100 protein-coding genes, 3 tRNA genes and 1 riboswitch (2 of these 104 cut by a window edge) are annotated in these 115343 nt (G+C 42.4%); of the genes, 55 read left to right on the forward strand and 48 right to left on the reverse strand.

The window, feature by feature from the left end; genetic code table 11:
- A protein-coding gene (locus KIH41_RS03815) for a M20 family metallo-hydrolase (protein WP_214161564.1) crosses the window boundary here: on the forward strand, positions 1 to 979 show its 3' portion. 107 nt of this gene lie to the left of the window's left edge; the window shows 979 of its 1086 coding nt (coding positions 108-1086); its start codon lies beyond the left edge, outside the window; its stop codon occupies positions 977 to 979.
- A gap of 8 nt (positions 980 to 987) precedes the next feature.
- On the forward strand, positions 988 to 2322 hold the full coding sequence (argH, locus tag KIH41_RS03820; RefSeq protein ID WP_213945309.1) for an argininosuccinate lyase: 1335 nt from the start codon (positions 988 to 990) through the stop codon (positions 2320 to 2322).
- A 101-nt stretch (positions 2323 to 2423) separates the two neighbouring features.
- Here argH and KIH41_RS03825 read toward each other — a convergent pair whose 3' ends face one another.
- A complete protein-coding gene (locus tag KIH41_RS03825; protein ID WP_214161565.1) occupies positions 2424 to 3671 on the reverse strand; it encodes a porin in 1248 nt (415 codons plus the stop codon).
- 100 nt (positions 3672 to 3771) lie between these two features.
- Here KIH41_RS03825 and KIH41_RS03830 point away from each other — a divergent pair, with 100 nt between their 5' ends.
- From KIH41_RS03830 to KIH41_RS03845, 4 genes are all read left to right on the forward strand, one after another.
- The gene (locus KIH41_RS03830; protein WP_213945307.1) at positions 3772 to 4890 is read left to right on the forward strand and encodes an AI-2E family transporter; all 1119 of its coding nucleotides are present in this window, start codon (positions 3772 to 3774) and stop codon (positions 4888 to 4890) included.
- 60 nt (positions 4891 to 4950) lie between these two features.
- Entirely contained in the window at positions 4951 to 5382 is a 432-nt protein-coding gene (locus tag KIH41_RS03835) for a hypothetical protein (protein ID WP_214161566.1), read from the forward strand.
- Positions 5383 to 5902: 520 nt separating this feature from the next.
- A complete protein-coding gene (locus KIH41_RS03840; RefSeq protein WP_214161567.1) occupies positions 5903 to 7321 on the forward strand; it encodes a Glu/Leu/Phe/Val family dehydrogenase in 1419 nt (472 codons plus the stop codon).
- 338 nt (positions 7322 to 7659) lie between these two features.
- Positions 7660 to 7887, forward strand: coding sequence for a DUF3820 family protein (locus KIH41_RS03845; protein ID WP_214161568.1), 228 nt, complete (start codon positions 7660 to 7662; stop codon positions 7885 to 7887).
- A 241-nt stretch (positions 7888 to 8128) separates the two neighbouring features.
- Here the strand turns inward: KIH41_RS03845 and KIH41_RS03850 are convergent, their stop codons facing one another.
- The 3 genes from KIH41_RS03850 to KIH41_RS03860 form a co-directional block, all read right to left on the reverse strand.
- Positions 8129 to 9355, reverse strand: a complete 1227-nt coding sequence (locus KIH41_RS03850) for a S8 family peptidase (RefSeq protein WP_214161569.1) — start codon at positions 9353 to 9355, stop codon at positions 8129 to 8131.
- A gap of 431 nt (positions 9356 to 9786) precedes the next feature.
- Positions 9787 to 11037, reverse strand: coding sequence for a S8 family serine peptidase (locus KIH41_RS03855; RefSeq protein ID WP_246538944.1), 1251 nt, complete (start codon positions 11035 to 11037; stop codon positions 9787 to 9789).
- 256 nt (positions 11038 to 11293) lie between these two features.
- Positions 11294 to 11755: a hypothetical protein gene (locus tag KIH41_RS03860; protein ID WP_214161570.1), complete on the reverse strand. Its 462-nt coding sequence runs from the start codon at positions 11753 to 11755 to the stop codon at positions 11294 to 11296.
- 181 nt (positions 11756 to 11936) lie between these two features.
- Between KIH41_RS03860 and KIH41_RS03865 the strand changes: the two genes are divergently transcribed.
- The 4 genes from KIH41_RS03865 to KIH41_RS03880 all read left to right on the forward strand — a co-directional run bounded on the left by KIH41_RS03865 (position 11937) and on the right by KIH41_RS03880 (position 18237).
- Positions 11937 to 12191: a DUF7218 family protein gene (locus KIH41_RS03865; RefSeq protein ID WP_213945301.1), complete on the forward strand. Its 255-nt coding sequence runs from the start codon at positions 11937 to 11939 to the stop codon at positions 12189 to 12191.
- Between the two features lies 1 nt (position 12192).
- Positions 12193 to 13794 (forward strand): ATP-dependent DNA ligase, encoded by a 1602-nt coding sequence (locus KIH41_RS03870; protein WP_214161571.1) that lies wholly within the window; start codon positions 12193 to 12195, stop codon positions 13792 to 13794.
- Positions 13775 to 16228 (forward strand): ligase-associated DNA damage response DEXH box helicase, encoded by a 2454-nt coding sequence (locus KIH41_RS03875; protein WP_214161572.1) that lies wholly within the window; start codon positions 13775 to 13777, stop codon positions 16226 to 16228. Before KIH41_RS03870 ends, KIH41_RS03875 begins: the two co-directional genes overlap by 20 nt.
- Before the next feature lie 134 nt (positions 16229 to 16362).
- Positions 16363 to 18237: a tetratricopeptide repeat-containing sensor histidine kinase gene (locus tag KIH41_RS03880; RefSeq protein WP_214161573.1), complete on the forward strand. Its 1875-nt coding sequence runs from the start codon at positions 16363 to 16365 to the stop codon at positions 18235 to 18237.
- On the opposite strand, the gene KIH41_RS03885 is transcribed toward KIH41_RS03880, so the two are convergent.
- The 4 genes from KIH41_RS03885 to KIH41_RS03900 all read right to left on the reverse strand — a co-directional run bounded on the left by KIH41_RS03885 (position 18234) and on the right by KIH41_RS03900 (position 22650).
- A complete protein-coding gene (locus KIH41_RS03885; RefSeq protein ID WP_213945297.1) occupies positions 18234 to 19037 on the reverse strand; it encodes a PhzF family phenazine biosynthesis protein in 804 nt (267 codons plus the stop codon). The two genes, KIH41_RS03880 and KIH41_RS03885, sit on opposite strands and share 4 nt — an antisense overlap.
- A gap of 74 nt (positions 19038 to 19111) precedes the next feature.
- A complete protein-coding gene (locus tag KIH41_RS03890) occupies positions 19112 to 20563 on the reverse strand; it encodes a TrkH family potassium uptake protein (protein ID WP_213945296.1) in 1452 nt (483 codons plus the stop codon).
- Positions 20564 to 20566: 3 nt separating this feature from the next.
- Positions 20567 to 21907, reverse strand: coding sequence for a Trk system potassium transporter TrkA (trkA, locus tag KIH41_RS03895; protein ID WP_213945295.1), 1341 nt, complete (start codon positions 21905 to 21907; stop codon positions 20567 to 20569).
- Between the two features lie 98 nt (positions 21908 to 22005).
- Positions 22006 to 22650, reverse strand: a complete 645-nt coding sequence (locus KIH41_RS03900) for a tetratricopeptide repeat protein (RefSeq protein WP_214161574.1) — start codon at positions 22648 to 22650, stop codon at positions 22006 to 22008.
- A gap of 210 nt (positions 22651 to 22860) precedes the next feature.
- Here KIH41_RS03900 and KIH41_RS03905 point away from each other — a divergent pair, with 210 nt between their 5' ends.
- The 7 genes from KIH41_RS03905 to KIH41_RS03935 all read left to right on the forward strand — a co-directional run bounded on the left by KIH41_RS03905 (position 22861) and on the right by KIH41_RS03935 (position 28382).
- On the forward strand, positions 22861 to 23538 hold the full coding sequence (locus KIH41_RS03905; RefSeq protein ID WP_213945293.1) for a DUF2490 domain-containing protein: 678 nt from the start codon (positions 22861 to 22863) through the stop codon (positions 23536 to 23538).
- Between the two features lie 31 nt (positions 23539 to 23569).
- Positions 23570 to 24793: an Nramp family divalent metal transporter gene (locus tag KIH41_RS03910; protein WP_214161575.1), complete on the forward strand. Its 1224-nt coding sequence runs from the start codon at positions 23570 to 23572 to the stop codon at positions 24791 to 24793.
- Positions 24787 to 25503: a 5-oxoprolinase subunit PxpA gene (gene pxpA / locus KIH41_RS03915; RefSeq protein ID WP_214161576.1), complete on the forward strand. Its 717-nt coding sequence runs from the start codon at positions 24787 to 24789 to the stop codon at positions 25501 to 25503. Before KIH41_RS03910 ends, pxpA begins: the two co-directional genes overlap by 7 nt.
- On the forward strand, positions 25500 to 26189 hold the full coding sequence (locus KIH41_RS03920; protein ID WP_214161577.1) for a 5-oxoprolinase subunit B family protein: 690 nt from the start codon (positions 25500 to 25502) through the stop codon (positions 26187 to 26189). Before pxpA ends, KIH41_RS03920 begins: the two co-directional genes overlap by 4 nt.
- Positions 26182 to 27033, forward strand: a complete 852-nt coding sequence (locus KIH41_RS03925; protein WP_214161578.1) for a 5-oxoprolinase subunit C family protein — start codon at positions 26182 to 26184, stop codon at positions 27031 to 27033. The genes KIH41_RS03920 and KIH41_RS03925 overlap by 8 nt, the downstream gene beginning before the upstream one ends.
- Positions 27034 to 27421: 388 nt before the next feature.
- Positions 27422 to 27871, forward strand: a complete 450-nt coding sequence (gene tnpA, locus KIH41_RS03930; RefSeq protein WP_214161579.1) for an IS200/IS605 family transposase — start codon at positions 27422 to 27424, stop codon at positions 27869 to 27871.
- A gap of 319 nt (positions 27872 to 28190) precedes the next feature.
- Complete coding sequence (locus KIH41_RS03935) at positions 28191 to 28382, forward strand: hypothetical protein (RefSeq protein WP_214161580.1); 192 nt, start codon at positions 28191 to 28193, stop codon at positions 28380 to 28382.
- 102 nt (positions 28383 to 28484) lie between these two features.
- On the opposite strand, the gene KIH41_RS03940 is transcribed toward KIH41_RS03935, so the two are convergent.
- Complete coding sequence (locus KIH41_RS03940; protein WP_214161581.1) at positions 28485 to 29387, reverse strand: helix-turn-helix transcriptional regulator; 903 nt, start codon at positions 29385 to 29387, stop codon at positions 28485 to 28487.
- Between the two features lie 174 nt (positions 29388 to 29561).
- On the opposite strand from KIH41_RS03940, the gene KIH41_RS03945 reads away from it, so the two are divergent.
- Positions 29562 to 31121 (forward strand): hypothetical protein, encoded by a 1560-nt coding sequence (locus tag KIH41_RS03945; protein WP_214161582.1) that lies wholly within the window; start codon positions 29562 to 29564, stop codon positions 31119 to 31121.
- A gap of 33 nt (positions 31122 to 31154) precedes the next feature.
- Here KIH41_RS03945 and KIH41_RS03950 read toward each other — a convergent pair whose 3' ends face one another.
- The gene (locus tag KIH41_RS03950; RefSeq protein ID WP_214161583.1) at positions 31155 to 32318 is read right to left on the reverse strand and encodes a hypothetical protein; all 1164 of its coding nucleotides are present in this window, start codon (positions 32316 to 32318) and stop codon (positions 31155 to 31157) included.
- 255 nt (positions 32319 to 32573) lie between these two features.
- On the opposite strand from KIH41_RS03950, the gene KIH41_RS03955 reads away from it, so the two are divergent.
- The 4 genes from KIH41_RS03955 (at position 32574) to KIH41_RS03970 (ending at position 37303) form a co-directional block, all read left to right on the forward strand.
- Positions 32574 to 34970 carry an ABC transporter permease gene (locus KIH41_RS03955; RefSeq protein WP_214161584.1) on the forward strand — a complete coding sequence of 799 codons (2397 nt, stop codon included), beginning with the start codon at positions 32574 to 32576 and terminating at the stop codon, positions 34968 to 34970.
- A gap of 71 nt (positions 34971 to 35041) precedes the next feature.
- Positions 35042 to 35665, forward strand: a complete 624-nt coding sequence (locus KIH41_RS03960) for a hypothetical protein (RefSeq protein ID WP_214161585.1) — start codon at positions 35042 to 35044, stop codon at positions 35663 to 35665.
- Positions 35662 to 35961, forward strand: a complete 300-nt coding sequence (locus KIH41_RS03965) for a winged helix-turn-helix domain-containing protein (protein ID WP_213946610.1) — start codon at positions 35662 to 35664, stop codon at positions 35959 to 35961. The genes KIH41_RS03960 and KIH41_RS03965 overlap by 4 nt, the downstream gene beginning before the upstream one ends.
- Before the next feature lie 97 nt (positions 35962 to 36058).
- Complete coding sequence (locus tag KIH41_RS03970; protein ID WP_214161586.1) at positions 36059 to 37303, forward strand: hypothetical protein; 1245 nt, start codon at positions 36059 to 36061, stop codon at positions 37301 to 37303.
- A gap of 746 nt (positions 37304 to 38049) precedes the next feature.
- On the opposite strand, the gene KIH41_RS03975 is transcribed toward KIH41_RS03970, so the two are convergent.
- The 4 genes from KIH41_RS03975 to KIH41_RS18260 all read right to left on the reverse strand — a co-directional run bounded on the left by KIH41_RS03975 (position 38050) and on the right by KIH41_RS18260 (position 41563).
- The gene (locus tag KIH41_RS03975; RefSeq protein ID WP_214161587.1) at positions 38050 to 40494 is read right to left on the reverse strand and encodes an ABC transporter permease; all 2445 of its coding nucleotides are present in this window, start codon (positions 40492 to 40494) and stop codon (positions 38050 to 38052) included.
- A 167-nt stretch (positions 40495 to 40661) separates the two neighbouring features.
- Positions 40662 to 40922 (reverse strand): hypothetical protein, encoded by a 261-nt coding sequence (locus KIH41_RS03980; RefSeq protein ID WP_214161588.1) that lies wholly within the window; start codon positions 40920 to 40922, stop codon positions 40662 to 40664.
- A 177-nt stretch (positions 40923 to 41099) separates the two neighbouring features.
- On the reverse strand, positions 41100 to 41297 hold the full coding sequence (locus tag KIH41_RS18255; RefSeq protein WP_317194919.1) for a VOC family protein: 198 nt from the start codon (positions 41295 to 41297) through the stop codon (positions 41100 to 41102).
- A complete protein-coding gene (locus tag KIH41_RS18260) occupies positions 41294 to 41563 on the reverse strand; it encodes a hypothetical protein (protein ID WP_317194920.1) in 270 nt (89 codons plus the stop codon). Before KIH41_RS18260 ends, KIH41_RS18255 begins: the two co-directional genes overlap by 4 nt.
- A gap of 589 nt (positions 41564 to 42152) precedes the next feature.
- Here KIH41_RS18260 and KIH41_RS03990 point away from each other — a divergent pair.
- A complete protein-coding gene (locus KIH41_RS03990) occupies positions 42153 to 42980 on the forward strand; it encodes a DUF5694 domain-containing protein (protein WP_214161589.1) in 828 nt (275 codons plus the stop codon).
- Between the two features lie 29 nt (positions 42981 to 43009).
- Positions 43010 to 44272, forward strand: a complete 1263-nt coding sequence (locus KIH41_RS03995; protein ID WP_214161590.1) for an amidohydrolase family protein — start codon at positions 43010 to 43012, stop codon at positions 44270 to 44272.
- A gap of 433 nt (positions 44273 to 44705) precedes the next feature.
- Here the strand turns inward: KIH41_RS03995 and KIH41_RS04000 are convergent, their stop codons facing one another.
- The 3 genes from KIH41_RS04000 to KIH41_RS04010 form a co-directional block, all read right to left on the reverse strand.
- Positions 44706 to 45962, reverse strand: a complete 1257-nt coding sequence (locus KIH41_RS04000) for a M1 family aminopeptidase (RefSeq protein WP_214161591.1) — start codon at positions 45960 to 45962, stop codon at positions 44706 to 44708.
- A 174-nt stretch (positions 45963 to 46136) separates the two neighbouring features.
- Positions 46137 to 47636 carry a S41 family peptidase gene (locus tag KIH41_RS04005; RefSeq protein WP_214161592.1) on the reverse strand — a complete coding sequence of 500 codons (1500 nt, stop codon included), beginning with the start codon at positions 47634 to 47636 and terminating at the stop codon, positions 46137 to 46139.
- 99 nt (positions 47637 to 47735) lie between these two features.
- Entirely contained in the window at positions 47736 to 49124 is a 1389-nt protein-coding gene (locus tag KIH41_RS04010) for a serine hydrolase (protein ID WP_214161593.1), read from the reverse strand.
- Between the two features lie 625 nt (positions 49125 to 49749).
- Between KIH41_RS04010 and KIH41_RS04015 the strand changes: the two genes are divergently transcribed.
- The 3 genes from KIH41_RS04015 to KIH41_RS04025 all read left to right on the forward strand — a co-directional run bounded on the left by KIH41_RS04015 (position 49750) and on the right by KIH41_RS04025 (position 51713).
- Positions 49750 to 50145: a hypothetical protein gene (locus KIH41_RS04015; protein ID WP_214161594.1), complete on the forward strand. Its 396-nt coding sequence runs from the start codon at positions 49750 to 49752 to the stop codon at positions 50143 to 50145.
- An 875-nt stretch (positions 50146 to 51020) separates the two neighbouring features.
- Positions 51021 to 51284, forward strand: a complete 264-nt coding sequence (locus KIH41_RS04020) for a C10 family peptidase (protein WP_214161595.1) — start codon at positions 51021 to 51023, stop codon at positions 51282 to 51284.
- Positions 51285 to 51287: 3 nt separating this feature from the next.
- Positions 51288 to 51713, forward strand: a complete 426-nt coding sequence (locus KIH41_RS04025; protein WP_214161596.1) for a hypothetical protein — start codon at positions 51288 to 51290, stop codon at positions 51711 to 51713.
- A gap of 1940 nt (positions 51714 to 53653) precedes the next feature.
- On the opposite strand, the gene KIH41_RS04030 is transcribed toward KIH41_RS04025, so the two are convergent.
- On the reverse strand, positions 53654 to 54706 hold the full coding sequence (locus tag KIH41_RS04030; protein WP_214161597.1) for a sugar phosphate isomerase/epimerase family protein: 1053 nt from the start codon (positions 54704 to 54706) through the stop codon (positions 53654 to 53656).
- A 434-nt stretch (positions 54707 to 55140) separates the two neighbouring features.
- Here KIH41_RS04030 and KIH41_RS04035 point away from each other — a divergent pair, with 434 nt between their 5' ends.
- Positions 55141 to 55311, forward strand: coding sequence for a hypothetical protein (locus KIH41_RS04035; protein WP_213946693.1), 171 nt, complete (start codon positions 55141 to 55143; stop codon positions 55309 to 55311).
- Positions 55312 to 55416: 105 nt separating this feature from the next.
- Here the strand turns inward: KIH41_RS04035 and KIH41_RS04040 are convergent, their stop codons facing one another.
- From KIH41_RS04040 to KIH41_RS04080, 9 genes are all read right to left on the reverse strand, one after another.
- Complete coding sequence (locus KIH41_RS04040; RefSeq protein WP_214161598.1) at positions 55417 to 57330, reverse strand: tetratricopeptide repeat-containing sensor histidine kinase; 1914 nt, start codon at positions 57328 to 57330, stop codon at positions 55417 to 55419.
- Between the two features lie 288 nt (positions 57331 to 57618).
- The gene (locus KIH41_RS04045) at positions 57619 to 58212 is read right to left on the reverse strand and encodes an HD domain-containing protein (RefSeq protein ID WP_214161599.1); all 594 of its coding nucleotides are present in this window, start codon (positions 58210 to 58212) and stop codon (positions 57619 to 57621) included.
- A 2-nt stretch (positions 58213 to 58214) separates the two neighbouring features.
- Complete coding sequence (locus KIH41_RS04050; RefSeq protein ID WP_213946690.1) at positions 58215 to 59102, reverse strand: YitT family protein; 888 nt, start codon at positions 59100 to 59102, stop codon at positions 58215 to 58217.
- A gap of 93 nt (positions 59103 to 59195) precedes the next feature.
- Positions 59196 to 60236, reverse strand: a complete 1041-nt coding sequence (locus KIH41_RS04055) for an adenylate/guanylate cyclase domain-containing response regulator (RefSeq protein ID WP_213946689.1) — start codon at positions 60234 to 60236, stop codon at positions 59196 to 59198.
- Positions 60237 to 60251: 15 nt separating this feature from the next.
- Positions 60252 to 60626: a response regulator gene (locus KIH41_RS04060; RefSeq protein WP_213946688.1), complete on the reverse strand. Its 375-nt coding sequence runs from the start codon at positions 60624 to 60626 to the stop codon at positions 60252 to 60254.
- A gap of 6 nt (positions 60627 to 60632) precedes the next feature.
- Positions 60633 to 62051, reverse strand: coding sequence for a sensor histidine kinase (locus KIH41_RS04065; protein WP_213946687.1), 1419 nt, complete (start codon positions 62049 to 62051; stop codon positions 60633 to 60635).
- A gap of 207 nt (positions 62052 to 62258) precedes the next feature.
- Positions 62259 to 63023, reverse strand: coding sequence for a TerC family protein (locus KIH41_RS04070; protein WP_214161600.1), 765 nt, complete (start codon positions 63021 to 63023; stop codon positions 62259 to 62261).
- Positions 63024 to 63066: 43 nt separating this feature from the next.
- Entirely contained in the window at positions 63067 to 63642 is a 576-nt protein-coding gene (locus KIH41_RS04075) for a sugar O-acetyltransferase (RefSeq protein WP_214161601.1), read from the reverse strand.
- Between the two features lie 99 nt (positions 63643 to 63741).
- Positions 63742 to 64842 (reverse strand): AI-2E family transporter, encoded by a 1101-nt coding sequence (locus KIH41_RS04080; RefSeq protein ID WP_214161602.1) that lies wholly within the window; start codon positions 64840 to 64842, stop codon positions 63742 to 63744.
- Between the two features lie 130 nt (positions 64843 to 64972).
- Between KIH41_RS04080 and KIH41_RS04085 the strand changes: the two genes are divergently transcribed.
- Positions 64973 to 65305: a hypothetical protein gene (locus KIH41_RS04085; RefSeq protein WP_214161603.1), complete on the forward strand. Its 333-nt coding sequence runs from the start codon at positions 64973 to 64975 to the stop codon at positions 65303 to 65305.
- Positions 65306 to 65318: 13 nt separating this feature from the next.
- Here KIH41_RS04085 and KIH41_RS04090 read toward each other — a convergent pair whose 3' ends face one another.
- The 10 genes from KIH41_RS04090 to KIH41_RS04135 form a co-directional block, all read right to left on the reverse strand.
- Positions 65319 to 66380, reverse strand: coding sequence for a CNNM domain-containing protein (locus KIH41_RS04090; RefSeq protein ID WP_214161604.1), 1062 nt, complete (start codon positions 66378 to 66380; stop codon positions 65319 to 65321).
- Positions 66381 to 66688: 308 nt separating this feature from the next.
- Positions 66689 to 67072: an acyl-CoA thioesterase gene (locus KIH41_RS04095; protein ID WP_213946681.1), complete on the reverse strand. Its 384-nt coding sequence runs from the start codon at positions 67070 to 67072 to the stop codon at positions 66689 to 66691.
- Positions 67072 to 67695: a PAS domain-containing protein gene (locus tag KIH41_RS04100; RefSeq protein ID WP_214161605.1), complete on the reverse strand. Its 624-nt coding sequence runs from the start codon at positions 67693 to 67695 to the stop codon at positions 67072 to 67074. Before KIH41_RS04100 ends, KIH41_RS04095 begins: the two co-directional genes overlap by 1 nt.
- Positions 67696 to 67813: 118 nt before the next feature.
- Positions 67814 to 68003: riboswitch (cobalamin riboswitch) on the reverse strand.
- Between the two features lie 251 nt (positions 68004 to 68254).
- Positions 68255 to 68554: an RNA polymerase alpha subunit C-terminal domain-containing protein gene (locus tag KIH41_RS04105; RefSeq protein ID WP_213946679.1), complete on the reverse strand. Its 300-nt coding sequence runs from the start codon at positions 68552 to 68554 to the stop codon at positions 68255 to 68257.
- On the reverse strand, positions 68523 to 68966 hold the full coding sequence (locus KIH41_RS04110) for a DUF1428 domain-containing protein (protein ID WP_214161606.1): 444 nt from the start codon (positions 68964 to 68966) through the stop codon (positions 68523 to 68525). The genes KIH41_RS04105 and KIH41_RS04110 overlap by 32 nt, the downstream gene beginning before the upstream one ends.
- 445 nt (positions 68967 to 69411) lie before the next feature.
- Positions 69412 to 69846 (reverse strand): VOC family protein, encoded by a 435-nt coding sequence (locus tag KIH41_RS04115; RefSeq protein ID WP_214161607.1) that lies wholly within the window; start codon positions 69844 to 69846, stop codon positions 69412 to 69414.
- A gap of 6 nt (positions 69847 to 69852) precedes the next feature.
- Positions 69853 to 70731 carry an SRPBCC domain-containing protein gene (locus tag KIH41_RS04120; protein WP_214161608.1) on the reverse strand — a complete coding sequence of 293 codons (879 nt, stop codon included), beginning with the start codon at positions 70729 to 70731 and terminating at the stop codon, positions 69853 to 69855.
- Between the two features lie 17 nt (positions 70732 to 70748).
- A complete protein-coding gene (locus KIH41_RS04125) occupies positions 70749 to 71138 on the reverse strand; it encodes a DUF1801 domain-containing protein (RefSeq protein ID WP_214161609.1) in 390 nt (129 codons plus the stop codon).
- Positions 71139 to 71237: 99 nt separating this feature from the next.
- Positions 71238 to 72227, reverse strand: a complete 990-nt coding sequence (locus KIH41_RS04130; protein WP_214161610.1) for a GlxA family transcriptional regulator — start codon at positions 72225 to 72227, stop codon at positions 71238 to 71240.
- Between the two features lie 439 nt (positions 72228 to 72666).
- Positions 72667 to 73188 carry a DUF3291 domain-containing protein gene (locus KIH41_RS04135; RefSeq protein ID WP_214161611.1) on the reverse strand — a complete coding sequence of 174 codons (522 nt, stop codon included), beginning with the start codon at positions 73186 to 73188 and terminating at the stop codon, positions 72667 to 72669.
- 528 nt (positions 73189 to 73716) lie between these two features.
- Between KIH41_RS04135 and KIH41_RS04140 the strand changes: the two genes are divergently transcribed.
- Positions 73717 to 74808, forward strand: coding sequence for an alkaline phosphatase (locus KIH41_RS04140; protein ID WP_214161612.1), 1092 nt, complete (start codon positions 73717 to 73719; stop codon positions 74806 to 74808).
- A 68-nt stretch (positions 74809 to 74876) separates the two neighbouring features.
- Here the strand turns inward: KIH41_RS04140 and KIH41_RS04145 are convergent, their stop codons facing one another.
- On the reverse strand, positions 74877 to 75263 hold the full coding sequence (locus KIH41_RS04145) for a hypothetical protein (protein WP_246538946.1): 387 nt from the start codon (positions 75261 to 75263) through the stop codon (positions 74877 to 74879).
- A gap of 28 nt (positions 75264 to 75291) precedes the next feature.
- Positions 75292 to 75669 carry a nuclear transport factor 2-like protein gene (locus tag KIH41_RS04150; RefSeq protein WP_213946671.1) on the reverse strand — a complete coding sequence of 126 codons (378 nt, stop codon included), beginning with the start codon at positions 75667 to 75669 and terminating at the stop codon, positions 75292 to 75294.
- 100 nt (positions 75670 to 75769) lie between these two features.
- On the opposite strand from KIH41_RS04150, the gene KIH41_RS04155 reads away from it, so the two are divergent.
- Complete coding sequence (locus KIH41_RS04155; protein ID WP_214161613.1) at positions 75770 to 76264, forward strand: CHRD domain-containing protein; 495 nt, start codon at positions 75770 to 75772, stop codon at positions 76262 to 76264.
- Positions 76265 to 76596: 332 nt separating this feature from the next.
- Here the strand turns inward: KIH41_RS04155 and KIH41_RS04160 are convergent, their stop codons facing one another.
- Positions 76597 to 78258 (reverse strand): S41 family peptidase, encoded by a 1662-nt coding sequence (locus KIH41_RS04160; protein ID WP_214161614.1) that lies wholly within the window; start codon positions 78256 to 78258, stop codon positions 76597 to 76599.
- Positions 78259 to 78482: 224 nt separating this feature from the next.
- Between KIH41_RS04160 and KIH41_RS04165 the strand changes: the two genes are divergently transcribed.
- The 6 genes from KIH41_RS04165 (at position 78483) to KIH41_RS04190 (ending at position 83628) form a co-directional block, all read left to right on the forward strand.
- Entirely contained in the window at positions 78483 to 79136 is a 654-nt protein-coding gene (locus KIH41_RS04165) for a PAS domain-containing protein (RefSeq protein WP_214161615.1), read from the forward strand.
- A 125-nt stretch (positions 79137 to 79261) separates the two neighbouring features.
- The gene (locus KIH41_RS04170; RefSeq protein WP_214161616.1) at positions 79262 to 79645 is read left to right on the forward strand and encodes a hypothetical protein; all 384 of its coding nucleotides are present in this window, start codon (positions 79262 to 79264) and stop codon (positions 79643 to 79645) included.
- A gap of 79 nt (positions 79646 to 79724) precedes the next feature.
- Positions 79725 to 80918, forward strand: a complete 1194-nt coding sequence (locus KIH41_RS04175; protein ID WP_213946664.1) for a threonine synthase — start codon at positions 79725 to 79727, stop codon at positions 80916 to 80918.
- 117 nt (positions 80919 to 81035) lie between these two features.
- Positions 81036 to 81701, forward strand: a complete 666-nt coding sequence (locus tag KIH41_RS04180; protein ID WP_214161617.1) for a peptidase associated/transthyretin-like domain-containing protein — start codon at positions 81036 to 81038, stop codon at positions 81699 to 81701.
- 245 nt (positions 81702 to 81946) lie between these two features.
- Complete coding sequence (locus KIH41_RS04185; RefSeq protein WP_214161618.1) at positions 81947 to 82828, forward strand: macrolide 2'-phosphotransferase; 882 nt, start codon at positions 81947 to 81949, stop codon at positions 82826 to 82828.
- Between the two features lie 164 nt (positions 82829 to 82992).
- Positions 82993 to 83628: a peroxiredoxin gene (locus KIH41_RS04190; protein WP_214161619.1), complete on the forward strand. Its 636-nt coding sequence runs from the start codon at positions 82993 to 82995 to the stop codon at positions 83626 to 83628.
- Between the two features lie 206 nt (positions 83629 to 83834).
- Here KIH41_RS04190 and KIH41_RS04195 read toward each other — a convergent pair whose 3' ends face one another.
- Complete coding sequence (locus tag KIH41_RS04195) at positions 83835 to 84386, reverse strand: hypothetical protein (protein ID WP_214161620.1); 552 nt, start codon at positions 84384 to 84386, stop codon at positions 83835 to 83837.
- A gap of 263 nt (positions 84387 to 84649) precedes the next feature.
- On the opposite strand from KIH41_RS04195, the gene smc reads away from it, so the two are divergent.
- From smc to KIH41_RS04210, 3 genes are all read left to right on the forward strand, one after another.
- Positions 84650 to 88189, forward strand: coding sequence for a chromosome segregation protein SMC (gene smc, locus KIH41_RS04200; RefSeq protein ID WP_214161621.1), 3540 nt, complete (start codon positions 84650 to 84652; stop codon positions 88187 to 88189).
- Positions 88190 to 89074: 885 nt separating this feature from the next.
- On the forward strand, positions 89075 to 90628 hold the full coding sequence (locus KIH41_RS04205) for a GH3 family domain-containing protein (RefSeq protein WP_213946257.1): 1554 nt from the start codon (positions 89075 to 89077) through the stop codon (positions 90626 to 90628).
- A 36-nt stretch (positions 90629 to 90664) separates the two neighbouring features.
- Complete coding sequence (locus KIH41_RS04210; protein ID WP_214161622.1) at positions 90665 to 91273, forward strand: hypothetical protein; 609 nt, start codon at positions 90665 to 90667, stop codon at positions 91271 to 91273.
- Between the two features lie 53 nt (positions 91274 to 91326).
- On the opposite strand, the gene KIH41_RS04215 is transcribed toward KIH41_RS04210, so the two are convergent.
- The 3 genes from KIH41_RS04215 to gndA form a co-directional block, all read right to left on the reverse strand.
- Positions 91327 to 91764, reverse strand: a complete 438-nt coding sequence (locus KIH41_RS04215) for a DUF2147 domain-containing protein (protein ID WP_213946259.1) — start codon at positions 91762 to 91764, stop codon at positions 91327 to 91329.
- Positions 91765 to 91837: 73 nt separating this feature from the next.
- Positions 91838 to 93184, reverse strand: a complete 1347-nt coding sequence (locus KIH41_RS04220; protein WP_214161623.1) for a GntP family permease — start codon at positions 93182 to 93184, stop codon at positions 91838 to 91840.
- A complete protein-coding gene (gene gndA, locus KIH41_RS04225; RefSeq protein WP_214161624.1) occupies positions 93177 to 95069 on the reverse strand; it encodes an NADP-dependent phosphogluconate dehydrogenase in 1893 nt (630 codons plus the stop codon). The genes KIH41_RS04220 and gndA overlap by 8 nt, the downstream gene beginning before the upstream one ends.
- Before the next feature lie 279 nt (positions 95070 to 95348).
- Between gndA and KIH41_RS04230 the strand changes: the two genes are divergently transcribed.
- Positions 95349 to 95422, forward strand: a tRNA-Arg gene (locus KIH41_RS04230).
- Between the two features lie 245 nt (positions 95423 to 95667).
- On the opposite strand, the gene KIH41_RS04235 is transcribed toward KIH41_RS04230, so the two are convergent.
- A complete protein-coding gene (locus tag KIH41_RS04235; protein ID WP_213946262.1) occupies positions 95668 to 96402 on the reverse strand; it encodes a porin family protein in 735 nt (244 codons plus the stop codon).
- A 269-nt stretch (positions 96403 to 96671) separates the two neighbouring features.
- On the opposite strand from KIH41_RS04235, the gene KIH41_RS04240 reads away from it, so the two are divergent.
- From KIH41_RS04240 to KIH41_RS04265, 6 genes are all read left to right on the forward strand, one after another.
- Positions 96672 to 96763, forward strand: a tRNA-Ser gene (locus tag KIH41_RS04240).
- Between the two features lie 7 nt (positions 96764 to 96770).
- Positions 96771 to 96845: transfer RNA gene (locus KIH41_RS04245), tRNA-Pro, on the forward strand.
- 1123 nt (positions 96846 to 97968) lie between these two features.
- Complete coding sequence (locus tag KIH41_RS04250; RefSeq protein WP_214161625.1) at positions 97969 to 98379, forward strand: hypothetical protein; 411 nt, start codon at positions 97969 to 97971, stop codon at positions 98377 to 98379.
- Positions 98380 to 98446: 67 nt separating this feature from the next.
- Complete coding sequence (locus KIH41_RS04255; protein ID WP_214161626.1) at positions 98447 to 98857, forward strand: hypothetical protein; 411 nt, start codon at positions 98447 to 98449, stop codon at positions 98855 to 98857.
- Positions 98858 to 99011: 154 nt separating this feature from the next.
- Positions 99012 to 99875, forward strand: coding sequence for a hypothetical protein (locus KIH41_RS04260; RefSeq protein WP_214161627.1), 864 nt, complete (start codon positions 99012 to 99014; stop codon positions 99873 to 99875).
- An 851-nt stretch (positions 99876 to 100726) separates the two neighbouring features.
- On the forward strand, positions 100727 to 102076 hold the full coding sequence (locus KIH41_RS04265) for a hypothetical protein (RefSeq protein WP_214161628.1): 1350 nt from the start codon (positions 100727 to 100729) through the stop codon (positions 102074 to 102076).
- Positions 102077 to 102079: 3 nt separating this feature from the next.
- On the opposite strand, the gene KIH41_RS04270 is transcribed toward KIH41_RS04265, so the two are convergent.
- Positions 102080 to 103717: a hypothetical protein gene (locus KIH41_RS04270; RefSeq protein WP_214161629.1), complete on the reverse strand. Its 1638-nt coding sequence runs from the start codon at positions 103715 to 103717 to the stop codon at positions 102080 to 102082.
- A 59-nt stretch (positions 103718 to 103776) separates the two neighbouring features.
- On the opposite strand from KIH41_RS04270, the gene KIH41_RS04275 reads away from it, so the two are divergent.
- From KIH41_RS04275 to KIH41_RS04285, 3 genes are all read left to right on the forward strand, one after another.
- Positions 103777 to 104271: a phage terminase small subunit P27 family gene (locus tag KIH41_RS04275; RefSeq protein ID WP_214161630.1), complete on the forward strand. Its 495-nt coding sequence runs from the start codon at positions 103777 to 103779 to the stop codon at positions 104269 to 104271.
- A 600-nt stretch (positions 104272 to 104871) separates the two neighbouring features.
- Positions 104872 to 105861, forward strand: a complete 990-nt coding sequence (locus KIH41_RS04280) for a 2-hydroxyacid dehydrogenase (RefSeq protein WP_214161631.1) — start codon at positions 104872 to 104874, stop codon at positions 105859 to 105861.
- A gap of 14 nt (positions 105862 to 105875) precedes the next feature.
- Entirely contained in the window at positions 105876 to 107324 is a 1449-nt protein-coding gene (locus KIH41_RS04285; RefSeq protein WP_214161632.1) for an L-lactate permease, read from the forward strand.
- A gap of 958 nt (positions 107325 to 108282) precedes the next feature.
- On the opposite strand, the gene KIH41_RS04290 is transcribed toward KIH41_RS04285, so the two are convergent.
- Together KIH41_RS04290 and KIH41_RS04295 are read right to left on the reverse strand one after the other, a co-directional pair.
- The gene (locus KIH41_RS04290; protein ID WP_214161633.1) at positions 108283 to 108876 is read right to left on the reverse strand and encodes a hypothetical protein; all 594 of its coding nucleotides are present in this window, start codon (positions 108874 to 108876) and stop codon (positions 108283 to 108285) included.
- 59 nt (positions 108877 to 108935) lie between these two features.
- A complete protein-coding gene (locus KIH41_RS04295) occupies positions 108936 to 109448 on the reverse strand; it encodes a hypothetical protein (protein WP_214161634.1) in 513 nt (170 codons plus the stop codon).
- A gap of 213 nt (positions 109449 to 109661) precedes the next feature.
- Here KIH41_RS04295 and KIH41_RS04300 point away from each other — a divergent pair, with 213 nt between their 5' ends.
- The 5 genes from KIH41_RS04300 to KIH41_RS04320 all read left to right on the forward strand — a co-directional run.
- Positions 109662 to 111674, forward strand: coding sequence for a tetratricopeptide repeat-containing sensor histidine kinase (locus KIH41_RS04300; RefSeq protein WP_214161635.1), 2013 nt, complete (start codon positions 109662 to 109664; stop codon positions 111672 to 111674).
- Positions 111652 to 112413: a LytR/AlgR family response regulator transcription factor gene (locus KIH41_RS04305; RefSeq protein WP_214161636.1), complete on the forward strand. Its 762-nt coding sequence runs from the start codon at positions 111652 to 111654 to the stop codon at positions 112411 to 112413. Before KIH41_RS04300 ends, KIH41_RS04305 begins: the two co-directional genes overlap by 23 nt.
- 296 nt (positions 112414 to 112709) lie before the next feature.
- A complete protein-coding gene (gene aceK, locus KIH41_RS04310; RefSeq protein ID WP_214161637.1) occupies positions 112710 to 114434 on the forward strand; it encodes a bifunctional isocitrate dehydrogenase kinase/phosphatase in 1725 nt (574 codons plus the stop codon).
- A gap of 98 nt (positions 114435 to 114532) precedes the next feature.
- On the forward strand, positions 114533 to 115123 hold the full coding sequence (locus KIH41_RS04315; RefSeq protein ID WP_213946271.1) for a peptidoglycan recognition protein family protein: 591 nt from the start codon (positions 114533 to 114535) through the stop codon (positions 115121 to 115123).
- Positions 115069 to 115343 carry the beginning of a phosphodiester glycosidase family protein gene (locus tag KIH41_RS04320; RefSeq protein WP_214161638.1) on the forward strand. 3529 nt of this gene lie beyond the right edge of the window, so 275 of the gene's 3804 nt are visible here — the first part of the coding sequence; the start codon lies at positions 115069 to 115071; its stop codon lies beyond the right edge, outside the window. Before KIH41_RS04315 ends, KIH41_RS04320 begins: the two co-directional genes overlap by 55 nt.

Here is a 115343-nt window from a genome sequence, read left to right on the forward strand (position 1 = left end):
GATAGCGGAGTTTTTTCAAAATAAGAACATCCCCTTTTTCCAAAAAGGAAATAATATCTGGGTGAAAAACAAAAAGTTTGATCCCAAGAAGCCCAATATCCTGCTCAATAGTCATCATGACACAGTGAAACCGAATGCCGGATACACTAAAGACCCTTTTTCCTGTATCCTTGAAGATGGTAAAATCTACGGTTTGGGTTCAAATGATGCGGGGGGATGTCTGGTTTCTCTGATTGCTGCCTATTATCATTTTTATGGCAGGGATTTACCCTTTAACCTGATTTTGGCTGCGACAGCAGAAGAGGAAATCAGCGGGAAAAATGGGATAGCGTATATACTGCCTGAGTTACCCGAAATCGAGCTGGCGATTGTAGGTGAACCTACCCTGCTTCAGATGGCAGTGGCTGAGAAGGGCTTAATGGTAATTGATGCCGAAGTGACCGGAAAAGCAGGTCATGCAGCCAGAAACGAAGGGGAAAATGCCATTTATAAGGCGTTGGAGGATCTCAATATCCTGAAAACTTTCCAGTTTGAAAAAGTTTCCAAGTTTCTCGGAGAAAGTAAAGCCACGGTCACCATTATCAATTCCGGCAGCCAACACAACGTAGTGCCTGACAAATGCACCTATTGCATCGATGTGAGAGTCACCGATGCCTATACTTTGGAAGAGGCATTGGCTGAACTTGAGTCCAAGCTACAGGCTAAACTGGTTCCTAGAAGCATGAGGTTAAACTCTTCAAGAATAGATGAAAACCATCCTATTTTGAAAGCTGCCGACGAGTTACAGCTGGAAAAATACGGCAGCCCTACCCTATCGGATCAAGCCTTGATACCCTTTCCTTCTGTAAAAATCGGGCCCGGGGACTCGGCAAGGTCCCATACTGCAGACGAATATATTTACGACAATGAAATCAAAGACGGGATTTCGCTCTATATCAAATTAATTGAAACCTACGCAGCGATGCGATCAACCAAATAAAATACGACATGAAGCTATGGCAAAAGGAAAAAAGTAACCTCAAGGAAGTTGAGGTTTTTACCATTGGAGATGATCCTCAATATGACATTTTATTGGCCCCCTTTGACGTTCTAGGCTCATTGGCGCATGCGGAAATGCTTGAAAGCATCGGTTTACTGACAGCCGAAGAGTTTAAAACCCTGCAACAAGGACTAAGAGAAATCTATCAGGAAATCCAAGATGGCACCTTTACCATTGATGAGGGAGTAGAAGATGTTCACAGTCAGGTAGAATTTATCTTGACCAAGCGATTTGGGGATGTGGGCAAAAAGTTGCACAGCGGAAGATCCCGAAACGACCAGGTTTTGGTGGATCTCAAACTTTACTACAGGGCGGAAATCAAATCTTTGATTGGTGAGGTAAAGTCACTATTTGACCTTTTGGTAAAATTGGCAGAAAAGCATAAAGCTGATTTGATGCCTGGCTACACTCATACCCAATTAGCCATGCCTTCCTCCTTCGGGTTGTGGTTTGGCGCCCTGGCCGAAAGCCTTTCCGAAGACATGGACCTCTTGCATGCGGCATATCAGTTGGTAAATAGGAACCCTCTTGGTTCTGCGGCTGGCTATGGCTCCTCCTTCCCGCTCAACCGATCGATGACTACGGAATTGTTGGGTTTCAAAGAAATGCATTTCAATGTAATCAATGCACAAAACAGCCGTGGGAAAACCGAGAAAACGCTAGCCTTTGCACTGGCAGGGATAGCTGGCACCTTGAACAGACTGGCCGCGGATTCCATCACCTTCATGAACCAACATTTTGGTTTCATCAAGTTCCCCGATGAACTCACAACAGGTTCGAGTATCATGCCCCATAAGAAAAATCCAGATGTTTTTGAACTGGTAAGGGCCAAAACCAACCAGATCCAGGCCAGCCCAAATACCTTGGCCATGCAATTGACCAATCTCACGACAGGGTATCATAGAGACCTCCAGGTGATGAAAGAAACTATATTCCCTGATCTTCAAAAACTAAAATCATGTATCAGCATTTCCAGGTTAATGCTTGAAAATATTGAGATTAAGCAAAATATTCTGAAGGATTCATTTTATCAGCATCTATTCAGCGTAGAAGAAGTCAATAGAATGGTGTTGGAAGGAAAGCCCTTCAGGGATGCCTACAAAGAAGTGGGTATGAGCATTGAAAACGGGACTTACAATCCGCCAAAGGATGTAAAACACACCCATGAGGGGTCAATCGGTAACCTTTGTCTACCTAATATCCAAAAGAAAATGGACCAGGCAATTTCCAAATTTGAATTTGAAAAAATGGAAAAACAATTGGAAAGTCTACTTACGAAATAAATACATAAAGCCCGCTCAAAAGAGTGGGCTTTTGGTTTATATAGATACTTAGTGCAAATTCTTTTAAAACTTCGTGCCCATTGTGACCATTTCTTTTATAATTAGATACCCAATTCAACCTGGAAGCGTAATTGCCAGTTATTGAAGTTATTGCTGGGGTTTACAAATTGCCGATCCTCATAAGTCAAGTCAGTTTGCACCTTGACCCGGTGTCCCTTAAGATATTTGGTGACCCCAACAGTGTAGTGTTGCACCAAAGGCTCCAGCTCATCAATCTGGGATCGTGGAGCCAACTGCGTGTATCTTCCGGCAACTTCTACATTATTGAAAAAAATATAACTGGCCTGATAATTCTGCCCAAGTCCGGTATAAACGTATCTCATATCCCCTTCAGGGTTAAAAGTTAAAGCATTGGGCGAGGTTCGATACAATAACTCACTGGCAAAGGCAAAACCTCTATATTTTAACAACCAATCGGTCATATAGGTATCCATATCCGTTCTTTCATATAAGAAGGTCCCAATCTGTCCACCTGTCCTTAACGTATTGCGATTTAAGCTGGAAGTTACTCCTATGGATAGTTTAGGTGTTTTTTCCCGAATTAGGTCTCCCTCAAAATAATCTCCAAACCGCTCAAACATCCCGAATGGAAGAATTTCAACCCTTCCCGTATAAGCCAATCCCCCGTCCGTGGCAAGAATATTCCTGCCCTCTCCAGTGCTGACAGCACCTCTTAGCACATAATGGAAATTATTGATCAAGCGGTCCGTATAGGCAGCCTGCAGGCCAAAATCACGATCGACATTTAGGGTAGCATTGACAATACTTCTGTCTACAAATTGCAAATCACCTGAACTGTTCACCCTTTGGCGGTTCCCAGGAAGTTTGGTCTGTCCAAAGCCCAAAACAAGCTTATTCGTCAACCTGTAAAAAATCATGGCGTCCCTGACTATATTGGGGAATTCGGTATTTTCCCAGTCCATGTCCCCCCGTGTAAAGGAAAGCTGCAGCACATAACTCAGCCTGGGATTATATACAAAGCCATCAAAGCGCAGTCTTAGTCTCCTGACACGCGCTTCAATCTGGGTGGCCTGGTCTTCCTCAAAAGTAAAACCTGCTCTATTCTGCATCCTAAAACGAATATTCATCGCAAATAAACTATCAGGAGCCATGATCCCAAGCCCCTGTCCATAGGTGAAATATGGGACCTCCGAAAAGGCCAAAGGTATGGATTCCATGATCCTTCCCGTGTCCAATTCGGTGGCACGCCCCGGCACTTGGGAGTATGCCGAACTGCTGATTCCAAAAAGTATTAAACAACCGAAAAGTTTTGCAAAGTATTTGTACATACTATTTTTTATTAAACTCAAAAATAACCCAAATCAAACAAATTCCATTTGACAATACTTATTTTCTATAGAAACATGTAGTGTCACTCATTTTTAATTTATGGAGAAAGGAAAAAAAGTACTTTTTTATTCAACATTATTCATTGTCGGCACCTATTTTTTATTCCAAGGAATTGCATATTCCAAGCCATTTTTGGCTCCTTTGGTTACTGCCATGATATTGGCCTTTCTAATGCTTCCCATTACCTATGCTTTTGAAAAGTGGGGGATGAAAAAAGTGTGGGCCACCATTAGCAGTACACTTGTTTTGGTCTTGGTAAGCGGTGGCATAGTTGCCTTGATTTTTCTTCAGATAAAAGACTTTGCAGAAGACTGGGAAGAAATGAAATCCACCATGTTCGAAAAAATGGAGGAATTCAGCACCTATCTAGCCGATAATACCATGCTTGAGGAAGAACAAATAGATGAGGTAACTCCAGAACCTGAGGATGAAAAAGATCAAGAAGAAGGTGAAGATGAATCTGATCCCAGCGAAGAGGAGGAAACAGCAGAGCAGGCCATGAGTGTGGTATCCACCATCATGACATCACTTACAAACGTGTTGCTGACCTTAGTCTATGTTTTTATGTTTATCCATTTTAGGGGACGATTTAAGGAATTTATTCTTCGCTTTATCCCTAGTGAAAAAAGATCAAAAGTTTCCAAAATCATTTCTAGAAGCTCCAAAGTGAGCAGGCATTATTTGGCCGGAAGGCTGCTTTTGATGGCCATACTGACGGGGATGTATTTCACAGGCTTGTTGATTTCAGGTTTGGAAAATGCCTTTGTTATCAGTTTGATTGCAGCTGTTCTTTCCATCATACCATTTATTGGAAACATGATCGGTTATGTGATAGCTTTGAGTTTGGGATTGCTGGCTGATGGAGGATCCGGCACGCTCATAGGAATTACGGTCACTTTCCTCATTGCCCAATTTGTGGACAGCTACATCCTGCAGCCCATAATATTGGGAGACAAGGTGGATGTCCATCCCTTTTTTATCATCCTGTCGGTGATTTTGGGTAATGAGCTTTGGGGGGTAATTGGCATGGTGCTGGCCATACCAGTTTTTGGAATGATCACGGTAATTTGCCGCCATGTGCCTGTATTAAACCCTTTTGGCTATCTGTTTAGCCAAACAGACATCGAAGAGCCGGAGGATAAAAACCGCCTTTTATAAAAGTGATTAAGGTATTTGGAAAAAATCACTTATTTTTATGCCTTAATCAACTTAATTAAGATGTATACTGGATTTTTGCACCTTCACTCCTACTTGGCTTACTTGGTCATCATTGGCATTACCATCAGTTTTCTATATGCGCTGTTTGGAGCTCTCTCAAACAGAGAATTTACAGCTAAAGACCAAAAATTCGGCTTGTTCGGCCTTATTCCTACGCACATTCAGCTTCTAGCTGGCTTGGTGTTGTATTTTGTCAGCCCACTGGGTGTTTCCAATTTCGGAAGCCACACCATGGGAGATGCTACTTCTAGACTTTACGCTTTAGAGCACCCACTGGTAGGGCTAATCGCAGTTATCCTGATCACGGTAGGTTATAGCAGGGCTAAAAAGATCTCTTTTGCCAGAAATAGGTACAGAAGCATCTATGTGTTCTACGGCATTGGCCTCCTACTGATTTTGTCCAGAATACCCTGGGCGGCATGGTTGAGTTAATTAAATAGCCAGAAGAACGAAGACGGGAGACGGAAAACGTCTTCCTAAAAAAAGGACACAGAGTTTTCTCGGATTTACACTAAGTTGGACTATCGGAAAAGACAGATTTGTACTTACCCAAACGTTATTCTAAATCCATCTGTGCATTGATATTATAAAATTGGAAATTTTAGGCCGGAATTTATATTCCGGCTTTTTTTGTGAATAGGGATGCCATTTTTCATTGTTGAGGTGCTGCCAGTGTTCACTTGGATATTGTCCCGAACAGAATTTCCTTCTAGGAGTTATCATAGAAATTATATTTAATCCACAACAGAACCTGTTAAAGCAATGAGGGGTGATTGCCAAAATGGCGCGCTACTTCGGTCCTGCCTCTGCCGAGTCAGGGTTACCTCCCGATAGGGACGGCAGGCTTCGGTCTTCTTTCCCGACAGTTAAAGAATAGAGAACTACTTGCCTTTTGCTGCAGGTTGCGGATATCTATAACAGAAAAAAAATTTCACATATAAACCCAATCTGTATGTCAGAAAACAATGATTACAGCCTATTTGATGAAGTAAATCATTTCGTAGATAAAGCCACCAAGCATCTTGACTTGGACAAGGCCCTGGTGCAACAAATCAAGGAATGTAACAGCATTTATGAATTCAACTTTCCATTAAGAAACGATGATGGCTCAAAAGAAGTCATAAAAGGTTTCAGAGTTCAGCATTCCCACCACAAAGTCCCGGTTAAGGGCGGTATCCGATATAGCGAGGAAGTGAATGTGGAAGAAATCAAAGGACTGGCAGCATTGATGACTTACAAATGTGCGCTAGTGGAAATACCCTATGGCGGAGGAAAAGGAGGCGTGAAGATCAACCCCAGAAACTATACAGAAACCCAACTGGAGAAAATCACCCGACGCTACACTTCAGAATTGATCAAAAAGAATTTTATTGGCCCAGCCATCGATGTTCCTGCCCCTGATTACGGAACAGGTGCCAGGGAAATGGGCTGGATTACCGATACCTATATGGCTTTCCACCCGGATTCCATTACTGCCAAGGGCTGTGTGACAGGCAAGCCGCTTTCCCTGCACGGCATTCCGGGAAGAACGGAGGCCACTGGCCGAGGGGTCTTTTTTGGCCTAAGAGAAGCTGTGAGTGTGGAAGAGGACATGGAAAAACTAGGGCTCAAGACGGGACTGAAAGACAAAAAGATCATTATACAAGGTATGGGTAATGTGGGTTACCACACCGCCATGTACTTGGAGCAAGCAGGAGCCAAGATTATCGGTATTGCTGAATACAATGGCGGATTGTACGATGAGGATGGAATTGATGTACAGGAAATCCATCGCTATAAAATTGAAAACGATGGCTTCAAAGGATACAAAAAAGGGAAGTTTATCGAAGAATCAACGGATCTATTGACTTATGAATGCGATATATTGGTGCCTGCTGCATTGGAAAATCAAATCACATCAGACAATGCAAAAGATGTTAAAGCCAAAATTATTGCAGAGGCAGCTAATGGCCCAGTCTCCTGGGAAGCTGAGGAAATTCTTACTGAAAACAACGTAATGGTCATTCCAGATCTTTACTTAAATGCCGGTGGGGTCACTGTATCTTATTTTGAATGGCTAAAAAACCTCTCTAGAGTTTCGTTTGGAAAGCTGCAAAAACGGTATGAAAAGCAGAAGTTTTCCGATCTGGTTGATATCATGGAAGAAAGCTCAGGATATAAATTTTCCGAAAAGCAAAGGGAGACGATCATCAAAGGTGCCAGCGAAAGAGACCTGGTTGATTCCGGACTGGAAGAAACGATGGTCAACGCCTATCACAACATGAACGAGTTAAGGAAAAAGAAAAATATAAAAAATCTCCGAATCGCAGGGTTTGTCCTTGCCCTTGAAAGAATCTCGATCAGTTACATGGATCTGGGCATATTTCCTTAAAAAGAAAAACCGCAAAATAGTTAGCCTATTTTGCGGTACCTTTTTCTTACTCTTTTAAATATCCTTAATAGCCCTACTTTACTCTTGGGCATTCTCTGGATGCTTTCTTTTCCGGATTTTTGCATGGTTCCACTGCAGAAGCATGACAGATAGGACATTCATTGATAGCTGACTCTTTTTTAATTGGTTTCATGGTTTCTCTGTTTTTGGTTATAACTTATTAACGACAGCTCTCAATCATTGTTCTTTTTATAGAAAATTTAGGATTAATCTAAATAAAGTCTGTTGATTCATAATCTGCTTGCTTCAAAATAAGCAAATAGAATTACCTTAGCCCAATGGAAAATGAAGTCTTAGTAGAAGTGGTCACCAAACGGATGCCCTTTGGGAAATATAAGGGATTTCTTATTTGTGATATACCCGAACATTATTTAGTATGGATGAAAAGGGAAGGTTTTCCCGATGGAAAGTTAGGCATGTGGCTTAGCACAATGTACGAAATCAAGCTGAATGGACTAGAGGATCTCTTACTTCCGCTCCAAAAAAAATATGCAAAAAAAATGTGAATGACCTCTGGGGCCATTCACGTTGCTAGTGACAAATGAAAAAGTTAATTTGCTTAGTGATATAAATGTAAATTAAAGAATTTTAACAAGCAAATTTATACCACATTTTTTTTAGCACATTTAGCGTTTTTTTGTATTTGAAACATAATATTTGGTTTGAATACAAATTTTATCTTGGACCAAACAAAAAAAGCTGTCCTCCCAATAAAGGAAAACAGCCTTTTAATATTGCCAAGCCAGATTACCTTACGGCAATCTTATCAGGAGTGCCATCAGGGTCATTCTGAACATTTCCGTCCTGCCTTACATTACCTAGCAATCTGATTCCTGCTACGTGAGGAGCGGCCATGGAAGTACCACTTATAGACCTATAGCTGTTGCTGATCCAAGTAGAATTGATCCCCACACCCGGTGCACACCAGTCTACAGGAGGGTTGCCCCAGTTGGAGAAGGAAGCAAATCTGTCGTTGGAGTCCATCGCAGATATAGTATAGATATAAGTGCCATTTACCCTAGCAGGGCTGGAAAGGTTGGCATCTCTGCTTTCGTTTCCAGCGGCAAGCACAAACCAGATTCCCTTGTTTGAAGCAGCCAAAACAGCGTCATCAAGGGCTTGGGAAACTGGACCGCCCAAGCTCATGTTGGCTACATCACCGGCTTTGCCATTGGCTCCTACAAAGTTTACCCCTGCAATCACACCAGAATAAGAACCAGAACCTCTGGAGTCAAGAACTTTAATCGGAACTACAGGCGCACCGGCGGCTACTCCTACTACACCGATGTTGTTGTCGATCGCTCCAATGGTACCGGCAACGTGAGTACCGTGACCATTGCCATCCGTTAAAGAATTACCATCTCTACCACTTGTGAAGGCGTTAAAACCTTTAGAAGCATCCACGTTAAGGTCTTCATGATCCAACTCGATACCGGTGTCCAACACATAGGCTACATTGTTACCCGTATAATTTGCATGTCCACCTACTCTAGTGATGCCGTAAGGTACAGTCTGGCCGGTGGCTCCCCCACCTCCTCCTGGACCTCTGCCCGGAGGAGGAGCCAAAGCCACGAACCTGTCTTGTTCTACATACTTCACATTAGGATCGGACTTTATCTGATCAAATTCCGCCTGAGTCAAAGTAGCAGCAAAACCATCAAGAGTTGACCCATACACTTCGCGTAAATTCTCTCCGCTGATGCGGTACTTTGCCAAAAGGTTGGAAGCATCCTTTCTCATGCCTGCCTGAACTTCCTCATAGCTACCATCTTTTCTGAATGAAATCCCACTTTCATTCAGAACCACAATATACTGACCTGGAATCAGGTCTCCATTTGAAAAAGCGATAAGATCTTCAACTTCAAGTTGGTTTTTCTCATCCATGTTGTCTTGGCAACCCGACATTACAAGTGCGAGACAAAAAGCTGAAAGCGCTGCCGGCTTTCCAATAAATCTGTAAACTGGTTTAAACATACATTTAGTTAATAAAGGGTGTTAAAATAAATTTAGTGATACAATATTTTGTATCCGATTGTAATTATGAAAAAATAGTTGGCAAAAACCAAACCATACAATTTCCACCCAAAACACTTCCTATCTAAAAAACCAAATATTTATTGAAATTATGACAATACTTCTTCTGTTTTCAAAATATTTTTTCAACCAGTTTAACTTTTAAATGAAAATAATAAAGTTTTGGCCCTATTTAAAATTTTTTAAAAAAGTTTTCCACATTTTAACATAAGATTATTCCAAAAATAGCTCATCCTGACAAATTATGTATATACATCTACTGCTAAATTATTAAATATCAATGGATTAAAATTTATTTATGGTTATTATAGCCATATAACAAAAAAAAGCCACCTCTTTCGAAGTGACTTTTATCAAAAAATTTGAAAATTCTATTTTACCGCAATTATATCCCGGTTGCCATCCGGATCGTTTCTCACCCGGCCATCGCTGTTTATTTCTCCCAGCAATCTGATACCTGCCACATGGGGGGCTGCCATTGATGTCCCACTCATAACTCTATATTGATTGTTCAACCAAGTTGAATTTACTCCTACCCCCGGTGCGCAATAATCAATTGGAGGATTACCGTAATTGGAAAAGGATGCAAATCTATCCCTGGAATCCATGGCCGAAATGGTATAGATATTCTGGCCATTCACTCTTCCTGGACTGTAATGCTCAGCATCATTATTATTGTTACCTGCCGCCAGTACAAAATAAATACCTTTGTTGGCCGCGGCTATCACCGCATCATCCATGGCGTTGGAACCTGGGCCACCAAGGCTTAGGTTGGCTACGTCCCCTGCATTTCCATTGGCAGCGACAAAATCAATCCCGGCAATCACACCCGAATAAGGCCCGCTTCCACCAGCATCCAATACCTTAATAGGCACTACCGGCGCACCGGCAGCCACTCCAACTACACCGACATTGTTGTCCAGTGCTCCGATTATCCCGGCTACGTGGGTTCCATGTCCGTTTTCATCGTTCAGGCTTTCTGCATCGCTCCCGCTTGTAAAAGCGTTAAATCCTCTGGAAGCATTCACATTTAGATCCTCATGATCCAAGTCAATTCCTGAATCCAATACATAGGCGACATTATCACCTGTATAAGAGGTCGCCCCTCCTACCCTGGTCACACCATAGGATACTTCTTGCGTATTGGTAGGCCCACTATTATCCCAGCGATTTGACTGATTTCTTCTTGGACGGGATACGGCCATCATCCGGTCTTCTTCTATGTATTTTACCCTAGGATCCTGGCTTACCCTGTCATATTCCTCATCCGTCATACGGACAGAAAATCCTTCAACAGATGCTCCAAAAACTTCTTTTAGGTTTTCCCCTCCTATTTTGTGCCCTAACAAAAGGTCTGAGGCTCCTTTTTTCATGGCAGCTTGGATCTCGGCATAAGTGCCATCCTTTCGAAAAGTAATCCCCTGCTCATTTAATATGACGATATACTGTCCTGGAATTATGTCACCATTCAGGTAACCCACAAATTCTTCCTCAGCATCGAGGTTATCAGGATTCATGTGTTGTTCGTCAAGACTATCCTGACATCCAGAGGCCATTATGGCCAGACAAAATGCGGAAAGCGTCAAAGGCTTTCCAATGAAACGGTAAACTGGCTTAAACATAATCAATTATTTAATAAGGGTTATAAAATAATGCAGTCCGAAAAATGACTTAATAATTAAAAATTTGCTTTAATATATAAAACGCTTAATTAATTATAACATTTTAAGGAATTACTGTGATTATGGCAATGACCAGACCAGTTTTCAGATTAAATTCATCCAGGTAGATTATTTATTATTGCTTTAAATAAGCCTTTTTTCAAATAAATTTTACAATCCATCCTATTTAATAATCATTTATACTTATTTGTGGTTTTTATGTATTACTACCTACATTTCCCAAGGCTAAAATCACCTGATATTCAGGCCCATCTTCGGCCAAATGAATCTTAATATGTCCATTAAAATCTGAAAATCTTTCAAAATTCATTTCAGTCCCATCCGTGAGATAGCGAAAACTTGTAATACTCAACAATGCCCTGGCATCTACTGGGTTGAGCATATAGGCCATATTGGCACCGGCCTCCGAAGCTTCCCCAAAGTGCAAATGGGCAGGGTAGTAATAAATATCATTGCTTTTTTGCCCTTCCAGCTGGATTTGCAGCTCCACTCCTCCCCTAATCAACTCCCGTACGGTGGCCACCCCAGAAAAGTCAAATTCACTGCCTGGAAACAATTGGTATTGAAGCTCACGTCCGGTATAGATTTCTTCTTCATCTGTATTGCAGGAAAAAAAGCCGAAAAGTAGAATTGCGAGGATAATATGCAGCCGAATCATAATTGATGTAATTTCTTTTTGTAAACGTTTTAATCCAATCAGAGTTACTTTATTGTTATATACGCTTTATCGCCTGTCCCCCACGGTCCTCGGTCCCAGGTTCGGTCTTCGGTCTCCCGTCTTCCGTCTCCAACTGGCATACAGCGTAAATTTTAATTTTTAACCTTCAACCTTACCAAATATGGCTAAAGATAAAAGACCCAGTGTAAAAAACGAGGAACAATATGAGGCTTTGCGCGATCAGGGATATTCAAAGGAAAAATCCGCACGTATTGCCAATTCCGATAGCTCCAAAACAGGCAAAAAGGGTGGAAAGTCACCAAAATACGAGGAGTGGACCAAAGAGGAACTTTATGACAAGGCCCAGGAAATAGGCATTGAAAACCGTTCCAAGATGAGCAAGGAAGAACTCATTGATGCTTTAAGAAACCACTAAGATGAAGTTGTTCGCTTCACTATTTACCGCTCTTGATCAAACCAACAAAACCTCAGACAAACTAGAAGCGCTTCATAGCTATTTCTCACAGGCAGAGGATAAAGACAAGCTTTGGTCTTTGGCCCTTTTTACCCACAAACGACCAAAGAGGCAGGTCACCACGACAAAGCTAAAGATCTGGTGTCAGGAAATCGCCGGGATCCCTGAATGGCTTTTTCAGGAATCCTATCACAGTGTCGGCGATTTGGCCGAGACGATCAGTCTATTACTCCCACCTGCAAAAGGCCGGGAAGACAAGCCACTTCATTTTTGGATAAGTTATTTGCTGGGTATGGAGGGGTTGGAAGATGAGGAAAAGAAAGGAAAAATCACCTGGGCCTGGAGCGTGCTCGACAAGCAGGAAAGGTTTGTCTTCACCAAACTCATTACAGGGAGTTTTAGGGTTGGGGTGAGCCAGAATCTGGTCACCAGAGCTGTGGCTGAAGTATATGAAATGGAAAAAACGGAGGTGGCCCATAGAATCATGGGAAACTGGGATCCAGACAAGACGAGTTTTGAAAAACTGCTCATTGAAGAAAATAGGGAAGACAACCTCTCCCGCCCCTATCCCTTTTACCTGGCCCATCCCGTTGAACAGCCGGAGGACAATCTCGATGAGGTGTCCTTATATTTGGCGGAATGGAAATGGGATGGCATCCGGGGCCAGTTGATCAACCGCAAAGGAGAAGTTTACATATGGTCACGAGGAGAAGAGCTGGTGACCGAAAAATTCCCAGAACTTTTGGACCTGGGAAAAGAATTGCCCGAGGGAACCGTCTTGGATGGAGAAATCATTCCATTTCAGGGTGGTTATCCGTTGACCTTTGGGATCCTCCAGACCCGGATAGGCCGAAAAAACCTAACCAAAAAGATATTGAAAGACGCCCCGATCTCTTTCATAGCCTACGATGTTTTGGAATGGCAGGGAGCAGACATCAGGACCAGCCCATTGGTGGAAAGAAGGAAATTATTGGAGGAATTGAAGTCCAACATAAGCCATCAGAAGCTGGAATTGAGCAAGGTGGTGGAAGGAGGCTCCTGGCAAGAACTGGCCAATATCCGGGAAGACAGCCGAGCCGTGATGGCGGAGGGGCTGATGTTGAAAAGACTAGATTCCCCTTATGGTGTAGGAAGAAAAAGAGGAGATTGGTGGAAATGGAAGATTGAGCCGCTAAGCATTGATGGTGTTCTGCTTTACGCCCAAAAAGGCAGCGGAAGGCGGGCAGACCTCTATTCTGATTACACCTTGGGCGTATGGCAAGATGGACAGCTGGTCCCTTTTGCCAAAGCCTATTCGGGTTTGACAGATGCTGAATTGCGGCAGATTGATAATTTTATCAAAAGAAACACCAAGGAAAGATTTGGACCTGTTCGAACGGTAAAACCCGAACTGGTTTTTGAAATTGCATTTGAAGGAATCCAGGAAAGCAGCAGGCATAAATCTGGAATTGCTTTACGATTTCCGCGAATTGCAAGGTGGCGAAAAGATAAAAACCCAGAGGAAGCAAACACATTAACAGATTTAAAGGAGCTATTAAATTTATATGGAGGAAAAACCGCTTGAGGTAATTGAACGCTGGTTTGCCCAGAAGGGCTGGAAACCCTTTCCCTTTCAATATGAAACCTGGGAAGCTTATCTGAATGAAAAAAGCGGGATTTTGAATGCTCCTACAGGAAGCGGGAAAACCTATTCCCTCTGGATACCCGCCCTGCTAGAATACATACAGGAAAATCCAGGCACTTGGCAAACTCCCCAAAAAAACGGCTTGCGAATCATCTGGGTAACCCCATTACGGGCACTGGCAAAAGACATCCAAAAAGCCATGAGCACCCTTTGCGAAGAAATAGGCCTGCCCTGGACAGTCAGCATCCGTAATGGTGATACCAGTCCCAAGGAACGACAGGCGCAAAAAAAGAAAATGCCAGAGTGTCTCATCACTACACCTGAGAGCCTCCATCTGCTTTTTGCCCAAAAAAACAACCATCAGCTTTTTAAAGGCCTAAAGACCATAATTATTGACGAATGGCATGAACTCATGGCCAACAAAAGAGGCGTGCAGATCCAACTGGCCCTGAGCTACCTTCGTCACATTGCCCCCTCTCCCATCAAAACCTGGGGGATTTCAGCCACCATAGGAAACATGGAACAGGCCTATACCACCCTCATGGGGCCAAGTGAGGTAAACCCATTTATAATTAAAGCCGATATTGATAAGGAAATAATTGTGGAATCCATCCTGCCCGATGAGGTGGAAAAATATCCATGGTCAGGGCATCTGGGCGTGAAACTTATTGACAAAATCATTCCCATCATAGAGGAAAGCAAAACCACTCTACTTTTCACCAATACGCGATCCCAAACGGAAATTTGGTATCAGAAACTCATGGACAAATACCCCGAGATGGCAGGCCTCGTGGCCATGCACCATGGCTCGCTGGATAATGAGGTCCGGTCCTGGGTGGAGCAGGCCCTGCATGAGGGCAAGCTCAAACTCGTCATCTGCACTTCCAGCTTGGACTTGGGTGTTGATTTTCGACCGGTGGATACGGTGATCCAGGTCGGTGGCCCAAAGGGGGTTTCCAGATTTGCCCAACGGGCGGGAAGGGCCGGTCACCAACCGGGCTTGCCCAGCAAGATTTTCTTTGTACCTACCCACTCCCTGGAATTAATTGAAGGCAGTGCCCTCCGCAAAGCAATTGCCGAGCAGCGTTTTGAAGTCCAGCATCCCCACGAGCTGAGCTATGACGTATTGTGTCAATTTTTGGTGACCATTGCTGTGGGCGAGGGTTTTTACAAGGAAAAGCTTTACACGATGTTAAAAAGTACACATGCTTTCAGAAACCTCACCACAGATGCATTTGACTGGGCGCTTCAGTTTGTCACCCAGGGAGGGAAATCGCTGGGCAGCTATGAAGAATTCTCAAAAATTGAGGTGATGGAGCATGGACTTTACAAAGTCAACAGCAGAAAAGTCGCCATGCGTCATCGTCTTTCCATGGGCACCATAGTGAGTGATCCCATGCTAAAGGTCAAATACATGACCGGAGGTTACCTAGGTGTGGTGGAAGAAAGCTTTATTGCCAAACTCAACAAAGGCGATGTGTTTTTCTTTGCTGGTAAAAGCCTGGAATATGTGCAGCTGAAGGAAATGAGCGTGCTCGTCAGGCGATCCAAGAAAAAAACCAACATCATTCCCAGATGGATGGGAGGACGCCTGCCCCTTTCATCACAGATGTCGGAAATGCTCAGGGAGGAATTGGAAAATGCGGTTTCGGACAGAAAGAAATCCATCGAGGTGCAAACCATCCAACCCATACTTGAGCTGCAGCAGGAACTTTCCCTTGTACCGGACAGAAAAACCCTGTTGATCGAAAAAAGCATTTCGAAAGAAGGTTCTCATGTATTTTTTTACCCCTTCGAAGGAAGGTTTGTCCACGAGGTATTGGGCGCCTTGGTGGCTTATAGGATCAGTGTTTCATATCCTATAAGCTTTAGCATTGCCATGAATGATTACGGTTTTGAGCTATTGTCGGATAGTGATATCCCTATCGAGGATGCCCTTGCCGAGGATCTTTTCAGCACACAAAACCTCATGGAGGATATTTTTGCCAGTATCAATGAAAGTGAGATGGCCAAAAGGAAATTCAGGGATATAGCCTCCATCGCAGGATTGATCTTTCAGGGATATCCAGGCAAGCCCATTACCAATAGACACCTACAGGCTACTTCGGGAATTATTTTTGGGGTGTTTGACGAATATGACCCCGACAACTTGCTGCTCCAACAGGCAAAAGACGAGGCCCTTTCCATGCAGATGGAGAAAGACCGCCTATTAAAAGCTATAGACAGAATCAACCAACAGGAAATCAAGCTCATCCACACCCGCAGGTTTACCCCATTTGCTTTCCCCATCATGGTGGATAGGCTGCGGGCCACGCTGACTTCAGAAACCCTCGAGGACAGGATTGCAAAAATACAGGCGCAACTAATAAAATAAAGAAGAAATGTTTTGCAGAAAATAGGCAAAGTAATAAATTGCGATAAGATTGAATAATCTTAAATAAACCCAAGGTTATCAAATAGATACCAAATAACTGCAAAAGCATTTTTACTTTGACAAAATTCATTTCTTTGAAGCCCGCGTTTCTTCTGCTTCTCTGCATGCTTTCCTCACTGGCTTTTGCACAGATCCCGGACACGGATCCACAAGAGCTCTATGAGCAAATCCAACAAGAAAAAGATGACCATGCCAAGTTAAGGTTACTGTCAGATTTTGCCTGGCTGATCCATAATACCGATAGCTCACAGAAATTCTACAAAGAGGCCATCCAATTAAGTTTAGTGCTGAATGAGGCTGATTTTCTAGTTCAAAACTACAACAGGATCGGGGTGGTGTTCAGAAACCTGGACCTTCACGAAAGAGCCTTGGAATACTACGAATACGCCCTCGTGCTCTCCAAAGAAATCGGCAATAAAAAAGAGGAAGGTTATGCACTCAACAACATTGCCCAAATCCTAAATTACCAAGGACATCCTACCGAGGCATTGGAATACTACAAAGAAGCGGAGAGAATTTTTAAGTCCATCGATCATCAAGAAGGCTTGGGCTATACCTATATAGGTTTCAGTGCCGTATATAATAAATTGGAAAGATACATTGATGCCATTCAGGCCATTGACAAATCCATGGAGATCCGTGGAAACCACATCGACCGGAATTACCTGACATCCATATTATTCCGTGGAGATTTTTTCCTTAAACTGAAGGATTTTGATAGAGCCTATCAAGATTATGAACTTTATTTTGAACATGTCAAAGGGAATTACACCAGAGGGGAAATGACTGCCTTTAAAAGATTCGCCGAATGGCATTATCAAAACGGCAATACCAGACAGGCAATGGAATATGCCCATAAGGCTTTGGAAATCCATCAACATACCCCTTCCCTAGAAGCAATTTTGTCCATTTATTACCTCATGGCAGAGATTTATTCAAGTTATGGACAATACGATAAAGCTTTTGAATATCAACAGGCTTATATTGACGGAAAAGACCAACTCTTGGATGAAAGAACCAACAGTTACCTCACCAACCTCAAAATAAGAAGACAGGAGGCTGAAATCAAGTCGCTGGAACTGGATCGAAAAATCCAAGAAGAGCAGGCCAGCAAAAAAAAACTGATTAACATCGGGCTTCTGTTTCTGCTATTCCTTTCCGGCTGCATGATCTTTATATATTATCGCTCTTATCAGCAGGAAAGATTGAACCTAGCCAAACTCAATGCCCAAAAACAGGAAATTGCCAGCCAAGCCGAAGAACTCAAAAACCTCAACATGGTCAAGGATAAACTTTTTTCCATCCTCGCCCATGACCTCAGAGGTCCTTTGAACAGCTTAAGGGGCTTGATTCAATTGATAGAGGAAGAGGACCTGACCGAGCAGGAGTTTAGGGAAATCCTTCCATTGATCAGTCAAAATGTAGGGAATAACAGTATTCTCCTTGAAAACCTGCTCATGTGGTCAAGATCCCAAATGAAGGGAATGCGTCCGTTAAAGCAAACTGTGAGGATAAAAAGTATTTTTGATGATAATGAAGATCACCTAAACCAAATCGCCCTGCAGAAAAACATCCGGCTGGTGAATGTAATCGATGATTCTGTGTTGGTAAAAGCAGATCGTGGGATGATTGACATCGTGATGCGTAATCTATTGACCAATGCCCTGAAATTTACCCCTGAAGGCGGTGAGATCAGTGTGGAAGCAGAGGACTTGGGCAAAAGCTGGAAGATTCTTATTTCCGATTCCGGAGTAGGGATTGCCGCAGAAAATATGGACCAAATCTTTGGGACAAATTTCTATACCACCGTAGGCACCAAAAAAGAAAAAGGAAGCGGCCTTGGGCTTCTACTGTCAAAGGAATTGATTGAAAAAAACAATGGCACCATCTCCCTAAACAGCGTAGAAGGAGAAGGCACCACCTTTTATTTTACTTTACCCAAGGCCTAAATCTCTACCGTACAGGTTTCCAATATCTGATACCTGCCTTCCAGATAGACTTTGTTTCGGTCTTCCCTAAACCGGCATTTGAACCTGCCTCCCCTATCACTGAGTTGTAGCGCGGTCATCTCGTCATTCATAAGTTTCTTGGACCAAAAGGGAACCAAAGCGGCATGGGATGAACCCGTGGCGTGATCCTCCAACTGGTGATAATGAGGCACTAATGTTCTGCTCACAAAATGGGCTTTTTTGCCCGGTGCAGTTATAGCGTAACTATAAATATCAGAACCTCTCAATTTAGCAAAGTCTGGGTTCATTTTTTTGATCAAACTCTCGCTTTCCACCAAAATGATATGCTTCCCATCCGTCTCATACATGGCCATGATGGGAATACCTAATCCTTCTTCAATGGCTGCTGGAACTTCAATTTCCTTGATAAGGTGGACTGCCTCCAGCTCGATGATAAAAGTATCATTTTCCTGCCACTGTACCCTTACGGTCCCTTTGCGGTGGTGAAGCGTAAAGGGCTCATGGCTATTGAATTTCTTGCCCAAAAATATCGCGGCAGCAGCGGCCCCGTGTCCGCAAAGGTTGATTTCCTCATCCACAGCAAACCATCTCACATGAAAATGCCCCTCCTGCTCTGCAGGCCATAGAAAGGTAGAAGCCGGCTGCCTGACCTTGGTGCCGATCTTCTGCATTTGCTCATCATCAAGGGGACTTTTAAAATAAAAACAGGCTGCAGGATTGCCCGTATACTCAAGGGTTTTGTCAGTAAATACTGCTATTACTTGATAGTTTAAAATCATAAAATGGTTCTTTGCGGTTCAATTCTTAAAATAAGCAAAACCCTGCTCATCTTCAAATTATCAAGCCTATTCAATCAATTGGCACGCCAAAAATATGGAGAGAACAATACAAGAATGGTAAACAGCTCCAGCCTTCCCAAAAGCATGAGGAAACAAAGGAATAATTTGGCAAAAGGTGAAAAGAAAGCGAAATTATCCATGGGGCCAACCAAAGCCACAGCAGGGCCGACATTCCCCAAACTTGTAGCCACAGAGCCAAAGGAAGTCAACATATCATACCCCGCAAAAGACATGACCATGCTACCTATCACAAAAATAGCCAGGTAAATCAGCAGGAAATTCATGATGTGGGTGATCACTTTTCCGGTTACTCTTTCCCCATTGATTTTCAAGGGAACAACTGCCCTGGGGTGAACCATACGTTTAAATTCCAACAAACTGTTTTTTACAAAGGTCAGGTGTCTAATAAACTTTATTCCACCGCTTGTGGAACCTGCACTGGCCCCTGCAAATAGTAACATGAAAAAGATGATGACCATTTCGTCGGAATAGGCTGTGTAATCGGCCGTCACATACCCTGTGGTGGTAATCAAGGAAATGATTTGAAACGCCGAATCCCGAAAAGCCTGTTCGAAAGAAGTGCCTGAAAAATAATATATAGGTCCCGTAAGCACCAATATGAAAAAAAGCACTGTGGTAAAATATGCCCTAAATTCATCACTGGCCCACACTCTGTTAAACTTACCTTTTAAGCCCAGGTAAATCAAAGTGAAGTTTGTACCCGCCAAAAACATGAAAATGATAGCTACATAATGAATAAACGGAATATCAAAATGAGCCATACTGGCGTTTTTGGTCGAAAAACCTCCGGTAGCCATAGTCGTCAGCCCATGGTTTACCGCATCAAACAGATCCATCCCGCCAATTCGATAGAGGATCATGACCAACACAGTAAGCCCAACATATACAAACCAGAGCCTTTTTGCCGTTTCGCGGATCCTGGGATGGAGCTTGTCGGAAGTCGGACCCGGAGACTCGGCCACAAAAAGCTCAATCCCCCCAATCCCGAGAAGCGGAAATATGGCTACCGTCAATACGATAATCCCCAATCCGCCTATCCACTGGGTCATGCTTCTCCAGGTAAGCACTCCTACGGGCATGCTTTCGATATCCTCTAAAATTGTGGCACCTGTAGTGGTGAGTCCAGAAACGGTTTCAAATATAGCATCCGGCAAATAGGAGATCGTACCGCTAAACAAGTAGGGAAGCATTCCAAAAACAGACATGAAAAGCCAGCTCAACGCCACGATTAGGTACCCCTCACGCTTCCTAATAAGATTGTCCTCACGCTTAAAACTGAAAAAGAGCAGAGCACCAAAACCACCGCTGATCAACCCAGAATGGGCTAAGGGCATCAGATCACGGCTATCGTAATACCACGAAAAAAGGATACTGGGTACCATCAGTACGGCCAAAAGCATCAATAGGCCTCCCATCACTTTCCCAATTGCGGTGTAATGAATCATAATCTAATTAAACAGTTTTTCCAAAATAGGCTGAGCTGCCGGCAGGGCAAATACGATAGCTTTATCATGCATCTCCAATCTGAAATCCCCATCAGGAATAAAGACATTTTCCCCCCGGATTACCCCGGCCACGATAGCTGTGCTTGGAAAATGTAGCTCTCTGATGGGCTTTTTGGTCAACCTGTTATTTTTGGTTACTACATATTGCACAAATTCTGCATCCACACCATATATCCCGGTTACCGCTTCCACTTTGCCCTTTCTAAGGTATCTACTCACCTGGTTGGCCGCCACAAGTTTTTTGTTGATCAGGGAATCCACCCCTATACTGTGGGAGATGTGGATGTATTCACGGGTATCCACGTGGGCGATGGTTTTGTAAACCCCGTGGTTTTTGGCACTCAGACTGGTGATGATATTCGTTTCGGAGCTTTCCGTCAAGGCAAGGAAACCATCCATTTCCTCCAAGCCTTCATCTATGAGCAGGTCAATGTTCTTATAATCACCATGAATCACCAAGGTCTCCGAAAGCCTTTCGCTTAGCCACTTGCATCGTTCCTTATCTTTGTGTATCAGCGTCAGCCTGTAATTACTCTCCATCCTCAAGGCAGTGCTGTACGCCAAATCATCCCCCCCGATCATCATGATGTTGCGGATGGGGACTTCTTTATGGTTAATTAATTCCTTGATGGAATCCACCGCTTTTTTGTTGCTGATAAAAAACACATGGTCATTGCTTCTGATCACCGTATCCCCACGTGGAATGATGGTAAGCTGGTCACGGATGATGGCGATGATTCGGATATCCTCAAAAATGGGGTTGGTACTTGAGTCGGAAAGTTTTTTGTTGATTAGCGGGCTGTTGCGGTCCAAGGTAATGCCCACCACGTTCAGCTTTCCACCCTCAAACTCAAACACATCCGAAAAAGTAGAGTTTTTCATCATTCGGGAAATCTCTATACTGCAGAGCATGGAAGGCGAAATGATGGAATCTATGCCCAGGTTATGAAAATAGCTTTGGTTGTCAGGCTCGAGGTAATCGTGGTTTCTTACTCTGGCGATCACCTTTTTGGCACCCAACTGCTTGGCAAGCATGGCCGTTACGATATTGGTTTTCTCCGAGGTGGTGACGGCAAGCACCAAACTGGCTTGCCCCACATTGGCTTTCTTCAAAATATCCAGGGAGGCTGAATCCCCCCAAACGGTCAACACATCTAATCTACTCGAAATGTTTTCCAGAATATCCTTCTCGGTATCAATCAAGATGATGTCCTTGTTTTCGTAACTCAGATGCTCAGCCAGATGGTATCCCATGTCCCCGGCCCCAGCGATGACTATATTCATATCCTGAAACGTTTGCTTTTTTAGGCAGGTGGCAAATTTACATACATTATTCTGTAATATTTACTATAAATTCCTAATTCAGAAATCATCTATATAAATCACCTGCAAAACTGGTTGATATATTTGGTAGCGGTATCACTGCCCTCTTCCACCGATTTCCGCCAATCTCTACATGCCTGGCTCTTCTGGTCTAGCCTATAATGGCTTATCCCCTTGTTGACCAGGATGTCCGGATGGTCGGGATTGAGCTTGAGGGCATAGCTGAAGTCCTCCACGGCTTTTTGGTAACGGGCAAGCTTGAGGTGGGCATTCCCTCGGTTGAAATGGTAGGCATATACCAGCGGGAAGTCCTCCCCGTTTATTTTACTGTAGCGTATGGCTTCGCTGAAAAGCTCAATTGCCTTTTCCAATTCATTTTTTTCATAATACACATACCCAAGGTAATATGTGAGCTCATCGTCTTCCCTGAAGACCCTATTCCCTTTTTCAAGAAGCTTTATCAAGTTGGATTTATCGCCCTGAGTGTTGATGTAAGCCGAGTACAGGTTGATGTAGGCAGGATGAAAGGTGGAGTCAATGGAAATGGCATCCTCTATATCTCTGATGGCAGCGGGATAGTTGCCTCGTTCGATTTGGGAGATCCCCTGATCGGTCAACCGGATGGCTTTCTCCCTATCCTCTGCATCCACTTCTATTTCCACCTCCTGCGCAAAAGAAACCTGAGCCAAAGAGAGAAAACACATTATTAATATTGGAATAAAAGAAAATGATTTCCTTTTATTTAAACGCATTGAATTCAAACCTAATTTAATCATTTAAGACAAGCTAAAGTAAAGTTTTTATACTGTACCATTCATACCTTATTTGAGACTGCATGTACAATATGTCACAGTATTATAGTTATTAAGGTAGTAATTTTGTTCAAAATTAACCTTTCAAGTAAGTTAAAGTTTATGAAACGACTTCTCCTCCTTACCGGACTTCTGGTACTAACCCTGGATGTTTACAGCCAAAGCCTAGTAAACAATGAAGTTGGGGGCTGGCTGATGTTTTTCAACAGGACCAGGTTTCACGAAAAGTGGAGCTTGCACACCGAAATCCAGGACCGTTTTTATGACATCTCCGCCAAAGAAGAGCAACTGCTAATTAGAGGCGGCCTGAATTACCACCTCAATCAGAAAACCTGGTTGACTGCCGGTTATGGCTATATAGAAAGTTACCCTCCGGAGGATGTGGTGGCTGACAAAGTGGTGGAGCACCGCATCTGGCAACAGGTCATGCATTTTCATGCCATTGGCCGGGTGGCTATCGAGCACCGAGGAAGACTGGAGCAGCGTTTTGTGGGGGACCGCTACAGGGATCGGATCCGTTACCGCCTGATGGCCACCATACCTTTCAATAACCGCGTAATGCAGCCCAAAACCGTATTTGGCGCGGTGTATAATGAATTATTCTTGCATCAATTTGAATCCAGTCCTTACGACCGGAACCGCTTTTACACGGCCTTGGGATATCAATTTACCACTGCCACCAACCTGCAGGCGGGCTATATGGCCCAGAATTTTGCCGGTAAAACCAAGGGGTACATGCAACTTGGCCTGACTTCTAATTTATATTTATTAGGTAAATAATGTTTACGATGGGTATATTGTACCCATCAAGATGAAAAGAACCCTTAAAGAATATATTGGGCCCGGTCCATTGATCGCCGCGGCCTTTATAGGTCCAGGCACGGTCACCGTGTGCACCATTGCCGGTGTAAGTTATGGATACGAGCTGCTTTGGGCGATATTTTTTTCGGTGTTGATAACCATCGTATTCCAGGAAATGTCCTCCCGCATAGGACTGGCCACACAGTTAGGTCTGGCCAACCTACTTGGCCAGACCATCCACAACAGGTTGCTAAGGATATTCGGAATAGGCTTGGTCATTCTAGCCATTTTCCTTGGCAATGCTGCCTACGAAGCCGGAAACATCGGGGGAGCAGCGCTTGGGGCAGCCTTGCTTTTGGATTTGCCTCCTATCCATGCAGGCAATTTTACCATTAACCTCTATAGTCTTTTCATTGGATTGATTGCCCTGATTTTGCTTTTGCTCGGCAGTTACCAAGCCATCCAAAAAATCCTCACCACATTGGTCATCCTGATGAGCCTCACATTTTTGACAGCAGCTATCATGACCAAACCTTCCTTTCATGACCTTTTTGCAGGATTTTCACCCACTGTCAACTCAAAGAACATCATTATGGTTGTGGCGCTTTTGGGTACTACGGTGGTGCCATACAATTTATTTCTACACAGCGCCCTGGTGGCAAAGAAATGGAAATCCACTTCTGACCTCAAGCTAGTGCGAGTGGACACGATGGTAAGTATTGCACTTGGTGGACTGATCTCGGGAGCGATTGTAATCACTGCTGCAGGAGGCACTGCAATGGAGGTGGAAAGTGCGGCTGATTTGGCGCTGGGCCTAGAGCCAACCTTTGGAATATTGGCCAAATATTTAATTTCGGCCGGATTGCTGGCCGCTGGCGTCACTTCAGCCATGACCGCGCCCTTGGCTGGTGCATTGGTACTAACCGGATGCTTTGGACTATCACAGGATTTCAGAACCCTGCCAATGAGACTTTCCATGGGTTTTATCGTATTGCTTGGTTTGATTTTTGCCTCTTTGGGCATGCGGCCGATGCAGCTGATCACCTTTGCCCAGCTGGCCAACGGGGTACTCTTGCCCCTCATCGCCACCTACATCTTAGTGGTGATCAATGAAAAAAAACTATTGGGTAAGCTAGTCAATTCCCCTCTTCAAAACCTTTGGGGGATCGCCTGCTGGTTGTTAACTTTATTACTCGGCATGGGCAGCTTGTTAAAAGTAATGGGAATATGGTAGATTTAAATTGTGATTTGGGGGAAGGAGGCTTGGATGACATCAAGCTTATGCCTTATCTGACCAGCTGCAACATTAGCTGCGGGGCACATGCGGGATCCGAGGCAGTGATCACTACCGCCATACAGGCTGCCAAAATGAATCAAGTCAAAATCGGAGCCCACCCCTCCTATCCGGACAGGGAAAACTTTGGCAGAAAAGTCCTAAACATACCCCTTGCTGAATTGCAAATATCCCTTGTCCAACAAATGACCTATTTTAAAGATCTGTTGGACAAACAAGATGCTTCCATACATCATGTAAAACCCCATGGGGCGCTATATAACCAAGCAGCCTTAGATCCAGAAACAGCCAATTGCGTAATCAAGGCAGTCCAGCAAGTTTTTCCATTTGCTATCATTTATACTTTGGAAAATGGGGAGTTGGAAAAGGCCGCTCATCGGCATGGGTTGGATTCTTGGAGTGAAGGTTTTGCAGATAGAAATTATACCGATGAACTGAAGCTGGTCAGCAGAAATCTTCCCCATGCAGTCCTAACCGAGAAGGAGAAAATCTTGGCCCATGTGGCTTCCATGATCAAGGATCACAAAATTGTCACCGAAAACGGCAAAGCCATTCCAGCTAAAATTCAAACCTTATGCATCCATGGTGACAACCCCAATGCCTTGGAAATCGCCAAATTCATACGGAAAAATTTCCCCAAATTTGAATGATAGAAATTTTCCAAATAGCGCCTCATATCGTTGAAGTTCAATGGCCAAAAGAAATTTCAACAGAAATCCTTTATCAAAAGGCCCACGTTAAAAAGAAGCTGATAGAGCATTATCCGCACACCTTGCTACGGGCTGTATCAGGTTTTCACAATCTCGGTCTTTTCTTTGCCGAGCCGCAGAATTCAAAAGAGATCCTGACCATCTCTAGAAATATTCTGTCCAATTATGCAGGGGAAAGCAAAATGGAAAAGCACCTATGGAAAATCCCCGTGTGCTATAACGGAAAGGACCTAGAGAAGCTTTCAGAATGGAAGAACCTTTCCATCATAGAAATCATAAGGCTTCATTCCTCAGTTTCATATCATATTCATTTCTATGGTTTCTTGCCAGGATTTTTATACCTGGGTGGCTTGGATGAAAAGCTGGCCACAGCACGAAAAACCAACCCGGAGAGGGAAATAAAGGCCGGAAGCGTAGCCATTGGCGGCAGGCAGACGGGCATTTATCCCAGCACAAGCCCAGGTGGATGGCATGTTATTGGCCAAACTCCAATCACGATGTTTGATCCCACAAGATCACCTGCCGTTTGGGGAAATGAAGGTGACATCATTGAATTTTTTCCCATTGAGTTTAATGAAATGGCTCTGTATGAAGGGAAAATACCTGAAAAAATCAAGTATGCTTGAAATTTTGGATCCCGGACTTTATTGTAGCCTTCAGGATGAGGGAAGAGTTGCCCAAGGCGACATTGCAGTTCCTTTTTCTGGCGCCATGGATCGGCAATCCCTCCATTTGGCTAATCACATTCTCCAAAACGACCTTAATGCCAGTTGCCTGGAGTTTGCTTCCCCTGGTCCCACGTTGAAATTCCATTATTCAACCACCATAACCATTACCGGGGCAAAAGCATTCCTTGTGCTGAATGGCAAAAGTATCGCGCCAGCTAACAACGCCATACTTAGCCTGAAGCCCGATGACGTCATAAAAATCAAAACCCTGGAATCTGGTTCCTGGGCCTACCTGGGGATTGTTGGTGGATTTGATTCGGAAAAGGTCCTGGGAAGCCAAAGCCTTTCTCCAGGAATTACAGTTTTATCGGGTTTATTAAAAGGGAACACAATCAATTACAGCAGCCAGGACTTCCTGTTTTCAGCATCCAGTTCCAGGGTGAAACCCGCATTTCCATGGGAAAAGGTGAAAGTATTAAAGGTCAGAAAAGGACCGGAATTCAGCCTGTTGCCAGAGGAGATTATCCGGAAATTACGGACTGACAGCTTTAGCTTTACCTCCGAAAGAAACCGTATGGCCGCTCCAATCCATGAACTGCTTCCGGCAAACCGGCTTGAAATCCTCACCTCTCCCATCTTCCCCGGCATGGTCCAACTTACCCCTGGCGGCAAGATGATATTGCTTTTAATGGAGGCACAAATCACGGGCGGGTACCCCAGAATCCTCTTTATGGAAGAACCCCAACGGAATCTGGCAGTCCAGATGAAGCCCGGCCAAAAGTTCATGTTTGAAATTGTCTAAAAGTTGTCTCCACAATCTCACCAATAATGATTGTTGGTTGGCTTAGGAGCCGGATCTACCTCCCCAGATCGGACCCACATCCCCAAGTCTGGAAGACTTGAATGTAAGTAACCACGGCCGTGGACAGCATCCACCACCTAGCCCCACTACTCCGCGGAAGTTGAATTTTGCGAGAAGAATAACGGACTTAAAGATTAGACCTGCATCCCCAAGTCTGGATGACTTGAATGAAAGTAACCACGGGTGCAACCCGTGGGCAGCAGCCACCACCAAGCCCCACAACTCCGGAGGAGTTGAATATCAATGCGTAGGACGCTAAAATCCATAAAGCCAAAGCGTAAATTCAAGGTTTTTTCCATAACTTAGATATCATCAATTTTTTAAAAAAATGAGCAGTTATAAACAGGTTTTTTACCAGATAGTTTTTAGTACCAAAAGAAGACAGCACACTATCCCCGAGGCACACTGTGAAGAATTATACAGATATATTTGGGGCATAATTAAAAACAAAGACTGCAAGCTATACAGGGTCAATGGTATATCCGATCATATTCACCTCTTTACTGACCTCCATCCTAAGATAAGTTTAGCAGAATTTATTAAGGACATTAAGGTTTCAAGCAGTATTTGGTTGAAAGAAAACAAAAATTTCCCCCTTTGGGAGGGCTGGGCTAATGGATATGGTGCATTTACATATTCCTATAGGGATATGGATGCGATAATCAACTACATAATCAATCAAAAAGAACATCATAAGAAGGAGTCATTTTATGAGGAATATAAAAGACTGCTGATTGAAAATGGGGTGGCTTTTAAAGAAGAATATATGTTGGGGTAATACCATGACTTTATTATAGGTGGCCTTTACACACAGAGGTTCAACCCCTCCGGGGTTAACCGAATTTTCACCTTACCGTTCCCCGGGTTCCACCCGGGGTTATTCACATTCAACCCCGCTGGGGTTGATTGAGTGGATAGGTATGATCTTAACTATCCAAATCCGGAGGAGTTGAATACAAAAGAGAATTGACAAACCTGGAAACCTGCAGGCCTCCCCAAGTCTGGAAGACTTGAATGAAAGTAACCACGGGTGAAACCCGTGGGCAGCAGCCACCACCAAGCCCCAAACTCCGGAGGAATTAAATATTGGCAGAAGAATGACGGACTTAAAGATCGGACCTGCATCCCCAAGTCTGGAAGACTTGAAGGTAAGTAACCACGGGTGCAACCCGTGGACAGCATCCACCACCAAGCCCCACAACTCCGGAGGAGTTCAATTTCACCAGAAGAATGACGGACCTACAGATTGGACCCACATCCCCAAGTCTGGAGGACTTGAATATAAGTAACCACGTGTGCAACCCGTGGACAGCATCTACCACCAAACCCCACTACTCCGGAGGAGTTGAATATCAGCTACTAAAAATTGCCTTCTTACCGATTTTCACATACTAAAAAGTGAATTTTTCCTTCTGCTCTTTCAGGTACTCCAAGAGCTCCTGCCCTTCTAACACTTCGATTTCCCCGGGAAGGCCCAAAACAAACCTGCCCACCCCCGGCAGCTCAGCCACCTCGGTGTCAAAATAGTAATGCTTCCTGTTTTTGATGCTGGTAAACTGCTTGGCCTCTGGATAACCCTCAATCAAAAGCTGATAAGCTTTGTGGGATAATTTCAGCTTGACCTTGTATTTGGCTTTGCCCGAATAGCCAAACATGGACTCGTTGATCTCGGAATGAAGACTTTTATACAACTGCTTTTTGTTGCTCACCCTCAGGTCACTTATCCTTTCCAATTTGAACTTCTTCATGGACTTGCTTTCCACATCGAAGGCATGGATGTAATCGTAGTCCCTGGTAAAGGCAACCGGCTCAATCAGCCTATCCTTTACCGAATCGGTATGCAGGGAATAATAATCCCTCAACTCCACCTGCAATTCCTTCCTCAAAGCCTCGGCCAGCTCATCCACAAAAAGTCCCAGTTTGGCATTGAAAAGACTTTCTATGCTCTGCTTAAATTCCGCACGGGCGTGGATTTTCTCAAGTAAGGAGTCCTTAAGCCTGTTTTTCTTGCCCGACTTGGCAATTGCCTGCGCCAAAAAGGCCGACTCCTCCTCGGTGAAGGTTCCTACAAGGTTCTGCGAGGAGGTCTCCACCATATCCACGATCTTAAATTTCCCGTGTTCCTTTTCAATTTTGAACCCAACCTCCTCCAAAAGCTTGAAATACCGGTAAACAGTCCGCGTATCCGTCTCCAGCGTTTCGGCTAGCCGGTGGACATTTTTCCCTATTCTGGACCTCAAAAGGTTGATTAATTTAAATACGCGAAGAATTTTCTGCTGCTCTACTTTGGCCATAACCTAATCAAAAATCTAAACCCAAAACTACTAAAAACATCATTAAAAATTTAACAATTGACAATAATTGTCCCACAACCCGCACATCTGTCTCCCGTCTTCGGTCTTCCGTCTTTCGCCCTCTACCTATAAAATTTGGCAAATAAACTTTATATTGCATAAAATAGGTAAACTATGAAAAACCCTTATAGCCATTACTATTATTTGGGAGCAGGATGCATCTTCCTGGTCTTGTATTGGCTACTGGGCTATGAAGGGATTGCCTTTGAGGATGACGTGCTTTATTTTCAGTTTGGGCAGTCCTTTTACCAGGGCCAGCAGGTCCAGTCCAAGGACTATCTCAGTCACCGCTGGGGAAGTTACCTGTTCTCAGGTTGGATTACCAGCTTGCTTGGCCCATCTTACAGGTTGGCCACACTGATCAACCTAGTGGCTTATCTGGGTACGCTGACCATAATATGGCTCGTGATTCCCTACCGGAACCTTAAAAAGTGGGGCGTCATTTTCTTTGTCACTCACCTATTCGCTCTTCAATATCTGAATAAACTGTTCCCGGATAGTCTGCTTATCTTCTGGGTTTTATTGATCCCAGTCCTATCCCTGTATCGCCACAGCGAAGCCCCAAAGACAGCCATAGCAATGGGACTGGTTATGTTCTTGGGGTTCTTTACCAAAGAATCCGTTTCATTTCTGTTTATCTATCCCTTGATCCTGATGGCTTTTGACATGCATTTCAAAAAGCCACTTAAGTTCTATTTCTATTTTTTCCCGTTTGCGGGGATCTTAATGGCAGGCTATTTTCTTTACTACTGGTGGAATTTTGACAGTCCCTTTTATCATATCATGACCTTACAGGAAAGCTACCATTTACTTTCCCATTCATACGCTGAGTCAGGATGGAAAGCCATACTCTCCCGTCTGACCTATCAGCCCTTCATTCATCTGACAGAAAATTACCTCTGGGTCTTGGTAATGCTGGCCTTGCCTAGCTGGTATTTGGGCATGAAATTCCATAAGCCCATCCATTTGGAATTTGCCATAGCCAACACCCTTCTATTGGCCGGTTTCTGGTTTATGACTACTTCCCTTCATCATTACAACCCCATGTATCTGCAGCCCCGTCACATGATCATCATGGTGGCTCCCCTCAGTGTGGCCATAGCCTATGGGGTACCGAGCTGGTTGCAGAATGAAATCTGGAGAAGAAATTTGGCCATTCTGATGTTTGGCGGGAGCCTTATTGCCCTAAGCCAGGCTTGGTGGGTCATGGCGGGGATGCTGGCCCTTATTTCCGCCTTGATCTTTAAGCTTTACGGAAAAAAGCTATGGCCTGCCCTGGCAGGGATTCTGCTACTGGCGGGCATCCTGTTTCCTTTTCAGGAAATCACCTCAAAAAACTACAGCCACTTTTACCGTCATTTTGTAGAGGAAAACAAAAAGGCCTCCAAGTCCAAAATCCCCCTGTTCACCAATGACTTTGTCTACCGGAGCCGGGAGGTACTGGCCGTAAACCCAGTGGGGACCCATTACCTGCACAGCATTGGCCATTTTGACCTGATGGAAGAAATCCCCGACCAGCTGCGCCTGATGGTGTACCACCGGCAGATCCACCAGTACCCGCATGAAGATCAGCTACTGGAAGAATTCCAAACCTGGCTCACCCGCAACGGTTACCACAAAATCGGGGAAAGTGAAGATGACTGGGTGGGCATCTATCTATATGGCAGATTCTGATCAGGAGGTTGTCGCTTGGGCACTTGGGCCAGCCTACTCCACCCTCACCTTATAAAACACCACATAATCCTCTTCCTCCTCCTCATTTTCCACTTTGTTGAAATAAAGGTGATCATGTCGGGCTAGGAAACCAGCCTGGCCGTCAAATTTATCATGCAGACGTAAGTCCACTTGCTCATTTCCTTCCGCATCAAACAGCTTCAGCCGGTTCTCTCTCGTGTTTAATTCCTCTTCATATTCGGCCATCCACTTATTCATATCATCAATCTGCTCCAACTCAGCCATTCTTTCCTTGGAAATCCCCTCGAAATATTGAAGATACACCGACCTGTTATCCGCTTGCAAAAACCTCAACCCACTCTTGGCCGGGTCGAAATAGACATCCACATCAGCATACTCCACCGGCATTCCCTCGTTGGGCTGCACATTCTGCAGGGTTAACGGTTTTTTGAAAGCCAATTTAAATGGTTCATCTTTTTCATAGGCATATAAGGTGGGGTCTCCATCAAAACTAACATAGATTTTATCCTCACCCACAGCTAATCTTGAATAAAGATCACCATTGTCATAAAGATTACCATCTCGGAAACGGCTATCCTCTTCCAATGGAAAAAGCTCTATCATCTCAAAATTATTGGTATTGATCAAGGTACCGCCTCTCACTTCATCCATATATCTTTTTTCAGTTCTTTTGATTTTAGGCATATGCCCCTGATGCAAAAGGTGCTGCTCATCTCCTAGGGAAATCTTCTGGGCCTGTCCTCCCGTGTACCTCATGGTAACCGATTTTTGATAATCCCCTTTCATGGGAGTGCTTTTCACTTCATTGCCCTGCAGGTCATACCATTTGATGGCTTTGGTACCCATGATGAATACAGTTTGGTCATCCCAAAAGCCCATTTCAGATAAATACTGCCCATAGGTATCCGGAGTATCGCCCCCCTTTTGGAGTTCCTGCAATATCTCACCGGATTCATTCAGGATAAAATAGGTGTTTTTCCGATAATCGGCGGCCAGCAGGTGCTTTCCATCGGGAGAAATATCTGAAAGGGTCATATTCCCCAAATATTCCACTGTAATCGAATCCACTACGGCCCATTCTCCTGCCAATGAGTCTTGCGATTTTTTTTCATCCTGAGGGCTAGTGCAGCCAATTGCCAATAAAATGGCGCTAATTAAAACAAGGTTGTATTTCATAAAAAAGAAATGTAAGCTAAAACATTAGGTCAAATTAAGGGAATTAAGTTTTGACATGCAAGAGGTAGGTTGATAAATATTAAAAGTATAGTGGGTATATCCTTTTTTGTTAAATCAATTCGACCGTCTGCGGACAAAACCGTCCAAAACCGAATAGAGACCCACAATCAAATATTCGCTCCCACTCTCCACGAGCGCTTTTCATATTGGTATGTGAATAGTACTAAACTCATTTTGATCCAATCCTTAGCAATCATGTTTAAAAACTACCTGCTTATCGCCTTTAGAAATTTGGTTAAATACAAATCATTTTCCGCTATAAATATTCTCGGAATGGGGATCAGTCTGGCTTCCGTTATTTTGATCTCACTATATATATGGGATGAATGGCAGTTTGACCGGTACCACCCTGAGGGCGAAAGGGTTTTTCGGGTCTACAGCATTATGAGTTCTCCCGAATCAGGGGAGCGTTATGCAGCCATGGTACAGCCTGCCTTGGCAACCAAATTACAGGAGGAGTTCCCGGAGGTGGAGCAGACAGCCAGGATCCTCGGAACAATTTCAGAAAAGCAGGTACAGCTGGAGGAGAAACTATTTAGCGAAACCCGTGGTGCCCATGGTGAAGGTCAACTTTTCGACATCATGGCCATTTCCATTTTGGATGGTGACCCAAATCAGATATTGACAAAGCCTAATGCCGTGGCTATCTCGGAAAGCCTTGCTGGCAAATACTTTGGATCTGATAACCCTATTGGCCAGACCTTAAAAATTGATGGCACCGATCATGAGGTTACTCATGTTTATGCGAATTTCCCATCCCACTCCCATTTGCAACTGGATTTTTTGATCTCTATGGAAAGCCTCACCTGGCTTCCTGAAAGGATAGACTCCTGGACCTGGCACCAGATGTACACCTATTTCAAATTAAGGGAAGGAACAGATTCTAGAGATTTGGAAAAAAAAGTTCAAGCCTATGCCGAAAAGGAATCCGCACCGTTTAACTCTGATTCCGGCTTTAAATCGGTCCCCTATTTCCAAAACCTACATGATATTCATCTAAAATCTTCAAACTTCCAATATGATCTGGCCATCATCGGCAACAAGGACACCGTACATATCCTGATGGTGGCCGCAGGCATGATCCTGCTTATTTCCTGCTTCAACTTTATAAACCTTTCCACCGCAAGAGCTGTGAAACGCATGAAGGAAGTTGGGGTCCGAAAAGTCATTGGTGCGCAAAAGTCAAATCTGCAAATCCAGTTTCTCCTAGAATCCTATGCTTTTACTTTTTTTGGTTTAATGTTAGCCATCCTATTGGCTTCGCTCAGTATTCCCCTCCTTGCTGATCTTACGGGCAAGGAACTCTCTTTGCCGTTGTCGATGGCTTCAGTTATCTTATTTATAGCAACTCTACTGGTACTCGGCATATTAGCTGGTGCTTATCCTGCATTTTTACTTTCGAGTTTCAAACCTCTTACTGTGATATCAGGAGCCAAGGAAATGCAGGGTGGCCATGGAACCTTCAGAAAAGCCATGGTCATTTTACAATTTGTACTCTCCTTTTTTCTTATCATAGGTGCTTGGATCGTGGTTGAGCAAAACAACCTTTTGAAAAATAAAGACATGGGTTTTGACAAAGACACCTTGATGTCTGTTTATGGGCGTGGAGTCAAAGCTTCTCAATTAGAAAGTATAAAAACTGAGATTTTGAATCGTACCGGAATCAAACATGCCACCTGGAGCTATGGAATCCCAGGTGATATTTTTGCCCAGGACGGGGTGATCAATCCCACGACAGGGGAAAGAATGAGCACAATTATGTTTGTGGTCGATTATGATTACATCCAAACCTTTGGTATGGAACTACTTGCGGGAAGGGATTTTTCCAGAGATCATGGAACTGATCCCCAGAAGGCATTTATCCTTAATGAGACTGCTGCCAAAAACTTCGGATTCGGCACCCCTGAGGACGCCCTTGGCAAAAACCTATACTGGGATATGTGGACGGCCGATTCCGTCAAACAGGGAGAGGTCATCGGAGTGGTCAAAGATTTCCATGCCAACAGTTTAAAAGAGGCCATTACACCTTTGGTGATGCACATACAGTCAGAGATTTATTACACTTTGACTATGCGACTGGACAAGAACATGGCAACTGCCCAAATTTCAGAAGTAGAGGAAATCTTTAATGACCAAGTGCCTGGCCAATTGTTCAGCTACAGTTTCGTGGACGACAATTTCAACAAGATGTACCGCTCCGAGCAAAACCTTTCCGTCCTGCTCAACATATTTGCAGGATTAACAATACTGGTCGCTTGCATGGGCTTGTTTGGGTTAGTGGAATACCATGTGCACCAAAGAGCAAAGGAAATCAGTATCAGAAAGGTTTTCGGTGCCCGGACCGACAGCATCCTTTTGTTATTGACCAAGCAGTACTTTGTGATGATAATGATAGCATTCGCCATAGCCGTACCCCTGGTCTGGTACACCTCAGGTGGCTGGCTGGCTAATTTTGCCTATAGGATAGAGATTACTCCTTTTCTATTCCTCAAAGCAGCTTTGCTCGTTGGATTCATCACCCTGATCACAGTTAGCTATCAATCTATTAAGGCGGCACTGGGAAATCCAGCGGAAATACTTAAGGGCAACTAATTTTAAAAATTTCTCTTGACCTATTTGCATAATTGAAAAAAGTGCTAACTTTGAAATACAAAGTACTTTCTATGAAAACAGAACAGGAATATATCAATGACTTATCAGAGATCAGATCCATGATGGAGAGATCCTCCAAGTTTTTGACCCTGACCGGCTGGCCAGGGATTATGGCTGGTATATATGCTTTAATCGGAGCTTTTATCGCCTACAGGTCATATTATAAAAATGATCAGTTGGTATATAATACCCTAGAAAGACAGGAAGTACCCGGAATTGTTAACGACATCTTCCTTTTGGCCTTAGTGGTGCTGGCATTGGCCATTGGCACTGCCATTTATTTTCCTTATAAAAAGGCGCTCAAGAATAGGGAAACACTTTGGAACGCAAGCTCAAAAAGGCTTGTAATAAATATGACCATCCCCCTATTGACAGGGGGTATTTTGGTGCTTATAATTTATACGAAAGGATTATACGCCCTAATGGCTCCCTTAACCCTGGTGTTTTATGGCCTTTCACTGCTTCAGGGAAGCAAATACACTTATGAAGAGGTAAAATACTTGGGGATTTCAGAAATTGTGCTGGGCTTGATGGCCACCTATTATTTAGGGTATGCCCTCCTTTTCTGGACCATAGGATTCGGGGTCATGCACATTTTTTATGGGATTTACATGCACCTGAAGTACGAGAAGTGAAGACAATCATCAATGATTTACATAAAGCGTTTGAAAGCAGGGTGAGGTTAGGGATAATGTCTGCACTTGCCGTAAATGAATCCCTGGATTTCACAGCCCTAAAAGAATATTTAGAAGTCACGGACGGAAACCTTGCCAGCCATATGAAAGCTCTTGAAAAAGAAGAATTTGTAGGAGTAAAAAAAACATTCATAGGCCGCAAACCTAACACGATGTATTACATGACCAAAGCCGGAAAAAGGGCATTTGAGGAACATCTGAATGCCCTTGAAGCTTTGATAAAAAGTCAAAAGTAAAGCATATTTTTTTTGAACAATCACTTTGAAACACAAAGTACTTTCATAATCATTATTCAATTAGCACTGATCAATTTATAAAACAACTTAACTCGCTATGAAACTTGAAATCCTCCCCCATCTTGACGACCCAAGCTATCTGGAAAAATTGTACAGAAACAACAAGCTGGCCTTCAAAAAAGAATTCACCACTCTTTATCCCGGTCTTAAAGGTAAACCTTTGGCTGACTTTTGGCATGAAAGGCTAAATTTTGAAACCGACGAATTGAGTTGGGGCAACGGCAGGGAATTGGGCTTAGTATTATTGGCCTCCTTGTGTGCAGGCCTTTTGGCAAAGCTCCCTGCAATTTTTTCCCTTCCGGAAGAGTTTTTTTATTCCAGAAACATCGGTTTCATTATTTTCCCCGCACTGGCCGCTTATTTTTCCTGGAGACAAAAACTATCTTCAGCAAAAATAGCCTTATTGGCAATTGCCATCCTGATAGGGGTGCTTTATATCAACCTTCTCCCCAATGAGCCACAAAGTGACACCTTAACCCTCTCCTGCATCCATTTGATTATTGTACTATGGGTATTGTTGGGCTTTGTGTTTGTGGGCAACAGAACAAATAGCATAGGAAGACGCCTAGAATATTTACAATATAATGGAGACCTGGTTGTGATATCGGCACTCATTTGCATTGCCGGGGCAATGCTGTCTGGCATCACAATTGGCCTTTTTTCCTTGATTGGCTTAGAGATTGGCGAATTCTATTTTAAGAACTTTGTGATATTCTTTTTACCGGCTGTTCCTATCTTCGGTACCTTTCTCATCCAAAGCAACCCACTGCTGGTTGGAAAAGTCTCACCCGTGATAGCTAAAATCTTTAGTCCCTTGGTCCTGGTCATGTTATTCATTTATCTGATTGCCATGGTTTACTCAGGAAAAAACCCATACAATGACCGTGAATTTTTGCTTATTTTCAATCTCCTATTAATTGGTGTTTTGGCCATCATATTCTTTTCTGTGGCCGAAACATCAAAAAACACACAAAACAGGACAGAGCTCTGGATTCTTCTATTACTGTCGATTGTGACCATTACGGTCAATTGCATCGCATTATCTGCAATAGTTTTCCGAATTGCGGAATGGGGAATCACCCCAAACAGGGCGGCGGTTTTAGGGGCAAACCTCCTGATCCTAATCAATCTCGGGTTGGTGACTAGGCAGTTTCTAATGGCTTTGTCGGGCAGAGCAACCATTCAAGGCGTAGGGCATACCACGGCCCGATACCTGCCACTCTACGCCATATGGGCCCTTATTGTAACTTTTCTATTTCCATTCCTTTTCGGTTTTCAATAGGGAAGCTTACATAAAGGTCAAGAGCAGGGATTCGCTCCCTGCTCTTTTTCTTCTCCCCGTGCCCTTTATGCCCATTTCTCCTTCGTGCGACTTATTTTTTGAACTTCGTCGACTTTGTGACCAATTTCTCATGGCGTGACTAATTCTTAAACTTCGTGTCCGTTGTGCCCATTTCCCCTTCGTGCGACTTATTTTTTGAACTTCGCCGACTTTGTGACCATTTTCTCATGGTGTGACTAATTCTTAAACTTCGTGTCCGTTGTGCCCATTTCCCCTTCGTGCGACTTATTTTTTGAACTTCGTCGACTTTGTGACCATTTTCTCGTGATGTGACTAATTCTTAAACTTCGTGTCCGTTGTGCCCATTTCCCCTTCGTGCGACTTATTTTTTGAACTTCGCCGACTTTGTGACCATTTTCTCATGGTGTGACTAATTCTTAAACTTCGTGTCCGTTGTGCCCATTTCCCCTTCGTGCGACTTATTTTTTGAACTTCGTCGACTTTGTGACCATTTTCTCATGGTGTGACTAATTCTTAAACTTCGTGTCCGTTGTGCCCATTTCCCCTTCGTGCGACTTATTTTTTGAACTTCGTCGACTTTGTGACCATTTTCTCATGGTGTGACTAATTCTTAAACTTCGTGTCCGTTGTGCCCATTTCCCCTTCGTGCGACTTATTTTTTGAACTTCGTCGACTTTGTGACCATTTTTGTCTAAGCAACTTAGTCACCCGTTTATTACTTCGGCTCATTCACTCTTAATCGTCTTCACCGGATTGATCCACGATGCCGACAGGGACTGCAGGCTCACCACCAGAGCCGTCAAGGCCAGTCCGCCCAGGATTGTAATACCAATGGTCAAAGCACCCGGCCATTCCCTCACGGCAAACTGCTGCAGCCAATTCTGCATCAGCCACATTCCTGCCGGTATGGCCAATAAAATACCCACAATTGTAATAGTCAAAAATTCCCTATTGAACATCCAGGTAATGGAGCCGGAAGAAGCTCCAAGTACCTTGCGGATGCCGATTTCCTTGAGCCTTCCCGCAATGGTCATGGCCGTAAAGGCCAACAAGCCCATCACGGCAATCAATACCGCTAACAGCGCAGTGTAAGTCACCATTCGACTCAGTCTCTCCTCGTTTTCGTAAGCTTCAAAAACAAACTCATTGAAAGGATAGTAGTCAAAGCTTTCTCCCGGGTAGATTTTTTGGTACTCCTCCTCCAACATCGAAATAAACTGATCCGTATCTGCCCGATTGCTTCTGACCAGGACCATGGCACTGGTCCGGCTGATTTCAATATCGTTGATGCCCTCAAAAATTAAACGGGGGTTTTTGGAGATCAACACCGGGTTGATTTCTTCATACAAAGAGGCATGGTTAAAGTCCTGGATAATGCCTACCACCTCATGGGAGCCAAAATTGGCACTCGCAGGCAACTGGGCCTGCTCAAGACCATTCCAGCCCATTTGCTCGGCAAACTTCTGGTTGACCATAATCGCACTCGAGTCCAGAGTGATGTTGTCATAGAAATTCCGACCTTCCGCCAATTTCATTCCCATGGTATTAAGATAATCCCCTGTCACGAAATTGAGCTGGAAGAAAAACTGCTTGCCATCCGAATTGGTAAATCCTGCACGCCACCAGTCACCGTCCCCAAAAAGGGAAACAGAAAGGGCAGCATTTTCCACATCTGTCCTTTCCAGCAACCTTTCCCTGAAAAGATTGGCTTTCTCGAAAGTCGTTTTCATCCTGGCAGACAAATTAGTGGATGACTCGGCCTCAACAGGCACTACAAATACCTGTTCGGCCTGAAAACCCAGATCATGACTTTTCAGAACCTCCATTTGATTATACATCACCAGGGTACAGGAAATCATCAGAAAGGAGAGGAAAAACTGAAAACCCACCAATCCTTTTCTCAAGGCCTGCTTCCCAAAGCTGATGGAATAACTTCCCTTCAGCACTTTGATTGTCTTCATGCCAGACATGTAAAAGGCCGGAAATCCTCCCGCCATGGCGGTAAGCAAAGCCAATAAAATAACCATCAGAACTAGCTGCTCCCAAGAATGGCCTATGGCAAGGCTGGTATTGAAAAGCGTATTGAAATGCGGTAGGATTAGGAAAGCTAGAAGAATTGCCAACAAAAATGATAAAAGGGTAATCACCATGGACTCAAAAAGAAACTGTGTTGCCAGCTGTTTCCTTTCTGCCCCCAGTGATTTTCGTACCCCAACCTCTTTGGCCCTAACCACTGCTTTGCCAATGGCCATGGTGGTAAAGTTTATGGATCCCAAAACCAGTACGATCAGACCCAAGGCCAACAGTACATACAGCATTTGGGGGTTGGTCACACGGACGTTTCCGGGATTTTCTCCGGTATGGAAGTGGATATCCTCCAAAGCATAAGGTTCAAAATAGTAGAAGCCTTCCCTGTAATTATCCCCCAAGGCCCGCTGCATCATCGGTTCCATACCTGATTGCAAAGCGGCCTTGTCGCTTGGGGAAGTAGTCATAACATAAGTATCGGTGTTCACATTAAACCAGTTGTTCAGGGCAGTCTCAGCCTGCATGTCCCGCACCAACTCGTCGGACACCAAAGCATCTACCACAATGCTTGAATTGGCAGGCACATCCACCATGATTCCCTTCACCGTGAAGAGGATGAAATCCTCCATCAACTGCACCTCAACGGTTTTGCCCACGGCGGGCTCCTTGCCAAAGTAGCGCTCAGCGGCAGTTTCGGTGAGGATGATGTCATATTTACCTGAAAAAAGCGATGCCCTTGCACCCTCTTTGAGGCCAAAATTGAAAATCTCCAGAAACTCAGGACTCACAAAAGTAATGGGCTGCCGGTATTCTGTATTGTCAGGAAGCTTAAAAGCCCGATTTGACTGCAATACCCGTGTGGCCTTTTGTATCTGGGGAAATTCATCCTGCACCACATCTTTAAGCAAGAAGGGGGTTGAAAAAGATTGAACCATACCATCATCAAACATCTCGAACCTTTTGAGCCTGAAGATGCGGTCACCTTCTGTATGAAACTTATCAAAACTCCATTCGAACTGGACGAATAGCAGGACGATGATGGATATGGAAAGGCCAATGGACAGGCCCAAAAAATTGATAAAAGAAAAACCAAGATTCTTCCTGATGTTTCTGAGGGCAATGTAGAAGTAATGTTTTAACATGGGATCTTCATTTCTTTGAAATACCCAAAAACCATTTCCAGATTAATGCCGAAATAAACCCTCTCAAATCACCTAGATTGGACCTTTGGAACAGAAGAAGGCCATAAATTCGGACATTTTTGTTCGGGGACGGTCGGTTTCCTGAAACACCCATTATTTACTTCTTACTATTCTCTTTTTTCCACAAAAGTAATAGGCACAAACTTATCCGTAGGGGAACCAATATAATAAACAGTCCAGTTGGGATCGTGTTTGGCGAGCATCTCACTCAGGCAGTCTGCTCGGTGCCCTTGGGGATTGCTGCAGTCGTCCCAATAAAATAGCTCCACTCTATAATGCATGGTCTGCTTTTCATTGTTGATGGTCACCTCTACTTGGATATCCTGCTTGCCAGGGGCCGTGGGTATGGGTATGGCTATATGTGTCATGAGAAAACCTTTAAGAAGATTTAAAACCAAATCACTGATAACCTTGTAGCCTGCGAACTACATACCGAACAAAATCCTCTTAACCACTTAAAAATCAAAGAAACCAACCTATTTGACTTCTAAAAAACGAACATTTTTGTGCGAAAGCGGACTTTTTGCTACCGCAAAATTGAGTCCCTACTTCGTCGTCTTCCCTCCCATTTCTGTAAACACCCTATCTACCGGCTCCCAAAGTTCAATCTTATTACCTTCGGCATCCATGATGTGCACAAACTTTCCGTAATCATAGGTCTCTATATCGTCGAGAACAGTCACACCGTTAGCCTTGAGTTTTTCCACAAGACCTTCGATATTTTGAACGCGATAATTGATCATGAATTCCTTCTTGGATGGGGCAAAATACTCACTTCCCTGCTCAAAGGGACTCCATTGAAGGTAGTTAATTCCTCGGGGCGGTGGGCATTTCTAAACTCAAAACTTGACCCCCACTGGTTTACCTCCAGCCCCAAATTGTCCGCATACCATTCCCGGGTTTTTTCCGGATTCGGGGAAAAGAAAAATATCCCGCCTATGCCAGTGACTTTAGGGGTATTGTTCTTTTCAGATAATGAGTCGGTGCTCTTGTTGTGTTGCTTTGTCATATATTTAAAGGAAATGAAAGATTAAGAAGATCAATATAGGAATTTTGGTAAAGAATAAACAAGCCAGTTGCCAACCTTTTAACCCTCTATAAATCTATAATTCTCCAAAATGGGCCCCGTGTAGTTGAATCCTGCTAAATAATGCTGCAGGCCATTTTTAAAAAATCAACATCTAGTAGACACACATAGTCTTATCCAAGTTTTGGTAAAAAAAAGGACTCCTGCAGGAGTCCCAAAAAAACAATAACCAAACAATAACAAACACGAATTACCATATTCGATATGCCCTATAAGTATAGGGATTAATTTATAAAGAACCAAATAGAAATGGTGAGAATGGTTGAAGAGAAAAATTCGAAATGCGCTTGGGGCGTCTTTAAGTAAGGGAATGAGATTTGACGTCTTTCCCAAAATTAATTTGCCCATTGGTCAGGCAACTCGAAATGAGCACCCCTACAGAAAATAAACTCACCCATGTACAAGTCTCAATTTGGATATAGGGTATTGTATCATGAGAATTAATTAGGTAAAATTGTGGCTTGATTAGACTTAATTGGCCAGAGAATGGGAACTTTTCCCTAAACCAACTATGAAAAATATTCTTTTTACAATTGCGTTATACGCATTTTCCTTGTCTTTACATGGTCAAGAACAAGAAAAAACAAGGATTCTATTGATGGGCACCACCCATTTTACCCCATCCACTTCCGACAGCTACTCCAATGAGGAACTAAAATTGGATGATAAAATGATAAGGGAAATCGAAGATGTGATCCTGAAATTGGCGTCTCTTAACCCCGATCAAATTTTTATTGAGGTGCCCAGGGAAAACCAAGAAAATATTGACAAGCAATTTCAGCAATATATGGCCGGCACCTACCAGTTACAGCTTAATGAAATTGACCTTATCGGATTCCAAACAGCCAAAAGGGCGGGATTGGAAAAACTAACTTGTGTCAACTACAAGGGTAAATTTGACACCAAGCCGGTATTTGAAGCCGCAATAAATAACGGAGAGCAACATATTTTGGATAGTATGGATGTATTTGCACAAGCATATGTGCAGGAAATGAATGGTAACCCAAACCTTGAGCTGAGAGAGAATCTAGTTCACATTAACTCTTCCGAAATGTTGAATAAAAACCAAAGGCTTTATACTAAATACTTCACACTAATTGGAAGCCAAGCGGACTATGAGGGAGCAGGTTTAGTGGCGGAATGGTACAAGACCAATATCCACATATACACCAACATCATCTCCAGCATCCGACCCACAGACAAATACGTCATAGTGATTTATGGCGTTGGACATATCCCCATTCTCAAACATCTCTTCGAATCCAACCCGGATTATAAGGTAACTGAAGTGGGCGATGTGTTTGGTTCAACTATTAATCCCACCAATAACATAGAATGAAGTTTTTACTAAATCTAATAATGCTCCTCTTGATTATATTACCTTCAGGAGTAGCCCAATCCCTTTATGTCAAAAATGTGAACATTTTAGATGTCCATGATGGAACCATGCAGCCAAACATGCATCTATTAATGACAGATGGGGAAATCACTTCCATTTCCGCCAAGCCTTTGGAGAAGGGAAGCGATTACCAAATCATCGATGGCTCGGGGAAATATGCTATTCCTGGACTATTTGAAATGCACGCCCATTTTGGCCAACCTGGGTGGGTCCCCATGTATCTTAGCTATGGGGTCACAGGAATCAGAATCATGAGTGGGAATGACCAGCTGCTTGCCATGAGGGACTCACTGGAGGCAACAAATCTGCCCCAACCTGATCTTTACATTGCATCCCCTTTGATCGACGGCAACCCTCCGCTATGGGGAGAGCAGCATACCGAACCCGCCATCGACACCAACACCCCTGTAAACCCTATTCTCCAATCCTATGTAGACAAAGGGTATAAAGAATTAAAGGTTTACAACAGGCTGCCTGAAAATAAATACCTGGAAATATTGGAGTTCGCCCAGCAAAATGGACTGAGGGTTTCCGGCCACCTTCCCTATACCCTGACGGAGGAAAATTTCGCCGATCCCAGACACCGATCAATTGAGCATATGGATGGGTTTGTCCAGCTTGACCCAAGCAGCAGAAGTAAGGATTGGACGCTCATTGGGGAAGAGGAAAAGAACAGAACAGCCTTGTACCATACTTTTCAATTGAAAGAAATTGAGAATTATGTTCAAAAAATTAAAGACAATCAGGTATGGCTCTGCCCTACCCTGGCCCTTTATGCCAATATGGGCAGCGAGCAGATCAAGTCGGAAATCAAGGAGTCAAGGTATGGAAAGGAATTAGCCGGACTGATGAATTGGTGGAAGGCTGCTGAGGGAAATGCGCCAACCTTTGCCGTGAAAGACAGCCTGCATCAAGAAATACTTAAAAAATATTTCCTCGATTACCCTGACCGGATTCTAGCGGGCACAGATAGTCCAAACCCCTACAACCCACCCGGCCTGGGCCTTCACTTTGAGCTGTATCATTTGAGCCAAGTTGGATTCACCAATGCCCAAGTCCTTAAAATCGCCACTTTGAATGCCGCCGAATACCTGGGGATAGCCTCCCAGCTGGGCTCAATCGAAGAAGGTAAGGTTGCCAATGTTGTTTTGCTAAACTCCAACCCACTGGAAGACATCCAATACACAAGAGATATTCATGCGGTAATTGTTAAGGGAACACCAGTAAAGTAGTTTAAAGGTTGAATTCGGATGGCACATTCTAAATTAATCAACCATCTACCGATACGCATGGAGCCAAAAACAGTATTAAAAATTTTCGCCCTCTGAGAATTTCATCCCAACTTTATTAAAAGTAATCTTGCCACTGATTATTTTGGTGCCGCTTCTACTAATATACTTCAATACGGTAAAACTAAGAGATAAAAACACAAAACAAAGAACCCCAGTAATCATATCAACCTTGACTTTAATTATCGGGATGGGGGATTTGTAGATGCATTTACCGACAACTTATTGATTGGAGGCCTTCTTGCAGGATGGGGCACTTTCAATGCAATGGACAGCATCGGGTTATTCATCAAACCTGGCAGGTTTAAAATCATCACTCACTCCTCAGCGCCCTTACTGGGTTCATCAGGCTCATGAGTTGCTCCTTGACACTATTCTACCTTTTAATCAACTCCTCAAATTCCTTTCGGATTTTAGCAGAGGTCTGGTTTTCCAGTACTTCCAGGAGATGTGGCGTGGTGGCCACCTGCTCTCGATTTACCGCCACCATAAAGTCCACAAATTTTTCATAACCAAGGCGGTTTTCCAACTGATATAAGATATATGGTCCTTTTTCATAGATCAGTGCATCACCATATCTCCCAAACCTATCTCCTCCCAATAGAGGAGGCAGTTTTTCAGCACGGTCTGCAAGCTTCTCGATGATCATGTTAAACTTATCTTCCCCCTGCTCATAGCGAATAAACATCATCTCTGAATATTGGGCAAATGATTCAGTCAGCCATTTTTCGGTGGTAAGGGCATCGCCCCTGTTCCACCAGAAATGGGATATCTCATGCGCCAAAGTTGCGATATTTTCATGTGGCTTTGCAAATACTACCGAAGGCTTAAAGGACCTGGTGACCTTATGTTCATCATACGGAATCGGTCTGTAAAGCACAGAACAGAAAGTAACGGGTTCCTCTCTGGCAAAAGTACTGTTGAAGAAATCAAATATCCTCAAGGCCGCATCTCCTACATATCGGGCACTGTCTGCATATTCGGAAAACACCCTGACTTCTTTACCATCAGCTGAATAATCATATAAACCTACACCATTCTTTTGATTATTGCTGGCCAAAATGGGATTGATATAATAGGATGTGGTACCCGATGTCACCTCGACTTCCTGTGTAAGTTTACCTTTCTGTACATCTATAAGTTTATAATTTACATCATCCACAACTGCCTTGATTCTATAATCAAAACTTTCCAGTGTACTAAATACGGGAAGGATCATAAAGTCCGGGTCAATATCCACCCACTGATATTCCTCAATCCAAAATCCTTGGGAGGGTTTACCTGAATAAGCAAATGAAAAGGCAATTTCCTCCCCTTCCGACAGGGCTTCTTTAAAGTCTATTGTGAGAGTAGCAAAGGGTTTTGCTTCCTGATCAAAACTATAGCTTTTCACTAGGTCACCATCTACTGATTGGATCTCCATTGCTGAATCCATCCAAAAGCTTGTGCTTGCACGGGCACTGTCTTTTACTACAAAAGTAATATTAAGTGTTGCCTCGATAGCTTCATCTTCTATTGATATCTTCAGTTCTCCTTCTACAAGGGTTGGTTTTTTCTCCTTTTTGGACTCCGCTCCAAAATTAGTGGTGTAAAATGCTAAAGCAATTAAAAGTAAAGTGGCAAGCTTATTCATTTCCATATTTTTTTTCAATCATTTTTATCAGCTGAGGAATAAACTTCTTAAAGTTTTGCTCCTCACTGTGTGGAAAATATTCCTTCGCGAGAATTTCCAACCAATTCCCGGTACAGCGGACTAGCCGCTCATTGAAAGAACAAATAATATTTTCATTACACACCTTATAAAAAATCAGTCAGCTTGGGATGTGGCCAACTTCAATTTTTTGCCTTTCTCATTTTCAATCAATTGCCGCATATGCAACAATGCAAATTCGAGGGCATCCTCTGATTTGTCCAAAAAGACATCGGGAGCAATACCATATGGGTCTATAGGATTGGTATCTACATCCAGGGACCTCACGCTCAAAGGATATCTCAAAGTCACGCAGCCCAGCTCCAGTTCAGCACCGTTAAACCCGTCTATTATACCTGCTGTGTTCTGGCCATAAACAGTTACCCGAGAACTTTTTTTGGCTCTCAAAACAAAGGTTTCTCCCGAACTGATGGTTTTGTCGCTAGTAAGCACAGCTATTCTTCTTGGTTGGGTATATAGCGTATCCGGGTTGTAAGTATAGGTTTCGCCGCCAAAAGCCAATAAAGTATCCATGCTACTATAAAATAACTTATACATGGCCTTTTCCTCTTCATCCTCTAGTTCATCAACATCTTCCTCAGCAACCTCTGCTCCCATTTGAGTTTTATTATAAGCACTCAGGTAGTGGTAAACATTCGGCATTTCTATGGGGCCGGAAAGGATATAGGGCATCAAAGGATAGTAGACATAATCATATCCACCGCTATTCTGCCGTACATCCACAACCATGAAAGAAGCCTTAACTAACTGCTCATGGTACTCCTCTAAGACTTTTTCCAGGCTTTCAATAGAAGAAGGCGAAAAGCTGGGAAACCTGAAATAAGGAACCTCTCCATTAAGCATTTCGAAATGAAAGCCCTCATAGGCCAGTGTCTCGGGTTGAACTTTTAAACTACCCTGATCTTCAGGCCATACTTTGTACCATTCATTCAAACCTTCAAATTGTAGTAGTCCTGCATTTTTTAGTTTGGATTCCACCGATTTAGGCCGGCGGTCACCCAAATAAAAAGTAGCTTTATAATCATTACCGTAAACTTTCTGCAGAGTAAATTTTACCTCATCCGGGTGCCAGTCCGGATTTTTACTTTCTAGTATCACCCCGACAAAGTCTCTCCTTTTGCCAACAGGATCTTCTTCAGGTATGATGGCCACCCGATAGCTTCCGCTTTCCCAAATGCCAAGCAAATCCTCCGATTCAGCCTCGGCGACAAACCTTTTTTTAAAGTTGTCTTCCCCTAACACAACTCGCTCATTAAAAACCTCCCCATTCTCTTGGAAATTAAGCCACATATGTCCGTCCCTGAAAAATCCCAACCAGGTGTTGAGTACCTTTTTGCATTCCTCAAAATCGGAGGTAGTTTCAGCCTGTTGCCTCATCACTGCTGTAAAGGCCTTATAAATTTCCCGGTTAATATCCGTAACCTTAAATTGAAACAGAGAATAGTTTTGTTCTACTCCTACAGCCAAGGCATAAAACGACTCCCCACAGGAGCATTTCACAGGCGAATCTTCCAAATTCTCAGCAATTTCAGCCTCCTTTTGCCCGAAGCTTGAAAAGATTATAAAGATTAATAGCAATGTAAATGAATGCTTCATAGGTAGATAAGTTAAATTAAGAGCCCTTTCGTGGGATAGAAAAACATTACCGGTGGCAGGTTGAATAACCTCATAAACTACGCAGTACAGCGCCAGGGATTAATTGAGAGAAAACAACTCAAAACAAAGCTTGTCAATATTTTCCTTTTTAGAGCTTAACCCCGATACATTCGAAAGGATAATTACAGCCGTTTTCTTTACCGGGTCAATTACCATGGAGGAGGAATAGCCCCCGGTACCGCCGTTGTGCCAGTAAGCATTATTGCCATTTTGTGATTTGAGTATGTGCCATCCTAGCCCCATATCCATCGTATTATTGATCGAGTGGGTTGACTCCCTTAACAAAGCCAGTACTTTATCGTCCTCATTAAAATTGGCTTTTGCGAATTTTACCAGATCTTCGAGCGTGGATAAGACCCCACCGGCACCACTCAGCACATCGAAGTCCCAATTGGAAACAACCTCACCTTTAGGGTTCATACCCTGTACCCGTTCACGCCGAATATCTTCTACCCGCATATAGGTATTCCCCATGTCATATTTAACAAATACCAATTCATCGACAAGTTGCTCGTAGGACTTCCCCTGTGACATTGCCATACTATACCCCAAAAGGCCTACACCCAGATTGGAGTATTCATAGTCACCAGGTTTGGATATCTCCAGTTGTTGTTTTAAATAATCCTCCAGCTTTTCCTCTCCATAATATTTAAATGGGTTTTCCGGGTCCATTCCTTCAAAGTTACTCGGCATTCGGGGCAATCCTGAGGTGTGGTTTGCAAGTTGCAGGTATGTAATTCGAGAATTTTTGTGAAAATCAAAAGGAAACCATGTGTTTACTTCTCCTTCCAAGTCAAGTTGCCCTTCATTCACAAGAGTTGCCAACACTGCCGCTGTAAACACTTTGGTGATGGAGCCGATTTCAAAAACCTTATGATGGTTTTCAATAGGGCGAACAGCTTCCTCGCCAACAAATGTCCCATAATAGCTTGACACCCCTTCACTGATTACTGCAATAGCGAGCTCGGTGTTCTCTGGAAATTGGTTGACCTTGGAAAAGATTGACGATGCAAATTTCTCGGGGTAGTCGGTAAGTCCGTTTTCCCGCTCGGCCAATTCAGCCTCTTCTTCATATGGCCTGACCAGTAATCCACTGATTTCGTTTTGATCGTTTAGGGCAATATTGACTAATAAAACCTCTTTATCAAAGGTGGTTTTATATACTGCTGAAATGCTCTGTTCAAATTTGATGAATTCCATATCCTGGATGTCGCCAAATTGATTTCGAAGGTCGTTTAAAAATTTACGGGTATTCTCAACAGGCAGGGCACTTTTCATCTGGGCGGAAAACACCTCAAAAATTTGATCGTAATCTTCATCATTGAAATTGCTTTTGAATCTTTCAGCATTTTCGGTATGATTTTCTGATTGGGCAAATAGATTAGCAGTAAGGCATCCAAAAATCAAGAGGGTAAGTAAATATCTCATAGGGAGCATATATATTGCTATTTGACAATTGATATAGCTAAGATAGCTCATTTTTGATTACCCGTATAATGAATTATACTTCTTTCCGCATATCTGCGCCCATAGGGAGGTGGTAGTGAGGTCAAAGCCTTGGGAAATTTACACTTTATTCATCTACCCATTAGCATCCTCCGCGTGAAAAGCCAGGAGAACCTCCAATCCAATAGCAGTTTATAACCAAACCCACAATAAATATCATATTAGAAATACCCAATAATTACAAACATCAACATTTTTATTTTTCACTCTTTTTTTTTTATACAATTTATAAACACAATAAATTGTTGATCTCAGGCTATTAAATTCATTATAAATTAAGACACCAAATAATTTCAATCCTCCCAAAATAAATTTTCATTACTCAAAGATCATTGTTTCAATACAAAAAAATGCTTTGTATGTATAGACATACATTTTTATTAAAACCCTTATACACTTTATCAAAATTAGATTTAAATAAGCTGTAAACTACCTCTAATCAGGTATTTATACATATAACTATTCTAGTATATAACTACACAAAACCTTAAAATCCAATTCTAATCTATTTGAATAACATATTAAAAAACTCTACTTATTTACTTTTATGTTATTAATAACCTTGGTTCCCTATCGGGGGTATTCCGACAGGGATCCTTCACCTTTTGATCCCCCACAGCTTGAGGAGCGATATACATGGGATTTTAATCAGCCTGCGACGCTATCCAGTGAGAATGGATGGCCATGGAAAACTAAGGCATTGATTGATATCGGTGGCGTGAGATATAAGTTTCATGGCGGAATTAATGGTGACCTCACAAACCAAAATTCAGGAGGAAACCATAACAGTCCAAGTTTAAGAAAAGAGGGAGGAGGTACTGAATCGCTTATTATTGAGAGAGAAGACGGTCAGCCATTCAAATTTTACGGGCTTTGGTTGAAAAACCAATCTATTTATGCCAGCCGAAAAAGTGAAACAACCTTAAATCACACTAAATTATAGCCTTATTCATCTTTAATATAATTTGTGACAAAATTTATTTAATTCACCCCAAACCCGGTGAACGACGGGTTTTAACAGGTGAACGACGGGCTACCTACAGTAAAAAGAGACAAAACCTCAAATTCCACAAATCTAATGCCTTATTCCTATGTAATATCATCCTCGATAAATTGGACAGACTTCAAGCAAAATTCTGTGAACGACGGATTTTAACTGGTGAACGACGGGCTGCCTGCCGTAAAACGTGAAAACAACTCATAATACCCCTAATCCATAGCTTTAGTCCTATATAATATAATCTGCGATAAATTATATAGGGAATAGACCGAATCCCGTGAACGACCGGTTTTAACTGGTAAACAGCATGCTGCCTACCGTAAAAATTAAAAAAACCTCAAATATCCCTAATCCATTGCCCTTTTCCTTAATAATATTGTCCGCAATTTAACCGGATAGAGTCCAATCAAAATCCCGTGAACGACGGTTTTTAACTGGTGAACTACGGGCTGCCAGCTTTAAATGGCAGAATCGTAGAGAAACAGAAAGATTACTAGTGTTCATACCTGAGAAACATACTGGATAAGAAAATTTGTTAGAAGTGGATTATTGGCAATTCCTTCCTTTCCTAATTGCAAGTTGGAAATGATATTTGGGTGTAGTTGCACCTACACCCTGTCAAAACCAAAAATCACAATTGAATTTGACCTTGATGACCACTACAGGCGAGGCAAGGGGGATATCGGATGGGCATGAAAGATTCCTTGAAATTTATTTCTAAAAAATTAGGGTTTAGTTGTTTTTTTAATTACAATTGCTTTACTAAACATTTAATTTTAATTAAATACAATATTTATGAAAATAGGTGCTTAAATGATTTGAACCATACAACGGTGAAGGTTGAGGTCAGTAATGGGAGACCGGTCATTTTTAAAGCCAGAACATCCGGTTTTTTGGGTATCAGTTTCAACCACCACATCTGGGTCTGTGACGGATTCCGAACTACGTATCATACGAACCAGTATTATATGAACTGGGGCTGGAGCGGTGGTGGCAACGGATTGTACAACATCAACCACTGGCAGGCAAATGGGACTGACAATAATTATAATAAAGGCAGAAAAATGATTATAGTCCATTAAGACATGAAAAACATACTATATATCCCTTTGATACTGCTGGCTGCTTGTGAAACACCGGTTTGCTGTGATCCAGGACCGGAGCCTTTTAGAGCAATAGTATTAACCCAAGAAGGCAGTGATTATCTGGCGCAAAGTGCTAAAGACTTGATACAGGTATTCTTTATTGATAGTGGCGTTAAGAAATACTTAGATCCTCAGGTAGGATTAGTCAACGACACCTACCGTCTTTATGAACCTAATATTCCCATGAGAAGTGTACAAGGATTCAAGGACTTTTACCTTCAAATAGGCAATGAAGTGGATACCCTTTTTGTTGATGTAGGAAAAAACAACAGGTATAACACTGTCAGGTTCAATGGTGAAACCGCAGGAACACTTCCGACTAATGTCCCCAACCCTGCTTACACCTACATTCTGATCAAAAAATAAAGAGTGGAAACCTTCTTAGACTTGCAGTAGATAATATGAATGGCCAAGACGAGATAGGACAAACAGGGGGATGTTTACGACCCCACTTTCAGAAACCTGTTCGAGATGGACTATAAATTAAAAATAATCAATAGATGAAATTTGTTATTGCAATTTCTCCATAAACATAGGCATTTCCGCCTGTGAAATACCAGTCTGCTGCACACAACCCCCAAGCCCAATGGAATTAAACACTTTCCACTTGCTTCAGCTAGTGGTGAACGACTCCTCATCCCTGATAAGGCTTTAGCCACGATTCTTAACCAGGTAATCGCCAAAAAATGCAAATCACGGGGGACTTCCGGTATGGATTGAAGAAATTGTTTGTAATTTGTCGTTCCCAGTTCGACCCCATTCGGGGTCGTGGGAATTGATTAGGGGTGCGCAATCCATGGGTTGCACCCATGGTTATTGAAAAGTTGGACCCCATTCGGGGTCGGATAAGTAACTAGAGCTCTTTGTCGCCGCTTGGCGGTCTCTACCCCCCTAAACCAGGCCGCAGGCCGAATAAATTCATAACCATCTCAGTTTAGAAGCCTGTCTTCCGACAAAGGCAGGGTTATTTCCCGATAACCGCTTAGCGGATTGGGAAAGGCCCAATCAGTTTGAAAGCAACCCGTTGTGCGAATGTCTTCAGACTTCGCACAACTGAGTGGAGAGTCTCCGACTCGAGTGCAGGTATCAGTTTAAACCGCAGAACTTGTCCCGATGAGCCCCTATAAATATTTAGAGCGAATCGGGAAGCGCAGAGAGAAATTAGTAAGAGAAAGAAAGTCTGAGGTGAAAAGAATCGTGTTGGTTTAGAATTTACACCAAAATATGAGAACTGTAAATAGCTTATTTCTAACAGATTTTAACCCCAAAGAGAACCCCTCATAAATTGTTATTTTGAAATATTAAATATTGTTGCTTTATTGCGTTACAAAATCATTTCAAAACCAAATATTACACCTATCAATATAGGATATGCTAAAGAATAAACTAGGATTATATTTAACTCTTTGCTGTACATTATTGGCAATCATATCCCTTCAATATGAGATTATTGGAAAAGAAACGGTTATAGTGGTTTTTCTGGTACCGTCCCTACTATCATTGATATTCGTACTTTTCCGTAAAAATGCTTACTATAAATGAAAAGCATAATTTATTTGGAAGTATTCTTAGCTATAACCCCCATAAGCACCATCGTGCTTTTTCCTGAATAATTACAAGTTTCTTTTGGGTTATAGGCTACAAGACTGCTTATACTATCAGGAGTACTAATAAATAGATGTATTAGTAATAATAAATCAAAAATCAACAAGTGATAAAACTGCTAATTAATATTGACTAGCAGTTATTATTTAATAGGTTACTCCATTCCACAACTCTGCCCGAGCTAGAATTACGGCTAAAGCCTGAAAATTGTATACACGCCAATCCTTCAACTAAAGTTGGAGAAAAGTAGGCACCCTTACCATAACCTTGATCTTTTAACCGCCACTCCGAAATTCATATGGAGCGTCCCTCTGGGACTTATTTGCAGGCGGGGGTTGCTGCCCGACGGTTGCTACCGGCGAAGGTGCAGAGAAAAAGGCGGTGGGTACCACTTGCTCCCGCTTAAATCAGTCGTGATCCATTACTTGTCGATAGTCAAATTGGCAATGTAACTTTCAATATCTATGGTTCTGTTTCTTGACAGGTTGAGTTTGGGCCGATCTGCAATCTGACGCCACATTGTGCCTTCCCTATGGTAGTTGAGTTGGCTTTGAGAATTCGATCTCTTTGTCTCGATATTCCATCCATTCACTTTGAGCGATCCTTAGCTTTTCATTTTGCCATGAAGCTCCTTGTCAACTTGGTGTGTTCTATCGACCTGTTGAACAACTCTCCTCCCTATCTTCAAGCTTTGCAAATTATTATAAACCCAAAATTTGCTTAATTGTCTCTTTATCAACTCCTCCCCCTGCAAAATCATCAAAGACCTTTGAAGTAGCTGTAATCAAATGGTTTTCAATGAAGGGAGCGCCTTCTGTAGCTCCCTGAACCGGATCTTTTAGACAACATTCCCATTCCAAAACTGCCCATCCATCAAAACCATATTGTGTAAGTTTCGAGAAAATAGCGTTAAAATCCACTTGACCGTCACCAAGGCTTCTAAATCTTCCTGCACGGTCCACCCAGCTTTGGTAGCCTCCATACACCCCCTGCTTCCCGCTCGGGTTAAACTCGGCATCCTTTACATGGAACATCTTTATTCTTTCGTGGTAATAATCTATGAACTTTTTGTAATCCAGGCATTGCAGCACAAAATGTGAAGGGTCGTAAAGTATATTGGCGCGCTTATGGCCACCCACTTTGTCCAGGAACATCTCGAAGGTTACCCCATCGTGAAGGTCCTCTCCCGGATGGAGCTCATAGCAGACATCCACTCCGGCTTCATCGAAGGCGTCCAATATTGGCATCCAACGTTTTGCCAGTTCTTCAAAGCCCATATCCACCAAACCAGCAGGCCTTTGGGGCCATGGATAAATAGTATGCCACAGCAATGCTCCCGAAAAGGTAGCATGGGCGGTCAGGCCAAAGTTGGCCGAAGCCTTGGCAGCAAGCTTCATCTGGTCAACCGCCCAAGCGGTCCTGGCTTCCGGGTTGTTTTTGACACTGTCAGGAGCAAACCCATCAAAACCTACATTATAAGCAGGGTTCACAGCCACCAACTGACCCTGCAAATGAGTGGAAAGCTCCGTTATTTCAAGTCCTAATTCTTTTAGGACACCTTGTATCTCCTGGCAGTAATCCTTGGATTCGGCAGCCTTTTTCAGGTCTATACAGCGGGCATCCCAGGTGGGAATTTGCACTCCCTTGTAGCCAAGACCGGCCACCCATCTCCCTATGTTTTCCAAACTGTTGAAAGGGGCTTCATCCCCCATGAATTGCGCTAAAAATATAGCGGGACCTTTAACTGATTTCATCCGATTTCAATTTTTACTTTTCAAACTTTATCCTTTTGTTTTCCTTTCTCTACCGCAGGGCTATTGCCCGATGAAGACTAGCACCACCCTTATCCCCCCCGCTGTGGCCATAGCCACCAACCGGGGAATCACCTCATTACCATCTACCCACACGCACCAGGCCGGAAGCCAAATAAACTCTTAAACTCCGCAATTAAGAAACTCTTTGCTATACTAAAGGAACTTTATAACCTCAAATCCTCCTACTTTGAACTTCCTCAATCAATTTAAGTAGAACTAGCGCCTTATCCAACCGGTCAAAAGGAAATGGTTCAGGAAAAGGCAGTTTAGAAGCCTGTCTGACGCCAAAGGCAAGTGTATTTCCCGATAACCGCTTCGCGGATCAAAAATTGCATGTATAGCATTTGACACCAATGGTATAATAACTTATGTCAATGATCGATATAAAACCGGTCACCCAGATTTCTTCTGTATCAGCATATTTGGCCAATGAGGATATTTCCCAAGAGGAATTTCGTGATTTGGTAAATTATATGAGGAGTGCCGCTGATTCCATTGATACTTACACGCGTGAACTCAATGAAGTTTTAAGCCAATTAAAATGAGTTTCTCGGTTTTGAGCCTTTATACCTGAGCAGAGAGTCTCCGACTCGAGGGAACGTTTGAAAATTACCGCGAAATTCGCTTATTGAAGAGAATTGAAAAGGCCTTCAGACTTGGTCTACGCTTAAAGGGGTAAATTGGCATTCCGGAAATTCCATAGCCACCTCTACCCCCACATCAGGTAAATTTCTCATCGTAACAGTACCGTGGTTTTTGGAAATATAGGAACTTGCAAGTTTTAGGCCTATTCCCGTGCCGGTTTTGGACTCCCCTATCAATTGCCCATTATTGAATTTATCAATTATGGCTTCAGGTACAGGTTTGCCTTCATTCATTAGGATTATTATGACTCTGCCTTCAACTTTTCTACAAATAATAGAAATATACCCCCCTGCCGGGGTAAATTTCACTGCATTTGCCAGTACATTTCTAATTCCGATCATGACCATCTGTGTATCTGCCATGATATAGGCTGAAGTTTCTGCCTTAACATCTACTATTAAAGATTTTTCCTTGATAGCCACGTCCAAAAACTCGAGAACCGTGTAAATCAAACTGTCCACTTGGATGCTACTGGCATTAAGCCTTTCGCCGTCCATTTGCTCCATAGCCCAGTGAAGAAGATTTTCAAGTGACATGTTTAACTGCTTAGCCTGCAAACTTAGCTGGGGCAATAGTTCCTTGAGTTCCTCTAAGGTAAATTCATCCTGACTGGCCATTTCGGTGACCGTCGCGATGGATCTTACAGGTCCCTTGAGGTCATGGCCCAACACTTTGAAAATTTGCTGTTGGTGGATATTGAGCGCCTCGGTGTGCTGGGAAAGCTCATTGATTTCTTGGTTTCTTTTTTCCAGCAGGCTATAAAGAATACGCGTATTTTCCCATTTCTTTAAAATGAGATATACCAAGCCCAGGGAGGTAGCCAAAAAGACAAATAATAAGAGGATTATATAGCGCTGTTTGACTAAACTCCTTTCTTTGAAGTCCAGTTCTTGGTTATAAAGTGATTGCTGTTTATCCACAATTGCATTGGCCTCCAGTCGGGCAATCTCCAAACTATTCTCCTTTCTGCTTAGTGAATCTTTCAATACAGCATGTCTTTTAGTATAATTCAAGGCTTCCTTAAAAGAATCCATATACTCGTAAAGTTGGGAAATAGCATATAATGCATTAACCCTATTTTGCAAAGAGCCGAATTGATCCGCAAGATCAAGTGACCTTTTGGCATATTGTAAAGCTTGCCCATAATCTTTGGTATAGGTATAATAGCGGGTTTGGCTAACCAACGCATAGGAGAGCACATCGTAATCATCATCAAGCTCTGCTAGATACAGACCTTTGTCAAAATAAATTTTAACAGAATCCATCAAGCCCTCCCTGCCAAAATTATTTCCCAAATTGAGATACAGGTTAGCCAAATCGGTAATGTTGCCCGCATTTTTCAGTATTTTGATAGCCTCATGATAAATGCTTAGGGTCTCTTCCAGATTACCTAATTGTAACTTAGCATTAGCTTGATTTAACATAAAATTGGCTATAACGACTGGCTCCTGATTATAATCACTGGATTGAATCGCCTTTAAGTGATAATCAAGAGCGGTAGCAAAATCTTCCATCTCATAATAGACCAACCCCACATTGTTGTAAACACTCGCCAGTTTATTTACATCATTAAGCGCTTCAAAAACTTTGGCCGCCTGTAAATAAAAACTTATAGCTTCCGATAAATTCCCTTTTTGGTAATGATAAATACCCAAATAAGAATAGCCTTTGGCTATACCTTTGGAATAACTAATTGCTCTACTAGAGTTAAGTGTCCACTGTGCATAAAAAAGTAAACTGTCAAGATGGGAGCCCCTGAATTCATACGCCAGATCTGCAATACTGTCGATTTGAGTCGTATCTTCTAATAACTCTGAAGGGAATAGATCATTTTGAATCTGGTAGCTGAAGGAATGCTGGGCAGAAGTCAACGTTACCACCAATACCAAAAGAATGATTAAAGGTGCTAACTTAACCATAATTACACTGATGAGGGGTCAAATTAACAAATTAATAGAATTTAAAAGAAGAATAGTTGATTATTTTTTTACAGAAACATTCACCTCCCCGTGCCCTTCATTGAGATGAATGAACCTGACTCTTATAAAGCCCATCCCATCATCTATATTTATATATGATTATTGGTTGCGGTCCAAACAAGTGGCCAATAACCTCCCTGGCTGACAAAATATCTGAGGATAGCAATCCGGTCATCGTCTCTACCTATGCTGAGCAATTAGAACTATACTGTTCACGAATTGGAAAAGTTAGGAGGTTAGGGAGTCTAATCTGCGTTTTAGTTTTTGTAGATTTTGCTGTTTCTTTTGCTCCCGATAATCCGTACCAAAGGCAGTATGGTAAATATGCCTCTTCAAAAAGTCTATTTGAATTTTAAGCCAGGTTGTCAAATTCAATTCTGGGTCAAAATGCCTCATTTCATTAAATAGCCTTTCGCTTTTGTCTTCAAACCCCTCAGTCCCCAGATAATCCAAGTCGGCATCTGCCAATATTTTTTCCATAATAGTAACTGGGGCTTGCGGTATTTTTGTAGCCATAATCATCCCGCAAACTTTTTCTACCTGCTCCGATGAAAAACCAAATTCGGGAAGGTCTTCCCTTACCATGCCACATCCTAGTTCCTCATGGTTTTCTCTTTGAATTATAAAACCTGCATCGTGATACACGGCTGCTGTTTGGATAAGCAAAAGTTCCTCCGGTCCTAAATTTTCATGGTTTGCTAGCAGGAGGCAGTTTTGTAACACATCAAGGGTATGCCCGACGTTGTGATATAAAAGATAGGCTGGAAGATTCCGTTGAAGTTTGGGAATAATCTGGTCATAGACAGTTTTGAAATTCACCATTTTTAATGCTGCTCTGCCTTTCTTTTGATCAGTCCACCTTTTACTTCTTTAATGCTTTGTATGTAAAAAAAGGCCTCAGCATCTATCTCATTGACAGCCTCCTTAATCCTATGGATTTCCAATCGGGTGACAATAGTCATAATGATGTCACATTCATATTTTAAATGAAAGTTTTCAGGCAGATAGCCCCTTTCTCCTTTATACACGGAAATAGCTTTCCCGAAATTATTGACTATTAGACTTTTAATTTGTTCGTGTTCTTTGGAGATAATGGTCAGGGCAGTGTATTCCTCAAACCCATCCACCACATAATCGGAGGTTTTCATGGCCGTGAAGTAAACCAATATGGAATACATGGCCGTCTCTATTCCAAATTTAAAAGCCGCTCCCAAGATGATGATGGTATTTAAGGCAAGGATTATCTCCCCTGAAGTAAATCCGGATTTTTTCTTTGTGTAATACCCTATGACTTCCAGCCCATCTATTACTCCTCCCCCTCTTATGACAAATCCTATCCCCATCCCAATAAAAAAACCTCCAAATACTGCTATCAAAACCTTGTCTGTAGTGAATATGGGGATTTCAATAAAATACATTCCGGCTGCCAACAGCAATACCGCAATTAGAGCTTTCAAGCTGAATGTTTGGCCAATTTTACTATAGCCTATAATCAGAAAAGGAAGGTTGAAAACTATCAAAAGAATGCTGATATGTACATTGGCAAATCCTTTGACCAATATGGAGATGCCCGTGATTCCCCCATCTAGAAAATTATTGGGTACCATAAAACCCTGAAGTCCTACTACTGCAAAAGCAACCCCAATTATCGTAAAGGCTATCGATTTAAATGAAAAAATAGACTTCCAATTAATTTTTTTCAAATCACTCATTATTCTTAATTTAAATCTTTGCCCGGAACAGTCCCGATCATCCAAAACTCGGCAGGATTGCCATGTTGTTTTTAAATATAAACTCTTAATTTCCTACTCCAAAACTTCGTAGACCACCACAGGGTCCTTTTTATTCTTTAATTTCAATACATTGGATTCTTTGCAATTGAAAGATTCCTTTACCTTCTGATAATTGGATTCGGTAATGAGAATCTGGTTTTTGTCTGCAGCGGCCTGCAGCCTGGCTGCGACATTTACAATATCCCCTATAACCGTAAAGTCGAACCTTTTGAGGGTGGTGGAACCGATATTACCAGACACCATCTCCCCAGAATTGATACCTATAGACACCTGAGGCTTAAATTCAGCTTTACCTTGAAATCCCGGCAATCCATCCAAGGTTTGTCTAATGGCCAGGCAACTGTCAATTGCTCTATCCAAATGATAATCACCGGTAAACACCGCCATGATTGCATCGCCTATAAATTTATCTACCACCCCTCCTTCCTTGATTATCTCCTGTACCATGATGTCAAAATAGCAGTTCAACAGCTCCACTACCTTATCCGGTGACTCATTTTCACTGATGCTGGTAAAACTGCATATATCGATAAAGGCCACTGTTCCTTCCACACTTTCATTAAGAAACATGGCTTTTTCTATTTCCACCCCACCCATAAAATTTAAGACGGTTTCATCCACGTACATCTTGAGGATATTGTTTTCCTTAACAGCCTTAAGGGTTTCTCTAATCATCAACACATGCTTCAGGGTCCTATCAATAGTAAGTTCCAAATCCGCAAAATTCACGGGTTTGGTCACAAAATCAAATGCTCCTCTGTTCATAGCCAGGCGGATATTGTCCATATCCCCATAGGCGGATACAATCACGGATTTTAGGAGAGAATTCTGCTCATTGAGCTTGGAGAGCAGAGTCAGCCCGTCCATTTCGGGCATATTGATATCACTGAGAACCAAGTCTACATCTTTATGGTCTTTAAGCTTCTCCAAGGCATGTCTGCCATTGATGGCAAAAATAAATTCATATTCACTTTGTCGGATTTTTTGCCTGAATTTCTGTTTGATTAAAATTTCCAAATCCTCCTCGTCATCTACCACTAATATCTTTGCCATTTCTTTTTCCTTATCTTATTGCAGTAAATTGTTGATCTCTTTTTTAAGGGATTCAAAGTCTATGGGTTTGGTGAAAAATCCCGTGGCTCCTGAATCCATGGCTTTATCATGATTTTCTTGGTCGCCATAGGCTGAAATCATGCTTACCTGTAGCTCAGGGTAGCGAGCTTTTACTTCTTCCAATAACTCCAGGCCACTCATGCCCGGCATGTTGATATCGGAAAACATGTACATTACCTTTGGAGGGTTGCTTTCCTCGAGAATATCCAAGGCCTCCCTTCCGGAAAAAGCAAAAACAAGCTCTAGGTTGCCAGTTTTGATTTCCTTTCTGAACTTTTGTCTAAAAAGCGTCTCTACATCCTTTTCATCATCGACTATTAGTATTTTCATATGTCTTTATATGTTATCATAAGGTAGAGTAATTGTAAATACGGTTCCTCGGCAACTCTCTTCCAATCCGATTTCCGCGTTGAATTGATCGTTTGAATCATTGTGTCCTACTTCTAAATTACCTCCGTGTGCTTTAATGATATCATAACTAAGCGACAACCCAAGTCCTGTTCCTTCGCCAGTAGGCTTGGTGGTAAAGAAGGGTTGAAAGATTTTAGCCTTAATGGCCTGGGGTATACCTATGCCGTTATCCCTAATGGTGATCATCACATTCCCTCTGCCATGATCAGAATAAAGAGCGGTGGCTACTTCAACTTTAGGTGTATAGTCCTGTATTCCCTTTTCCTGGAGGTTTTTGGCTTGCTGATTGACGGCATAAAAGGCATTGTTGATAAGGTTAAGAAAGACTCTACCTATATCCTGGGGGACAATGTTTATACTTGGAAGATCTGGATGGAGGTCCAACTTAAAACTTGCATTGAAGGATTTATCCTTTGCACGTAAGCCATGGTAAGATAGCCTGAGATACTCCTCAGCAAGGGCGTTAATGTCCGTAAGGGATTTCTCTTCAGAATTATTCCGGCTGTGCATCAGCATTCCCTTGACTATGGCATCGGCACGTTTGCCATGGTGGTTTATTTTTTCCAGGTTTAGTTTGATATCTTCTACCAAAACCTTTACCTCCTCGATGTCCCCCTTCTGAAGTTCTTCTTTCATTTCATCAAGAAGTTCACTGCTTACTTCGGAAAAGTTATTGACAAAATTGAGCGGGTTTTGGATTTCATGCGCTATTCCAGCAGTAAGCTCTCCGAGTGAGGCCATTTTTTCTGCATGGATGAGCTGCGCCTGAGTGGATTTAAGTTCTTCAAGAGTTTTTTCAAGTTCTTCCTTTTGCTGGGTAAGTGCCGAGGTCCGTTCACGGACCTGTCTTTCCAACATTATTTTCATCTGCTCAGTGGCTTTAAACTCCTGTTCCCTAGCCAAGGATTTAATCTTTTCTCTTTCTAGGGCTTTTCTTTGCCTGTTGTTATTGATCCACATGGCAATGCCCCATGCAATAGCACAGAATATGGCCAAAAGGAAATAGTCATCCCAACGCTTGTAAAACTGTGGAAAAATAAATTCGACTACTTCAATTATTAGGGATAATAATAAAAGAGGCAACCAGGCGAATACAAGCTGTCTGCCTTTGTCCAATTCTTTAAACCGGAGAATAGCATAAATTACAGCCCCTACTAATAAAATTGAGAGCACTTTCCCAAATACATCCCCTAGCAAGGTGGAAACATCTAAAATCCATACCGTGATGGATACAATTAGCCCCCACTTTAGGGTTTTCTTCCATCTTAGCGGAACTTCATAAGTCAAAGAAGAAGTCCTGAGATAGGAAATAAGAATAATGGCGACTATAATTTCTACATTCATTATAACTTCCGATAGGGATATTAGCTTTTATATTCAATCTTCGCTTTGTTGCCTGTATTTGCTTTCTATCCCATCCTCCCTCTACAATCTAGTTTCGACACATTGAAGGAAGCCCCCTGGCATCATTGCTGATAATCCATATTTTTTTCCGTCGATAAATTTGCATGAAAATAACAAATAAAGCAATAGTTAAAGTTAAACAATCTATTACCTTTTGCGCTCATTGCCACTTTCCTTCAGTCTGGGATTGAGTGACACTTTCCTGCCTTCCGAATTTCTCCGCATTCTCATATTGACAAGTTCAACTGTCAGGGAGAAAAAAACAGCAAAATAGATATAACCTTTAGGTACTTCCACATGGAATCCTTCTATCAGTAACATAAAACCAATTAAGATCAGAAATGAAAGGGCCAAAATCTGCAAAGTCGGTTGCCTGTTGATAAAGGCACTTATTTTACCCGCAAACAGAATCATAATCCCCATAGCAATCACCACCGCTACAATCATAATCTGTACCTCATCCACGAGGCCCACAGCTGTCAAAATACTATCAAATGAAAAAACGGCATCCAATAAGATTATTTGGAGTATGACCCTAAAAACATTGCTTGTCACGTTAGTTTTAATCACCTCGGCTTTCCCTTCCATCTTATGATGGATCTCCAAAGTGGATTTGAAGAGGAGAAACAGACCACCGCCAATAAGAATTAAATCCTTGCCACTGAATTGAAATCCCATCAGGCCAAATAACGGGTCGTTGAATTTTATAATATAGGTAATTCCCAGAAGTAAACCTATTCTAAAGATCATGGCAAATACAAGCCCTATTACCCTTGCCTTTTCCTGTTTGGATTCAGGCAGTTTATTGGATATTATGGAAATAAAAATAATATTATCAATACCCAACACCACCTCGAGAAAAGTAAGCGTGGCCAAAGCTATCCAGGTTTCTGTGAGTAGATAGATTTCCATGTGTGCAGATTAATTGTAAAGACTACCTATAGATTACAAAAGGTTATTCTAATTCCCTCATCACTTTGCAGGGGTTGCCATAGGCTAAGACATTATCAGGAATATTTTTGGTAACTACACTTCCGGCTCCAATAGTTACGTTGTTTCCAATAGTGATACCCGGGCAAATAATTGAATTTCCACCTATCCATACATTGTCCCCGATATCAACTGGCCTGGTAAATGTTTTATATCTGCTTTTATTTCCTTCCTGCACTATTCGTTCAGATGCTTTAAGAGGATGGGAAGCCGTGTAAATCTGCACGTATGGGGCAATCAATCCGTTTTTCCCTATGCTGATTTTATTGTTATCTAAAAACATACAATTAGTATTGACAAACGTATTTTCACCAATCGAAATATTTTCTCCATAATCGCAATAAAACGGAGCCTCAATCCAAATACCCTTACCCACAAAATCAAAGAGCAGCTTTAAAATCTTCTCTCGTTCTTTAATGTTTTCCGAATTAAGGTTATTGTACTCCAATAATAATTTTCTTGCCTTATGGTATATCCTAATTAGTTCGGGATCCCTGGAATCGTAAAATTCTCCATTAAGCATTTTTTCCTTTTCTGTCATCTGGTTGATTTCTAATTATATAAATTCCTTAAATGGTGCAGCTTACTAAAGCTTGCCCTGTAAGAATGCAACCCAGGGGTTGATCATAAAATTGCACTATTACTCAAGGTTGGATTTTTCCTGAATCGATACAATTTTGCCTTTCTTATTTCCCAAATATCTACTATCGGGTTCTCCAATCAGAAAGCCATAGGGCCGGGTGGTATTATTTTGATTGAGCAGTATTCTTAATGCTGCCATCATGGGTATGGCCAGTATAAGACCTGCCAACCCAAACAGTATGCCCCCCAGCAACAAGGATAGTATGGCGAAAAACGGGTTCACCTGCACCTGCCCCCCTACGATATTAGGTGTGATGAAATTTCCTTCTAAAAATTGTACCACCTGAAACCAAGCAATAATACCCAAGGCATACCAATAGTTATCCATAGTAGCCAATGCAAACAATGCTGGCACTATCGAACCGATAGCGATCCCAATGTATGGAATCAGTAATAGAATAGCAGCAAAAAACCCAAAAAACCATGCATATTTGATTCCCATAAACATCAACCCGAGGGAATTCAATACGGCCACAATTCCCATTACTATCAGAAGACCCAATAGATAGCTTTGTATTACTTTATATATTTCTTGAATGACTCCCCTGGTATTTTCCGCAGGCTGACTGGAATTGGCCCGGATAATAAACTCTACAAAAAAATCCCTATAATAGAGCATGAAAAAAATAAAAATCGGCAGCAAAATGATATTGGCAATAGTGCCTCCTGCAGACCCAAAAAATGCCACCAAATATCCTCCTGCATTGGATGCGGCCTTTTGTCCCTCCTCACGTACCCGCAAAGTTAGGCTGCCCCTCTGTATCCCAAAGGTAGACTCTACCCATTGGGTGATGGAATCATAGATCTCCACAAAGTTTTCACCCAAATCTTGCCCGTCTTGCCCAATCACTATGGCCTGGTTGACAAGCAAGACAAATAAACCTGTTACCATTAAGATCAATACCATTACTGATATAACCGCGGCCAGGGTTCTGGGAAGCCTCCATCTTTCCAGCCGGTGACAAAGTGGGAAAAGCAAAACCCCAAAAATGATTGCAAACAACAGGGGGATAATCAAGCCTTTTAAAATGTAAAGAATAGCCACTACCATAAAAAGTATGAGCAGGCTTGCGGCAATATTCACTGATTTGGATTTCATAGGTAGGTCAAGTAGCCAAAGCAAAACTTATCAGGAGAATCAAATGTTTACCAATATAAATCATATGTTAAGACATTACAGTTAATCCTTCAATATTTAGTAAATCAACTAATCCAAAACATTGGACAAAATGAAAACAGCCATTATAGGAAGTGCTAATTTCAGGGATTGGGACGCTTTCAAAAATAGTTTAATAGGATTAAATATCTCACAAATTATTATAAACGGAGACAGGGGAGCCGCGAGGTTTGCAAAAAGATATGCCAAAATAAACAGATTACCTTTGGTGCATATAACCCATCACAAAATTATGGGCCAGCTTGAAAAATCCCAAAACCATTTGGAGATTATCGATGCCTGTGAGTGTATAGTGGTTTTTTGCAACGGAAGTACTTCTGAACTTTCCCCAATAATCCAGCTGGCAAGGCAAATGGGTAAAAAAATCAGCTTGGTTATCGTGTAATTCTGCCACAAATTCAATCAATATTTTCAGAAGGAGGCAGCTTTATACCCATTTTGGCCGCCCGGATTTTCCATTGGGTCCTGGCCAGATCCTGCATATCCTGAATGGCATCACTTTCATCCTGTATTTCCAACCCCAACAAAGTTTCCAAAATATCCTCCATAGTGACTATTCCACTCATTCCTCCATACCCATCTACCACCATGGCAATGTGCTCCCGTTTATTTAGAAGTAATTCCAAGACATCAGGAATGGGATCAGTTGCCTGCACTATGGTGATAGGTCTTTTGAGTTGTTTGAGCTTTAGGTCAAACTCATCCTGCACCAGTTTTTCAAAAGCGTCGAATTTGAGGATATAGCCTGTAATGTTATCTATATTTTCCCTATATAATGGAATTCTAGAAAATGCCTTCATCTCTTTTTTTACAAAAAAATCTTTTAAAGTTGTCTCCTCATCCAACACCAGGGTGACCGTTCGGGGGGTCATTACATGATGGACCTGTATGGTTTTGAACATGATAAGGTTGTGAATTATTTTGGACTCACTTTCAGCAAACCACCCCTCTTTGGTGGCAATATGGGTCAAGGCAGCCACTTCTTCCCTACTGGTGGTACTTTCATTACCACCGCTGAAAACTTTCGTCATCTTCTCAGACATAATGACCACCGGATAGAGGATCCAGATCATAGCGGCCAAAACCCCTCCCATGTAAGGGGCTATTTTCTTCCAATAAGCAGCCCCCAAAGATTTGGGGAATATTTCAGATAAAACTAAAATCAGGATCGTGAGGACTGCCGAAATAATTCCAAAAAATTCATTTCCATAAATTCTGACGGCCTCTGCCCCCACTCCGGCAGCCCCAACCGTATGAGCTATGGTGTTAAAACTCAATATAGCCGCCAATGGGCGGTCAATATTTGTTTTCAGCTCTTTTAGTCTTCCAGCATAACTTTTTCCTTCCTGTATTTGAGTTTCAATATAGGATGGGGATATACTTAACAAACTTGCCTCTAATAAGGAGCAGACAAACGAAATCCCGAGGGCTAACAGCAAATAAAACAATAAGAGCGTCATATGTATCGATTACCATATAAATTTAGTAAATAATCGAGGTTTATTTCACAAAAAAAAGGAATCCCATACGCTCTTCGCTTGAAACCAAAGCTACACCCTCCACGTCGCTTGCGGTTTTTAAACCCTTAAACCAGGCCGAAGGCCGAATAACCTTCTGAACCGTAGTTTAGAAGCCTGCCAGGCTGCGAATGAATTGGAAAGTTTAGAAGGTTAGTATGAAAAGTTGAATGGCTAAATGTGGGTTACACTGCCTATAAAAATTGACTAGCAGCTTTTTTATTTTAAAGGTTCTTTAGGTCATTAAACCTTTAAATCACAGAACGAGGACTTTTATTTTCATCTATGGCAACTAAGGTGAAACCTCCCTTTATGGCTAGGTGACGGCTATCGCTATACATTTCTTCCACAAAGATTTCCACTTCGACATCCAAACTGGTGGTGCCTACCCGTGTAACTCTGCCGATTAATTCTATCAGTGTATCAGCAGGGATGGGGTGGTTGAAATCTATCTGTTTGGAGGAAACGGTTACCATTCTTTTTCTGCTAAACCTTGTAGCAGCCATAAAGGCCACTTCATCCATTAGATACATGGCCATGCCTCCAAAGAGGGTGTCGTAATGGTTAGTAGTATTGGGAAACACAACCTTGAATACCCTGGTTTCGGAGTCAGCAATCCTTCGAGCTAAATCCATCAGGCCACCTCCCTTTCCACAGCCAGAAAATGAGTGACATTACCTCGAAGCCCAATTAAGGGCAGGATGTGTACCAAACATTCATAGGCCTCACCGCTTTTGCGGTGGTTGGTCAGCTGCATTTCAAATTCGATTTCCTGATCCAGATTTTGTCTGAAATCCTTTATCCTTTCCTTCCTAGTACTCGGTCCCTGTAAAAATGAGGGTTTTTTCCCTAAAGCATAACTGGACGAATAACCTGTCATAATCTCAAAACCTGAACAGGTCAACATGATGTTGGTATTTACATCTGTGAGGACAAGAGCCTCATAAGGCATATGTAACACATTTGACCAATTCAGGTCCCATGCAAACCTATGGCCTAATCTTTTTAGCTCCTGGACATCTTGTTGTCTAACTTTTTCATTCACCCTATTCATGGCAATTACATCATAACAGTGTAAAAACGGGACCTTCCCCGAAGGAACATTGGGAAGTGCCTGTAGAGAAATATTATTGGAGTAGTCTGATTGCGCAAATACATCCAAACTTTGGATGGTCCTGCACTTTGGCCTAGCGGGAGGAAAGGGTTTAACTTTTTTGGGGCTATCAATCCACGAATAACCTAATTGGGATGTTGACATTGCTTTTCAAGTTGATTTTTGAAATAATTTTTCAAAATTCCGCAACGCCCTTTGGCAGATAAATAATAAGAGGATTTGGCTAGGCCAATCCTGACTATTACCCCAATCCACGAGGGCATATGTCAATACAAAATAGGCAAGTCTCCTGGCTTGTAACTTTTTGCCGGCCTTCTCATTCCAAATAAATGGGACAATGGCTGATTTCGGTCAAAAACACGTGTTACATTACAGTTGCGGGACAGCTCATGATTTGCACATGATTCCTTTTTAATCGGCATTTCTGCCAAACCTGTTTTGAGTTGATGAAATTTCAAAAGGAAAGTTATAGTTTTCTTTTCATTATACAAGAGGATAACAACGGAAATCTTGGTCTTGCGCCGAATCGGCACTCTTGTGAGAATATTTTCAGACTTCGCACAATTGAGTTGAGAGTTTCCGACTCGGAGGTAAGTTTCGAATTCACCCACTTTTACAAGTCTTATAATTTCTTTATACCTTGGGGTCTTTGTGGCCAAAAACTTGACAAAGAAACAAAGATGCGCTACACCTAACCACCATTCTAACCTTCACTTTTCTTAAAAGTCAATCCCTGCTCTTCGAGCGATTTTCGAAATGCAGGCAAGGAAGCCTTTCCAATGCCGTGGATTTTCAAAATTTCTTTTTCCGTAAATTCGGATAGTTTATGAATGGTATCAATTCCGTGATGAAGGAGGGCGTTTCGCGCAGGGTTGCTTAAAGACGCCAAAAACCCTGAAGCTGGCTCTTTGAGTTTTTCACAGGTGGGACACGTAGGACAGTCACTACTTTTATAGAAAGTGTGGCCATTCTTACAGGTCTTTTTTTGCTTCTCTGTTGCCATAACTTTCGGTTTTCTTAGTGATCTTCATTTGCATCTGTCCGTTAGATTGGATAAGGGGCTTGAACCCTCCATAGACCATTCTACCCGCATCAAAAATCAACCTTTCAGGATTCAACAACGGGGCAATTAAGGCTGTCATTCTTGGGTCCTCCGGTACTTTTTTATTGGCTAAATCACGTACCTCTTTGGAGGGAAATGCAACCCAACCGAATACAATTTCCTCATCCTCTTTAGCATCTACGCTTACCACAAAAGATTTAGTTCCCTCAAATGCCAATTCATCACCAATGAATTCATAATAAGCAATCGCCCCATATTCTTTCCATATTTCTGCTACCTTCTCAGCCACTTCTTTGTATTCGCTCAAATGAACTTTAGGAATTGGAAGAACAAAGCCGTCAATGTAATCCATAATTATATAATCTTTATATTTAAGTCTGTTAAATAGGTTGGCCGAAGGTCGAATAATCTTCTAAACTACGGTTAGGAGGTTAGAATCTTACTTAGTGGAGTAGAAAGTAGATGTCCCGAGGAGCGCCAATGGAAAATTTACGAGGCGCTTCGGGACGGTAGAAATGTTTAGGGATGAAGGCACAGTGAATCACCTCTATCCCTAAACCTCCCCACGTGGTGGCCTAGGCCACCACGTGGGGAATCTACTCTCTACCATCTACCCATCTGCGCTCTCCCGATTCGCTTCACTTCTCGGGACAAGTTCTGCGTGTAGCCAACCCTAAAGCTGCGGCCTTTGCGCTTTCTCTTTGCGACCTTTGCGTGAAACTGCCGCGATGAAGCCGCCGCTTTGCGATTTCTAAACCTCTAAACCAGGCCGCAGACCGAATAAACACCTAACCGTACTATTCTATCGGCGCATGAAACATCCACTGTATTCCAAATTTATCCGTACAGCTGCCATAATGCTCACCCCAAAACATATCTTGAAGCTCCATGCTAACCTCCCCTCCCGATGACAAGGAGTCAAAATACTTGCGTGCCTCCTCCTTGCTATCCACATGGAGGCTGATATGGACATTGTTGCCTGTGTTGAGCTTAAACCCCATGGATTCTGGGGCATCAGTGCCCATCAGCAAGTGGCCGCCCACAATGGGGAGGGTCATGTTCATGATGAGGTGTTTGTCCTCCTCAGCTATTGGAGGGGCGCCTTCCGAAGGGGGCATGTCACCATAACGGTGGATCCCCTCGATGAAATCAGTGCCAAATACTTCCTTGTAAAAATTGAATGCCTGCTCGGTCTCCCGCGCAAAATTCAGGTAAGTGCTAACTGCTGCCATATTAGTTTATTTAGTGGTTTCGCAAATGGTTTTCAATACCTGCAATGCCTTAGGCCAGGTTTCCTCAAAATAAGCCTTATATTCTCCGATCGTATCCACAGTCACCCTGACGGTGGTGGCAGAATCTCTTTCCTCAAAACAGTATTCCTCCACAGCACCCTTCCATGTCTCGATTTCGGGGCCTTCCGTCACTTCCACTCCTTTGTCCAGCATACCCAGCATCTCCACGCCCACAATTTCTCTTGGCTTGGCCTTGGTTACCTTTGCCACCATACCACTCTCCCTACCCTCGGCATCAGGTCCAATAAAATAAAGCGTTTCCCCAACTTCCCATTTGCCCTTATAATAGGAACCTGGATGGAAGGCGGCCGTCCATTCTCTATAGGTATCAGGGGCCAGCATAATTTCATACACTGCTTGGGCGGGGGCTTCGATTTGAACATCAAAATGCAACCTATGTAGTTTTGAAAGCGATTCAGTATATACTTTGAAGTTTTCCAAAATCGCCTGCCAACCCTGCCGCTGCATTTCGATCGAATGGGAGGATTCTGCCTCAAACTCCTCAACAATCTCCACATGGTCTTTCATCTGTTTGAAATGCACCTGAACCTTCCGTCCATCATCTAGGTGGAATTTGATCATTTGCATGGGGACTACTTCCTCAAATTCCCCCTTGAAATCAAATGCCTGACTGCCATCTTTTGCAGCCATGTGGTACGAAAACTCACCGCCTGACCTCAGTTCAAGCTTTGCCTTTGGACAGTGCCAGTCCTCACTGGCAAAATTCCAATTTACGATGTGCTCTGCCGAAGTCCATGATCCCCAGACCTGGCTCAAAGGAGCTTTGATTGATACAGTTAATTTAACTAGTGCAAGCTTTTCCATAGAAGTAATTATTTAAGTCAAACCAATCTTTCCAATTGCCCTTTCCTTTTGACGATGTTTTTGTAATCCCACTGAATATTCCGGGCCTTGATCAGCCAATGCTGCAGCTTTTGTGAGTCAATTTCAGTCACGGTGCGATACCGGCACTCTGCTGCTTTAAACTTGCCTTCAGGCTGAAGTCCTGGCTCTTCAAAACTCTGTCCGCTCCAAAAAAGCAAACGTACACAGTTTTTCAATTTAGAATAGCCTACTATGGGATTGCCATTGAGAAACCATACCGGATGGCGATGCCAGATTTTGCTCTCCGCATCAGGTAATCCTTTTTTGATTTCCCTATGAAGGTGGTCGGCAATTATCCTGTCCTCTCCTTCCAATGTTTGGTTATAAAGCTCAATTTCAGTATGCATAAAAGTAAAGGGGTTAATGTTATATCAAAGTTAAAAAGTATTGAATCGCCCAGTTCTGTGTCAATCCGACATTCTAGGGGGCTATTGCGACAAAGTTTCTTAGACCAAATTCATCGCATTTTCAGCAACACCATACTTATGTTTGTAATCCAAGGGAGACAGACCCACATATTTTTTGAAAACCTCCCTAAAGGCTTTATTGTCAGAATAGCCTACATCATACATAATTTCACTGATGCTTTTTCGGGATTTTTCCAGATTCCGTTTTGCTGCCTCTACCCTCACCCGTTGTACGTATTCCAATAGGGTATTGCCGGTGGCATGCTTGAACCTCCGTTCCAGTGTCCTTCGGACAAGGTTAAACTTGGAGCTAAGGTCATCTACTTGGATTTTTTCGGTAAAGTTCTTCTCCACAAAATCCTGAACGTTCCTCACTACCTCATCGGCATGGTCCTTTTGTCCAGTGAAGATGATGAATTCGGATTGGGAATTCCGCCCCATATCTATTTGAAAAATTTTGGAACAGTAAATGGCTGCCTGCCGGTTAACGAACTTTTCAATGACATACAAAATCAGGTTGGCAGAAGAAAAGGCGCCGCCTCCGGTATAGATACCCTGTTCGTCTGTCATCAGGCTGTCTGGAGCGAGGTGTGTTTGGGGAAAAAGCTTTTGAAACTGACTGGCTGCTTTCCAATGGGTCACACATTTTCTACCATCAAGGAGCCCGGTGCTGGCCAAAATAAATGCCCCAAGGCAAAGGGAAACCACCTCTGCCCCCTCGCCCACCCTGGCTTGGATCCAAGGAATAAAAGCTTTGTTTTCCTGGATAGCCACTTGCAGGTCGCCCTGCACGGGTGGGATAATTATTAAGTCTGTATGCTCAAATTGATCAAGTGTTTTTTCAGCTTTAATAGTATAGAGCTCATTTTGGAGTTTGACCTCCTTTTCCACACCGACCAGTTTCACCTCAAAAGCCGGTGGCAGCTGCTGGCTTTCCAGGTAGTGGTTTGCCTCCAACAAACCCAATCTTGCATTTTCCAGACTGCCCAAATTGACTTGGTTTAAAAGTAAAATGGAAACTCTTTTCATACTGCTTATTGATTGACGGTCAGATTATAAAGTTAACATTTTATCAATTGCTTTAAAAGCCTGCCGGCAAAGGCAGGTTTATTTCCCGATAACCGCTTCGGGGATCTATGAATAGGTTGATGGGTTTAACGGATTAAGGGATTAACGTAAGGTACTTCCTCTCCTTAATCCTTTAATCAGTCCAGAAGGGAATCCAGCGCAGCTATTCCCTTCTGGACATTAAACCTATCAACCAACCCGTGTTTGTCAAGTGTCCAGTGAAGCTGAGAAAAACCAGTAGAGCCAATCTAAGCATTGCGTCCTTTGCGCTTTATCTCTGCGCCTCCGCGTGAAACTACCGCGTGAAACCAACGCCTCATCCTCCTCGCCGCTTAGCGATTTCCAAACCCCTAAACCAGGCCGAAGGCCGACTAACCTCCTAAACTACGTAGTTAAGAAACTAGGGCAATTCAACTGGTACAAACCTCCCAAATAATTCTTCCTGAAACCATTGTTGATTTACTTCGAGGTATTCCTGGTGGCGTGTGCGGTAGGCATAGTTTTCCATACATTCAGCATTCTCCCAAATTGAAAATGTTGCTTGTTCCACTAAGGGAGTTTGCCCGATCCCTTTGGTATATATAAGCCCAGGCGTATTCTGAAGTGCCTTGACTGTTACCTTCACGGCTTTTAAAAAACTTAGCATATATTTCCAGCTTATACGGGCCCGTGTGATAGTGATGATGGGGCCGCCTTTGTATTCAGCTGAGGGAAAAAAGGGGTTGACTCCATTCCAACTGCCATGTACCCGTGCACATTGCATCCAATGCGTTTCATGTGATTCAGACATATCGGCTAATTCACGGAAAGTGGGATGTTGCTCCACATTTTCTGCTGCATCAAGATCCGTCCAGTGTATTAACAAGGCATAAGAGGAAAAGTCCGGCAAGATTTCAAAGCCAAAACCTGCTCCCGTTCCCATCAAACGAACAAAATTGGTCCCATCGAATTTACTTTCCAGCCTTTTGGACCTACCAATTTGTTTAAAAATCCAGAAACGGTTTTTGGGGGGAAATTTAAAAAAAGTGATTGAAGCAAGGTTAATTTTTTGGGTATCCATGAAAAATCAACATCTAAAACACAATTTGGTTTTCGTTATTTTAGAAGGGTTTTTTCCGGATAACCGCTTTGCGGATCGGGAAGTATAGAACCTGCCTCGCGCAGACTGGGTTTAAGGTATACCACGACAACACCCTCAGGCTTCCCTTCGATTTCGCTCAGGGACCACCGTAAGCAATCACTATTACATTGCGGTCTTTGCGCTTTTCCTTTGCGCCCTTCGCGTGAAACTTCCGCGATGCAGTAAAGCCTCATCCTTCTCCCCTCTTGCGATTTCTAAACCCCTAAACCAGGCCGAAGGCCGAATAAACTCCTAAACCATAACCTACCTTTAACCTTGATATTTATTGCCCCTATCTTTAAAGCCTTATCTTTGAAAAAAAAAAGTCAAATGAGAAAGTTAATTTTTGCTTCCCTGCTGGTGGCAGCTATTGGCTGTAAAAATGACTCTGACGTGAGTCATCTTTCAGCAGAGGAAGAAACCACAAATCCTAAAAACATCATATTATTAATCGGCGATGGAATGGGTGTTACCCAGATTTCCTCCCTTTATGCTTTTGAGGATAAGATTGCCAGCTTTGACCGGTTTAAAAACATAGGGTTTATTAAAACCTCATCCTCAGATAACCGCATTACTGACTCTGCAGCCGGTGCCACAGCCTTTGCCAGCGGCATCAAAACTTACAATGCAGCAATTGGAGTAGATGATGACACGGTGGCAGCGGAAACTATTGTGGAGATATTATCCAAGAAAGGCTGGAGAACAGGCTTGGTGGCTACCAGTTCTATTACCCATGCCACTCCTGCGGCCTTTTATGCCCACGTAGCCCACAGAAAAATGGAAGAGGATATAGCCAAGCAGCTTTTGGATTCAGATGTGGATATCGTAATCGGAGGAGGTGAAAAATATTTTAATGCCAGAGAAGATGGTATCAATTATTTGGACAGTCTAAGGTCAAAAGGTTACCATGTTAAAACAAAAAGTGATCAAGAAATAGAGGTGGAAAACCCAGCCGAGAAAGAAGCCCACCTGATGGCCTCAAGTGCCATGCAAAAAATATCTGAAGGCAGAGGAGAATTTTTGACAGAGGCATCCCTTTATACCATCAATAAGCTGAAAAATACGAATGATAACTTTTTTGTCATGATTGAAGGCTCCCAGATAGATTGGGGTGGACACGCCAATGACCATGATTATATTGTGGATGAAATGCTTGATTTTGATAAGACCATCAATGCCGTTTTGGATTTTGCCGAAAAGGATGGGAATACTTTGGTAATAGTGACTGCTGACCATGAGACCGGAGGGTACGCACTATCCAGCGGCAAGGATGGTTATAAAACTGTGACGGGCACCTTTACTACAGGTGGACACACGGCAGCTATGATTCCTGTATTTGCCTTTGGCCCAGGCTCTGAAAACTTCCAGGGGGTATATGAAAACAATGAAATCTTTCATAAAATGCTGGAGTCGGTAAAATAGATTTCAGACCGAAAAGTGGGTTTAGAAGCCTTCCTACCGGCAAAGGCAGGTTTTTTTCCCGGTCTCTACTAATGAAATTTGTACCCCATTCCTACTGACCATACCCATTGATCTTGGGAATCCATATGGAAAAAGGGAACGAAGAAGGCCAATTTCCTATAATCTACTCTAGGGGCAACACCAAGCCTGGCCCCCAGTTTTCCCTCATACACATATAGAGAGGGCAATGCTCCTACCCCCACCTTCCAATCAGGGTTGATATTTAAAAATAGACTTGGGCCACCTACATTGACCGCATAGAAATCAGGGCCTACAGAAACTCCCAGCATTCCTTCCAATCCAAAATCCACCATTGATTTTCCGGAAGTTTCCTGAGGTGCAGGCTCTTGGCCAAACACAAAACTTTGGGAAGAAATTAATAATAATGCAAGCAGAAGAAATTTCACATATGACATTTTACAGTTATTTTATTTAATCACTTATTTAACTTTTATCAACCAGCTTGGTAATCTTGTTGTTCTCAAACACAAAGAGAGACCTGCCATTTAACCTAATCTCTTGCCCCTGTTTCATCTCTTCTGAGAGGTCTTTAGCCAATACCCCAAAGTATTCCAGATCTACCTCAGTTCTATCAGGGTAATGTCTGATTGCTAGGATGGTTTGCTTCCTTTCTGAAAAGTATTCACATGTCGCCATAGCCTGATTGCTGAATTCCTGCTTCCCCTTCAAAGCCATGGTCAATTCCCCATTTTGGTAATTCTGGAAAACTATGCCTTCCGAAAAGTCCTGGACCATCTTGCCCACATCGAATGAATTGTAGCCATCCAGGTAGTTTTGGATTATTGATTCTCTATCTTTCATATTATCCATTTTACGCCCTAACTCATTGATTTTTCGTTTAATAAGATAAAGTAAACCGAAGCGGAAGCCGGTTTCTATATTTAACTTACTATCAATAATCATGAAAGCTTTACTCAACCCCTTAACCCTTTTGGTGGTGATAATTGGCTGTCTGGTTAGTGTCGGGTGCAGTGATGACGATGATGCGCCAAGAGAGGAAGCCAAAATCTACACCTTAAATGCCCTTCCTGGTTTTAACAACCCTGGAAATGTGATTTTCCAAAAAGATGGAAGTAATGCCACATTAGTGACCATCCAATTGGAAGGCACCGAGGATGGAGCCATCCACCCCGCCCACATCCACGCAAACTCTGTAGCCGAAGGTGGGCCAATCGTGGTGGACCTGACATCTGTGGATGGAAGTACTGGCAGAAGTCAAACCCGAGTGACCATGTTTGACAATGGTACCCCGGTCACCTATGAAGAGCTCATCACCTACAATGGGCACGTGAATGTACACCTGAGCATGGAGGATCTTGCCACCCTGATAGCCGAAGGCAACATAGGCAGTAATGCTCCATCTGCCCCCTCTCCTCCGAATGGAACAGGCTATTAATTCACTTTGGCCGAGCATCTTTTCTCGGCCAAACATACCTATTATTTAGGCAAGTAAATTAAAGAGATGTAAGCCTATACCAGGCGTAGCCATAGCCCTGGATAGAAAAATCTCTAAGCTCTAATGGCCCTGAATCTTCTCCACCACCATTGAGCCCATTGCTAATTTTGTTACCCATATAATCTTGCTATAACTAGCCATTTAAATATATTTTAATAACCATATTGTTTACATTTTCAGTTAAATGAAAAAAAATAACTACGAAGTAACATTACAATAATTGTACGCCCGAATCAGATAAAGATCGGAATACCGAAGCACAAAGATTGGACTTATGAGTTGGATATTAATTTTAAAACAAATTCTTTTTGACTATCCTTATGCTTAAGAAAGTCCTCTATTGTAGGCCACAGCTCATAATCAGGGATAATCCCTCTTCCATAAGGCTGATCGGCCCTTTGTGGTGCATCATGCACCACATAAACAACCGAAAATTTGGATTTTATTTTTGAATTTGGCAATTCATATACAAGTCCTATATGTCCATTGTGCTCATAATATCCTCCTACTGTTTCTACCCCCACAGTGGTTAAATTCCTTGCATACCCTTTCATCAATGAAGCGAAATGCGAGGCCGCAGAGGCGGTATTTTCATTAATCAACATATAAACCTGACCATGGTATGCTGGCGACTTCGGTTGATAAATGGGGTTATATTTAGGGTTTTGATAACTCTTCCCTTCATTGAAATCTTCAAAGTAATCATCCAAAAATTCGAGCCCCATAACCTTCGTGGCACTGTCGATCCTCGCATCCGTTGAAACACCCCAGAAAAAGTCATCATAAGGGAAGTCCTGTGGATTAAATATTATATGGGCTTCTAAATTTTCTTGGAAAGAGCTATCACTCAAATACCTGACAGGTTGTTCAAAAGTAGGGTCACTTCCCCCAGGATTGTTTCTTACATCAATAACTAGATTAGGAATTAATTTTTCATCCAAAACTGTAAATACACTATCCAAAAATTGGGTATATAGATCAAATTGTGGGTCATCTTTACCTGTGGCAAATCCAAAAAATCTTAGGTTAAGCAAGCCTGTTTTTGCATCAATCTGCTCGTAACTATAAGGAGGTTGCTTTTCGTAATCCAGCAAGTCAGAAATCGGTGCACTGTATTTATTTGAAAGGTTTTTTTCCCTTTCTTCAAATGTTACAGCCTGAAGAAACTCTGTTTGGGGTTCAATTTTCCCTGGAGCTAAAAATTTCACTTCGAATTTATCAGTTGCCCCATACTCAATTACATATCTCCAAGCAAAAGCATTATTTACACTTGCGGAAAGTTTATAACTGGTATTAAAACCATCAACAGGAAAATACTTCTGGAATGACTGCATCAATTCAAGGTCTTCCTTGCCATTAATATTTAAAATTTGAGATCCAGGGGGTATTTTTTCGGTAAGCCCATCAAAGATTATTTTGCCTTCAAGGTAGGTCAAATGATATGGGAAAAATGTTTTCTGCTTTTTGAGTTCATTTAAATCATCTGTTCCAGGCTCGGTATAATTATGCACACTCCCTTCGAAATCAGTTAAATTAGAGATTATTTTAAAAAATTCAGAAGTTTTTAAAGGTCGTTTAATTTGTTCAAATGCCCAGCGATAAAGACTATCTACCTCCTCTTCCGTCCTGTAAATATATAGCCCAGAATTAACATTCTTTCTTATATCAATAAAGACTTGTAAATCCTCCTCCATTTCAGAAATAGAAAGTTGATTGTTTAAGCCAAGGTTAAAAGTTGAGGTTGTCTGTGAAGCCAGCGGATTGAGAAGTGATGTTAATGCAAACAGAATTACCAATGGTAACTTATATTTAAATTCAAATTCCTCATGTAAGGCCTGGACTTTCTCAAATTGCTCTCTAAATGTTTTTGCAACCAAGAATTTTGGATCTTGAAGTTTTAAAATGTTTTTATATTTAGACATAAAATTTTTCATGATCTACGATTGTCCAGACTTTTAATTGAAATTTTGATTTAAATCCTAAATTGACTGCTAAGGGTATGTCAATACGTCTCCAATGAATAAAATGTCCTAGTATTCGTTTAATTTTATATAAAAAATAACATTTAAAGGACTATTTAAAAAAATACATGTTTATACAAATAAAAATTTTTACATTCGTAAAATTAACCTATTTACCTTAAAGAAAAGGAGTTAGCTTGAAAAACCCGTTATCCATCCTTGGCAGCTTGCCGGAATCATCTACTATAGAAATGGATGCTAGAATTGATCTAGTAAACACATTTCAAACTTATCAGACAACATTTAAATTAAATATTGCCTGCATTATTTTTGATCTTGAGGGGAAAATAACCTATGTCAATGACAGGTTTTGCGAGATTAGCAAATTTACTCCGGAAGAATTGGTAGGGTCAAGTTACAAGTTGATCCAGTCCAAATACCATTCACAATCCTTCTATAACAAAATACTACAACAACTTTCCCTTGGAAAATCATGGAAGGGAATGGTGAATAGCCAGGCAAAAGATGGAAGTGATTATTGGAAGGACACCCTTATCATTCCTGTAGTTGACAAAAACCAAACTATTAAAGAATATTTATCTTTACGCCTTCCTATCGATCAATCAGCTTATTTTAAGAAAAACAGCAAACTCATCAATGAAATACTGTTTAACATCTCTCATAAATTGAGAAAACCTGTCACTCAAATATCTTCTGTTGCCTCCTACCTCGAGAGCGAAAGCATATCCCTAGAAGAGTTTCAAGACCTAGTAAAGTACATGAAAAATGCAGCTGTATCCATTGATACTTATACAAGAGAGCTAAATGAAGTTCTAAGTCAATTGAAATAAATGTCTATTACATTGAAAAGTAAAAATACCTGAAAACAGGTATTGACTACTAATCAATGGAAATTTATTTTTGAAATTCAACTTTTATAAGTGGTTTTAAATTTCATCACGCAAGATATCGGGATATGGCATTTGAAGGAGAATATCGAAAAATAAAAGCTAAATCAGAATTCATAAGATCAGCTAACGAAGCTTGGTCAAAGGATTTTGAAATTCTTCAAACCTGGAGAAAAAAAGGACAGGAGAGTGAAAAATCACAAGACTATCTTGCTGCAATTGAATTTTATAAAATCTGTATCCAACACGGGAAAGGGAGCGATTTCCTGACTTTGGCCAATTATGTTCATGACATAAATCGGATAATAATTCTTTATACAAAAACAAGGCAAATCAGCCCCTTGACGCAGCTTTTAGAATCCCTATTATTGGACTACCCCAAAAGTCTGCATGTAGCCGAATGGCAAATCAGGCTAAAGACCATATTTAAAGATCATCCTAAGCAAATGTAAAGCTGAAACTTGTCCAATCGGGATTTTTCAAACATGATGTACCTGCTGCTGTTGTAATAGGAAACCGCTTTCCTTTCTCATGAATATCCTACACCAACCAAGCACATCACTAATCAGCCATCTTGAATGTCCCAAATGCGGACGAACGTATCTTCACCAAGAATTGCATACTGTATGTGAAAACACCAATTGCCAATCCTCTCTTTTTGCCAGATATAACCTATCCCCTGGAGTTTTCAAAAAAGAAAGCCTCAGGGCTAACCCCAATAGCATGTGGCGGTACAGTCCGGTGTTGCCTATAGAGAAGGTTGAATATATGATTAGCCTCGGTGAAGGATTTACTCCGATTCTCCCCTTGCAAAACCTAGATGGACTGGAGGAAAACCGGGTCTATTGGAAGGATGAATCGGGCAACCCTACAGGATCCTTTAAATCTAGGGGACAGAGCACTGCCATTTCAAAAGCTCTCGAACTCGGCGTGAAAGCTGCATGTATACCTTCAGCTGGCAATGCAGCGGGAGCTTTGGCTGCCTACTGCGCTAAAGCGGGTATCAAGGCGCATGTATTTATGCCCAAAGAAACACCTCAACTGTTCAAAGACGAGTGCGTACTCTACGGAGCCAACCTCACGGAAGTGGATGGGAATATTAAGGACTGTTCGAAATTAGCCTCCGAAGAGGGGGAGAAAAACGGGTGGTTTCCAGTTTTTACACTTAAAGAACCCTACAGGCTGGAAGGAAAAAAAACTATGGGGTACGAAATAGCCGAGCAGATGGACTGGATTCTTCCCGACGTGATTCTATACCCCACTGGCGGGGGTACAGGCCTTTTGGGCATATGGAAAGCGTTTGACGAAATGGAGACATTGGGGTGGATAGGAAGTGAGCGTCCCCGCATGGTTTCTGTACAGGCTACTAGTTGTGACGGCATCACACAGGCATTTCACCAGCACCAAACGGAGTCCGAGTATGTAGACAAAGGCTTTACTATTGCAAATGGCCTGAGAGTGCCAAAGCCTTATGCAGATGAATATATTCTCAAAGTGCTGAGAGAAAGCCAGGGTACCGCAATAACCATCAATGATGCAGAAATGGAAACCGGAATGAAGGAAATTGCAAAAAAAGAGGGGTTACTCGTATGCCCAGAAGGAGCTGCCCTGTGGCAAGCTTTCAAAAAATTAAAGGAAAAAAGCTGGATAAAACCTGGAGAAAAAGTGCTGTTGATGAATACAGGCAGCGGCTATAAGTACCTTGAAAACATAGAAATCAATTAAGTGTCCAATTTCTAATCAAACGTTAACCTAGGTTAAGAATACTTAATGCTTTAGTATCAGAACTGATTTCTGACGAACTTGACCAAGGACAGGAAACTTTTACTAAATATTTTTCGAATGAACCAGGTGATAATGGCTTTTTGGATATTAACTTCCATAATTCCCCAGGATAGATTTTTGCTTAAAGGTTTTATAAGGGATGCAGATACTGGTGCACCTATCGTTGGGGCCCATGTAGTCTCCCGAAACCGTCAGGGCATTACCGATGCGGAAGGCAGATTTGAGATCGAGGTAAATATTGGAGATAAGTTAACCTTTACCCACATAGCCTATATGGCTCACTCACACGTGGTGGAGGACAGCAATCCTTTGAACATCCTGCTTCATTTCAATGAAACGGAGTTGGAGGAATTTACAGTCAGTTCCTTTCCTTCTGAGGAAAAGTTAAAGCAGCTGATACTTGATACACCGTATATCCCCAGCCAGTTAGAAAGCAACTTAACCAACAACTTGAATTTTGTAAAAAATATATACCGGCTTGGCAATCATCACACCCAAAACAGTATTGCAAACACGGCAAAAAGAATGGCAGCTGGCAATGGGGAAGCCACGTTTTTCTCCACCAATCCTTCTATGGGTATTATGGGGCTAATAAGGTCATTTAGAAAACAGAGCTATATTCCCATGGAAAAACCCGGAGCACCCAAGTACCGTTTGGATTTTGACAAACTCCGGAGGGCAAGGAATGACTCCACTGTGAGGTATAGTGATTATTTTGAATAAATTAGGAAATAAACTTCAGAGGATCAGAGAGATTTATTTGATTATCCGCCGAGATGCCAATAGCCTATTCTCCATTGATTGGGAGGACGGAATCTAAGCCTGCCTATGGCTGCAGAGGCAGCACCGAAGAGTTCTGCAACTTAACATCAGACCACTATTTTGGCCGTTTTAAACCAATGCTCTTTGCGTTTCTTTGCTTCTCAGCGGTTAAATTTAACACGTGAACTGATTAATCTTCGCTTTCTATGAAAATTGATGACATACAAAAACTCACCAAATCAAATGGACTCGCTGTTAAGGAAGACCTCGTCTTCAACGATATGGGCATTGACTTCAAAGTGGTCTTTGCCACAACTGAGGATGGGAAGAAATGGCTCTTGAGAATCCCCAGGAGAAAGGACTTGGGGGAGCAGATCGAGGAGGAAAAAAAGATTTTAGAATTAGCCGGAAAGTATTTAAGCATCCAGGTACCAAACTGGCAAATTGCCAATTCAGAGCTTGTGGCTTATCCACTGTTGGAAGGAAAACCGGCTTTGACTTTTGACGCCCAAACCTATGAGGTGAGCTGGAACATGGACCAGAATAACCCTGCTTATATTACTTCTTTGGCAGAAGCGTTGGTCCAACTTCATAGTATCCCACGGAGTCAGGTGGAGAAATCTGGCCTCAAGATCACTCCAGCTGAAAATCTACGTAAAGTAATGGCAGATCGATTGGAGTTGGTAAAATCAGAATTGGGTTTGAGTAAGGAGCTGGAGTCACGTTACCGAAAGTGGTTGGACAATGATCCGCTGTGGCCAGATTTCACAAAATTTATCCACGGGGACCTCTATGCGGGACATGTGATGGTAAATGAATCAGGGGAAGTGACTGGGATTATTGACTGGTCTACCGCACATATCGGTGATATCTCTGAAGATTTTGCCGGTCACCATAAGGTGTTTGGGGAGGATAGTCTCAAAGACCTCATTCAAGAATATGAAAAGCAGGGCGGAGATACTTGGGATAAACTCTATGAACACACTATTGAAAGAACTTTCGCAGCCCCCTTGGCTTATGGTTATTTCGCCATCCAAACCCAAGATCCCACCCACCTCCAAGGGGCCAAAGAACAGCTTGGAAAATAAATATTTCATCAAAAAATCACTTTAAATCTCTGTGCTTCTCTGGTCCTCTGTTGTTAAAAATTTATCGGCATCTATATGGAATTAATAACCTGTAAATCAAAACCTTTCTAAGCCAGGCGGGTTTTTTACGAAACTCAACATTTCCCACTAAAACTAACTACATTATGTCATTAAGACTAGGAGACGTAGCCCCAGATTTCACAGCGGAAAGTACTGAAGGCACCATACAATTTCACGACTACCTTGGCGACAGCTGGGGAGTTCTCTTTAGCCACCCTGCCGATTTCACACCGGTTTGCACCACCGAACTAGGTGCTACCGCCAGGTTGAAAAAGGAATTTGAAAAAAGGAACACCAAGGTGATAGCCTTAAGTGTAGATGGCTTGGAAAGCCATAAAGAATGGGTGAAAGACATCAATGAAACCCAAGGCACTGAAGTGAATTTCCCAATCATTGCAGATGAAGACAGAAAAGTATCTGAGCTCTATGATATGATCCACCCTAACTCAACAGAAAATGCCACTGTAAGGTCTGTATTTGTCATCGGTAATGATAAAAAGATCAAGTTGATGATTACCTACCCGGCAAGTACCGGTAGGAATTTCGATGAGCTCCTCAGGGTAATTGACTCTTTACAATTAACTGCCAATTATTCGGTAGCAACACCGGCCAACTGGAAACACGGTGAGGATGTGGTAATTGCACCGGCGATTGCAGATGCCGACATCCCTGAAAAATTTCCCAAGGGTCACAAAAGAATAAAACCCTATCTGCGGACCACTCCCCAGCCAAATTTATAGTAACCTTGTAAAATAAACCCCAGAGGACCAGAGGCTCAGAGAGTTTTCTTCAAAAAAATATTCTTTGCGCTTCTCTGTTTCTTTGCGGTTAATTATCAAACGTCATTTATTTAAAATCTCTGCGCTTCTCTGCGGTTAAAAAACCAAACGTCACTAAATTTAATCTTTGCGCTCCTTTGTTTCTCTGCGGTAAAACCCCAACGTCATCAAAAGTACTTCCTGTTTAGTATTTCGGAGAGCACCACTGCATCCTTCACCGTTTCAGGGTTTTTGAGGAGCTTTGCGTAAGGGTTAACGGCGCTTTTTTCCTCGGCCACATCTTCCACTTCTCCGATGATCTTTTCGTCTGAGCTAATGTCCACTTGTTCGTCAAGGGTAACCAGAGGTTCTTTTTCTACATTTTTTAGGCTGCCCTCTCCCCCTTCGTAATACTTCTTGTAAGGATTGGCAGGTTCATTTTGGGCTTTTGGCTGGGGTTTGGGTTTAGGCTTGGGTGCAGGAGTAGGCTGGGAATAGGCTGCCTCTTCATAAAGATCTTCTTCTTCAGGCTGCTCTCTGTTTTCCACTTCTCGGGTTCTCTGCTCCTGCTCCCTACGGATTTCCCTGAGCATATCCTCAAAGGACGCCGGTCGGCGCTCGCCTTCCTCCTCCCCCTCAAATCTTTCCTCTCCTTCTTGGGGCTTGTTTTTTTTCTTAAAAGCCGTAAACAGAAAGTAAATGATGACTAAAACAATATATATGAGAGTACCAGCGTCCATGCTTTTTATTTTAATGCTCTACTAAGGTAATTAAAATTTTGTTTACGCGCGAAAATAGAGGTCGGAATGGGTCCGTAATTAGATTGCATGGTTGTCATGGTTCTACTTAAAGTCAGTCACGGGCGGGGATGAAGCTTTCTTGAGGACAGGGCTGCTCGGGACAAGTTGTGCACCTTAGTGTCCAATTGAATTCTTCCCTAAACTTGCTAATTGCCTCGAACTGTTTAATTTTGTTTGTTTTTGGAAATTATCATTCGAGTAAGATGCAGCTTACCAAGCTAGAAGTTAAGGGATTTAAGAGTTTTGGGGATAGGATTGTCATCCATTTTGACAAAGGGATCACGGGTATCGTGGGGCCAAACGGATGCGGTAAATCCAATGTGGTGGATGCCATTCGCTGGGTGTTGGGTGAGCAAAAGACCAGGATACTGCGTTCCGACAAAATGGAAAATGTCATCTTCAACGGTACCAAAAACAGGAAGCCCACCAACCTGGCTGAGGTCTCCCTTACGTTTGAAAACACCAAAAACCTCCTGCCCACGGAATACACGCATGTGACGATCACCCGTAGATACTACCGTTCCGGGGAAAGCGAATACCTGCTTAATGGGATTGCCTGCCGTCTGAAAGATATCACCAACCTGTTCATGGACACCGGCATCAACTCCAATAGCTACGCCATCATCGAGCTCAAAATGATCGACGAGCTCCTCAACGACAAAAACAACAGCCGTAGGGATCTTTTTGAAGAAGCTGCAGGGATCTCAAAATTCAAAACCAGAAAAAAAGAAACCCTCAAAAAATTAGAGGATACCGATGCGGATCTTGACCGTGTGGAAGATGTACTTTTTGAGATAGAAAAAAACCTTAAGCAACTGGAAAAGCAGGCCAAACAGACCGAAAAGTATTTTCAGATCAAAAAAGATTACAAGGCAGCCAGCATTGCTTTGGCCAAAAAGAGCGTCAGCAAGCAAACTGAAACTCTTCTTGAATTGAGCGGAAAAATCACCCAGGAGCAGGACCGCAAACTTAGCTACAACACCCAGCTTTCCGAAAGAGAGGCCCAATTGGAGCAGCTGAAAGCTGACCTGATCCACCGAGAGAAACTTTTGGCCAGCCGCCAAAAAGCGCTGAATGAGCAGGTGAACAAAATCAGGCAATTTGAGAGCGATAAGAAAATCAAGAACGAGAGGCTGCGTTTTTTGGAGGACAGGGCCCAGAAACTGCGGGAACAAATAGACCAAGACCGGAAGAGCAACGAAAGGGCTGGTTTTAGTATTCGCTCCCTTCAGCAAGAAATGGAAAGCGCAGAAAAGCAGCTTTTGGAAAAAGAAATGGTGGTGGAAAACCTGAAAGCAACCTATGAGGAGCAGAAGGAAAACCATGCCATGCTTCAGGAAAAGCAAAAAGTGCTAAATAAGGATTTTACCGAAAGAAAGGATACGATCTACCAAGTTTCCAAAGAGCTTGAAATTAAGCAAATCCAGCTATCTACCCTGAAGCAGGAGTTGGAAAAAACCACTTTGGATGACGATTCACAGGAAGCAAATTTGGCCGACTTTGAGGATAAGATATTAATCCTCAAAGAAGATCTTGACCAAAAGTCAGAAGAATTGACCCGTATCAAATCTTCTGAAGCACAACAACTTGCCAAAATTGAAGAAACCACCCACACCATTGACCTGATCAAAGAGGAGGTAACGCAGATCAGTAGGAAGCTGGATGCCAAGCAGAATGAGTTTAACCTTACTAAATCACTGGTAGAAAATCTGGAGGGTTTCCCAGAGGCCATCAAATTTCTCAAGAAAAACAGCAGCTGGGGAAAGGATACTCCCCTACTTTCGGATATTCTGACTACGGATGAAAACTACCGCGTGACGATAGAAAATTACCTTGAGGGGTATATGAACTATTATGTGGTGGATACGGAAGACCAAGCCGTGGCTGCGGTAAACCTGCTCAGTGATTCAGCCAGAGGAAAGGCCAATTTTTTCATTTTGGAGCATTTTGAAAAGTTCAAGCCTTCTATAAATAAGCTTTTCCCAAATGCCATGGCCGCCACTGAGATCATCGAATATGATGTCAAATACGCCAAACTGATCAGCTACATTCTGGACGATGTCTACATCGTAAGGGGTGAATATAGGGATATTCCAAAAGATGAAAGCGCAGTTTTCATTACCGAAAGCGGGAAAGTTACCAAGAGAAAATTCAGCCTCAGCGGTGGTTCGGTAGGACTATTTGAGGGAAAAAGAATTGGTAGGGCCAAAAATCTGGAGAAACTTGAGCGTGATATCAAGGAACTTAACAAAAAAGTGAGCCAAACCAGAGCAGACTTGGACCGCAAAGTAGGTGACCTGATGAAGCTCAAGGAAGTTTCGTATAAAGCCCAAATTGAAACACTCCAGCAGGAAATCAATGAAGTCAACCAGGATTACATATCTGTGCGTACGAAAAAGGAGCAGCTCTTTGAAATGCTCTCCACCAACGCCAACAAGAGGGAAGATATTCTCGAAAGGATAGAAACGCTTAACGAAGAGGTGGCCGATCTTGGACCTAAACTCCAGGCAAGCAAGGCCGGGTTTGAGGACCTGGAATACGAGTTGGCGGAGTTGACCGAAAACCTGCAGATGGAAAGTGAAAACCTCACCGTGCGATCCAATGCCTACAACCAGGAAAACATACAATACCACCAACAACTCAATAAGGTAAACAGCTTGGAGCAGGAGATTACTTTCAAGCAAAATGCTTTTGAGGGAAGTAAGAAGAGGATTGATGTTTCCCAGACCGAGCTAAGTGGAATCGACCAGGAGATCAGGTCCGTTTTGGACAACAATGAGGTCAAGGATGATGAGCTTATTGAACTTTATTCCGAAAAAGAAACCATTGAAAACGGTGTAAATGAAGCGGAAAAGGAGTACTATGCTGCCCGTGGTGATATAGACGCCATCGAGAAGGGCATGCGTGAATTCCAAAAGCAAAAGGAAAACATCGATACCATCATCATGGAATTTCAGCAGGCCCTAAACGAGGTTAAACTCAAAATGAGCAGCATGAAAGAAAGGCTGAGCGTGGAGTTTGAGATTGATCTGGACAAACTGATGGAAGAAAATCCGGAGGTTCATGAGGATTACCTGGACAAGGATGAATCCACCATCCGCGCTGAAGTAAGCAAGGCAAAGGAAAAATTGGACAAGATTGGGCCCATCAACCCAATGGCCATGGAGGCTTACAATGAAATCAAGGAGCGCCATACCTTCATCACAGAGCAAAAAGAGGATCTGATCAAAGCCAAGGAATCGTTGGTTTCCACCATCAAGGAGATTGATATGGTAGCCAGGGAAACGTTTTTGGATGCCTTTGATAAAATAAAGACGAACTTTGTAAAAGTCTTCAGAAGCTTGTTTACCGCAGAAGATGATTGTGATTTGAGACTTACGGACCCGTCCAACCCTTTGGAGTCCACCATAGAAATTATGGCCAAGCCAAAAGGCAAGCGCCCCTTGACAATCAACCAACTTTCAGGCGGGGAGAAAACCCTCACGGCAACTTCTCTCCTATTTGCCATTTATCTGCTCAAGCCGGCCCCTTTCTGTATATTCGATGAGGTGGATGCACCGCTTGATGATGCCAACATTGACAAGTTTAACAATATCATCCAGGCCTTCTCGGAAGAGTCACAGTTCATCATCGTCACCCACAACAAACGCACGATGGCCAGCACGGACATCATCTATGGCATCACCATGATTGAGGCCGGAGTATCGAGAGTGGTACCGGTGGATTTGAGGGAGTTGGTGTAGGAAGAAGGACGAGGTTAGAAGTTAGAAGTTAGAATTTCGGGTCAGTCACGGAATTAAATGATGAATGTTGAATGATGAAGTTTATTCACGTTCCAATGATGCCCCATCCGAAGAGCGAAGCCCCGAGGGAGGGCCACGAGAGTAAAAACGGTTAATATCAGAAATGCCTACAAATCACTCCAAAAAGCGTCTTGACCTGCGGTGTACTCTTTGTACGTGGTACGTGGTACGTTGTACTTGGTACCCATTCTTAAGTACGAAGTACGAAGAATTTTTCACAGTGCAGCCACATTTGAGAAAATAATGAATATCGAATGATGAACGCCGAATAATGAAGTTTATTCACGTTCCACTAATGCCCCATCCGAAGAGCGAAGCTCGAAGGGAGGGCGGCCACGAGAGTAAAAAACGGTTAATCTCAAAAAGGCCTCCAAATCACCCCGAGAAGCGCTCTGCCCTGTGGTGTACTTGGTGCTGGTACCTAGTACTTTGTACCCATTCTGAAGAACAAAGAATTTTTCACAGTGCAGCCACGTTTGATTAATAATGAATATCGAATGATGAACGCCGAATAATGAAGTTTATTCACGTTCCACTTATGTCCCATCCGAAGAGCGAAGCTCGAAGGGAGGGCCACGAGAGTAAAAAACGGTTAATTTCAAAAAAGCCTCCAAATCACCCCAAGAAGCGCCCTGCCCTGCGGTGTACTTGGTACTTGGTACCTAGTACTTTGTACCCATTCTGAAGTACGAAGTACGAGGTGGTTGACAGTGCAGCCACGTTCAACTAATACCCCGCTCCTCTCCCAAAACCTTTGAATGGTCCAATAGTTGCATATAAAGTAGTTACATTTTTTATTTTGACCACTTACCACAATTATTATAAATGACAGTCATTGGAGAAATTATCAAAAGGGCAATCGAGTTTGGGGATAAACTGAACTCGGATCAGAGCCCGAAAGACGCTCAATTGGAAGTATTGGAAAGCCTGTTGGATAAAGCAAAAGACACCTCTTTTGGTCTTTACTATGGTTTTCAGCAGATTTTGGATGAGGATGAGGATATAGACAAGGCATTTGCCAAAAAGGTCCCCTACCACGATTACGACGCCATGTACAACAAATGGTGGTGCAAGCTTATGGACCGGCATGAAAACATCACATGGCCGGGACTCAATGAGTATTTTGCCGTGAGCAGTGGCACCACGAGTGCCAGCAAACATATCCCCGTCACAGACGACATGCTCGATTCCATCCGGAAAACTGGTGTAAAGCAGATTATGACCCTTTCCAAATATGACCTTCCCGGTGATTTTTTTGAAAAACAGATCATGATGTTGGGAAGCTCTACCGATTTGAAGGAAAACAACGGTTTTCTTGAAGGGGAAATCAGCGGTATTAGCGCCAGCAGAATCCCTTTTTGGTTTAAAAACTTTTACAAACCTGGAGAGGAAATAGCCTCAATTGAGGACTGGGACAAGCGCGTGGAAGCCATAGCCAAAAAAGCCAAAGAATGGGATATTGGCAGCATCAGTGGCATTCCTTCTTGGATAGAACTGATGATGAAAAAGGTCATCGAATACCACAAGGTGGATAATATTCACGACATTTGGCCAAACTTGGCTGTTTACACCCCTGGTGGGGTAGCATTCGAACCCCACCGAAAGAGCTTTGAAAAACTGCTCGCGCATCCCCTAATCTACATAGATACTTATTTGGCATCGGAAGGATTTTTGGCTTTCCAAAGCAGGCCGGATTCCAGCTCCATGACTTTGGTACTCGACAACGGGATTTACTTTGAGTTTGTCCCCTTCAAGCCTGAAAACATGACCGAGTCAGGGGCCGTTCATCCGGATGCCCCCTCATTGGCCATTGACCAGGTGGAAGAAGGGGTTGATTATATCCTTGTCATTTCTACTGTTTCGGGAGCCTGGAGGTATATGATTGGAGACACCATTCAGTTTACCGACAAGGAGAAATGTGAAATCATCATTACGGGACGAACCAAGTTCTTCCTGAATGTAGTTGGTTCGCAACTAAGTGTGCACCAAATGGATCAGGCAATTGAGCAGATTCAGGAACAATTTTCCATTGCCATCCCTGAATTCACCGTAGCGGCCGTCAAAAAGGATGGGGAATACATTCACCGCTGGTATCTGGGTGTGGATGGTGATAGTAGTGATGAAAATGTTGTCGCTGAGGAACTGGACAAGATCCTCCAGGAAAATAACAAGAACTACAAAGTGGCGAGAAGCAAATCCCTGAAGGGAGTTGAAACCCGCATTATTCCTGTTGATCTTTTCAACGACTTCAATGAAGTAAAGAAGAAAAAGGGAGGTCAGGTGAAATTTGCCAAAGTCATGAAAGAAGAGGCCTTCGAAGAGTGGGAAAGTTTCGTAAAGGAGAAAAATCCACCTTTGAGCCCAACAAATGAGGTATAGCCCTGTTTTTTAATAATAAACTAACCATTAATGACCATGAAACTGAACACTAAAACGCTGAGTATACTGACAAGTTCACTGCTAATAGCAGGTGTTTCCTGTACTGCTGATCATGCTTACAAAACTTCTATCTCCGGGAAAGAGGAAGTTGTAGTAAAACAGTATGAGGGGACGTTTTTCAAAGAAGTGGACGAAAACAGCATCATCACTGTAAGGTTGCAGGAAGACAGAATCTTTGACGCTGCAAAATTCCAGGAAAGCCTAAATGAAACCGGACAGGAAAGTCGCCAAGTAGCCGTGGAGCAGAATGAGAACGATGATGATGATGAAAATGATGTTCAAGCAGCATCTATGGATAGAAAAAGTGATAAAATGGACGCCAAACTCATTGGGGCTTCCCAAAATCGGACGGCTAACAATCCCTGGATTTCGTTGAATGATAGCATTTCATATAGGATCACCCATTTGTATCATGACAATGAATTGCACTTGAAAGCTTTTTATATCAACCATAAAGACAGCGAATTTCCCAAATCAGGCCGTGTGATCAGCCAAAACCGGGCACAGGAACAAAATCTAATGCCCGCTTGGAACCACATGATGAGCTTGGCCAGGCAATACGGAAACAATGTAACAACCCGATAAATAAAAAAGGCATCCAAAACTGGATGCCTTTTTTATTTAATAACTATTAATTTCTAATCAGCTCTTGTCCATTCCACCGTTCTACCGATAAGAGAAATTCCAACATACCCCCTTACTTCAAGCGTATTGGGGTTTTTCATTTTGATGATACTGGAATAGGTCTTGCCATTTTTTGGATCATAGATAGTCCCCTCTTCCCAGGCATTTCCATCAAATTCAAAATCACGAAGCAACCTCATCCCCATAATGGGCCTATCTCTTTTTGATTTGTCGGAGTTGTTTTTATCCACCTTTGGTTTTCCGTTTTCCTCAGGCTCTTTAAGCCAAACAATCTTGCCATAGTACTTGTCACCCTCCTGGAAAATCTCCACTTTGGCGTCTTTCTCTGTGTTGTACCAAGTGCCCTTGATGTCATCGGCAGACTGGGAAAAAGCATTGTGAGAAATTAGAAAAACAAATACGAAAGCAATCTTTGTTAATACAGTTTTCATAATTTTAGGTTTAATTGATTTTCAAAATAAACTTATTTGATAGTATATGCAAAATTTTGCGGGTGAAATTTTGTTAAGCAAAACTCCAAGCCAAAAGGCTAACCGCAAAACCCACCAGTGAAACGATGGTTGTCATTATACTCCAAGATTTCAAGGTTTGTTTTTCCGTCATGCCGAAATATTTGCTCACCAACCAGAACCCGCTGTCATTCACGTGAGAATATATCGAGGCTCCGGCGGCAATGGCAATAACGGATGCCGCCAATTGAACAGAGTTGATTTCTGATCCTGCCAAAACTGCTGCTGTCATTCCAGCACTTGTGATCATAGCCACCGTACTGGAACCCTGAAGCAGACGAATGGCAGCGGCGGCCAGGTACCCAAAAAAGATGGCGTTCATCCCTTTGGCCATCAGAAAGTCGGCGATCATCAAGCCTGCCTCGGTTTGGGTAAGTATTTCCTTAAACACTCCTCCTGCGCCAGTCACAAGGATAATTAGGCCTGCGGGCTCTAAAGAACGGTTGCTTATATCTAACAGTTCTTTCTTTGTACTGCCTTTTTTCAAACCGAGTATGTACCAGACCAGTAAATTGGCAATTATTAGGGCTGAAAAGGGATGCCCTATAAAACGTAAGGAAGTGATAAGGTTGGGATTGGCAGTCTGAAAATCCATAGGTGCCATTTGGGCCAAGGTGCTCATGAAGATTAAGATCAGCGGCACAGCCAGAAGTAACACAATCAAGGCTACCGAAGGCAGCTTAGATTGCCCTTCTGCATGGGTAATCTCATCGGGAGCTGTAATGTTGATGCGCCTGGCAATAAAATTCCCAAAAAGTGGTCCGGCCATGAATGCGGCAGGAATTCCGGCCACAATCCCTATGACAATCACCCAGCCCATATCCGCACCAAGTATGTTAGCCACAGCCACCGGACCCGGAGTAGGGGGCACAAAGGCATGGGTAATGGCCAGCCCAGCCACCAAGGGTATCCCGTATTTCAAAAGTGATTTCCCCGTTTTCCGCTGCAAGGCATATACCACCGGCATAAGCAGTACCACACCCACATCAAAAAACACGGGAATGCTTACCAAAAAACCTGTAAACATGAGTTTGAAAGAAACCTTGTTTTCTCCCCCGCCCTTCAAAATGGAGGCCGCCAAAGTCTGTATCCCCCCGGAGTTCTCCAAAATGGCCCCAAGCATGGCCCCCAAACCGACTACAATGGCAATAAAACCCAGGGTGCCGGCCATACCATCCTGCACGCTGGCCAGAACATCCAAAGGCCCCATCCCAGCCATCAGTCCCACGCTGATACTTGCGATCAAAAGGGCTAGGAAGGGTTGGATTTTGAAATAAAGAATCAAAAAAATCAAGACGGCAACTCCTACGAGAACTGCCATCAAGAGTCCAAAATCAATCATTTGAAAGCCAATCAGTATGAAAATAATTTCCTCTTTCCTTGTCCTTCCTTTGGTAAGTATGGGCGCCAAAGAAGTCCCGCTGGGCTTGGATCAGATTTGCCGGAGACTCGGAAGTGATGGCGGACAAATAATAATTGAGTGCTGAGGACATCACAGGAACGGCATGACCACTCTCCATGGCCTGGTTGACCACAAAGGCTAAATCACGCTGGCTTTTACCGAATAGCTCCAAGGACTGCTTGGCGGCAAGCAAGTTGTCGTGGTCTTTAAAAACATCCACCAAATCTTCCATCAAGGCAGACCTGATAATGCAGCCATTGGTCCAGATTCTGGCTGTCTCACTAAGATTTATTCCCCAATCCTGCTTATCCGACACCGTTTTGATGAGGTCAAATCCTACGGCATGGTTGATCAAGCTCACCATGGCAAAGGCATTTCTCAGAATTTCAGGCTTTTCGTCAAATACAAAAGCGGGATCCGGTTTGAAGGCTATTTTTTTTGCCAAGTCTTCTCGGGAAGTTTTCCTGGCACTGATGTTTCTGGCCATTACGGCCTCAGCCAAAGGTCCGTATGGCACCCCGTTTTCCAAGGCCACACTCACTGACCAACCACCTGTACCCTTTTGCTCGGCCTGATCCAAAATCTTATCCAAAAGGAATTCTTCATTTTCCTTTTTCTTCAAAATGGAAACTGTGATTTCCAACAGGTAACTGTTCAAACCATATCCTGCCCAATCCTCCAGAATGGCCGCAATCTTTTCAGGTTCCAGCCCCCATCCATGGCGCATGATGCTGTAGATCTCGGCGAGCAATTGCATTTCGGCATATTCTATACTGTTGTGTACCATTTTGACAAAATGCCCAGCTCCCCCAGTTCCCACATGGGTGATGCAGGCCTTTCCATTTTTATCCACAGCGGCAATTTTCTCCAAGTAGGTTTTCAGAAGGTTATAACCTTCTGCTGTCCCGCCGGGCATCAGACTAGGACCCTTTCTCGCACCTTCCTCCCCTCCGGAAATACCCATGGGAAGAAAGTGAAAACCGTCAGCTTTTAATTCTGATGCTCTTCTTTCGCTATCCTTAAAAAATGAATTCCCCCCATCCACAATCACGTCGCCTTTGGAGAGTAAAGGCTTGAGCTGTTCAATTTGCATATCCACCGCATTTCCGGCAGGAATCATTAATAGAATTACCCTAGGCGCTTCCAAAGTATGGACAAAGGATTTCAAATCGTCAAAGGCTTTGAATGGCAGGTCTGGGTTTTCATCGGCAAGGCGCTGCGCGATACCTTCCTCAGAGCCGGCCACATGCCGGTTGTACACACAGACAGTTTCTCCCTTTTCGGTTAAATTGAGGGCTAGGTTGCGCCCCATCACGCCCATTCCGATGATTCCAAACTGTACTTTATTTTGGTGTAATTTATCCATGATTTCCTGTACGATTAGGTGTGGTGAAGAATCAATTTCAATCCTGATCCCGTAGTCAGGCTCTTCTAAAATCTCAAACTGGGAATCCAGCAATTTGGGGTTCATAAAATGTTTCATCCGGGTGACCAAGCGCTTCCGGATAGTATCATAGCTTCCTGCCAGATACACCCAGTTGATTTCCGTTGCTTCCGCAAGGGTTTGCCTGTAATCTTCCTTGAGTGCTGAGCAGGCCAGTACGGCACCCCCATTATTGTCCCACTCCCGGAGGTTGGAGGCAAGTACTTTGAGCCAAGGGATTCTGTCCTGGTCTGTCAAGGGCTCCCCGTTGGACATTTTGGCCACATTGACGGGCGGATGGTAAAGGTCGGCATCGTGAAAGGGCAGGTTTAACTGCTCGGCCAGCAGCTGCCCGACCGTTGTCTTTCCACAACCCGAAACCCCAAAAACTATTATTATCATGATTTAAATTAAGCATTTTTGTGAAGCATTCCCATTCTATATGTAATCCCCTGAGCAGGTAAAAGTTTGGAAGCAAGTATCATTGCAAATAAATCAACTCAAAATGAACCAGTTAAAATAATTTTGATCAAAAACCCCGCCCCGCACTTGCCAAAAAACCTAAATTGCACCATATTTGCACCTGATTCGAAAACGGTCTTGTAGCTCAACTGGATAGAGCATCCCGACCGCCCAAGCGGCCGGGAAGGTTTCAGGTTGAGTTAAATATTTAAAGTGAATGGTCTTGTAGCTCAACTGGATAGAGCAACTGCCTTCTAAGCAGTAGGGTTCAGGTTCGAGTCCTGACAGGATCACGATAGCTCTCCTTTTGGAGAGCTTTTTTTATTTACAAACCGGGTTAAAAGTACCTGCCTTCTAAACAGTAGGTTTCAGGTTCGAGTCCTGACAGGATCACGAAAGCTCTCCTTTTGGAGAGCTTTTTTTATTTACAAACCGGGTTAAAAGTACCTGCCTTCTAAACAGTAGGTTTCAGGTTCGAGTTGGCCGCGGTGAATCACTTTGAGCTTCCAAATTGGGGGCTTTTTCTTTTTCACCATTCTTAATTTAAAGTGTAGATAAGTCCCACCACTCCAAAATTGACAATGGTAAAATTATATACCGTGTCGTTGGAGGCTCCGCCTTCGAGGACCCTGTAGCCTGCCTTCAATTCTAGATTTGGAGCTATAGGCCCTCTTCCCCCGATCAGAAAATCGAATGCCCGACCTTGGGGGGCAGCAAGTCCATCTCCTTCCAGATAAAGACTCCATTTTGGGAGTTTGTACTCGGTATATAGATGAAGCAAAGGCACAAATCCCACATCATCGTTGAAATCGTAAGAACTTTCGTCTTGAAGTCTTACTACCGCATCCCGGATTTTGCCGGTAAAACCTACCCCAACAATCCAGCGGTCATTTCGCACAATATCTCGTCTGTAGGTAAGGCGGTAGCTGTTGAACTGATAGTACCCATCAATATTATTTCCTTGGGGGAAGGTGCTGTTTTCAAAATCAATCGTGGTGGGTGCGGCACCTTCATACCTCAAACCCAAAGGTGCGTAAAGGGCAAAAATATGGTTTCTTTCAGCAAAGGTGAAGCCGAGACGTAATCTCACAGGGATCACTGGCCCCTGTAAATCAAAATCGCGGTTGAAATCAAACAATGTTCCCCCTTCATTGGGAATCCTGATCTCATTGTAACCTTGGATGGCAATGCCGGACTCTACGTCTAGTGACCATTGGGCCAAAAGTGGGGAGGTAACGAAAACAAATAATAGTGCTGCAATAAATCTTTTCATATGGCTTTTTTATATAAAGGCCTTCTCTTCTAGTTTTGTTTTCAATAAAACCAATCCCCCCGCCATCCTTGTCCGGTGTCACGTCTTCCGTCTTCCGTCTCCGGTCTCCAAACTCCTCCCAAATTTTTCGTCTTGTCTCTCAGGAGGTTAAAAATTAATTGATAAAAAAGGCAAGAAACTTCCCATTTAAAGGCTTCTGAAGTTTGTTTCTTTCCGAAATAATGATTTATATTTGCAACGCTTTAAGGGAAAAACGTTTCCCAAAACAGAGAGAGTTGGGTGAGTGGCTTAAACCAGCAGTTTGCTAAACTGTCGTACGGGTCAAACCGTACCGGGGGTTCGAATCCCCCACTCTCTGCCAATAAGTTCGGGGTGTAGCGTAGCCCGGTCATCGCGCCTCGTTTGGGACGAGGAGGTCGCAGGTTCGAATCCTGCCACCCCGACATAGAAGTCCGCTCTTTTGAGCGGGCTTTTTTTGTTTGTAAAGTTTAGCCACGGAGGCGCGAAGGCGCAAAGAAATAATTTAGTAACAATACTGAGCAGGAGGTCGCAGAGCCTGTGCCGCTTTTTTGCGGCATTCGAATCCTGCCACCCCGACATAGAAGTCCGCTCTTTTGAGCGGGCTTTTTTGGTTTAAATCAGGAAGGTTTCTCCCTACGGCGCTAAGAGGGGCGCAGAGAACGCAACGTTTTTTATTTGGTCAAAATCCCCAAGCCTTTGTGAAACCTGCCCGTCTGGAAACTTTTCTCTGACTATTGGTTGAAGGGATTAACGTCCCGAAGGGAATAGCTGCGCTATTTCCCTCCAGGTCTGATTAAGGGATTAAAAGCCGGAAGAACCTTACGTTAATCCATTAATCCTCGGATGGAGAAACCATTCGAAGTTCAACCTATCAACCCTATTGGGGTGTAGCGTAGCCCGGTCACCGCGTCCCGAGCCAAAGGATCGGGAAGGTCGCAGAGCCTGTGCCGCCTTTTTGCGGCATTCGAATCCTGCCACCCCGACATTAAGCCTGCTCGTGTGAGCGGGCTTTTTTTGTTTGTACAGTTTAGCAACGGAGGCGCGAAGGCGCAAAGAAATAATTTAGTAACAATACTGAGCAGGAGGTCGCAGAGCCTGTGCCGCCTTTTTGCGGCATTCGAATCCTGCCACCCCGACATTAAGCCTGCTCTTTTGAGCGGGCTTTTTTTGATTGTAAAGTTTAGCCACGGAGGCGCGAAGGCGCAAAGAAATAATTTAGTAACAATACTGAGCAGGAGGTCGCTGAGCCTGTGCCGCTTGTTCTGCGGCATTCGAATCCTGCCACCCCGACCAAACATTGTAAAACAATAAGTTGCAAAGTTTTTTTTTTCCAGATTGCTTCCTGATTTCCTGAATTACATCACTGATTTTTCCCATATAAATAAGCAGAAAAAATCGGGTGCAAAACCACTTAGTCACATATCAGTCACACACTTGTTTCAGGAATCGGTTTAGATTTTTTAGAAGCCCTACTCTACCCACAGATAGGAACCATCAGCCACACCAGATAAGAGTTCAATCCTTATTTTTTTTCAATAAATTCAAATGAAATACCTACTGCTCTTCCAGCTTTTGGCAGGCTGCAGCACCAAGCCCCATATCACTTATAAATCCTTTGATTTAAGGGATTCTACAGAAGTACTGACACAAATCCCTTCCAGAACCTTAGAGAAGCTTATACGGGCTGAAAACAGGTCAATCAGAACGGGAATCAGACAGGAAAACAGAACCATCAAAACCAGCATAAAGCAATCTGAAAGAACTGTAAGAGCTAACAGAACAGCCAGAAGCATCCACCGGAAAAAAGAGGAAACAAAAGCTGAAGCTTTAGCAAAGAAAGTAACAGCTATACCCAATACGCTTAAATGGGCTTCACTCCTATTAGCTTTACCCTACTTTTTAAATTCAGAACCAACTTTTTTAAACTACTATCCAAATGAATCAGGAAATCTATGATTAAGTATTAACCACAGCAAAGAAGATTAAGAACCCCTGCCAATATGAAGACGTGGTGCAGGACACCATGTTAGCCATACTGGAAAAGGGATTGCAGGACAATCAACTTACCCAAGAGCTTCAGAATTACATAGCTGGAATAATCTACAACACCAACACCAGCATTTTTAACCAAGAAATCAAATATGCTGAGCTAAGCCCTTCTGATTTCGACATTGAAGAAGAAGAAGATTACAGTGAAGAAGAAACCCAATCAGAAAGGCAGTTAAGGCAAATGTACGGCACCATTAAGCAATACATTTTCCAGAACTACTACAGCAAGGGTAAGAATGTGAAGCGGTGGAAAGTCTGGTATTTAAGGCTAAAGGGCTATAGGTATGATTACACCTTCCAGAAGCTAGGAATAACCTATTATACAGCAATTCAGTACAACTACCTATGTAACAATGAGTTAAATAACATTATCTCTTTAATTTAAAATTTACATAAATAACTAACTTCATTTAATTAATTTTAACTATTATTATGAATTGAGAACACTTTTAGAATAGCAGATGATATATTACGGCATTGTCAATAGCATTAAGAAAAACCATTGTGGGGTTTATGGCACCGATTCAAAAGAAGTCAAGTTGGATATAATCAAAAAGTATGGGTATTCGGGCCTTGTTTTATCCCCTCCTTATTTACTCCTATTTGAATTGGCGAAAACAGCTCTGTTTAAACCAAAACTTAAAATATATAAACTTTCCGAGCCCAAGGAATCGGAAAGGAACCAGATTATTTTTTCAAATTCTTGGATAACAGACAGCTATGATATTACCCATTTAAAAGAAGTATTTCATGGACTTTTTGACGACAAGCTTTTAAAAGCTAATGCTTTTGCAAATATCATGAAATCTGATGGAGGCTCGAAATTAATCATAATTGAAAGAGATAGCATTCCCCCACATCTAAAGCATTACGGAGGGGAAAGCGCAAGTTTTAGCACTGGAATTTATGGCACTCACCCCAAAAACAATGATATTCTTATTCCATTGAATAATTCTAGCGAATTAATCAAATCCATGATACTTGAAGAGACCATAAGCGCTTATGAAGCCTTAGGTGCAAAAAAAATAATAATTTCGGACATAACTTCAGTAGATGGAAAAGGTGGGGGAAACCACAAAGGCATAAAAGCAGAAGTTAATGGGGAGTCAAAAAAGTCAGAATTACGAAAGAAAAAATTTGGAAAAGGTGTCTTTGACCCAGAAAGAGCGCTAAAAGATAAATTTTTCATTCATGACATTCCAGCAATTAGAACAACCTTAGAATCAAGAATCCATGGTAATCAAACGGAAGAATATTTTGAAGAATCCATTTCATTAAATGTGGGACTAGATGTAAGCGTCCTTAGCACCTTTGAAGGAAACTTAAATTTTAACTACAATAGAGTTTGGTCATTTGATGTCGAATTTTATGATAAAACTGAAATGTTATCCCACACAAGTTAACCACAAAACCCTACCTTCCAGTAGGGTTTTTCTTTGTCAAAAATAAATCACTTTTCCTTGACTGGTATTCAATAAAACATTATCATTTTGAGCCCAATCACAGAAATCCACATCCGTCAACTTCCTTTAGAACCTGTTTACTATATAAAGAGAAGCAAAGCATTTTTACCCTTCTGGAAGCGTCTAATATATAAAGGAAGGGAAAGCTTCACTGGCCTTTTATATATAAAGCATTGATTTTTAAATGGTTACTTAACCTTTATATAGTAAGTCACTGTAAATCAGTAAAGAAGCCACCTATCCTTTATATAGTCAGGCTTTGCCCTCCCTTGAAAATATTACGTTTGTGGACGATTGACTTCCCATAAACGGTTAACCACTGACAATCAACCAATTCCAAGACCCCAAACCCTTCTTTCTTTCAATCCCTTATATATCAAACAGTTAACCATTCCACCTGTCACTACCTACAACTCATCCAGAAACACTACTTATCCTTTACATGTAACAATCCACCAGAAGCTAAACAAGAGCCACTGTAGGCTTTAACAGGACTAAAGCAGGGGTTACAGCCTATAGGCCATTGAAGCTGACAAAGGCTCTAATTTGGTGTTAGTGCTGTAGCTCCACAATCTTTACATAGTAGAAGCTTACTGAAGCCTGTACACATTCCTTCTATCCTTTACATATGACACTGCTTCTGAAGCGATATAAGAGGTGTTGTAGGGTTTAACAGAATGGAAGGTAACACTTACACTGGTTGAAGGAAGATAGCTTGATATGGGGGTTTATTGGCTTTAGTTTGAATTTTACAAAAGATTTAATAGATTCAAACACACAAAGAATAAACTATGGAAGACCTAATTAGAAAGTCATACGATAATGTTTATGGGTTTGATTTAAGGAAATATCATAATGATTTATACTCTACAAAAAATGGGGTTACTCCTGCAAATCTGGATTTATCATTATTAAGTAGGGAAAGAAAGATTAAAGATGAAACCAACTTAGAATATGAATTTATTCTTTATGATGGAAAAAACTATATAACCAATGGAATTAATTGTTTTCCATGTTCACCTGTAAGCACTCTGCCGAATGGAAATAAATTTGTTGAAGTAATGATAATCCCTAATGGCCATGAAATTGTTATTGAAAACAATATTAATGAATCATCTGTAGTTCCATCATCTTTGCAATTCAACTTAATTCGAGAAATAAAGTCTATTGATTTATTAAAATATTTTATTTACAAATATAGAAAAACTTTTATAAAAAATAACTGGTTTAAATCAAACGAGTTAGTAATACTGGCAAAGTCTACATATAAAAGCATTAATTTAAAAAGTCTTTTTATTTATTTAAAAGAAGAAGGGTTGTTGAACCCTTTAGAGCTAGTTATTGGAAGCCTATATTACAACATACCAATTAATCAGTATGACCTTTATGAATCGTTAATAAATAAAAATGACATTTCATATGGAATACATTACTTGACAACCCCAAAGTATAAGCCGCAAATTGCTAAAAGCACAAAGAAGATTTTTAAGAAAAATGAGATAGTTGATTTTATTAAGTCTTTTTCCGAAGAAGATGTTTATGAGTTTTTTGAAATTGAATATGTTAGAAGAAAAATAAATGCTTCATTGCTAACAGAAAGACATTTAATGGTGATTTTTAATATTGGAGATATAGATTATTTTTATAATAGTCCCGATATATCTATAGACCAATATAAACGGAAGCTGTTAAAAGAAATCAACCTTACCACTAAGCTAGTCGATTCCTTTTATGAACTTGTAAGGCAGAATTTACTGAAGTTAGAAGAGTTAGTAAGGTTACAGCATGGGTACGATATAGTTGGAAGTTTGTATGCTGAAAGGTATTTATACCTAAATCTAAAAAATGAGTTTCCCCAATTTGAAATAATATCCCAATATTCACCAGATTGGTTAGGTAGACAAAGGATTGATATATTTATTAAAGAGTTGAATTTAGCCATTGAATATAACGGCAAGCAACATTATGAAGCCATTGATTATTTTGGTGGCTTGGAGGGTTTAAAATTGAACCAAGAAAGAGATGATATAAAAAAGAATAAGTGTGTAGAAAACGGGGTAGAGCTGATAGAAATAAGGTATAATGAAGATTTAAACACTGCTTTAAAGAAACTTATTGACTTTATTAGGTTACAAGCTTAAATTCTACCTATTAAATTTTCTAAAAGAAGCCACAAACTGATAAATTAAATAACCAATTAATATATTATACAATAAATTGTAAATTTTCATTTCAGGATTAAAATGGTACTTGGTATAGTCTGAAAACCTATATATTGAATTGCTAAAAAGGTGTAATGGACTGGTTAATTGTATGAAGTTTTCCTTATAAAAATAACAAAAATCATCGTAAGAATAACCACTATTCCAGAAGCAAACAAGTATAGCAAATGAAAATAATCCAAGTGCTCCTAGAAAACATAGAAAAGCTTTTAATGGGTCAGTCCCATGATTATTGGATAATTTATTAGCATATAAAATAAACCAATTTAATGTATTTAATTTATTCCCATTATCTTTTAGTATCTCATTATATTCAAGCGCTTTAAATTTTTGAAATAGATAGTTGTTTTTTGCTTGTTCTGAGAATAACTTAAATTCTCTATAAGTACTTATAATTTCTGAATTATCGAAATCATATTTTTCTTCAAATTTTAATACCCTCTCATTAAAATCAATTAAATTATGTATTTTCAATCCGCTAATAGTAGATTTTTCAAAATATATAGTTGAAGCCTTATCCAAAAATGAAGGGTTTATTTCTACTGAATCCATGGTTGAATTTATTAGGTTTATTTCTCTATTATTTATTAAATTGACATTATTTAATGAAACGTATGAAAGAGTTCTAAAATTTCTAAAATTTATTGATGAAATTTCACAATTTGATATATTTATATTTTTTTCAATATTACCCTCAAAATAAATATTGGTTATTTCAGCATTATTAAAATTAAGGTTGGAACTACTATTAATTGTTAAGTTACCTACATATAAATTTGATAGAATTTGTGAAACATTTCCTTTTCTAAAATCACAATTTGAAAAATTGAGGAATTCTATTGAGTTTTCACCAGAAATATCTATATCAAAGACTTCACATTTTAATCTTTCTATCATTATAGAATAACACATATTAAAATGCATATATGTTTCAATTGAATTAACATCGTTAATCATTATGCCATCATGTAGTACATCATCATCTTTATTTATATTTAAAAATGCTGTACCTCCTATATGTAAGGTTTTTAATGTTGCAATGTAGGATATTGTTATATTTTTAAATTTTAAATCCCATAGATTTATATTATAAATTTTTTTGCCATATAGACCGTAAATATTTAACTCAAACACATCTCCCTTACCAATATCAATAGATTGAACTTCACTAATAATTTCAAGTTTATCTATTTGCTTAAAATCATTTATTACAATTTTGTTAAATTCACAATCTGTAATATCTAAATTATTTATATTTTCTTCAAATACGAATATAGTATCTTGTTTGTCGACCGAATAGCATTCTTTAAATTTAATACTCAATATTTTACTTTTAAATTTATTTGTTGTAGGAAGTCCACAGAATTTAAAAATTACATTTCTATTTTCAAAGTTCAATGAATTTATTCGCGATTCATTAAATTCAAAACCTAATATTTCTATATCATATTTAGAGTCTAAATCTAATAATATTTTATCAATATTATAGAATTCTAATGTTGGTTTTATAATACATAAAAATTTGGAATCTTTAGTTTCAGTGAATGCTACAGTGCCCATTGTTTATAACCTGTTATTTTTTTTGATATATAATTAATTATATTAAACTTAATTGAATTATGTCAAATGCAGGAAGACCAAAATTAGCAAAAGAAATCAAAGAAGCTAGAGGCACATTAGAAAAATCAAGAGAATTGAAGAACCCAATGCAACCAGAGAAGGTGAAGAAGGAGGAGATGAAGGTTCCAGCCTTTTTAAACCAGTATGGGAAAGTCTTCTATCGGTTCTATTTTAATAAGCTTACCGAGCTAGGGGTGCTAACCGTGACAGACCTAGACACCCTAGGCTTAATGAGTGCAGAATATGGCAGGTACTTGGAATGCCAGTACCACATTCAAAAGAATGGAATGGTTATTACTGGTACTAACAAGAATGGAAGCACCTATGAAATGGTTTCTCCTTACATATCCATAGCTAACAACTGCTATAAAAACTATTACAATATGATGTCTAGGTTTGGGGTAAGCCCTTCTGATAGGCAGAAGCTAAGCACCTTTACACCCACAGAAGAAGATAATGAAGTTTCCTTAGATGCTTTTTTGAATAACAATTAGATTTTATCCATACCAGATTCTATAGGGGTTGCTGAATAAGCACCCCTTTTTTTATTGACTGATTTCTAATTATTGGAAACTAAGTACCAATGACAGAGAAATTTTTGGTTCGATTTGCATAATCTTTTATAATTTAAATTAACAATTTTGTAGCAACCTGAAGGTGGCGATTTCTCGGGTTCTCAAAAAAAACTGCCAAGTAACATTCACCAGACGGTATAAACCTGGGAGGTTGGCTCCCTCCCCAAAGCATCCGTCTAATTTCTCTTCACCACTATACCTCCTGGAGCTATCCCTGAGTTATGGGTTAGCCTTATCCACTGTGCACCCTCTCCGCTATCACTGGGGACCCTCTCCGCTCCCACTAGGGGTAAGGGCCTACAGGGTGCTGATTGGAAGCTGGGTAAGAGCTGACAGATTCCTGGCCTGGTTTGACTACCCCATCCCTCCGAATGTCCCAAGAATCGGCTGGTAGTTAAAGGGGGAGAAAAGGGGATTTAAAGAAGCCAGCCCTTTTGCCTTAAATGCTGTTCAAGGCAAAATTGCCCTTGAATAAACCTGAAGGATGTTTTCCCGTTATCCTTACAAAACAACAGCATAATGAAAACACTTTTCTTCAGCGCCAAACCATATGACAGGGATTTCTTCACCCGCCAAAACCAAAACCACAACTTCCAGCTTGAATTTATTGACGAGCCCCTCAACCACCACACCGCAGTGCTGGCCCAGGGCTATGATGCTGTCTGTATCTTTGTTAACGACAGTGCCGATGCTGAGGTGTTGGACATACTCGCACAACAGGGCGTAAAGCTGATCGCCCTCCGCAGCGCCGGTTATAACCATGTGGATCTTTCCAAGGCAAAGGAACTGGGAATTAAAGTGGTGCGGGTGCCGGCCTATTCCCCCTACTCTGTGGCCGAACATACCATCGCGCTGATCCTGACCATCAACCGAAAAACCCACCGGGCTTACAATAGGGTTCGGGAAGGGAACTTTGCCCTGAACGGCCTGATGGGATTTGACCTGAAGGGGAAAACCGTTGGACTGATCGGACTGGGTAAAATTGGGATCGCCACTGCAAAAATCCTGCTCGGATTTGGCTGCAGGGTACTGGGATTTGATGTGGAAAAATCTGAGGAGGTGGAAAAACTCGGCGTGGAGTATGCCGGCCTGGACGAGCTATATGCCCAATCCGATATTGTGTCCCTACATTGCCCGCTGACACCCCAGACCCATCACATCATCCACACCGATTCGATTGGAAAAATGAAAAAGGGCGTAATGCTCATCAACACCAGCCGTGGGGCACTGGTGGACACCCAAGCGGTAATCCAGGCCCTCAAAAGCGGACAAATCAAATATCTGGGCATCGATGTTTACGAGGAAGAAGCAGACCTGTTTTTCGAGGACCTTTCCGACAAAGTCATCCAGGATGATGTGTTCATGCGCCTCTTGTCCTTTAACAATGTCTTGATCACAGGACACCAGGCCTTTTTCACAGAAGATGCCATGCTGGAAATATCGAAGGTCACCCTGTCCAACATTTCGAGCTTTATCAAGGGAGGGGAATTGGAAAATGAGGTTCACTGATTGCCCTGAAGCCTATGATGCCTGTACTTTCCTTTTTGCCTATAGCATTGCTCATTGTGCTTTCTCTTACTAGGAATGTAAAGGAGGCGGTATTTGTGGTCTTTGCAGTCACTACTTTGCTTTTCTTTTACTGGGGCCGGGGACTTGCCGAATATTCAGGGACACTTGTCGTATCGGCTTTCACCACCCTCAACATTCTCATGATCGTTTTTGGGGCGGCCTTTCTTTTTCACATCATGGAGAAAAACGGCTTGATAGCCAAAATCAGCAGCTCGGTGGCAGAAATGCACCCGGCTAACGAAATGCGTTTTTTCCTCTTGGCACTTGGCCTTACCGGTTTTTTTGAAGGTGTGGCAGGCTTTGGCACTCCCGGAGCGATCGTTCCACTGCTCCTTATCGCGCTTGGATACAACGCGGTATTATCAGTGGCCGTGGTACTCCTGTTCAACGGACTTTTTGCCATCTTCGGCGCCATAGGCACCCCATTGATCATTGGCATCCAGTTGCCCCTACAGCTCAGTGACGAATTGATTTTCGATATTGGCATAATCTCGGCCCTGGTATCCGTATTGACCGTTTTCCTTTGGCTTTTTTACGTTTTCAGGGTGTTTAGGAAGAAAGGTTATGAGTTGAGGCACAAAAAACAGGTCATACTTCTTTATGGGTTATTTGCTGCCCCTTTCTGTTTTTTTGCCTGGGTGGCCCCTGAACTGGCAACGGTATTGGGCTCCCTGATCATGTTGACGCTTGCGGTCCTACTCTTCAAGCAGAAAAACACAAAAATAAGCATCAGGCCTTGGCTGCCTTATCTTTTCCTGGCGTTCCTGCTACTGCTTCCCCGCATGTTCCTGCCACTGAGAACCTTCATCGGATGGGAGATTGCTTTCCTAAGCCTGTTCCAAACTGAAATCGGAACAGTGTTTAGGCCACTACAGACCCCACTTGTGCCATTTTTGGCTACCGGCATGATGGTAGCTTTGAGATACGGGAATTTGGACCTTGGGATCAAGGTACCCCTCCAAAAAACCGGAAGGGTTCTGGTAGTCCTCTTCCCCTCCATCGTCATTGCCCAACTGATGATCCAATCGGGTGGGGAAAACCCATCCATGGTGGCCCATATCGCCGGCACCCTGGCAGAAACGGGTCAGTTTTATCCCCTGATTTCTCCCTTTCTGGGCCTTACCGGGACATTCATTACCGGCAGCACCACGGTTTCGAATATAGTATTCGCTCCCTCTCAACTGGAAACGGCCAGGGCTATAGGTCTACCCGTAGAACTCATCCTTGCCCAGCAGCATGCCGGGGCAGCACTGGGAAATGCCGTGTCACTTTTCAACATCATCGCCGCAGCCGCCATCGCCAGTCTGCACAATTACAAAGAAGTGTTGAAACTAACCTTACTCCCGGTGGTCATTGGTGGGATAGTAATAGGAATTGTGGGGTATTTTCTGGTAGTGGTTTAATTTAGCAGCTTCGCTTATTTTCCAGCTCTTTTGCTCTACACTTTGTGGGTATGTTCTTTCTACAAAATACCTCAAATCAGCCCGGTGTTATCAGGTTTTTTAGACAGGTCAGCACAATTTATTATTAGGAAAAACAGCAGTTCAACCCTTTATCAAATTAAAAACAACACTAAGTGAAGGGGAAAACTTCATGATCTTATTCGACCATACTGAAGTCATTTGTTCTCTAAAAAACCTGCCCGGTTACCTTCTTCAATTTGTCTTCTTGGCAGGTTAAGGGGAGCGGCACTCTAAGGCCCTTCTGTACCAATTGAGACTAATACTGTATTCCTACTCTGCCCATCTTACCCCTAAACATGGTATGGATAAGGTACGGATTAGGTATGGACAAGCAGTACATTTGGGATAACCGGGCATGCGAGGATACCTAGCTTAGCCCTAACTCAATATCCCTATAAGGTCCCTATAATGTCCCTATAAATTCCCTGTAAGGTCACTATAGGGAAAAAGACTGGAGACGGAAGACTGAAACTCCTTCTCGGAATGAAAAGGAGGCACAGACCGGACTGGGCGCCTAGGGGAGAGAGAAATGGGTCAATAAGTCGCACTAAGTTAAAATGGAAGTCGCAGAAAGTTCACTGCTTTAAAAACTTTGTGGTAATCTGTGAAATCTGTGTTTTTTTTCACAGAGAATCTCATAATTTGGGCACGGAGGATCACAGTGTATAAAAACAAAAAAATCCCAGTCTCCTCAGTGCACCTCTGTGAAAACCTCAGTGGAACTCTGTGATAAAAATCCCCTCAGCAGAACAAAATGGCTACTCACCAAGCTTGTTGCCTTGCGGTGTACTTTGTACTTAGTACCTAGTACTTAGTACCTAGTACTTTGTACAAAAAAAATACCCCAGGGACATCGCGTCCCCGAGGTAAGCGTAAGTAGCTTAAAAAATCTAAGCTGTCAGTCATCGTCCACTTCAATGACTCCCAGATCTTCCACAAACCCTTTAAAGGTCCCCTGTACAGCAACCCGAGTTGCGTTATCCAATAGGTTGGCAAATGTCAAAGCTAGATTTCCTTCTACATATTCCCTTCCCCCAATAGTCCTCCTCTGATCAATGGTGAAGGTTCCACCTGTTTCTTCCCCGTAAGTCATATATACAGCTGAACTCCCAGTCAAGGTAAGTGAGGCATAAAATCCCTCAGTAGGATCGTCGTCTTCCGTCCAAGCGGGAATGGTATGACTTCCGGGAGCAAAATTAAATGGCTGGGACATCATACGGCTTATGTTCAACACATAAGTGTCGGGATCCTCATCAGCCAGCACTATGGTCATAAAATACCCCCCGTCACTTGTGGTAGCTTTACCTACAAATGTCTCCCCTACCTTTCTCCCAGTCTCAGCACCTGAAAAGGTCAGGTCAGATACAGAAAGGGTTTCCTCATCCTCATCGCGCAGTATGGGTTCCTCATCGTCACTACTGCTACAGCCTATGATCAGGGCTCCCATCAGCAGCCCTGTCATGTAGAATTTCAATTTGTTTAGTGCTTTCATTTTTCATCATAAAAAGTGTTTTTTTTCCTCATCTTACCTCTTTATGCTTAGGGCCTTCGTCAAAACTCGACGGGAAGCCTATAAGCCACCCTTAAACCAAGCGTATTGAATCCGGTCCCATATCCCTGATATCGGACGGAGAAATCGAAATCTTCGTATAAGAAACCTCCCCCGATGGCTACCGAACCGTTCAGCGTGCTGCCGGAGGCCCCAAAACCCTCTACTCGGAATGCACTGTTGACAATGGCCAAGCCCAGCTGGGCCTCTCCATAAAAGCTTTCAAAGTGGTGCCTATAACCTCCCATGATAGGGATCATGCTGACCCCGCCATTTACCGTGCTGCTGCCTTGGTAGCCGTGGCGGATAAAACCCAGGGTGGCACTGACTTGACCAGCTTCCCCTACCCCATACAAGCCCTTGGCGGTGGCACCAATCCCCACTGACATCCAGCTGCTCTGGATACCAACTGGAAGACCCACTTCCAAACCGGCGTTCAGTGAGTTATTGTCTTTTTGAGCATAAAGTGATAGAGATAAAACAAAAAAGAATGCGGTTGCTAATAGTTTTTTCATGACAAAATGGATTCAGTTTCGAAAAATTGTTTAGGTAAATTTGGCCAACTTTCAGCAGTAGCTCAATAGCGGTTGAGTATTCAGCAGCTTTGACCACCCAAAGGCCAGTTTTCACTGAGTATTAAGCTATACCCCCATCCTTAAACAGTTTATAAGTTGATTACCAACCTGTTATTTAGTAACTTTATCCATATCATTAATCAAAATTTTTCAATGAGATACTTTTTCATTTTATCTTTTCTGATAATCCCAATATCCCTTCATGCCCAAGTGGACAGCTTGAGGCAGGAACTCCAGCATGCCCAAAACAATAATGACAGTGTCAGCCTGCTGATCGATATTTCCAGGGCTATCCACAAGGCAAAACATGATGAATCTGAGGAATTGTCCCTGGCCAGAAAAGCCCTTAGCTTAGCCGATAAGGAAGATACCCTATTATATAGCCGCGCGCTTGACAACATAGGGCTGCTTCACCGCTATCATCAGAACTATACCCAGGCCTTTGATCTACATGCGAAAGCATTCAAACTGAGTCAGGCGGCTTCTCTGGAGCCAATTTATCAAATGATTTTTGCCAACAATGCAGGAGTGGCCGCCAGATATGATCAGGCTTTTGACCAGGCAATTTCCCACTATCTGGAAGCCCTCAAAATCGCCGAAAGGGAAAGTGACCTAAAAAACATTGCCATCAGTTGCAATGGACTGGGCAACACTTACAGCTATATCAAGGGAAAGGAGGATCTGGCCCTCTCCTATTTTCAAAGGTCCCTAGAAGCCGAATTGGAAAGGGACAACAGCTTGGGGGTGGCGATGAATTATCTTTCCATAAGTGACCACTACACCAACTTGGAGGATTTCCCAAAATCAAGGGAGTATCTAGAAAAGCTTTTGAAACTTAATGAGGAGCGGAAGTACACCTTCGGTCTGGCGATCACGTATGAATATCTGGGCCATAATTATTTTTCCGAAGGAAAGGACTTGAACAAAGCGAACCGCTATTTCCAGCGTTCAATTGAGCTGTTTGACAAACTTGGGAACAAGCACAAAACGGCCGGTTTGCTCAATAGCAAGGCCTCCCTGCTTCAAAAGCTGGGTGATACCGGGGAAGCGGCAAGATTGTATGAAAAGTCGCTTGACATTTCCACCTCCATGTCACTGAAAGCCCTTGCCCATAGCAATGCTTTGGGACTTTCACAGATTATGGAGGAAAATCAGGATTATGGGCAGGCCCTTCATTATTTCAAACTTGCTGAGGCCTATAAAGACAGCATCAACCTGCACGAACAAGAGACGCAAATCGCTGCCCTCACCCGACAGTATGATCTGGAGAAAAAGGAAAACCAAATTGAGCTTTTGGAAAAAGACAAGGACTTGCAGCAGGCAGAGCTTGCTGCCCAAGGGGAAAAATTGAAGAAGCATCAGGCTTTCCTTTTCACCCTTTCCATTTTTTTATTGGCCTTGATCCTAGTCAGCACACTTATTTACAGAAATGCCAAACACCGAAAGCAGGCCGAAAAACTGATCCAAGAGCAGGAAAAAATGAGGTTCAAAGCAGAATATGAACGCAACCTGTTACAGGCTGAAATCCTGGTCACCAGACTGCAGATGAACCCACATTTTCTGTTCAACTGCCTCAATGCCATTAAATATTTAATTCAACTGGAGGACTATAAGACCGCTAAAGAATACTTGGTTGTCTTCAGCAGGTTTGTCAGGAAAGTGCTTGAAACCAGCCAAAACCCCTTGATCAGCCTTAGCGAAGAGTTGAAGCTGGTCAGCCAATATTTACAGCTGGAAAAAATCAGGTTTGATGACCATTTCACCTATTGTTTGAACCATGGGAGTTTAGATAAAGATGAACTGAACTCAATTTCCATCCCCCCTTTACTTTTACAGCCATTTGTGGAGAATGCCATCTGGCACGGGTTGCTGAAAAGTGAAAAGCCCGAAAAAAGGATTTCCATAGAAATCACCCATACCGCAGAAGGCTATGAGATTTGCATCACCGATAATGGTGTGGGCAGGCGGAAAAACTCTTCCAATGAACACACCAGCCTGGGTACTAAAATCACCCAAGACAGGATCGATCTTTTCAACCAATCCAACCAGTGGCAAATAGATTTTACCATCCACGATCTTGCAGAGGGAACGAAGGTTTGCATTTTATTGAAATCGAAAACACTCAATACTAAAAACCAACTACATGAATATAGCTCTATTGGATGATGAAAAACACTGTTTGGAAAGCTTGGCTTTGGACCTAAAGCAGGTAGCTCCCGAGGCAGAAATAGTATTTAAGAGTACCAAGCCGGAGAAAGCTTTGGAAAAAATCCCAGACTTGGAAGTGGATTTACTTTTTTTGGATGTCCAAATGCCTAAGCTGAACGGTTTTGAGTTCTTGGAGCAACTCGCCCCCAATGTGCCGGATGTGATTTTTACCACCGCATATAGCCGTTATGCCATTCAGGCTTTCAGGTACCATGCGTTCAATTACCTACTCAAGCCAATAGATGAAAAAGAGCTGGCCACTGTGGTCGATCATTGGCGGCAAAAGCGGGAACGGGATAGACTGTTTCAGGAAACCACTATTGAAGGGCTTTTGGAGAAAATGAAAAGAGATGGCATTTTTCAAAGCAAGATTGCGGTTCCCGTATTTGATGGTTATGAATTCATAGAAATCAAGGATATTCTATTTTGCCGAAGTGAGAGCAATTATACCACATTTTTTTTGGAGAACGATGGTCAAATCCTGATCTGCAAAACCTTGAAAGAGGTGGAATCCATATTGAACAAGCACCATTTTATCAGGATCCACCAAAGCTACCTTGTCAACCCACACCACATGACCAAGTTTCAACGCAGTGATGGTGGATATGTGATCATGAAAAACGGAGAGAAGATCAAGGTCAGCTCCCAGAAAAAGGATTTGGTCACGGGGTTCTTTGAAACTGTGAGGAAGAACTGAAGATTGAATTTAACCACAAAGACCCAGAGGCTCAGAGAAAAAAAAAATTATATTTTGACATATAAGTCTTTTACTTTGATTCGCAGGACGGAATACCGATGTCTTGGCGCCCTTTGCGGTTAAAATAGACCCGCATATTGGATATTGTGAGATAAAAAATCTAACCGCAAAGACAGGAAGGTCACAAAGAGTTTAAGTTCAAAAACTTTGCGAACCTTGGCGCCCTTTGCGGTTAAAAATCACCCCGCCATCTGTTTTCCATAGGTTTTTTAGGGTAATTTTTGCAGTTTAGTAGGATGAAGGAAGACTTGCCAGAATCGATAGCCTCCGAGATTTTAAAAGCATATAACACCTACATCGACACTTTCAACGCCCTGACCACTTTGGCCTCTGAACTTTTTAGGCGCAAGGACTGGAAGCGCATGCAGGAAAACCACCTACGCAGACTTAGACTATATAAGGATGAAGTCAGGGATTCAAAGCTCCGCATTTTGGATCAGTTGGATGGCCAAAAGAACAAACTTTTCTGGAAAAAAGTCAAAGAAAGATATAGGCTTCAAATTGCGGAACTCAAGGACCGGGAGCTGGCAGAGACCTATTTCAACAGCGTGATCCGCAAAACTGTACCGGGAGTATCGGCAGAGGAAGACATCATGTTTGTCAGGGAAGGCTTTGACGCCTGTGACATCTACCCAAGCGAGCACCTTTTTTATAATTACCCGGCCGTATGGGGGTTGCAGCGGATTATCCGCAAAATAGTGGATGATTTCGATATGGGAGTTCCCCATCTGTCCAAGGAAAAAGACATACAGTTTCTGGTCAAAACAGTGCGGGAAGTTATCTTGAGTAGATATAAAGCTGATGATTTCACCACCACCCAAATTCTAAAAAGTGTATTCTACAGAAACAAGGCGGCTTACCTGGTGGGTCGTACTTATGTGGGCAGAAAGTGGATGCCTTTCATTATCCCCCTCCTTCACGGACCCAATGGGCTGTATGTGGACACCTTTATTTTCGACCCCAATATCATGTCTAACCTTTTCAGTTTTACGAGAAGCTATTTTATGGTCGAAACCGAGATTCCATCACAGCTGGTGGCTTTTCTCAAATCCATCCTTCCCCAGAAAAAGGTCCATGAACTTTACAATGCGATAGGCTTCAATAAACACGGAAAAACAGAGTTTTACAGGGATTTCCTTGCGCACCTTGAGCAGAGCGAGGATGAGTTTATTATTGCCAAAGGTATCAAGGGTATGGTAATGACTGTCTTTACTCTCCCTTCCTATGATATAGTATTTAAGCTGATAAAAGACCATTTTGAGCCGCCAAAAAACATGACGCGTCAGGAAGTGAGGGCGAAATACAAGTTGGTTTCCATGCACGACCGGGTCGGAAGAATGGCCGACACCCATGAATTTGAGGATTTCAAACTTCCGTTGAATAGGATCCACCCTGAGTTGCTGGAGGAATTGAAAAGCACCGTCAATTCCCTTGTCGAAATCAAAAAAGATACGTTAATCCTCAAGCACCTCTATACAGAAAGGCGAATGACTCCGCTGAATATTTATTTGGACACCTGCAATCACGAAGATGCAAAGGCCGCCGTCGAGGATTATGGGCGGTCCATACTGCAGCTTGCCCAGGCCAACATTTTCCCTGGGGACATGATGATCAAAAATTTCGGGGTGACCCGGCAGAAAAGGGTGGTATTTTATGATTATGATGAGATTGAATTTTTGACTGACATGAATTTCAGGAGGAAGCCAAAAGCAGAAACCTACGAACAGATATATGCTTCTGAACCCTGGTATGATATTGCCAAAAACGATGTATTTCCAGAAGATTTCAAGCGCTTCATGATAGGAAGAGAGGACGTAAAGGAGCATTTTCAGGAGTTTCATGCTAAGCTATTCGACCCTGACCACTGGAATTCCATAAAAGATAGCATCCTGAAAGAGGAATTGCTACATGCCTTCCCGTATCCGAAAAGCATTAGATTCAGGCCCGAGGAGTTGGATTAAAGCCCTTCCCTCCCATCACTGAAAACAGGGATTTGTCAAAATCACTATGGAAGCCACGATTTTAAGCATTATTTTAGGATATCGAGACTTACCTATCTATGTCAAAACTAGTACATCTGATTTTACTGTCCCTAATTTCACTTCCTGCTTTTGCTCAAAATAAAGGGGATTTTCAATCGTCGATTATAAAAAGAGAGGACTGGAATGCCAAGCCGCCACAATTTGAAATCCCAGCCCATACCCCACAGTTTATCACCCTACACCACACTGCGGTTAAGCAAAATGCGGGGATAAGCATAGAGCAAAAACTCCAGAACCTCCAGGCTTTTTCGATTTCAAGTGATCCCTTGGCCGATGGCACCCCCCGAAAAGGCTGGTCCGATGTCCCCTACCACTTTTACATAGATATGGATGGCAACATCGCCGAGGGGAGGAAAATAGAACTGCAGGGTGACTCAAACACCAACTATGACCTCTCAGGACATGTGTCTATCGTATTGGAAGGTAACTTTGAAGTTGAAGAGGTATCCCCCAGTCAACTTGCCAGCCTTCAGAATCTGATTGCTTTTCTCAATGACAACTACGGTTTGCCGCTGAATTCTATTTCCGGCCATCTGGACCAAGCGATGACTTCATGTCCCGGCAAAAACCTCTACAGTTTAATTCCCCAATTACAATCCACGCCATGACCACCAAGATCAGACTTTTCATAGTATTGTTTTTCCTTTCCTGGCAACTACCCGCCCAGGAGATTCAATTGGATTGGATCGAAAGAGCTGATTTGAATATCCTCTTGCCCAATTCCATTCGGGTTTATGAAAGTCATGGACAACTTGCTGATGGTTCGCCTGTCAAGGCAACCTATACCAAGGTTGACTTGATGGATGATAATTTAAATTTCAAAGCAGT

The sequence above is a fragment of the Litoribacter ruber genome (genome assembly GCF_018500185.1).
In the GTDB taxonomy this organism is placed as follows: domain Bacteria; phylum Bacteroidota; class Bacteroidia; order Cytophagales; family Cyclobacteriaceae; genus Litoribacter; species Litoribacter ruber.

What these genes read in the sequence shown, in the direction of transcription:
- KIH41_RS03905 (WP_213945293.1), top strand. Translation starts at nt 22,861, where the DNA reads ATGAAACGACTTCTCCTCCTTACCGGACTTCTGGTACTAACCCTGGAT.
- KIH41_RS03845 (WP_214161568.1), top strand. Translation starts at nt 7,660, where the DNA reads ATGGAAAATGAAGTCTTAGTAGAAGTGGTCACCAAACGGATGCCCTTT.
- KIH41_RS03920 (WP_214161577.1), top strand. Translation starts at nt 25,500, where the DNA reads ATGATAGAAATTTTCCAAATAGCGCCTCATATCGTTGAAGTTCAATGG.
- KIH41_RS04010 (WP_214161593.1), bottom strand. Translation starts at nt 49,124, where the DNA reads ATGAGATATTTACTTACCCTCTTGATTTTTGGATGCCTTACTGCTAAT.
- KIH41_RS18255 (WP_317194919.1), bottom strand. Translation starts at nt 41,297, where the DNA reads ATGATCAATTATCGCGTTCAAAATATCGAAGGTCTTGTGGAAAAACTC.
- pxpA (WP_214161576.1), top strand. Translation starts at nt 24,787, where the DNA reads ATGGTAGATTTAAATTGTGATTTGGGGGAAGGAGGCTTGGATGACATC.
- KIH41_RS03935 (WP_214161580.1), top strand. Translation starts at nt 28,191, where the DNA reads ATGACGGACTTAAAGATCGGACCTGCATCCCCAAGTCTGGAAGACTTG.
- KIH41_RS04135 (WP_214161611.1), bottom strand. Translation starts at nt 73,188, where the DNA reads ATGGGAACGGGAGCAGGTTTTGGCTTTGAAATCTTGCCGGACTTTTCC.
- KIH41_RS03835 (WP_214161566.1), top strand. Translation starts at nt 4,951, where the DNA reads ATGTATACTGGATTTTTGCACCTTCACTCCTACTTGGCTTACTTGGTC.
- KIH41_RS03925 (WP_214161578.1), top strand. Translation starts at nt 26,182, where the DNA reads ATGCTTGAAATTTTGGATCCCGGACTTTATTGTAGCCTTCAGGATGAG.
- KIH41_RS04280 (WP_214161631.1), top strand. Translation starts at nt 104,872, where the DNA reads ATGAAAACACTTTTCTTCAGCGCCAAACCATATGACAGGGATTTCTTC.
- KIH41_RS04005 (WP_214161592.1), bottom strand. Translation starts at nt 47,636, where the DNA reads ATGAAGCATTCATTTACATTGCTATTAATCTTTATAATCTTTTCAAGC.
- KIH41_RS03955 (WP_214161584.1), top strand. Translation starts at nt 32,574, where the DNA reads ATGTTTAAAAACTACCTGCTTATCGCCTTTAGAAATTTGGTTAAATAC.
- KIH41_RS03865 (WP_213945301.1), top strand. Translation starts at nt 11,937, where the DNA reads ATGGCTAAAGATAAAAGACCCAGTGTAAAAAACGAGGAACAATATGAG.
- KIH41_RS04025 (WP_214161596.1), top strand. Translation starts at nt 51,288, where the DNA reads ATGAAAAACATACTATATATCCCTTTGATACTGCTGGCTGCTTGTGAA.
- KIH41_RS03855 (WP_246538944.1), bottom strand. Translation starts at nt 11,037, where the DNA reads ATGTTTAAGCCAGTTTACCGTTTCATTGGAAAGCCTTTGACGCTTTCC.
- KIH41_RS03980 (WP_214161588.1), bottom strand. Translation starts at nt 40,922, where the DNA reads ATGACACATATAGCCATACCCATACCCACGGCCCCTGGCAAGCAGGAT.
- KIH41_RS04150 (WP_213946671.1), bottom strand. Translation starts at nt 75,669, where the DNA reads ATGAAAGATAGAGAATCAATAATCCAAAACTACCTGGATGGCTACAAT.
- KIH41_RS04075 (WP_214161601.1), bottom strand. Translation starts at nt 63,642, where the DNA reads ATGACAGAAAAGGAAAAAATGCTTAATGGAGAATTTTACGATTCCAGG.
- KIH41_RS03850 (WP_214161569.1), bottom strand. Translation starts at nt 9,355, where the DNA reads ATGTTTAAACCAGTTTACAGATTTATTGGAAAGCCGGCAGCGCTTTCA.
- KIH41_RS04130 (WP_214161610.1), bottom strand. Translation starts at nt 72,227, where the DNA reads ATGAAAAGAGTTTCCATTTTACTTTTAAACCAAGTCAATTTGGGCAGT.
- KIH41_RS03970 (WP_214161586.1), top strand. Translation starts at nt 36,059, where the DNA reads ATGAAACTTGAAATCCTCCCCCATCTTGACGACCCAAGCTATCTGGAA.
- KIH41_RS04035 (WP_213946693.1), top strand. Translation starts at nt 55,141, where the DNA reads ATGATCGATATAAAACCGGTCACCCAGATTTCTTCTGTATCAGCATAT.
- KIH41_RS04315 (WP_213946271.1), top strand. Translation starts at nt 114,533, where the DNA reads ATGTCAAAACTAGTACATCTGATTTTACTGTCCCTAATTTCACTTCCT.
- KIH41_RS04175 (WP_213946664.1), top strand. Translation starts at nt 79,725, where the DNA reads ATGAATATCCTACACCAACCAAGCACATCACTAATCAGCCATCTTGAA.
- KIH41_RS03885 (WP_213945297.1), bottom strand. Translation starts at nt 19,037, where the DNA reads ATGATTTTAAACTATCAAGTAATAGCAGTATTTACTGACAAAACCCTT.
- KIH41_RS04100 (WP_214161605.1), bottom strand. Translation starts at nt 67,695, where the DNA reads ATGTCAACATCCCAATTAGGTTATTCGTGGATTGATAGCCCCAAAAAA.
- KIH41_RS04270 (WP_214161629.1), bottom strand. Translation starts at nt 103,717, where the DNA reads ATGGGCACTGTAGCATTCACTGAAACTAAAGATTCCAAATTTTTATGT.
- KIH41_RS04235 (WP_213946262.1), bottom strand. Translation starts at nt 96,402, where the DNA reads ATGAAAAGATTTATTGCAGCACTATTATTTGTTTTCGTTACCTCCCCA.
- KIH41_RS04275 (WP_214161630.1), top strand. Translation starts at nt 103,777, where the DNA reads ATGTCAAATGCAGGAAGACCAAAATTAGCAAAAGAAATCAAAGAAGCT.
- KIH41_RS03900 (WP_214161574.1), bottom strand. Translation starts at nt 22,650, where the DNA reads ATGTGTTTTCTCTCTTTGGCTCAGGTTTCTTTTGCGCAGGAGGTGGAA.
- KIH41_RS04250 (WP_214161625.1), top strand. Translation starts at nt 97,969, where the DNA reads ATGAAATACCTACTGCTCTTCCAGCTTTTGGCAGGCTGCAGCACCAAG.
- KIH41_RS04080 (WP_214161602.1), bottom strand. Translation starts at nt 64,842, where the DNA reads ATGAAATCCAAATCAGTGAATATTGCCGCAAGCCTGCTCATACTTTTT.
- KIH41_RS18260 (WP_317194920.1), bottom strand. Translation starts at nt 41,563, where the DNA reads ATGACAAAGCAACACAACAAGAGCACCGACTCATTATCTGAAAAGAAC.
- KIH41_RS04050 (WP_213946690.1), bottom strand. Translation starts at nt 59,102, where the DNA reads ATGAGTGATTTGAAAAAAATTAATTGGAAGTCTATTTTTTCATTTAAA.
- KIH41_RS04285 (WP_214161632.1), top strand. Translation starts at nt 105,876, where the DNA reads ATGATGCCTGTACTTTCCTTTTTGCCTATAGCATTGCTCATTGTGCTT.
- KIH41_RS04120 (WP_214161608.1), bottom strand. Translation starts at nt 70,731, where the DNA reads ATGGAAAAGCTTGCACTAGTTAAATTAACTGTATCAATCAAAGCTCCT.
- KIH41_RS04060 (WP_213946688.1), bottom strand. Translation starts at nt 60,626, where the DNA reads ATGAAAATACTAATAGTCGATGATGAAAAGGATGTAGAGACGCTTTTT.
- KIH41_RS03945 (WP_214161582.1), top strand. Translation starts at nt 29,562, where the DNA reads ATGAAAAACCCTTATAGCCATTACTATTATTTGGGAGCAGGATGCATC.
- KIH41_RS03960 (WP_214161585.1), top strand. Translation starts at nt 35,042, where the DNA reads ATGAAAACAGAACAGGAATATATCAATGACTTATCAGAGATCAGATCC.
- KIH41_RS04090 (WP_214161604.1), bottom strand. Translation starts at nt 66,380, where the DNA reads ATGACGCTCTTATTGTTTTATTTGCTGTTAGCCCTCGGGATTTCGTTT.
- KIH41_RS03975 (WP_214161587.1), bottom strand. Translation starts at nt 40,494, where the DNA reads ATGTTAAAACATTACTTCTACATTGCCCTCAGAAACATCAGGAAGAAT.
- KIH41_RS03910 (WP_214161575.1), top strand. Translation starts at nt 23,570, where the DNA reads ATGAAAAGAACCCTTAAAGAATATATTGGGCCCGGTCCATTGATCGCC.
- KIH41_RS04170 (WP_214161616.1), top strand. Translation starts at nt 79,262, where the DNA reads ATGGCATTTGAAGGAGAATATCGAAAAATAAAAGCTAAATCAGAATTC.
- KIH41_RS04065 (WP_213946687.1), bottom strand. Translation starts at nt 62,051, where the DNA reads ATGAATGTAGAAATTATAGTCGCCATTATTCTTATTTCCTATCTCAGG.
- KIH41_RS04255 (WP_214161626.1), top strand. Translation starts at nt 98,447, where the DNA reads ATGTTAGCCATACTGGAAAAGGGATTGCAGGACAATCAACTTACCCAA.
- KIH41_RS04205 (WP_213946257.1), top strand. Translation starts at nt 89,075, where the DNA reads ATGACAGTCATTGGAGAAATTATCAAAAGGGCAATCGAGTTTGGGGAT.
- KIH41_RS04105 (WP_213946679.1), bottom strand. Translation starts at nt 68,554, where the DNA reads ATGGCAACAGAGAAGCAAAAAAAGACCTGTAAGAATGGCCACACTTTC.
- KIH41_RS04185 (WP_214161618.1), top strand. Translation starts at nt 81,947, where the DNA reads ATGAAAATTGATGACATACAAAAACTCACCAAATCAAATGGACTCGCT.
- KIH41_RS04155 (WP_214161613.1), top strand. Translation starts at nt 75,770, where the DNA reads ATGAAAGCTTTACTCAACCCCTTAACCCTTTTGGTGGTGATAATTGGC.
- KIH41_RS04300 (WP_214161635.1), top strand. Translation starts at nt 109,662, where the DNA reads ATGAGATACTTTTTCATTTTATCTTTTCTGATAATCCCAATATCCCTT.
- trkA (WP_213945295.1), bottom strand. Translation starts at nt 21,907, where the DNA reads ATGAATATAGTCATCGCTGGGGCCGGGGACATGGGATACCATCTGGCT.
- KIH41_RS04290 (WP_214161633.1), bottom strand. Translation starts at nt 108,876, where the DNA reads ATGAAAGCACTAAACAAATTGAAATTCTACATGACAGGGCTGCTGATG.
- KIH41_RS04160 (WP_214161614.1), bottom strand. Translation starts at nt 78,258, where the DNA reads ATGAAAAATTTTATGTCTAAATATAAAAACATTTTAAAACTTCAAGAT.
- KIH41_RS03940 (WP_214161581.1), bottom strand. Translation starts at nt 29,387, where the DNA reads ATGGCCAAAGTAGAGCAGCAGAAAATTCTTCGCGTATTTAAATTAATC.
- KIH41_RS03830 (WP_213945307.1), top strand. Translation starts at nt 3,772, where the DNA reads ATGGAGAAAGGAAAAAAAGTACTTTTTTATTCAACATTATTCATTGTC.
- KIH41_RS03860 (WP_214161570.1), bottom strand. Translation starts at nt 11,755, where the DNA reads ATGATTCGGCTGCATATTATCCTCGCAATTCTACTTTTCGGCTTTTTT.
- argH (WP_213945309.1), top strand. Translation starts at nt 988, where the DNA reads ATGAAGCTATGGCAAAAGGAAAAAAGTAACCTCAAGGAAGTTGAGGTT.
- KIH41_RS04070 (WP_214161600.1), bottom strand. Translation starts at nt 63,023, where the DNA reads ATGGAAATCTATCTACTCACAGAAACCTGGATAGCTTTGGCCACGCTT.
- KIH41_RS04180 (WP_214161617.1), top strand. Translation starts at nt 81,036, where the DNA reads ATGAACCAGGTGATAATGGCTTTTTGGATATTAACTTCCATAATTCCC.
- KIH41_RS04015 (WP_214161594.1), top strand. Translation starts at nt 49,750, where the DNA reads ATGTTATTAATAACCTTGGTTCCCTATCGGGGGTATTCCGACAGGGAT.
- KIH41_RS04000 (WP_214161591.1), bottom strand. Translation starts at nt 45,962, where the DNA reads ATGAATAAGCTTGCCACTTTACTTTTAATTGCTTTAGCATTTTACACC.
- gndA (WP_214161624.1), bottom strand. Translation starts at nt 95,069, where the DNA reads ATGATAATAATAGTTTTTGGGGTTTCGGGTTGTGGAAAGACAACGGTC.
- KIH41_RS03950 (WP_214161583.1), bottom strand. Translation starts at nt 32,318, where the DNA reads ATGAAATACAACCTTGTTTTAATTAGCGCCATTTTATTGGCAATTGGC.
- KIH41_RS04040 (WP_214161598.1), bottom strand. Translation starts at nt 57,330, where the DNA reads ATGGTTAAGTTAGCACCTTTAATCATTCTTTTGGTATTGGTGGTAACG.
- KIH41_RS04110 (WP_214161606.1), bottom strand. Translation starts at nt 68,966, where the DNA reads ATGGATTACATTGACGGCTTTGTTCTTCCAATTCCTAAAGTTCATTTG.
- KIH41_RS04215 (WP_213946259.1), bottom strand. Translation starts at nt 91,764, where the DNA reads ATGAAAACTGTATTAACAAAGATTGCTTTCGTATTTGTTTTTCTAATT.
- tnpA (WP_214161579.1), top strand. Translation starts at nt 27,422, where the DNA reads ATGAGCAGTTATAAACAGGTTTTTTACCAGATAGTTTTTAGTACCAAA.
- smc (WP_214161621.1), top strand. Translation starts at nt 84,650, where the DNA reads ATGCAGCTTACCAAGCTAGAAGTTAAGGGATTTAAGAGTTTTGGGGAT.
- KIH41_RS04210 (WP_214161622.1), top strand. Translation starts at nt 90,665, where the DNA reads ATGAAACTGAACACTAAAACGCTGAGTATACTGACAAGTTCACTGCTA.
- KIH41_RS03840 (WP_214161567.1), top strand. Translation starts at nt 5,903, where the DNA reads ATGTCAGAAAACAATGATTACAGCCTATTTGATGAAGTAAATCATTTC.
- KIH41_RS04305 (WP_214161636.1), top strand. Translation starts at nt 111,652, where the DNA reads ATGAATATAGCTCTATTGGATGATGAAAAACACTGTTTGGAAAGCTTG.
- KIH41_RS04055 (WP_213946689.1), bottom strand. Translation starts at nt 60,236, where the DNA reads ATGGCAAAGATATTAGTGGTAGATGACGAGGAGGATTTGGAAATTTTA.
- KIH41_RS04190 (WP_214161619.1), top strand. Translation starts at nt 82,993, where the DNA reads ATGTCATTAAGACTAGGAGACGTAGCCCCAGATTTCACAGCGGAAAGT.
- KIH41_RS03990 (WP_214161589.1), top strand. Translation starts at nt 42,153, where the DNA reads ATGAAAAATATTCTTTTTACAATTGCGTTATACGCATTTTCCTTGTCT.
- KIH41_RS03825 (WP_214161565.1), bottom strand. Translation starts at nt 3,671, where the DNA reads ATGTACAAATACTTTGCAAAACTTTTCGGTTGTTTAATACTTTTTGGA.
- KIH41_RS04045 (WP_214161599.1), bottom strand. Translation starts at nt 58,212, where the DNA reads ATGGTGAATTTCAAAACTGTCTATGACCAGATTATTCCCAAACTTCAA.
- KIH41_RS04095 (WP_213946681.1), bottom strand. Translation starts at nt 67,072, where the DNA reads ATGGATTTAGCTCGAAGGATTGCTGACTCCGAAACCAGGGTATTCAAG.
- KIH41_RS04295 (WP_214161634.1), bottom strand. Translation starts at nt 109,448, where the DNA reads ATGAAAAAACTATTAGCAACCGCATTCTTTTTTGTTTTATCTCTATCA.
- KIH41_RS04195 (WP_214161620.1), bottom strand. Translation starts at nt 84,386, where the DNA reads ATGGACGCTGGTACTCTCATATATATTGTTTTAGTCATCATTTACTTT.
- KIH41_RS04030 (WP_214161597.1), bottom strand. Translation starts at nt 54,706, where the DNA reads ATGAAATCAGTTAAAGGTCCCGCTATATTTTTAGCGCAATTCATGGGG.
- aceK (WP_214161637.1), top strand. Translation starts at nt 112,710, where the DNA reads ATGAAGGAAGACTTGCCAGAATCGATAGCCTCCGAGATTTTAAAAGCA.
- KIH41_RS04125 (WP_214161609.1), bottom strand. Translation starts at nt 71,138, where the DNA reads ATGCATACTGAAATTGAGCTTTATAACCAAACATTGGAAGGAGAGGAC.
- KIH41_RS04145 (WP_246538946.1), bottom strand. Translation starts at nt 75,263, where the DNA reads ATGTCATATGTGAAATTTCTTCTGCTTGCATTATTATTAATTTCTTCC.
- KIH41_RS03870 (WP_214161571.1), top strand. Translation starts at nt 12,193, where the DNA reads ATGAAGTTGTTCGCTTCACTATTTACCGCTCTTGATCAAACCAACAAA.
- KIH41_RS04140 (WP_214161612.1), top strand. Translation starts at nt 73,717, where the DNA reads ATGAGAAAGTTAATTTTTGCTTCCCTGCTGGTGGCAGCTATTGGCTGT.
- KIH41_RS03890 (WP_213945296.1), bottom strand. Translation starts at nt 20,563, where the DNA reads ATGATTCATTACACCGCAATTGGGAAAGTGATGGGAGGCCTATTGATG.
- KIH41_RS04265 (WP_214161628.1), top strand. Translation starts at nt 100,727, where the DNA reads ATGGAAGACCTAATTAGAAAGTCATACGATAATGTTTATGGGTTTGAT.
- KIH41_RS03875 (WP_214161572.1), top strand. Translation starts at nt 13,775, where the DNA reads ATGGAGGAAAAACCGCTTGAGGTAATTGAACGCTGGTTTGCCCAGAAG.
- KIH41_RS04085 (WP_214161603.1), top strand. Translation starts at nt 64,973, where the DNA reads ATGAAAACAGCCATTATAGGAAGTGCTAATTTCAGGGATTGGGACGCT.
- KIH41_RS04115 (WP_214161607.1), bottom strand. Translation starts at nt 69,846, where the DNA reads ATGGCAGCAGTTAGCACTTACCTGAATTTTGCGCGGGAGACCGAGCAG.
- KIH41_RS04220 (WP_214161623.1), bottom strand. Translation starts at nt 93,184, where the DNA reads ATGATTGATTTTGGACTCTTGATGGCAGTTCTCGTAGGAGTTGCCGTC.